We start from the raw sequence: 112,545 nt of genomic DNA on the forward strand, positions 1-112,545 counted from the left end.
CAGGCTCATAACCTGAAGGCCGCAGGTTCAAATCCTGCCCCCGCAACCAACAAAAGGCCGCTGACCCCACCGGGTCGGCGGCTTTTGTCGTTTCCGCGCTCCCCGACAGCTGCGGCGCATCTCTTGCAGCGTCGGGAGCTGGCATGGGGCGTTCAGGATCGGCGGCTCGTACGCAGACGCGAATTCGACCCTCGAGCCAGGCCCCAGCGCGCCCGCCGTGCGTTGCCACCAGGTGACCGTAACGATCGAAATCCTGCAGCAGCAGATGGACGACGCCGTGGCCGCCCTCGATTTCGAGACGGCCGCGCGGTGTCGCGACAGGATCAATGCCATGCGAGGCGGCACTACAGCCGCGGAGGCGGAAGCCGCGCGCTTCGAGGGGCTTACACGCTAGGCCCCGGGCGCCATGGGACTGGGACCCAGCCAGCAAAGGATGGTCCCGTCGACCGGCTGGCATCCTCCGCCCAAGCCTGATCCGATGACCGCGCGGCGCTCGACACGCGGCCGCGACCGCAAACCCTGATACGGCCCGCCTGCGGCGTCGACGAGACACACCTGCGTCCGCGCGCATCGGCGCTGGGACGCCGTACGCAGGCGCGCTGTGATGGTTAGGGATGGCGACGGCCCGCTATCGGGTCAACTGCCGGTCCTACCCTTGGTGCCGTCCCAGGCGGGCGAAGGACCACGAAAACCTGGTGCGTCTACCGACTGAATCTCAGTCGGTAGTTTCGGCGCCCCCTTCGCGGTGGACGGCCTGCTTTACCGCAAGGGGAGAGCGGCCCGGACCGGCACACGTGTCGAGGCCGACAGCGGCAGGTTCGGTGAGATATCGCGCACAACGGAGATGATGCCCGCGCCCTCCCGCATCATCCGCGAACTGCAGCCCGGATCGCGGTGGGTTCTTGCAAGCGCCTCCGCGTCGTGCGGCCCCATTCCTGGTCCCACCGGGCGGCCGTGGCCGCCCGGCGGTTTGCATCAGTCCACCCAGTCGAGCCCGATCTCGCGGTAGAGGCCGCGATCCTCTTCCCATTTCGGATTGACCTTCACGTGCAGGTACAGGTGCACCGGCACGCCGAGCAGCTTCGCCAGCTCGGCGCGGGCGCGGCTGCCGATTTCCTTGAGGCGCTGCCCGCCCTTGCCGAGCACGATCGCGCGCTGGGTGTCGCGCGCCACCAGAATTTGCTGGTGGATCTCGACCGACCCGTCCTGGCGCTCGCTGTATTTCTCGGTCTCGATGGCGCTGGCATAGGGCAGCTCCGCGTGGAGCTGCAGGTAGAGCTGCTCGCGCGTCACTTCGGCCGCCAGCATGCGGTCGGTCGCGTCGGAGACCTGGTCTTCCGGGAAATGCCAGTCCTCCTGCGGCATGGCCTTGGCGAGCGCCGCCTTGAGTTCGGGCACGCCGTCGCCGGTCTGCGCGGAGACGAAATAGGTTTCGTCGAACGGCAGCGCCTCGTTGAGCTTTGCCGCATGGCCGAGCAGGCGTGGCTTGTCGGCGATGTCGACCTTGTTGAGGATCAGGATCTTGCGTTCCTTGCGGTGGCGCAGGCTCTCCAGCACGGCATGGACCTTGGGGCCGATGCCGCCCTTGCCGTCGACGACCAGCGCGATCAGGTCGGCGCCGTCGCTTCCCTCCCAGGCGGCGGCAACCATCGCGCGATCGAGCCGGCGCTCGGGCTCGAAGATGCCGGGCGTGTCGACCAGGATCAGCTGGGTATCGCCTTCGATGGCGATGCCCATCACGCGGGCGCGGGTGGTCTGCGCCTTGGGGCTGACGATGGCGACCTTCTGGCCGACCAGCGCATTGACCAGCGTCGACTTGCCGGCATTCGGTGCGCCGAGGATGGCGACGACGCCGCAGGATTGGGTGGTGGTGGGTTCGGTCATGGGTTCCGGTTGTACTGGGGAATGGGGATGGGCGGGAGGGGGGCAACGCCCTGCTTGAGCCCCTCCTCCTGGGAGGAGGGGTTTGGGGGTGGAGGGATGCCAGACCGAAGCTTGGTCTCGGTGAGACACTGCCCCACCCCAACCCCGCATCAGGTGAACAGCGCCCCGCGCTGTTCAGGCACTGCCGGGGGCAGCGCCGACCTGATGCGCCTGAAGGGGAGGGGCTTAGGCAGGCCTAGGAACTGCCCAGTTTCGCCAGCAGCGCGGCGGCGGCGGCGGTCTCGGCTTCCTGCTTGTTGCTGCCTTCGGCACTCGCCTCGGCGAGCTTGCCGATCGACACCTTCACCGTGAAGCGCGGGGCGTGGTTCGGCCCGGAGCGATCGACGATCTCATATTCCGGCGGGCGACGGTTGCGCGCGGCAGCCCATTCCTGGAGCGCCGACTTGGGATGCTTGGGGGCCTTCGCATGCGCGTCGATCCGGTCGCCCCAGGCGCCGCGGACGAACTTTCGCGCCGCATCGAGCCCGGACTCGCGATAATAGGCGCCGATCAGCGCCTCCATCACATCGCCCAGCACATTGTCGCTGTCCGCCGCGCCATCGTCGCGCGCCTGCTTGCCGAGGCGGAGATGCGGCACCACCCCCAGTTCGCGCGCGACATCGGCGCACACCGGGCCGGTCACCAGCGAATTCAGCCGACGGGAGAGCGCGCCCTCGGGCTCCTCCGGAAAGCGCTCGAACAGCCATTCGGCGACGATCAGGCCGAGCACCCGGTCGCCGAGGAATTCGAGCCGCTGGTAATTGCCGGCAGCCTGGCTGCCATGGGTCAGCGCGCGCTGGAAGCTGGGCAGGTCTTTGGCGGGGCGGCCGAAGGTCTTCTCGACCCAGCCGCCCAGATCGGGCACGCTCAGAAGCCTTCTCCGATCCGGCTCCACCGCGCCGCGGTGAACCAGGTCCAGGGCAGCAGCCAGTTGGCGCCGCCATTGGTCGACCAGAAGTTCACGACCGCCTTGCCCTCGATATTCTCGATCGGCACGAAGCCGATGCCCGAGCCGTACGGCGGCTGCTGGAAGCGGCTGTCGGTGGAGTTGTCACGGTTGTCGCCCATCAGGAACACGTGGCCGGCGGGCACGGTGAACACCTGGGTGTTGTCCTGCGGCAGATTGTCCTGGTCGAGCACGTTATACTGCTTGCCGTTCGGCAGCGTCTCGCGGAACTGGGGGATGCGGCAGATCGGCGCGCCCTTTGCGTCGGCGGTCTGGAACTGCGTCGGGCAATGGGTGAAGTTCGGCGTGATCGGCAGCACGAAATCGGCGATGCGCTGCTTGGGCACCGGCTTGCCGTTCAGGATCACCTGCCCATTGACCATCTCGATCGTGTCGCCCGGCAGGCCGATGACGCGCTTGATCCAGTCTTCGCCATTATGGTTCGGCGCCTTGAACACCACCACGTCGCCACGCGCCGGATTGCGCGGCAGGATGCGGCCCGGGATCAGCGGCACGCTCCACGGCAGCGAGTGCTTGGAATAGCCGTAGTTCCACTTGGTGATGAACAGATAGTCGCCGATCAGCAGCCGGGGCAGCATCGACTCACTGGGAATGCTGAACGGCGAGAAGATGAAGCTACGCACCACGAACACGATCAGCGCCAGCTTCAGCAGGAAGGTGGCGAGGTCCCGCCACTCCGACTTCGGCTTTTCCGGCTTTGCGGCGTGCGCTTGCACGTTTTCGGGGCGCGTGGCGACGGGTTCGGTGGAGGCGGGCGTTTCCATGGGCACTGCTCTGCTAGGGCGCGGCGGGGAGGTCAAGCGGCGGAATGAGGCTGGAACGGGCCGGTGTGGGACGATAGGGGAGCCCTTGCCACCAAGGAGATGAACATGGCCTTGCCCGACTGGACGCCGATCCGATGCCTCCCCCAGACCAAGCTGACCGACCTGTTCGCCGGAGACGCCGAGCGGCTGTCGCGGCTGAGCGTCGATGTCGCCGGCATCCATTTCGACTGGTCCAAGACGCACCTGACCGCGGATGCCGTGTCCGCCTTTGCGGCGCTGGCGCAGCAGATGGACTTCGCGGGCAAGCGCGACGCGCTGTTCGCGGGCGAAGTGGTCAACGTGACCGAGGGACGTGCCGCCGAGCACACGGCCGAGCGCTATGAAGGCGCGCCCGAAAGCGTCGCTCGTGCGCGTTCGCAGCACGCGCGGATGCGCGGGCTGATCGACGCGATCGAGGCCGAGGCGCTCGGGCCGATCCGCCACATCCTCCACATCGGCATCGGCGGCTCCGCGCTGGGGCCGGACCTGCTGGTCGACGCGCTGGGCCGCGACATGGACCGCTATGACGTGGCGATCGTCTCCAACGTCGACGGCGTGGCGCTCGAAAATGCGATGGACGTGTTCGATCCGCAGGCCACGCTGCTGGTGATTGCCAGCAAGACCTTCACCACCACCGAGACGATGCTCAATGCGCAAAGCGCGCTGGCCTGGATGGCCGAGGGCGGCGTCGAGGATCCGTACGGCCAAGTGGTGGCGCTGACCGCCTCGCCCGACAAGGCAGTGGAATGGGGTGTCGACGAGACCCGCGTGCTGCCCTTCTTCGAGAGCGTCGGCGGCCGCTATTCGCTCTGGTCGTCGATCGGCTTTCCGGCGGCGCTGGCGCTGGGCTGGGACGCGTTCGAGGAACTGCTGGAAGGCGCGGCCGAGATGGACCGCCACTTCCGCCTGACCGATCTTGCGCAGAACGCGCCCGCGCTCGCGGCCTTCGCCGACCTCTATTACACCCAGGCCCGTGGCTGCGAGACGCGCGCGACCTTCGCCTATGACGAGCGGCTGAAGCTGCTGCCGAGCTATCTCCAGCAGCTGGAGATGGAATCGAACGGCAAGCGCGTCACCGCCGAGGGCGAAGCGGTGGCCTACCCCACCGCGGCGATCACCTGGGGCGGCGTCGGCACCGATGCGCAGCACGCGGTGTTCCAGCTGCTCCACCAGGGCACGCATCTGTTGCCGCTCGAATTCGTCGGCGTGATCGAGGCGGGCGACGCCCTCGCGCCGGAGCACCACCGCCAGCTGCTGCTCAACATGTTCGCGCAAGGGGCGGCGCTGATGGCCGGCAAGGGGCATGAGGACCCCGCGCGCAGCTATCCGGGCGACCGCCCATCGTCGACGCTGCTGCTCGACAGCCTCGATCCGCGCACGCTGGGCGCGCTGATCGCCTTCTACGAGCACCGCGTGTTCGTGAACGCGGTGCTGCTCGGCATCAATCCGTTCGACCAGTTCGGCGTCGAGTTGGGCAAGGAAATGGCCAAGGCGGCCGACAAGGGCGGGCTCGATTTCGACCCCTCCACCAACGATCTGATCAAAAGGGCTTTCGAAGCATGAGCGGCGACGACGAGTATGTGTATGACGAGGCGAGCGGGGAATGGATCCCCGCCGCCGATGCCGCGGCCAAGGCCGATGCCGCGGATGTGGTGGAAGTGCGCGACTCGGTCGGCAACCTGCTGCAGGACGGCGACCAGGTGACGCTGATCAAGGACCTGACCGTGAAGGGCGCCGGCCAGACGCTGAAGCGCGGCACGCTGATCAAGTCGATCCGCCTCACCGGCGACGCGCAGGAAATCGACTGCAAGTTCGACGGCATCAAGGGCCTGGTGCTGCGCGCGGAGTTCGTTCGCAAACGGTGAGTCAGTTCCCCTCCCGCAAGCGGGAGGGGAGCGCATGCGGCAATGGTCGCACTCTTGTTTTGATCGCCGACACCCTATCTCTGCCTCGACCCCTTCTCCCGGCCTTCCGCGCCGGCGCATCTCCGGAGTGACCCATGTCCGACTATGACTTCGACCTGTTCGTGATCGGCGCGGGCTCCGGCGGGACGCGCGCCTCGCGGATGTCGGCAGCATATGGCGCCAGGGTCGCGGTGGCGGAGGAATATCGCGTCGGGGGCACCTGCGTGATCCGGGGTTGCGTTCCCAAGAAGCTGCTCATTTTCGGCGCGCATTTCGCCGAGGATCTGAAGGACGCGCGCCGCTTCGGCTGGGACGTGCCCGATTGCCATTTTCACTGGCCGACGCTGCGCGACAATGTGCTGGCGGACGTCGATCGCCTGAACGGCCTCTACACCCAGGGGCTGGAGAATAACGGCGTTACCATTCTCCACGAGCGCGCGACCGTCACCGGTCCGCACGAGGTCACGCTGGCGAGCAGCAAGGTGGTCAGCGCCAAGACGATCCTGATCGCCACGGGCGCGCACCCGCACGTGCCGAGTTTCCCGGGCAGCGAACATGGCATCACCTCGAACGAGGTCTTCCACCTCGAAACGCTGCCGCGCCGCGTGCTGATCGCCGGCGGGGGCTATATCGCCAATGAGTTCGCCGGCATCTTCAACGAGTTCGGCTCGAAGGTGACGCTGGTGAACCGCACGGACGTGATCCTGCGCGGCTATGATTCGCAGGTTCGCGACCGGCTGCTGCAAATCTCGATGACCAAGGGCATCGACTTCCGCTTCTTCGCCGAATTCGAGAAGATCGAGAAACAGGCGGACGGTAGCCTGCTGGTCTCGATGAGCGGCCATGATCCCATCGAAGTGGACTGCGTGCTGTTCGCCACCGGTCGGGTTCCCAACACCCGCAGGCTGGGGCTGGAGCAGGTCGGGGTCGAACTCGATGACAAGGGCGCGGTGAAGGTGGGTGCCGACAACCGCAGCACGATCGACAGCATCTATGCGGTGGGCGACGTCACCAACCGCGTGCAGTTGACGCCTGTCGCGATCCGTGAGGGCCAGGCCTTTGCCGACACGCTGTTCGGCGGCAAGCCGCACCAGGTCGACTATCACTGCATTCCGAGCGCGGTGTTCAGCCACCCGCCGATCGCCTCCGTGGGCATGACCGAGGGCGAGGCGCGCAACCAGCTCGGCTCGGTGAAGGTCTACACCTCGGACTTCCGGGCGATGAAGAACGTGCTTGCCGGGCGGCACGAGCGCGCGCTGTACAAGATGATCTGCGACGGGGTGACGGGCAAGGTGGTCGGCCTGCACATGATCGGGCCGGACGCGCCGGAGATTCTGCAGGCCGCGGCCGTGGCGGTGAAGGCCGGGCTGACCAAGGATGATTTCGACGCCACCGTCGCGCTGCACCCGACCATGGCCGAGGAACTGGTGCTGCTCAAGTAAGCGGCTCGAGGCGCCGTGCCACCCAGCGTGCGAGCAGGGGGCCGGCGCCGAGCACGGCGAGGAACCGCAGCGTCTGCATCGCCATCACGAAGGGCTGGTCGACCGGCACCGAGGTGGCGATGATCGCGACCGAGTCCAGCCCGCCGGGACTCACCGCCAGATAGGCGGTGACGAGATCGATATCGGTGAACCGCGCGAGCAGCAGCGCGAGGCCTGTCGAGAAGCCGATCAGCAATCCCACCGAAAGCAACACCCGCGGCAGTGCGTGGGCGGCGAGGCGCAGCGTCTCGCGGGTGAAGGCCAGCCCTATACGCCAGCCGATCAGCGCATAGCTGCATGCCAGAAGCGGTTCGGGCAGGCTGAGGCGCACGATGCCGCTCAAGTGCAGGGTCACCCCCAGCGCCAGCGGGCCGAGTAGCGCGGGGGCGGGTAGCCGCAGCGCCAGCCCGCCCGCTGTCCCTGCGGCAGCCACCGCCAGGGTCACGAGTGTCGGGAGCAGTGGTGCGGGCGCGACCAGCGTGTGCAGCCACGAACCGTCGTGGTGCGCGCCCAGTCCTGCCGCCAGCGCAGAGGCTGCCCCGGCGACGCATACCACCCGCGTATAGGTCATGAAGGCAACGAGCCGGACGTCGGCGCCGAACGCTTCGGCCATTACTACCATCGCGCTCGCTGCCCCGGGCATGGCCCCCCAGATCGCCGTGGTGCCGGGCAGCACCTGCCAGCGGCTGAGCCAGTAGCCGAGAAAGCTGCTCGCCCCCAGCGTGGCAGCGGTGACGCCGAGGAACAGCGGCCATTCGTGGAGCACCGTGGTGAAGATCCCGATCGAGAGCATGCCTGCGATCAGGCAGCCGATCACCGCCTGCGCGCAGAGGAAGCTCCAGCGCGGCAGGCCGAGGCCCGAGCCGGCAGCACCAAAGGCGATCCCCGCCAGCATCGGCCCGAGCAGCAGTCCGGCGGAAAGCCCGATCTGCTCGAGCAGCGCTGCCAGCGCCATCGACAGCAGCGCCAGTGCAATCCAGCGCAGCGGACGAGAGGTGGCGATCGTCAATGCGACAGGGTCTCGTCCACCGTGCTGTGCGGGGCCTCTGCCTTGCGCGACAGCCAGATTGTCGTCGCAAGATCCCAGGTGACGTTGCCGACGGTGCGCATGATGTCCGGCAGCGTCTCCACCGCGACCAGCAGGCCGAGCGGGGTGATCGGCGCGCCGATCGTCGCGGCGACGGGCGAGATGGCACTGACATAGCTGACCGTGCCGGGCAGACTCACCGAACCGAGCGAGGTAAGGGTCGCGACGACCGCGCCGACCAGCAAGGTGGCCGGATGCAGCGGCACCCCGAACCATTCGGCGATATAGATCGCCACCGCGAAGTTCATCGCCGGCCCGGTGGAGCGGAAGATCGCCACCGCCAGAGGCATGGTCACGCCCGACACGGCGACCGGGACGCCGACTTCCTCGGCGCCCTCGATCATCACCGGCAGCGTGGCGAGCGAGGATTGGGTGCTGAGCGCAACCGCCTGGCTGGGCAATGCCGCACGGAACATGCGACCCAATCCGATGCGGCCGCCGAGCACCGCGGCCGGATAGGCGAACAGCGTCACCACGAGCCCGACCGCGGAAACGATCAGGATGTAGTGGAACAGCGCGCCGAACGCGCCGGTCCCCGCCTTGGCGCCGACGACCAGCGCCAGCGCGAACACGCCGACGGGGCCGATCCACAGTACCCAGTCGATCACCACCAGCATCACATCGCGCACCGCGACGAAGAAGTTGGTGAGCAGCGCGCGCGATTCCGCCGCCACCCGGGTGATGGCGAAGGCGAAGACCAGTGCGAAGATGATCAGCGACAGGAAGGCGTTCTCCGCCGCTGCCTTGACGATGTTGGCGGGAATGATCGCCGCCAGGAACTCACCGAGCGGCGGCACCGGGCCGATCTTCTCGGCACCAGTCAGCGCTGCGCGCAGGCTCGCCGCGGATTCCTGCGGCAGCGGCGCGATCTGGAGGAACAGCGGTGTCAGCAGCGCGGCGAGCAGCGCCGAACAGAACAGCAGCGTCACATAGAGCGCGATCGCCCGGCCCGCGAGCCGGCCGGCGGCGGCGGCTTCGGCAGTCGCGGTGACGCCCGTGATCAGCAGCGCCACGACCAGAGGCACGATCGTCATCTGCAGCGCGTTGAGCCAGGCCTGCCCGACGGGCTGCGCCCAGCCTGCCGCGGCCAGGCCCCATTGCGGGGAGAAAGCCGCCAGTGCTGCACCAACCGCGAGCCCGGCCAGCAGGGAAAGAAGAATACGAGTAGGTTGCGACATGCTCGCCCTTTGAGGTTTTCGCCGCTATCACAGCACGCACACAACGCCACAAGGGCGCGAGAACGAAACATATGGCAAGAAAATATTTCGGCACCGACGGCATTCGCGGCGCCACCAATCTCTCCCCGATGACCGCCGCGATGGCGATGAAGGTCGGCATGGCCGCCGGCGCGCATTTCCGCCGCGGCGACCACCGCCACCATGTCGTGATCGGCAAGGATACCCGGCTTTCCGGCTATATGCTGGAAAATGCGATGGTCGCGGGCTTCACCAGTGTCGGCATGGACGTGGTGCTGGTCGGCCCGATGCCGACGCCGGCGGTGGCGATGCTCACCCATTCGATGCGCGCCGATCTGGGTGTGATGATCTCGGCCAGCCACAATCCCTTTGCCGATAACGGCATCAAGCTGTTCGGGCCGGACGGGTTCAAGCTGTCCGATGCGGATGAGGAAGCGATCGAGGCGCTGATCGACGGCGACGTGCCGCTCGCAGCCTCCGCCGACATCGGCCGGGCCCGCCGCGTCGAGGACGCGCGCGGCCGCTACATCCACTTCGCCAAGTCCACTTTTCCGTCAGAGCTGACGCTCGATGGGCTGAAGGTCGTGGTCGATTGCGCCAATGGCGCTGCGTACCAGGTGGCGCCCTCGGCGCTTTGGGAACTGGGGGCGGAGGTCGTCTCGATCGGCGTCAGCCCCAATGGCAAGAACATCAACGACGGCGTCGGCTCCACCGCGCCGCAGGTGCTGAGCGAGACGGTGGTCGGCTCGGGCGCGGCGCTGGGCATCGCGCTGGACGGCGATGCCGATCGGCTGATCGTGGTCGACGAGACCGGCACGGTGATCGACGGCGACCAGCTGATGGCGCTGATCGCCACCGGCTGGGCGCGGCAGGGCAAGCTCGCCGGCGGCGGACTGGTCGCGACCGTGATGTCGAACCTGGGGCTGGAGCGGCACTTGTCTGCCCAGGGGCTGGGGCTGGTGCGCACCAAGGTGGGCGACCGCTATGTGCTCGAGAAGATGCGCGGCTCCGGCTACAATGTCGGCGGCGAGCAGAGCGGGCACATCATTCTTTCCGACTATGCGACCACTGGGGACGGCCTGGTCGCGGCGCTGCAGGTGCTGGCCGAGATCGTCCGCGCGGGCGCCCCGGCAAGCGAAGTGCTGCACCGCTTCGAGCCGCTGCCGCAGCTTCTCAAGAATGTCCGTTTTGCGGGCGGCGAGCCGCTCGATGATCCGCGCGTGCGGGACGTGATCGCCGCCGCCGAGGCCGAGCTCAAGGGCCGCGGCCGACTGGTGATCCGCGCGTCCGGCACCGAGCCCGTGATCCGCGTCATGGCCGAAGGCGATGACAAGGGGCAGGTGGACGCCGTTGTCGATCGGGTCTGCGACGCGGTGCGGGAGGCTGCTGCCTGATGCTGGAGATGCGGCCTGATTGCGAGCGCTGCGGCACCGATCTGCCGGCCGATGCCGGCGGCGCGTTCATCTGCTCGTTCGAATGCACCTTCTGCGCCGAATGCGCCGACGAGATGGACGAGCGCTGCCCCAATTGCGGCGGCGAACTGCTGGATCGTCCGGCGCGCGTCGGGGCGGTGCTGAAGCAACACCCCGCATCGACCACGCGCCGGTATCCAGGATAGCCGAACCTTAGGTGACGGCCGCCGTCTGGGCTCCTGGCGCTGCCGATTCTGCCGCCGCCTTTTGCTGCTTCGCCTGCTCGTCGAGAATCGCGTTCAGCTTGTCGAGCGACGGCTGGAACCAGTCCTGCTTGCGCAGATCGTCCAGGCTGCGAACACGGCTGGCCTTTTCCAGGACATACGGGTCCTTTTCCCTGGCCTGCTGCATCGCCTCGACCAGGAGCGAGAGCATCTTGTCTTGCGGCGGAATCTGGCCGAGCAGCGCATTCGCCTTGTCGCTGCCCAGCTGTACGCGGACGCTTGCCTCGCTGATCTTGTTCTCCACCGTCGGTGCCTGCTTGCGCTGTTCCCCGGTGAGAAAGGCGAGTTGGTCTTCGCGGGCCTTGGGCGGAAGATCGCCGAGCCCCATCGAGAGGAACAGCGGCATCAGCCGGTTCGGGCCACCGATGCAGCCGGAGCGCCAACGATCCTGCTGTTCCAGCAGCACAGCCGCGGCCGTTTTCTCTTCGGAGTTGAACGTATCGTTGCCGCTGTCGCGTATCAGTTTCAGCGACCGCGGATCGAGCCCGCTGACCAGCGTATCATAGTCCATACCTTCGGAACGAAAGGTGCCATAGACATCGCCCGAATCGGCCATCTTCTTGATGTTCGCGTCGAGACGGGCACGAACGTTTGCTTTCAGCTGAACGTCGTCCAGGCCGGCCGAATTGCTGACATAGTTCGGATCATCGACGCCGGCGGCCAAATCATAGTTGGAAAAGCCGTCTCGGATAACGATGAAGGTCTGCCAAACGCTGTGGCGCTCAGGCTCGGGCTTGGCCGCCGATGCAGTGGGTTGGTTCTGCTCTTGCAGCACCACGGCCGCCGCTGCTGGCGAAAGTGCCGCCGGGCGCGGATCTGCCGCTGGGGTCGCAACTTTTGCCTCAACCTTCGATTCAGCCCCGGTTGCGTTGTTCGCGGATGAGGCTGCGTTCAGTATTGCGGCACTGCTCGTGGACACTATCGTCGTCATCAGGATTCCCCCGCGCATCATGAGGATGAACCTGTAACTTTTTGCATTCTTGGGGTTAACGAACGGTTTCTTCTAACGCGTACCTGAGTGGCGCCTCAGTCGCGCAGGCAAGTTCGCAGTCGCGCATCTTTCCCCTGTTCTGGTGGCACAGAGTTGTGCCAGACACGCGCGCATGATCCGCGAAAGTCACTGGCGCCCGCTTCGCGCGGGGCCACAGGGGAGGCGCGCATGACCCAGCGTGTGCTTATCATCGCAGGGTCGGATTCCGGCGGCGGCGCCGGGATCCAGGCCGACATCAAGACTGTCACCATGCTGGGTGGCCACGCCATGACCGCGATCACCGCGATCACGGCGCAGAACACCGTTGGCGTTCAGGCGGTGCATCCCGTGCCGACGGACATGGTGATTGCGCAGATCGATTCGGTGGTACGCGACATCGGCGTCGATGCCGTGAAGATCGGCATGATCGGCTCTGCCCGGACGGCGCTCGCGGTGGCCGAGCGGCTGGCCGAGCTGCCGGGCGTGCCGGTGGTCTTCGATCCCGTTATGGTCGCGACCAGCGGCGCGCGGCTGGCCGACGAGGCAACCGTCGCCGCATTCGAGCGGCTGATGGACCGGGCAACCGTCATCACGCCCAATCTTCCGGAACTGGAGGCGCTGGGCCGCGATCCGCAGGAGATCGTGGCGGCCCATCGCTGCGCGGTGCTGGTCAAGGGCGGTCACGGTGCCGGGCCCGAGGTGGTCGACACGCTCTACTCGTCGGACCCTGAAGACCCGCCACAGATCGAGTGGCGCGATCCCAAGATCGACACCGAAAATACCCATGGCACGGGCTGCACGCTTGCCTCGGCCATCGCCTGCGGGCTGGCCTGCGAATGGGATTTGCCCGAGGCGGTGAACCGCGCGCGCCGCTTCGTGCGGATCGCGATGCGAGAAGCCGAGGGGCTGGGACGCGGGCATGGGCCGATGGCGCAGCAGGCGGTGCGGCTGGACGTCAACATGAGCTTTTTCGAGCCGATGCTGAACCAGGTGACGGTGCCGGCGCAGGATCTGGCCGCCAGCGAGCGCTTCTACCGGCTGCTCGGGCTGCGCCAGGTGGTGCGCGCCAGCCCTCGCTATGCCCGGTTCGAGACCGAGGGTGGCGCCACCTTCTCGATCGCTACCGACGAGACCTATACCGCGCCCGTCGTCTATTTCGAATGCGGCGATCTCGACGTGACCGTTGCCTATCTCCAGCAGCAGGGCTTCCGCTTCGAGCAGGAGCCCAGGGACGAGAAATGGGGCTGGCGCGAGGCGCGGCTGCGGGACCCTGCCGGCAACGCGGTTCGTCTCTATCAGGCTGGCGAGATGCGGCGATTTCCGCCATGGCGGATCGAGGACGATGCCTGACCTTACGTACGAGACCCGTTATTTCCAGCTGCACGCCGGCCCGGTCGCCGGGGTGGACGAGGCCGGGCGCGGTCCGCTCGCCGGACCCGTCGTCGCCGCCGCGGTGGTGCTGGACCCGGATTGCATCCCCGAAGGGATCAACGATTCCAAGGCGCTGACCGCCGCCAAGCGCGCAAAGCTGTGTGCGGAGTTGCTCGCCTGCGCCAAGGTGGGGGTGGGGATCGCGAGCGTCGAGGAGATCGACCGGCTGAACATCCTCTGGGCGACGATGCTGGCGATGACGCGCGCGGTAGAGGCTCTGGGTTTCCCGCCTGCCTTCGTGCTGGTCGACGGCAATCGCTGCCCGAAATGGCATCATCGCAGCGAGGCGGTGGTGAGCGGCGACGCGCTGTGCCTTTCGATCGCGGCGGCGTCGATCGTCGCCAAGCACCGGCGTGACAGCATGATGATCGAACTGGACGCGCAGTTCCCCGGTTATGGCTGGGCGTCGAACAAGGGCTATGGCGGCAAGGCGCATCAGGAGGCGCTGCGCGCGCTGGGGCCGACCCCGCACCACCGCCGCAGCTTCGCCCCGGTCGCGCAGGCGCATCTGGATTTCGGGCTGATCGCGGCGGAATAGATTCGCGCGCGTTCCATTTCGATCGTCATTCCCGCGAAGGCGGGAATCCATCGACTTCGACGCTGAGGGAAAGAACCGCGACCGCAACGCCAATGGCTTCGCGCCTTCGCGAGGATGACGGGGGAGGGTGAGCGGAAGCCCGGCAAATTTTGCCTAGTGCCCCGCTGCGCCCTGCAACCGTCCTACAATGAAAGGATAGCAGCGGGAGGAGCGGGCATGGCATATCTGGGCAGCATCATACGGGGTTCGGCGGGCGGCTTTCAGCCGGCAACGCGGTACGATCCGGTGCTGGCCGAGCTGCTCCGCGAGGCGATTGTCGGCCCGGCAAGCTTCCATGAGATGGCGGCAATGGTCCGCTATGCCGAAGCGCGCGGCCTGGGCGCGATCCGCTTTCGCTTCGACGACGATTCCGCGCTGACCGATCCCGCGCATCCGCTGCATGTTGCCTTCCTCGAGACGCTGCGCGACCCCGTGCTCGCCAGCGACTATGCCGATCTCGGGGAGGTCGCGCCGTGGCGCGCACGCGCACTGGCGGTGCGTCTACCCTCCGACATGCTGGCGGCGCGCGTAACCCGCAAGGCGCTGCGGACGGCCATTCTCGCCGCAGGGACCTCATGGGAGGTGCGCGTGGCACTGTGCGTTGCCGCCCGCATCCGATTCGGCGGCGAGGCCGAATGGTTCGGTCGCGAGGCACAGGCGCTCTACGAAATGGGGCTGTTCACCCAGGCCCGCGCACGGCTCGCGGCGAGCGTCGCGGGGGGCGGCGAGGCCATTGCGATCGGCTGAATCGTTTGCGGAACGTTCCAGCTTATCCACAGGGCAGGAAAATTTTCACGGACTCGGAACTGAGTCTTTTAGGCCACACCCACCAGCGCTTGGGCCTGTGGATAACTTCTTGACTCAAGATATGGCGGGTGCCGAAATGTTCCGCCTTGCCAGACAGCTGTTCCGGGTCAGCAAGTGGCGGGCCCCCCTCTTGACGGAGGAGTCGCTCGGCCCCGAATAGGGATGCCTTTTGAGCGAAGGGGCAATTGATTCATGGGCGTGCTGGAGAAGGTCAAACGGGCAGGTGCGCGCGTCGCGAAGCAGGCGCCGGCCGTGCTGCCGCTGGACACGATCCTGCGCCAGGATTGCATCGAGGCGATGCGCGGGCTGCCCGACAAGTCGATCGACATGATCTTCGCGGATCCGCCGTACAACCTGCAGCTCGGCGGCGACCTCAACCGTCCCGACGGCAGCCATGTCGACGCGGTGACCGACGAGTGGGACAAGTTCGACAGCCTCGCGGCCTATGACAAGTTCACCCGCGAATGGCTGGCGCAGGCGCGCCGCATCCTGAAGGACGACGGCACGATCTGGGTGATCGGCAGCTATCACAACATCTTCAAGGTGGGCTCGGCGATCCAGGACCTGGGCTTCTGGATCCTCAACGACATCATCTGGCGCAAGGCCAATCCGATGCCCAATTTCAAGGGCACGCGGTTCACCAACGCGCACGAAACGCTGATCTGGGCATCGAAGGGCGAGAAGTCGCGCTACACCTTCAACTACCGCTCGATGAAGACGCTCAACGACGAACTGCAGATGCGCAGCGACTGGGAATTCCCGATCTGCAGCGGGCAGGAGCGGCTGAAGAAGAACGGCACCAAGGTCCACCCGACACAGAAGCCGGAGGCGCTGCTGTACCGCGTGCTGCTCTCCTGCACCAAGCCCGGCGACGTGGTGCTCGATCCGTTCTTCGGCACCGGCACCACGGGCGCTGTGGCCAAGCGCCTCGGCCGCCGCTGGATCGGCATCGATCGCGAGGGCGTGTATGTGGAAGCGGCGCTGGAGCGCATCGCCGCTGCCCTGCCGCTCGACGAGAGCGCGCTGCAGACGATGCAGGCGCCCAAGGCCGCGCCGCGGGTGGCGTTCGGCCAGCTGGTCGAGAATGGCTATTTGGCGCCGGGAACGGTGCTGTGCGACCACAAGTCCCGCTGGCGGGCGACGGTGGGTGCGGATGGTTCGCTCAGCTGCGAGGGGCAGGCGGGCTCGATCCACAAGCTGGGCGCCACCCTGCAGGGCGCGCCGAGCTGCAACGGCTGGACCTTCTGGCACTTCGAGGATCAGGGCGGCCTCAAGCCGATCGACGCGCTGCGCCAGACCTATCTGCTCGCGACGCAGCCGTAAGGCTTTCCCTTCAAGTCCCCCTCCCGCAAGCGGGAGGGGGCGCAGGTGTCGATGCTTGTGCTTTTCTCCATCGCGCGAGGTCGGTAGCACAGCTGGATGCCAGACCTTCCCGCCGCCGCCCGCTTGTACCTGCGCCCGATTCAGTTCGTCGACACGCCCATCGGCCGCGATGGCGAGGTCGCCCGGCTGGCGGGCGGGCTGCTCTGGTTCTCCGCCTATGATCTGATCGCGGTCGAAGGCGGCAAGCGCGTCCTCCAACGCACCATCTCCATCGCCGAGGCCGAGGCGGATGCCCGCCTTGCCGCTATCGCCCAGCGCATCACTGCGCCCCGTGCGCCGCTTGCTCTCGGCCCGCGCACGCTGCGCTTCGACCAGCCGCAGGTGATGGCGATCCTCAACATGACGCCCGACAGCTTCTCCGACGGCGGCAAGCATCTCGGCGATCCGGCTGCCGCCGCGCAGTCCGGCGTCGACATGGGCATCGCCGGTGCGGCGATCCTCGACGTGGGCGGCGAGTCCACCCGGCCAGGCGCGGAGACGGTGTGGGAAGGCGACGAGATCGCTCGCGTCGTGCCGGTGATCGAGCGGCTGGCCGCCACAGGCGCCGCGATCTCGATCGACACCCGCAAGGCTGCGGTGATGGAGGCGGCGCTGGCGGCTGGCGCGCATGTCGTCAACGACGTGTCGGCGCTGCTCTACGATGATCGTGCGCTGGAGGTGGTCGCGCGGGCCGGTTGCCCCGTGGTGCTGATGCACGCGGCTGATCCGAAACATGGCGCCAAGGGCAAGGGCGGCACCGCCGACCCGCTGATCGAAGTCTATGACTGGCTGGAAGCGCGGGTGGCGGCGGCGGTCGCGGCGGGCGTGGACCGTGCGAAGATCGTGATCGATCCGGGCATCGGCTTCGGCAAGTCGCTCGCCGATAATCTCGCGCTGATGAACGGCCTCGCGCTGTTCCATGGGCTGGGCTGCCCCATCCTGCTCGGGGCGAGCCGCAAGCGAATCGTGGGTGCGCTGGCGAACGAGGCGCCGGCCGAGGCGCGTCTGGGCGGATCGCTTGCGCTGGCGCTGAAGGGCGCCGGGCTGGGCGTGCAGCTGTTGCGCGTCCACGACGTGTTCGAAAGCGTCCAGGCGCTGCGGGTATGGCGAGGCATGCAGGATGCCGCGCTCACCGCGCCTTACGCGGCGGTCTGATCGATCCCCAGCTCGCCGAGCTTGCGGTACAGCGTCGAGCGCCCGATGCCGAGACGGCGGGCGACTTCGGTCATCCGCCCGCGATAATGGCCGATCGCGAGCCGGATCACGTCCGCCTCGATCTCGTCCAGCGGGCGCAGATTGCCGTCCGGGCGGAACAGCGTGATGCCGCCCATCCCCGACGGGCTCGACACCGGACCCGACGACATCGGCTTTCCCTGCGCGATCTGGGCGATCTGCGGGAAATCCTCCCGGGTCAGACCTTCCTCGTCGCAAAGCACCGCGGCGCGGAACAGCGCATTCTGCAGCTGGCGAACGTTGCCCGGCCAATCATAGGCCGTGAGCAGCTGGAGTGCGTCGTCCGTGATGCCCAGTGGGCGAAGGCCGGGCTGCTCGGCAATGCGGGTGAGCAAGTGCCGGACCAGCGCCGGAATGTCGCCGGCGCGCTCGCGCAGCGGCGGTATCGTCACCTGAACGACGTTCAGGCGATAATATAGGTCTTCGCGGAACCGCCCTGCTTCGACTTCGGCGAGCAGCGGCACGTTGCTGGCGGCAATGACACGCACGTCGACTTCGCGCGGGTGGCGCGCGCCAAGCGGCTGGATTTCGCCGGTCTGCAGCATGCGCAGCAACTTCACCTGCGCTTCGAGCGGCATCTCGCTCACTTCGTCGAGGAAGATGGTGCTGCCGTCTGCTTCCTGAAGGCGGCCGATCTTGCGCTCGAACGCGCCGGTGAAGGCGCCTTCCTCATGGCCGAACAGCTCCGATTCGACGAGGTTGGCCGGGATCGAGCCGCAATTGACGCAGAGGAATTCCTTGCGTGCGCGCGGCGAAGCGCCGTGGATCGCTTCCGCCACTACATGCTTGCCGACGCCGCTCTCGCCTTCGATCAGCACGGGCACGCGCGCACGGGCGGCCTTCGCGGCGACCGCCAATGCTGCGCGAAACTGCGGCGCGGAACCGACGATTTCCGCGAAACCGAGATTGGCGGTGAGCTTCTCGGTGAGCGGGCGGAGCTCTCCCGCGCTGCTGCCGCCCATCGCGCTTTCCAGGGCCGCCAGCAGGCGTTCCGAGGCGATCGGCTTGACCAGGAAGTCGCTGGCACCCGCGCGCATCGCGCCTACGGCAGCAGCCACCGAGCCGTTCGCGGCAAGCACCAGGATCGGCATATGCGGGCGGCGCGCGCGCAGCTCGGCGATCAGGATTGCGGCATCGGCATCGGAGGCGGGATGGTCGAGCAAGATCGCATCGACCGCCAGGCCATCGGGCGTCCCGAGCGTCGCCAGCGCGCTCTCCGCATCGTCGGCGAAGATCGTCCGCCAGCCACGCCGCGAGGCGATCGCGGCCACCAGACGCCGCTGCGCCGGTTCCGAATCGATCAGCAACAGAAGACGTTGCCCGTTGCGCGTCATGCCGACTCCAGTCCCAAATGTCCCGTTTCGAGCCGCATCGGTTAGACCAGAGGCGTAAAGTTCGGCTTAAGCAGGGCCGAAACAGTTCTTGGGGCGGCGGGGTTGAGGGTGGCCGAAGCAGCGGTATAAGACATTCGGCACCTAGGAGAGGAGCGCATCAATGGCTGAAACAGGTGAAAGCGCCGGCGAGATCCAATCGCAAGTCGAAACCTTCCATGGTTTCACTGCATTGATGAAGTGGGGCACGGTGGCGGTATTCCTCATCGCTGCGTTCGTCGTTTTCCTGATCGCCCGCTGACGTGAAGATCGCGGTACTCAAGGAAGCGGCGATTGCCGAACGACGTGTCGCGGCTACGCCCGAAACCGTCAAGAAATTCATGAATTTGAAGGCTTCGGTGGCGGTGGAGACGGAAGCGGGGCTTGCCGCTTCCTATGCCGACGCTGCCTATCGCGACGCTGGCGCGGCGATCGGAACCCGCAGCGAGGTGCTGGCCGATGCCGACATCGTGCTGGCGGTGCAGGGCCCCGATCCTGACAGCCTGGCCGGCCTCAAGCCGGGCGCGTGGCTGGTTGCCGCGCTCAACCCGTTCGGCGAGCGGGCACGAATCGAGCGCTATGCTGCACTGGGGCTCGAGGCGCTGGCGATGGAGTTCATGCCGCGCATCACCCGCGCGCAATCGATGGACATCCTATCGTCGCAGTCGAATCTCGCCGGCTACAAGGCGGTACTCGATGCGGCGACGGAATATGACCGCGCCTTCCCGATGATGATGACCGCGGCGGGCACGGTGAGCGCGGCCAAGGTGTTCGTCATGGGCGTCGGCGTGGCCGGGCTTCAGGCGATCGCCACGGCGCGGCGGCTGGGCGCGCAGGTGTCTGCCACCGATGTCCGTTCGGCGACCAAGGAGCAGATCCTGTCGCTTGGCGCCAAGCCGATCTTCGTCGAGAATGTCACGGGAATCGAAGGCGAGGGTTCGGGTGGCTATGCCACCGAGATGAGCGACGCCTACAAGGCGGCCCAAGCCGAGCTGGTTTCGTCGCACATCGCCAAACAGGACATCGTCATCACTACGGCGCTGATCCCGGGGCGTGCGGCGCCGCGGCTGATCAGCGACGCGCAGATCGCGACGATGCGACCCGGCAGCGTGATCGTCGATCTCGCGGTGGAGCAGGGCGGCAATGTCGAAGGCTCGGCGCCCGGCGAGATCGTGGAGCGGCACGGCGTGAAGATCGTGGGCCACCGTAACGTGCCGAGCCGGTTGGCGGCGGACTCCTCGGCGTTGTTCGCGCGCAACCTGTTCAACTTCCTCTCGGCCTTTTGGGACAAGGACGCCGGCAAGCCCGTGCTCGACGAGGAGATCGGCACCGCCGTGCGGGTGACGCAAGGCGGCAAGGTGGTGCACGAGAGGCTGTTGTCGTGACGCCCGTCGTGGCGGTCGCCACTGCGTTGCTCTTCATTTCCGCTCCCCATGCGGAGTCTGGCCAGAAAAAGGAAGGCGCAACCCGTTACACCTTCTCTACGCTGCTGCTGCCAGATCCAACTGTGGATCGCTCGAAAACGCTGAAGAAAAACGATCCCTGGCTTTGGGGGAAGGCTCTCCCGGTTGCGGCAGTCGTATTGGGCAAGCCGCTACAGCTTCCGGACACGCCCTTTATCATTTCTGGCGACGAACCACTGTCCATCGCCAACAGCCAGAAGCTCATCGCTTGTCAATTGAAGCCGACTGTGACGGTTGGCCTGTTGGGCGGAGGGAAAGCGCCGATCTGTCTTATAGATCGAGACGGCGACGGTGCCTTCGACGGATGGTATACCAGTAGTGTGCCGGTTTTCTGGAATGGCGAAACTGCCGGCCACATCCAGGCCGATGACATTCATTCGATGGGTCCGGTCCGGCCGCGGGAGCTTCGCTCAGACGAGCTGCGCGCGCTTGATGTCGGCAAGAAGTTTTCAATTCGTTATGTGCATGGTGAGCTGACGTTTTGCATCGATTCAAATGATAACTACTGTCTGGAGCGTGGGGCAAAGATGCACCCGGAGCCACGTAAGCAGGTGGTGGCCTTCATGAATGGAGAGTTCGTCTATCGCAGGAATGAAGACGGCAAGCTGGTGATATCGATCGTGCGAGACCCAAAGGAGGCGGTGTACTAACCATGGACTTCATCTCGATCCTGTCGGTCTTCGTGCTGGCGTGTTTCGTCGGCTATTACGTGGTCTGGTCTGTCACGCCGGCCCTGCACACGCCGCTGATGGCGGTGACCAACGCCATTTCCTCCGTCATCATCGTCGGCGCGCTGATCGCAAGCGCGGCCGGCAGCGTCGGCAGCGCGGGCGAGACTTCCAAATGGTTGGGTTTGCTCGCCGTGGTGCTGGCCAGCATCAATATCTTCGGCGGGTTCGCGGTGACGGCGCGCATGCTTGCGATGTACAAGAAGAAGGTTCGCTGAGCATGGAGAGCATCGCACAGAGCCCGTGGGCCGCGCTCGCCTACCTGGTTGCCGGCATCTGCTTCATCCTCGCGCTGCGCGGACTTTCCAGTCCGAGCACGAGCCAGCGGGGCAACCGCCTGGGCATGATCGGCATGACGATCGCGGTCGTCACCACCCTGGTCACCCATTTTCCGCAGGTGAAGGGGGCCGCGTCCGGCTTTGCCGTCGATCCGGTGATCGCGGGCGAGATCCTTGCCGCGATCCTGATCGGCGCGGCGATCGGCATCGTCACTGCCCGCCGCATTCCGATGACGGCGATGCCGCAGCTGGTCGCCGCGTTCCACTCGCTGGTCGGCCTGGCGGCCGTGCTGGTTGCGTGCGCGGCCTTTCTCAACCCCGCGGCCTTCGGCATCGCCGATCTGGTGATCCCGCTAATCGGCGCGCCGTTCGAGTCCATCCACCAGGTCAGCCGCATCGAAATGGGGCTGGGGGTCGCGATCGGCGCAATCACCTTCTCGGGATCGGTGATCGCGTTTCTCAAGCTCAACGGCAATATGGGCGGCAAGCCGATCCTGCTGCCGGGCCGACACGCGATCAATCTCGGCGTGCTTGCCGCGATCCTCGGCCTGATCGGCTATTTCGTCCAGGATCAGGCACCCTGGGTGTTCTGGACGATCACGATTCTGAGCTTCGTGATCGGCTTCCTGTTGATCGTGCCCATCGGCGGCGCCGACATGCCGGTCGTGGTGTCGATGCTCAACAGCTATTCGGGTTGGGCGGCTGCGGCCATGGGCTTCACGCTGCACAACTCGGCGATGATCATCACCGGCGCGCTGGTCGGCAGCTCGGGCGCGATCCTCAGCTACATCATGTGCCGCGCGATGAACCGCAGCTTCCTCAGCGTGATCGCCGGTGGTTTCGGCGGCGATGCGGGCGGCGGTGCAGGCGCTGCCGCGGCGATCGACCGGCCGTGGAAGCGCGGCAGCGCCGAAGACGCGGCGTTCCTGATGTCCCAGGCCGAGCAGGTCATCATCGTTCCCGGCTACGGCATGGCGGTGGCGCAGGCGCAGCACGTGCTGCGGGAAATGGCCGACAAGCTGAAGGCGCACGGCGTGCGGGTGAAATACGCGATCCACCCGGTCGCGGGCCGCATGCCGGGGCACATGAACGTGCTGCTGGCCGAGGCGAATGTGCCGTATGACGAAGTGTTCGAGCTGGAGGACATCAATTCCGAGTTCGCCCAAACCGACGTCGCTTTCGTGATCGGCGCGAACGACGTGACCAACCCCGCCGCCAAGACCGACAAGTCCTCGCCCATCTACGGGATGCCTGTGCTCGATGTGGAAAAGGCCAAGACCGTGCTGTTCATCAAGCGCAGCATGGGCGGTGTCGGCTATGCCGGCGTCGATAACGAGTTGTTCTATAAAGATAATACTATGATGCTGCTCGCCGATGCCAAGAAGATGGTGGAAGAAATCGTGAAGTCGCTCGACTGAACGGGGGGATGGGGTGATCGGATCGATCCTGGGCGGCGCGTTCCGCCTGTTGCGGCAGCACCCCCTTTCGGTGCTGGTCTGGTCGATCCTTTACCTTGTCGGCATCTTCGCCATCGGCCTGCTGCGGATTCTGGTGGCGCCGGCCGATCCGCAGAGCGTGGCGGGAGTGATAGGTGCCGGGCTGCTCAGCCAGGGGCTGGCGATCGCGTTGGTGGCTGTGCTGATCAGTGCGGCGACACGCGCCACGCTCCACCCCTATAAGCGCGGCGCCTGCTACCTGCGGCTGGGCGCTAACGAGCTGCGTGTCTTCGCGCTCCTCGCCATGCTGACGATTGCGAGCATGGTCATCGCCTTCCTGCTGATGCTGGCCAATGGTGCCCTGTTTTCGCTGTTCGGCGTGCTGGTCCCGCCCGCCGCAGCGAACTGGGCCGTTTCCGTGCTGCTGTTGGCCGAACTGGCGGCGATGATTTTTGTCGAGGTGCGCCTGTCGATCGCGCTGCCGCTCACCTATCTGTACGAGACGATCACCGTCGACGAGGCCTGGGCGCAATCGCGCGGCCATTTCTGGTCGATCTTCGGCGCGTTCGCCGTGCTGGCACTGCTGCTCGCGCTGGCTGGCCTCGTCCTGCTGGCCGCCTTCTTCTCGCCCATGCTGATGACGCTGCTGCAGACCGGCATCAACGGCCGCGCGCTGATGGAAACGTTGCTAATGGTGGTGCTCACTGCCAAGAACTTGCCGGCGGTCTCACAGCTGATCCTCGTATCGGCGATGCTCGCGCTGATGGCGTTGAGCTTTGTCCTCGCCACGGCAACCCTGGCCAGCGCCGCGAGGACCGTGCTGGGACTGCAGGAAGGGCAGATCGAGGATTTGCGACGTCGCCGCGGATAGTTCCACGTTATTTGATCCGCTTCGGATAAATGCCCGAAACGCGCTGCCAAATCCCTCCAAATTGGAGTAAGACAGACTCCGCCATTTCGGAGCGATACGGCATCTGTGGGGAACAGATGTCGAACCACGGGGGCGGGCATGTACGAAGCGACGGGAGCCGGGGGGCTCCAGGGCATTGCGTATGACATTGTTGTCGATGTCGCACAGATCGTGGCGGGAACGGCGGCAGGGCAGGCGGCGGCGGAACACACTGTGGCGCTCGCCGGGTTGCGGGCCAGGGAGCCCGTCGACGCCGAAACTGCGATGCAGACGGACTCGCTGGTCGATGGGGTCCAGTTGCTACTGCTGGAAGCGGATGGCATCGCGCCGCCGCTGCTCGAGCCGCTGTTGGCGCGGCTAGGCGCCTTGGCGGAGGCACGTGCGGTTCCACTGATCGCCACGGTAACGCCGGAACAACTCGACGTCGCGACCGGGTTGCTGCCTGCCTCGGCGATCGTGCAATGCGCACCCAGCGATGCTGATCGGCTGGCGGCGGCGCTGACGGTGCAGCGGCAGCCCAAATCCCGGCTCCATGACGGAATGCGCGATCAGGAGAGCCTGCGCATGCGGCGCTTCCAGGAGGAGGTGGCGCGGATCGCCGATTCGCTTACCCGGCTGACCCGCAACGAGTTGCCCGAGCGATCTGCCAGCGTCCGGGCCGAGACGCTCGCCTTTCGTACCGAGACCGAAAATGTCGAGACGGACGCCACGGAAATCCGCCGGGTCATCCGCGCGCGGCGGATGCGGGCGGAATTCTTCGAGGGCGATCTGTTCGCCGATCCCGCCTGGGACATGCTGCTCGACCTCTATGCGGCCGAGCTGGAGCATCGCCAGATCTCGGTTTCCAGCCTGTGCATCGCCGCGGCGGTGCCGCCCACCACGGCGCTCCGCTGGATCGGCACGCTGCACGAGGCGGGGCTGTTCGATCGCAGGGCAGATCCGAACGATCGGCGGCGCGCCTATATCGCGCTCAGCGATACGGCGCGGCATGGCATGGAGCGCTATGTCGGCGCAGTGAAGCGGGCAGGATTGAATCTCGTTTGAGGCTTGCCCTCGGCGCGCAGCTTTGGCATCGGCATCCCACGCGGTCGCCATGGCGACGCGCGGGCGGTTAGCTCAGTTGGTAGAGCATCTCGTTTACACCGAGAGGGTCGGCGGTTCGAGCCCGTCACCGCCCACCATTCCCTTCGATGCGCGATCAGATGGTTTTTCGAACGACCGTAGTCTCCGTGCGTCGTTCGTCGGAACGGCGAATCGCGCAGCGTTGAAGGGTGCCCCGCGCAAGCGGCGCGGCCATGTCGCCAGGCGCTAGTCGCGATGCTCGGCCAGGCGTGCCGCCATGTTGTTCTGCGCGTCGCCGTGGAGCGGCACCGCTGCCGGCTGTACCAGCACGCTGTGCGGCGGCACGTCGTCGAGCAGCCAGACATTGCCGCCGATGGTGCTGCCGCGGCCGATCGTCACCCGGCCGAGGATCGTCGCGCCGGCATAGATGATCACATCGTCCTCGATGATCGGGTGGCGGGCATAGCGGCTGCGGGGCCCGGCCGGGGCAAGACCCAGCGGGCTGCGCGCGCCGAGCGTCACATGCTGGTAGAGCCGCACGTTGCGGCCGATGATCGCCGTCTCGCCGATCACCACGCCGGTGCCGTGATCGATGAAAAAGCTTGGGCCGATCGTCGCGGCGGGATGAATGTCGATGCCGGTGCGGGCGTTGGCGAGCTCGGAGAGAATCCGCGCCACGATCACCGCGCCCAAGCCGTGCAGCTGGTGGGCGATGCGATAATGGAGGATGGCGAGCGCGCCCGGATAGCTGATCAGGATCTCGTCGACGCTGCGCGCGGCAGGATCGCCGACGAACGCCGCATCCACATCCTCGTCGAGCAGGCTGCGGATCTCTGGCAGCGCGGCGGCGAACAGGCGAACGAGCAGGTCCGGCTGGTCGCTGTCGAACGGGGTGGCGTTGTGCAGCTGCCAGTAATCGAGTTCCGCCGCCAGCTGTTCGCGAAGGATGGCGAGGCCAAGCCCCAGCTGCTCGGCAACGAAATCGTCCTCGCGCGCGATGCCGCCGCGAAAGCCGCCGAGCCGGGTGGGGAACAGAGCGGCGGCGACATGCTCCAGGAAGCGGGCGAGTTCCGCCGGCGCGGGGAAGCGTGACAGGCCGCGATGCTCGGCGCGCCGCTCGCGCCAGCTCGAGCGGATTTCGTTGAGTGCCGACACCGCGTCCGCGATCTCGGCGGCGAAGACATGGTCTGACACGGCCGTGGACATGGCGTCAGGCCGTCGCGACACGGGCGGACGCAGTCGACGTGTCGGGCGCGAGCAGGCCGCTGCGGCGCGCGACGATCGTCGGCACCAGCGCCTGGCCGGCGACGTTCACCGCCGTCCGTCCCATGTCGAGGATCGGATCGATCGCCAGCAGGAGCCCGGCGCCTTCCAGCGGCAGGCCCAGGGTGGACAGGGTGAGGGTGAGCATCACCGTCGCGCCGGTGAGGCCGGCAGTCGCGGCAGAGCCGACCACCGCGACGAAGGCGATCAGTCCGTAATCGGCCAGGTGCAGCGGCACGCCGAAGAACTGCGCGACGAAGATGGCGGAGACCGCAGGATAGATCGCCGCGCAGCCGTCCATCTTGGTGGTGGCGCCCAGCGGCACGGCGAAGGCAGCATAGGCAGCAGGAACGCCGAGCCGCTCGACCACCTCCTCGGTCATCGGCAGCGTGCCGACCGAGGAACGCGACACGAAGCCTAGCTGGATCGCCGGCCAGGCGGTGGCGAAGAAGCGCAGCGGGTGGAGGCCGTTGAGGGCGAGCAGGGCGAGGTAGACGACCAGCAGCACCAGCGCGAGCCCGATATAGACGGCCGCCGCGAACGCGCCGAGCGCCGACAGCGCTTCCCAGCCGTACCGCACCACGGCGTCGCCCATCAGCGCAGCGGTGCCGATCGGGGTCAGCGCGATCACCCAGCGCAGCAGGCGACGGAATATGGCGAGGGCAGAGGCGTTGAACTGGAGGAAGGCCCTGCCGGCCTCGCCCACACGCACCGCAGCCGCGCCGATCGCGATGGCGGCGACGATGATCTGGAGGACGTTGAACGACAGCCCTGTGGTGGCCGCGCCGTCTTTCAGCGTGGTCGATGCGGTGATGCCGAGGAAGTTCGCCGGTACCACGCCCTTCAGGAAGTCCAGCCATGAGCCGGTGCTCGACGGCGCCTTGGCTGCGCTGGGGGCGACGCCCGCGTGCAGACCGGGCTGGAGCAGCAGGCCGAGCGCGATGCCGATCACCACCGCGATCAGCGCGGTCGTGGCGAACCAGAACAGCGTGCGGGCGACCAGCTTCGCGGCGTTGTCCAGATCGCGCAGCGCAGCGATCGAGGCGACAATGGCGGTGAAGACCAAAGGCGGTACCAGCGCCTTCAGCAGCTGGACGAAAAGCTGCCCAACGGTGTGCAGCACCTCGCTCAGCCCGGGCTGGCCGGTCGCGCGGGCCGCAAAGCCAAGGGCGAGCCCGGTGGCCATGCCGAGCAGCACCTGCCAGGCGAAACTGATGGGAAAGCGGGTGGGGGTGGCACGGGCCATGCTGGGCAGCTCCTCTTCGAACCGCCTAGATATCCCACTGCTGTAATAGGAGAACAAAGAATTGCTATCAGGCCCGCAGCCCGGACTTGGGGCTGCCGGGCGGCGCCAAGCCGCCCGGCGCCTGGATCAGTTGGCCTTGAAGGTTGGCTTTTCGCCGGTGAAGGCGATGGTGACGTAGCTGTTGTCGCACAGGTTGACGTTCGGCCAGACGGCGGTCGTCTTGTCCTCGAACGTGCCGCGCACGTCGAACTTGCAGGCGCTGGCGGCCTTCTCGAAGTGGATGGTGGTCTTGCCGCCGGGCTTGACCTTGCCGTCCTTGTTCAGTTCGGCCTCAACCTTGTTCTCGACCCAGCTGCCGCTGCCCGCAGGAGCCACTTCGATCTTGGTGATCAGCTTGCCCGTGCTGTTGGTGAGCAGGAAATCCCACTCGTCGGCCAGCGTCGGGGTTGCCGCCGCGAGGGCCGCGGCGGATGCAATAAGAGCCAGTTTCTTCATGGTCTTCTTCCCTCCTGTTGCGCAGCATTTTGCGCGCAACAACCGCAGCGAGCAAGGGCGTAACAATGCCTATAGCGCACGTACCAGCTGCACCGCGACGGCGATCCAGGCAGGATCCGAAACCACCTGCTGACGGCCGCCGGCGCCCGGTGGGAGCAGCTGGAGCCGGTCGCCCTCGCGGCCGATCAGGCGGCCGAACAGGAATCGACCGGCGGGGCGGGGCACCAGCACGTCACGGTTGAGGGCGCGGCCGAATTCGGCGGGAGCAAGCCGTTCGCACCAGATTGCGTCGCCCGCGCGATACTCGCCAATGCTCGCGTCGACGGTAATGGCGATCGTGCCTGCGTCCGGGCGCGGCGGCACCAGGGTCGCCGGGCGGCGTGGCGCGTGGGCGCCGTCTGCCTCCAGCAGCGCCGCCACGGGAATGTCGGGCCGGTCGGGCAGCTGGACCAGATCCGCCGCATTCACCTCCAGCGCGGCGGCGATGCGGTTGAGCCAGGCGACGGATACGGTGCGCGTGCCTGTTTCGAGTCGTCCGATCGTCTGGGCCGTGGTCGGCGGGCTGCAGCGGCGCGCTACGTCGTCAAGTGTGAGACCCTTGGCACGTCGGACCTCGCGAATGGCGGTGATCATGGCCTGCTCCTAACCAAATCGGTTTTGTAGTTTCCTACAGATGCGCCGCCGTGGCAAGACGGCGGGTAGGAACAAAAGGAGATCGAAAGATGCGTGAACTGGTGGAGCGGCCGGCGGGCCGCGGGCGCAGCGTCACGGTCAATCTCGCCGAGTCGCCGCTCGATTGGCTGCGCGCGCGCGGCCATGTCGATGCGCGGCAATATGAGGCGGGCGAGCGGTTGCGCGGTGACTATGAGATGGCGTCGCTGGGGCCGCGCGTGACAATGCGCTGGGATCCGGCGCCACGCGAGGGCGGGCGCCGCGCCGCGCCCGAACCGCTGGACCCGACGCTCGCGCAGATCGCCGCCAAGCGCCGTTTCGATGCGGCCATCGCGGCCGTGGGCGGCGGGCTTTCCGATATCCTCTGGCGGGTGGTGTGCGCAGGCGAAGGGCTGAGTGCCGCCGAGAAGGGGCTCGGCTGGCCGGCTCGCGCGGGCAAGCTGGTGCTATGCCTCGCGCTCGACCGGGTCGCGGATCATTATCGGCTCAGATGACCGGCGGCGGATCGTCAGCGGTGGCGTTCCCGGGGCGGGCCAGGAAGCGGCCATACGCCCAGCCGATCGCGATCAGCGCCACGCCGAGCGCGAGGAACGAGAGGATTCGTAGCAGGCCGTCGAGCGCGGCGGCATCGATCAGGAACACCTTGCAGGTGGTCAGCGTCAGCAGGCCGAGCCCGGCGAGGCGCAGGTCGTGGCGCCCGGCAGCGATCCCGCGCCACAGCCAGGCGAGCGCCAGCACGAGCAGGACGGCCGAATAGCCACCATTCTCCAGGCTGCCGATTGCGCCGGTGAGGATCATGCCATGCGCCAGCCAGCGGACTGTGGCGAGCGCGGCTGCGACGCTGAGCAGCGCCGCGGGGACGCGCAGCCGGGGCAGCGTCCAGCACCAGAAGGCGGCGACCGCGAGGTGCAGGGCGAGCATGGGGCCCGCGCGCTGGGCGACAATCGCGGCGTTCAGCACGAGAAGGTCAAACCAGAACAGGCGGGCGAGGCCGAGCACGAACAGCGCCCGCGCCAGCACCAGCAGGCGTCCGCTGCGGAAAAGGATCCAGCCGGCGGCGAGCGCGGCCTGGGTGAGCAGCGCGCGTTCCACGAACCCCCAGGCGAGGAACTGGTCGGGCGTCGCGATCGCCAGGGGCTGCTTGGCGAGCGTGTAGAGCAGCAGCACGCCACCGGTCCCGGCAAGGATCGCGGCGGCGCGCCGCGCGCGACCGAACGCCCGCGGATCGGCCAGGACGCCGAGCGAGACGGCCGTCGGCAAGGCGAGCGCCCGCAGCAGCGCGGCGAAGGGCGGCAGCTCCGCATAGGCGAAGTGACCGCCGGACAAGGCGGTGCCGGTAGCCACGAGCAGGTTGCCCAGAGGATGGGCCGCGAACACGAGCGTGGCGAGCAGGGGCAGGATCGGCAGCGCGAACAGCACCGATGCGCGTACCTGCCGTGCCCACAGGGCGAGTCCGCCGAGCACGATGGCGAAGGGCACGGAAAGCCATCCCTGCGGCACGCATTGTGCGAGCGCAACCGAGGCGAGCAGCGCTGTCGTGAGGGTGGCGGCAGCGAGCGGGCGATCGTGCGGTGCGTGGCGGAGCTGCCACGCGAGGCGCGCGCAGGCGCCTGCTGCGAGGCCCTCGATCAGCCCCCAACCGGCGGCGGGCAGCAGGTCCCGCGCCAGTCCGTGCGCAACCAGCACGGGGCCCGCGGCGCCGAGCAGTGCGACCGCCACCCACCCGGGCCCGCGCGGCCAGCGCCACTGGCCGGCGCCGGCGAACAGCACGGTCGCCGCGATTGCAGCGACCGGGGTCGCGCCCCGGTGCGGCGACGCCAGCGCCAGCGACTCCAGGGCCAGCAGCAACAGCGCGCCGGCCAGCGCGCCGGGCAGATACACCGGATCCCTCCATGCCAGGAGCAGCGTGGCGGCGGCGAGGACCAGGTAGAAGCTCCAGGCGAGCGGACCGAAGTCCAGGCCCGGGGCGATCGCCACCAGTTGCAGCAGTCCCGCGAGCAGCGGGGCGAGGCGGAGCCAGCGGTTGCGGAGCCCCGCAGCGGGAAGCGCCGCGCTCGCGCCGCCCGCGAGCAGCATGGTGTAGAGCCCGACTGCGGACAGGTTGCCGCGGCCGTCGAGCACGGCGAGGAGGAATTGAGTCCATGCCAGCCCCGCGACGCTTGCGGCCAGCGCCAGCCAACCCCAGCGACGATGTACCGCCAGCCCGAACAATGCGGCGACGAACAGGCCCAGATAGACGAGCAGGGGCGCGATGCCCGCAGCGTCGAACCCTGCAACCAGCGGCGCAAGAAAGCCGCCGGCGAGCGCCATCACCGCCGTTGGAGGGCCGTGGCGCAGCGCCAGCCCCATCGCGCCGAACGTGACCAGCACCACCGCGCAGAAGGCGGTGAGGGGCGTCACCAGGTGGTAGAGCGCCGCCGCCATGTAAAGCGTGCCGTAGAGGCTCGCAATGCCGGCGCCGGCGAGCGCCTGGCCCGGGCGTGCATCGTCTCGGGTCGCGGGCAGGCGGCGCAGGCCTTCGCTGGTGGCGACCAGGGCGAGGCCGAACACCGCGGCGATCACCGTTCGCGCGGCCGGGCCCAGCAGGCCCTGCTCGATCGAGTAGCGGACCAGAAAGAAGCCGGCGAGCACCAGCGCGACGCCGCCGATCCAGATCGGCAGGCGCCCGCCCACGAGTGTTTCGAAGCTGAGCTTGGGCAGCGCGAGGCGCCGGGAAGGCTGAGGCTCCGGCAGCGATTCCTCTGGCGGAGCGATTGGGGCAGGTGGGCGCGGCGAAGGTACCGGCTGTGCCTCCAACGGCGCTGCCACCCCGGGCGCGTCCGGTCGCGCGAGCCGCGCCGCCAGCGTCTGCAACTCGCGCTCCAGTCGATCGATTCGCCGTTTTAGCAGCGCAAACGCCGCCACGATGGCGCACGCGAGCAGCAGGAAAGCAAAGCCGTTCATCGCGATCAGCCTCGCATGTTCCACGGGCTGTGTCGCGCAAGAGACGCGCACGACTCGGTAAAATCGGCTATGTGGTGCGCCATCAAGGGGAGGACGCAGATGATCGTCTATGGTTCAACGATTTCGCCCTATGTGCGGAAATGCATGGTATTCGGCGCCGAGAAGGGACTGGAGCTGCAGCTAAAGTTCGCCGGGCCCGGCAGCCCGGACCCGGAGTTCCGCGCAATCAGCCCGTTCGGCAAGATGCCGGGCTTCCGCGACGGCGGCTTCACGATTTCCGATTCGACGGCCATCGTGACCTATCTGGAGGCGAAGTTCCCCGACCCCAATCTGATCCCGCTTTCCCCTGAGGCACGTGCCCGCACGATCTGGTTCGACGAGTTGGCGGATACGGTGATGATGGGGGCGGGTTCTGTGATCTTCGGGAACCGGTTCGTCCGGCCGCGGGTGATGCAGCTGCCGTGCGACCATGATGCGGCCGACCAGGCGGAGAACGAGCAGCTGCCGCCGATCCTCGCCTATCTGGAGAAGACCATCCCCGACAGCGGCTTCCTCGTCGAGGACCGGCTGACCCTCGCCGACATCGCCATCGCCAGCCCGCTCGCCACGCTGGGCTGCATCGGCGTGTGCGTCGACGCGAGCCGCTACCCGCGCACCGCCGCCTATGTCGACGCGATCCACGCCCGGCCGAGCTTCGCCGCAATCATCGCCCGCGACAAGGCGCAGGTGGAAGCGATGGGCGGGGGCGTAGCCAAGGCGACCGCCGCCGCCTAAATGGGCGGCATGCGCATCGCCTTCACAAAGTGCCACGGCTCGGGCAACGACTTCCCGCTGATCGACGCCCGCGAGCTGACCCTCGCCGAAGCCGAGTGGGCGACGCTCGCCCGCCTGCTCGCCGATCGTGCCGGGCCGGTGGGCGGCGACGGCCTGCTCGCGCTGGTGGCGGGGGACGACACCCATGCCTTCGGCATGCGCATGTGGAATTCGGACGGTTCGGAAGCCGAAACCTGCCTCAACGGCCTGCGCTGCACCGCGCGGCTCGGCTTCGACCTGCTCGGGATCGACGCCGCGCAGGTGAAGCTGAAGACCAGTTCCGCGAGCGCCGCGCGCGATCCCGAAATCGCCCCCGGCGTCGCGACGATCCGCACGCTGGTCGGCCCCAATTCGACCCGCGCCGCCGATGTCGGGCTGGTCGGTGCGCCCGAACAGGTGCTCGATGCCCCCATCGACGGGCTGCCGAACCCGCGCGCCTTCACCGCCGTGGCGATGCCCAACCCGCATCTGGTGACCTTTGTCGAGCGGGTGGACGAGGCCGAGCTGGTCGCGCTCGGCACCTGGTGCGAAAGCCGCCCGGCGCTGCTGCCCGCGCGCGCCAATGTTTCGTTCGTCGAGCTGCGCGGCCCCACCCGCCTGTTCGTCCGCACCTTCGAGCGCGGCGTGGGGCTGACCGATAGCTGCGGCAGCGCCATGGCCGCATCGGTGCTGAGCGCCGCGCTTACCGGCCGCGTGCCGTTCGGCACGCCGATCGAGGTGTTCAACCGCGGCGGCATGGTGCGCGGCCAGGCCGAGGCAGACCGGCGCGTGATGCTCAGCGGCAACGCCACCTTCGAGGCGGAGCGGGCGGTAGACGTGGACTTCGCTGCCGAGACGCTAGGCGCGGTGGAGACGCTGCGCGCGCGCAGCGAGGAGCGCGCGGCGTGGGAGGCGATGGTGGCCGGGCTGGCGCGGTAGCGCACACGTTCGCCGCCGCGCCGCAGGCGGCTTGGAATGGCCGCTAGTTCCCCGAGGGGCCGCGCGGTCTCTGTGCCACTGCGATCGCGATCGCTGCGAGAATACCCAGCGGAAACCACAGGCCGGGCTTTCCGAAGAGGATGCCGATGAACCAACAAATGGCCAGAGCAACGACCGGTGTGAGCTTGTTCATGCCGGCAGGCTAGATCGTACCGGGCACTGCCGCAAGCCAGCCTCGGCTGGTTTGCACGACAACCTGCTTGCCGATACATTTCTGGATACTCGCCGGATGCTGGTCCGCATCGCTGCCGGCGATTGCAATTGGTGGTCTATGTGGATTTGTGGCGCCCCTGATGTACCGCGTGACCTTTGTACGCCGCGTTCTTAAACTCCGTCGCGCTGAACCTGCGCCTGTAGGAATGTACCAAATGGGCTAAATCCCCTTGACATCGTCACGCTCTTGTGGCACAAAACAGGAACGCTGAAGAATTGCGAGTCGCCGAGGGCGGCTCCGCTGAACGGGTCGGGGCACGGCATGCCGCGGCCCGTTGTCGTTTTCGGGAGAGAGCGGATGGCATTGACGATCGCATCGGGGAACCAGCGGCGGCGGCAGATCCGCACGCTGGCAAACGGCGGCTGGACCCGCGAGAAGCGGCAGACCTTCCTCGATACGCTGGCGGTGACCTGCAATGTCAGCCTCGCCTGTATCGAGGCGGGCATGTCGAAGACGGGCGTGTACCGGCTCCGCCAGCGGGACCCGGAATTTGCCGAACTTTGGCGCTGCGCGCTGCTGATGGGCTATGACCGGCTCGAGGAACGGCTGCTGCGCCGTGCGGGTGCGGGCGTGAACGATATCGAATTCGGCGCCGGCGATGTGCCGGAGGAACCGCTGGATGCCGAACTGGCGCTCAACCTGCTCCGCAATCATCGGCCGACCGTGGAGGGGCGGCGCAAGCGGGTGGGCGGGGAGATCCACCGCATCAGCCGCGAGGAGGCGCAGGCGGCGCTGACCAAGCGGCTGGATGCGCTGGAGAAACGGCTGAAGGCGGAGAAGGGGCGGTGAGCGACGCGCTGGAGCGGCTCGCGCTGCTGCCGCGCAAGGAACGCGATCGGATGCTGGAGCGCATGTCCGACAGCGAAATACGCGTGTTCAACGAATGGTGGGAACGCTGGGCGCATGACGGCCAGTTCTGGCCCGACACGGACTGGCGCATATGGCTGATCCGCGCCGGCCGCGGTTTCGGCAAGACGCGGGCCGGCGCCGAATGGGTGAGCCAGATGGCGCGCGACGTGCCGGGCGCGCGGTTTGCGCTGGTCGGCGCGACGCTGGAGGACGCGCGCCGCGTGATGGTGGAGGGCCCTTCCGGCCTACTCGCCGTGGCACGGGAGGGCGAGACGCTCGCCTGGCGGGCGACGGCGGGCGAGCTGGTGTTCGAGTCCGGCGCGCGGGCGCTGGTCTATTCGGCCGAGGCGCCGGAGAAGCTGCGCGGCCCCGAGCACGACTTCGCCTGGGCGGACGAACTGGCGAAATGGTCGGCAGGGTGCGGCGATGCGGCCTGGGACAATCTGATGATGGGGATGCGCCGCGGTGAACGGCCGCGCGTGGTGGTGACGACCACGCCGCGCCCGGTGAAGCTGATGCGGCGGGTGATGGCGCTGCCCGGCGTGCACGAAACGCGGGGACGAACGCGCGACAATCTTCACCTGCCGCGCAGCTTTGTCGAGGCGATGCTGGCCGAATATGCCGGAACGCGGCTCGGCCGGCAGGAGCTGGACGGCGAGATGATCGACGATGTGGCAGGCGGGCTGTGGCCGCGCGCGCTGATCGAGCGGCAGCGCCGGGCGATCGAGGTGCCGCTGGTGCGGGTGGTGGTCGGCGTCGATCCGCCCGCCGGAACCGAAGGCGATGCGTGCGGCATCGTCGCCGTCGGGCTGGGCGAGGACAGGCAGGGCTATGTGCTGGCCGATGCAAGCGTGGCGGGCCTGCGCCCGGAGGGCTGGGCGGCGGCGGTGGCGGACTGCGCCGCCCGGTTCGAGGTGGAATGCGTGGTGGCGGAAAAGAACCAGGGCGGCGCGATGGTGGAAAGCGTGCTGCGCGCGGCCGAGACGGGGCTGCCGATCCGGCTGGTCCATGCCAGCCGCGGCAAGGCGGCCCGCGCCGAGCCGGTGGCGCTGCTCTACGAAAAAGGCGTGGTGTGGCACGCGGGCGTGTTCGCCGAGCTGGAGGCGGAACTGGCCGGGTTGCAGGCATCGGGCGGCTATGAAGGGCCGGGCCGCTCGCCGGACCGCGCCGATGCGCTGGTCTGGGCGGTGACCGAGCTGATGCTGGGCAGGCGCGGCAAGGCCGCGGTGCGCGCACTCTTCTAAGCCCCTCCTCCTTGGAGGAGGGGGTGGGGGTGGAGGGATTCCAGAACGTTCGTTGGTCTCGGTGAGACACAGCCCCACCCCAACCCAGCGTCACGTCGGTCCGCCTCCCAGGCGGACCTGAACCGCGCGGGGCGCGGTTCACCTGCCGCTCCTGAAGGGGAGGGGCGTACAGCTTCACAGGAGAAACCAATGCGAAACTGCATGGCTGCAGGGCTGCTTGCCCTGCTGACGGGCGCGTGCGCGCTCGATGCGCAGACCGGGATCGCGGTGGGCGCCGGCGTCGCCGTGGCGGTGAACGACCGCGATGGTGACGGCATGCTCGACGCCGCCGAAGTGCAGGGGCTGGTCGCGCGGGTGTTCCCGCCCGACCAGCTGCCCGGCGGCTTCTGGGACGGCATGCGGGCAAGCCTCACCGCCGCCTATTGGGCGCGCGACCTGGATCATGACGGCAAGCTGAGCGCCGCGGAGCTGGCGCGATGAAGTGGTTCGGGCGGAAGGCCGCGCGCGATGCCGGTCGGCCCGCGCTGGCGCGGGGCGGCTGGGGCAGCTTCGGCGACTGGCCGCGCAGCTACGAGGTGCAGCTTCGCGAAGGCTATTGCCAGAACCCGGTGGCGCAGCGCGCGGTGCGGCTGGTGGCGGAAGGGGCGGGCAGTGCGCCGCTCCAGGGGTCCGATCCCGCGCTGGTGGCACTGATTGCGGCGCAATCGGGCGGGCAGCGGCTGCTCGAGACATTGGCGACGCAGCTGCTGCTGCACGGCAATGGCTATGTCCAGATCCTGACCGACGATTCGGGAGGGGTGCGGACGCTCTATGCGCTGCGCCCCGAACGGGTGACGGTGGAGCCGGACGCGAGCGGCTGGCCGGTGGCGTATCGCTACCGCGTGGGCGAGCACGTCACCCGCCTGGCGGCGGACGATGGCGGCCGGCCGCAGATCATCCATCTGCGCGCCTTTCATCCGGCCGACGACCATTATGGGCTCGGCTGCCTCGACGCGGCGGCAGGCGCGATCGCGATCCACAATGCGGCCACGCGGTGGAACAAGGCGCTGCTGGACAATGCGGCGCGGCCGAGCGGCGCGCTGGTCTATGATCCCGGCGATGGCTCGGCACTGGCGCCCGACCAGTTCGCCCGGCTGAAGGACGAAATGGAGGCAGGATTCGCCGGCGCGGCCAATGCCGGGCGGCCGATGCTGCTGGAAGGCGGGCTCAAATGGCAGGCGATGAGCCTGACGCCCGCCGACATGGATTTCGTGGGGCTGAAGGCGACGGCGGCGCGCGAGATCGCGCTGGCGTTCGGGGTGCCGCCGATGCTGCTCGGCCTGCCCGGTGATGCCGCCTATGCCAATTACCGCGAGGCCAATCGGGCGCTGTGGCGCCAGGCGATCCTGCCGATGGCGGCGCATCTTCTCGGCGCGCTCGCGCAAGGCCTGGGCGCCTGGTTTCCGGGGGCGACGCTCGCCGTCGATGTCGACCGGGTGACCGCGCTGGCGGAGGACCGCGAGCGGCTGTGGCGCCAGGTCTCCGATGCCGCCTTTCTGACCGATGACGAGAAACGCAAGCTGGTGGGGTTGCCATGAACGACGGAACGATGCTGGGCCAGCTGATCGCGCAGGCCGAGGACGAAGGCGCCGAGCTGACGACGCTCCGCGCGATCGCCGAAGAGGCGGGCACGGTGGGCGCGGACCGCGCCCTGGCGCGGCTGGGGCTGGAGGATGCCGGCGCCGCCAAGGACATGGCCGAGCTGCGCGAGCTGCTGGGTGCGTGGCGCGACGCCAAGAAGTCGATGATCAAGGCGGTGATGCAGTGGCTGGGCCGCACGGTCGCGGCGCTGGTGCTGGTGCTGCTGGCGATGCGGATGGGCTTTCCGGGCTGGCTGAAATGAGCGTGCGCTTCGCCGGCTATGCCGCGGTGTTCAACGCCATGGATCGCGGCGGCGACGTGGTGCGGCCGGGCGCCTTCGGGCCCGTCCGGCCGGTGCCGCTGCTGTGGCAGCATCGCGGTGCGCCGGTCGGCACGATCGAGGCGATCGGCGAGGATGCGCGCGGGCTGCGGGTGATCGGCGGGTCGAGGATCCGCGGCTGGCGGCGCTGGTCGCCCAGGGCGCGGTGGCGGGGCTGTCCTTCGGCTACCGCGTGGCGGCGGCCCGGCGCGGGCGGGTGCGCGAGCTGACGGCGCTCACATTGATCGAAGTGAGCCTGGTGGCCGAACCGATGCAGCCGCTCGCGCGGGTGCACGCGGTCGGCTGATTTTTTCCGATTTTTCTGGCGTGGGAGAAGACCATGGATGCGATGGAGACGAGCTTTGAACAGGTGACGCTGCCGCCGATGCGGCCGATGCTGGCGGGGGGACGGCCGGTGTCGAGCGCGGCGTTCGACGGCTATCTGCGCGGCGGCGTGGAGACCAAGGCGCTGTCGGGTGCGAGCGGCGCGGAGGGCGGCTATTCCGTGCCGCGCGAAATCGACGCGCAGATCGACGTGACGCTGCAGGCGATCTCGCCGATCCGCAGCATCGCCAATGTGGTGAAAGTGGGGTCGAGCGGCTATCGCAAGCTGGTGGCGAGCGGCGGCTTCGACAGCGGCTGGGCGGCGGAAACCGCGGCGCGCCCGATCACCGCGACGCCGGTGTTCAACGAAGTCGCCCCGCCCTTCGGCGAGCTCTACGCCAACCCGGCGGCGAGCCAGGCGATGCTCGACGATGCGATGTTCGACGTGGAAGCATGGCTGGCGGGCGAGATCGCGCGCAAATTCGCCCAGTCCGAAGGTACCGCCTTCGTCAGCGGCACGGGGACCAACCAGCCCCGGGGCTTCCTTGCGGTGCCGACCTCGACCGCGGCGGATGCGACGCGCGCCTTCGGCACGCTCCAGTATCTCGCCACCGGCGCGGCGGGCGCCTTCGCCGCCAATCCGGAGGAGAAGCTGATCGATCTGGTCCAGGCACTCCGCGCACCCTATCGGCAGGGGGCGAGCTGGGTGATGAATTCGGCGACACTCGCGCGGATCCGCAAGTTCAAGACCAGTGATGGCCAGATGCTGTGGCAGCCCGGCATCGCCGCGGGCCAGCCGGCGACTCTGCTCGGCTACCCGGTGGTCGAGGCCGAGGACATGCCGGACATAGCCGCCAATACCTTCTCGGTCGCCTTCGGCAATTTCCAGGCCGGCTATCTGATCGCCGAGCGCGGCGACACCCAGCTGCTGCGCGATCCCTATTCGAACAAGCCGTTCGTCCATTTCTACGCGACCAAGCGGCTGGGCGGCATGGTGAGCAATTCGGAGGCGATCAAGCTTCTCAAGTTCGCCGCGAACTGAGCCGGGAGGAGACGATATGGCAGACAGTTTCGCGAACCGGGCCGACCATGTGTCGGCCCCGGCCAGTTCGGCGGTGGCGGTGGTGCCGAGCGACACCGTGGCGCTGACCGACATTCCCAAGGCGCTCTATGTCGGCACCGGCGGCAGCGTGACGATGCGCGGGGTGAACGGCAGCGTCGATACGGTGTGGAAGAATGTGGCGAACGGCACGCTCCTGCCGTTCCGCGCGCGCTATGTACGGGCGACCGGCACCACCGCGGCCGACCTGCTGGCGCTCTACTGATGGACGGCCCCTGGCGCTCCATCGCGGCGGCGGCACCCGAGGCGGATCCGGCCGAGGCCGAATAGCCGCACATCGCCGCGCGAAACCGCGGCGCCAACCAACAGTGGGAGAAACATGATGGACGCACCGCCCTTTCCGGCGGCGGCGATCGCGAGCGCGTGCGCGGCGGTGAAGGCGTATCTGCGGATGGAAGGCAGCGCCGACGACGCGGCCGTCACCGCCGCCGCCCGCACGGCGCTGGCGCTGGGCGAGGCCTTCACCGGCACCGCCTGGATCGCGCGGCCGTGGCAGGCCTGGCTCAGCCGGTCGGCAGACTGGCAGCGGCTGCCCGTCGCGCCGGTGACTGCGATCAGCGCGATCGAGACCGTCGACGGTGCCGGCACGGCGACGCCGCTGCCGGTACGTGCCTATGCGCTCGACCTGGACGCGCGCGGCGAGGGGTGGGTGCGCCTGACGCCGGCGACAACGGCGCGGGTGCGCGTGACCTTCGCCGCCGGGACGGCTGCGGGCTGGGAGGACCTGCCGCCGCCCCTGGCACAAGGCGTGGTGCTGCTGGCGGCGCATCTGCTCGAGGCGCGGGGGGATGCCGCGGTGCCGCCAGTGGCGGTCGTGGCGTTCTGGCGGCCGTGGCGACGGCTCCAGCTGATGGCGGGGGCGCGGCGGCAATGCTGGAGCAGCTGACGACGCGCGGCGAGGCCGCCGGGCGCCGGGCAGCCGGTGAGGCGGCCGCGCGGCTGGGCGAGCGGGTGCGCGAGACGGTGCCGCATGTGTCGGTTGCAGTCGACGGCGGCACCGTCACCCTTGCGGGGCGCGGCCTGTGGCGGCGCTGGCTCGCCGATCCGGCACTGCGCTGGCTGGGAGGGCTGCTGCGATGAGCCCGCAGGAAGCGATCACCGCGGCGCTACGCGCGGCACTGACCGGCACGGGCGCCTTGTCCGCCCCGGTCAACGGTGTGTTCGACGCGCCGCCGCCACGCGCGGTTCGCCCCTATCTGCTGATCGACGATCCGGTGCTGAGCGACTGGAGCACCAAGGACCAGGAGGGCCGCGAGGTGCGCACGGCGGTGCTGGTGCGCGACACCTTTCAGGCGCGGCCGCGGGTGCGGACGCTCGTGGCGGACGTGGAAGCAGCGATCGCGGCAATGCCGCCTGCGCTGGGCGGCGGGTGGCGGATCGCCAGCCGGGTGTTGCTCCGGTCGCGGACGGTGGACGAGGGCGACGGGTCTCTCAGCGGGATCGTCGAGCACCGTGTGCGGATGCTGCGGGCCACAAGCTGAGGCCGTCCTCCCCGGAGGAGGGGGGAGGAAGGGGTTCCAGAAGGTCGGATGGCCTGGGTGGGACACAGCCCACACCCCAAACCCGCATCAGGTGAACAGCGCCCCGCGCTGTCCGGTCGCCGGCGGGTGCAGCGCCGACCGGACGCGCGGAACGGCGGGGGCGTCGATGCGACAACAACAGGAGAAGCGACATGGCAGTGGAAAAAGGCAGCGCCTTCCTGCTCAAGGTGGGCAATGGCGCGACGCCGGTGGTCTATGCCACCGTGGCAGGACTGCGGACGACGCAGCTTTCGGTGAACGGCGAGGCGGTGGCGATCACCAGCAAGGATTCGGGCGGCTGGCGCGATCTGCTGTCCGGCGCCGGGATCCGATCGGTAAGCGTGTCCGCCGCGGGCGTGTTCACCGGATCGGCGGCGGAGGTGCGCGTGAAGGCCAACGCGCTTGCCGGCACGCTCGACGATTATCGGATGACCTTCGAGAGCGGCGAGACGATGACGGGCAAGTTCCTCGTCACCCGGCTGGACTATGCGGGCGATTTCAACGGCGAGCGCAGCTACACGCTGAGCCTGGAAAGCTCCGGCCCGGTGGTGAGCGCGTGACCGGCCCGGCCAATCCGGTGCGCGGCGAGGCGACGCTGCGGGCAGGCGGCGTCCCGCTCGTCCTGCGGCCGAGCTTCGAGGCGCAGGTGGCGGCCGAGGCCGAGCTGGGGCCGCTGTTCGCGCTGGTCGAGCGCGCGGCGGGCGGGCGGCTGGCGCTGGGCGACATGGTGGCCCTGTTCTGGCACTGCCTGAAGGACCCGCCCGAGGGACTGACCCGCGCGATGTTTTCGGAAGCCGTGGCGGAGGCCGGGCTGGTCGCGGCGACCCCGGCGCTCAAGATGCTGATCGGCCAGATCCTGGCGGGGCGATGATGCGCTTTGCCGACGCCGCCGGTCGGCTGGCCGGGCTGGCGGGCCTTGCCCTTGGCTGGAGCCCGGAGCGGTTCTGGCGGGCGACCCCCGCCGAACTCGCAGCGCTGGTGACGGCGGCGGTGCCCGAGACCGGGGCGCCGCCCAGCCCTGAGCTGATCGCACGATTGCAGGAGCAATTTCCCGATGGATGAGGAAATCGAACGGCTGGTGGTATCGGTGCGGGCCGATACCGCCGGCTTCGCACGCGATGTCGATGCGATGCGCGGCACGCTGGAAGGGCCGCTGGCCGTCGGCGTCGATCGCGCCGGAAGAAGCATCGAGACGACGCTGCTGCGCGCCGCGCAGACCGGCAAATTGGGGTTCGACGATCTGGCGAAGATCGGCGTGAAGGCGCTGGATGAAATTGCCAGGGCCGCACTCGGCGTCGCCTTACCCTCGATCGGCGGCGGCGGTGGTGGTGCCGGTGGCGGGTTGCTGTCGCTGCTCGGCGGGCTGCTCGGCCTGCCGGGGCGGGCAACCGGCGGGCCGGTGAGCCCGGGCCGGCCCTATTGGGTGGGCGAGCGCGGACCGGAGCTTTTCGTGCCCACCAGTGCCGGGCAGGTGGCGCCGGCGGCGGGGCAGGGCGGCGGGCGCGACGTGCGCGTGTCGATCACGGTCAACGCCGCCGCCGACGCTGCGCCCCGCGCGCTTGCCCAGTCGAGCCGTCAGGTGGCGCGGGCCGTGCGGTCGGCGCTGGCGGGGCTCGACTGATGGGCTGGTGGCTCGCCGACCGGCGGCGCGATCAGGCGGCAGGCGTGATCAGCCGGTTCGATCCCGTCTACTGGACGGTCAACTTCCCGAGGCCGATGATGGCGAGCGTGGTGACCACGGCGCCCGACGCGCTGCGCGTCGATCTGGTGTTCCAGCGGCGCGGCGACCTGGCAGGACTGATCTGGGAGGCCGAGGACCGCTGGGACCATCCGTTGCTCGCCTATGCGACGGCGCGCGATTTTCGCGGCTGCCGCTTGCGGTTTCGCTGGCGCTCCTCGGGCGTGATCGCGCTCGATGCCGTCGACGGCCCGGTGCTGACGATCGAGGGGCGCGACGAACAGGGCGCGCCGCGATCCTGGTATGTGCGGCTGTGGAACTATGCCCGCGGCGCGGCCGACGATGCGGAGGTGACGATCGACTTCGCGCAACTGGCGGGCGGTTTCCAGCTGCCGGGCCAGGCGGACCCGGTATGGGCGGGGGACGTGGACCGGATGTTCGTCTCGCTCGTGCCGCCCGGCTATGTCGCGGGCGACACGACGCCGCTGCCCGCTGCGGTGGAAGCCTGGGTCACGCTGACCGGCATTGCCTGCGAGGGGCCGGGCGCGGTGCTGGCGATCGGCGATGTCGTGGTGCCCGAACATGGCCTGTCGATCGCCACCGGCTATGACGACGGGTATAACCAGACGCCGGCGCGGTTGCTGCGGGCTCTGCTGCAACTCGGCTATCGCGGCGATATTCTCCATTATGTGGGGATGAGCCATTATTTCAGGCTCGAACCCGCCTCGGGCGGCTTATACGCGAGCCTTGCCGGGGGCGTGCTCAACCGGGCCTGCGCCGCCTGGCATGCCGATTTCGCGGCGCGGGCCAAGGCGCTTGGCTTTGGCGTGATCTGGTCGCTGAGCTACGAACTGCTCGACCAGCATTGCTGGGGCGACTGGAAGCAGCGCGCCGCCGACGGCAGCCCGGCGCTGACCGGGTGGAGCCCGCCCTCGACGCTGCTGTCGCCGGCGAATGGCGCGGCAATGGCCTATCTGCGCACGGTGGCGCTGGCGTTCGTGGCGATCGCGCAGGGCGCGGGGCTCGCGGTGAAGTTCCAGATCGGCGAGCCCTGGTGGTGGGTGATGGCCGATGGCCGGCTCTGCATTCATGACGCGGCGGCGAAGGCGGCGCTCGGCAATCCGGCGGCGCAGAATCTGAAAGGCGCGGTGAACACTGCGGTGCTCGACGCGGCGGGGGCGCTGCTGGCCGCCTCGACGCTCGCGCTGCGCGATGCGGTGAGGGCCGCCGCGCCGGGCGCGCAGCTGCTGCTGCTCGCCTATCTGCCGACGGTGCTCGATCCGGCAATGCCGGAGGCGAAGCGCGCCAACCTGCCGGTCGGCTGGGCGTCCCCTGCCTTCGATGTGCTGCAGCTCGAGGATTATGACTGGGCGGCAGCGGGGAATGCGGCGGCGTCGGAACGCGCGATCGCGGCGGCGCAGGCGCGGCTCGGCTATCCGGCGGCGCGGCAGCATTATCTCGCGGGCTTCGTGCCGCAGGGGCAGGACAGGCTCCAGTGGCGCGCGATCGCCGAGGCGGCCGCGCGCGGCCGTGCGCGGGGCGTCGCGGCGACCTTCATCTGGGCGCTGCCGCAGGTGGTGCGCGACGGCTTCATCCATTTCGACCAGGAGGCGGAATTGACGCCCTTTGACGACGTGTCCTTTCCGATCGCGCTGGGCCGCGAGGCGGAGGTGGCGCCCGAGCTATCCACCGCGATCGTCACCAGCGCCGGGGGTGCCGAGCGGCGCAACGCCGCCTGGGCGCAGGCGCGGACGCAGTATGACGTGGGGCCGGGGGTGCGCTCCGAAGCGGACATCGCCGCGCTGCTCGCCTTTTACCGCGCGCGGATGGGCCCGGCGCGAGGGTTTCGGCTGCGCGATCCGTTCGATTACGACGTGAAGGACCAGGTGATCGGCACCGGCGACGGGCAGACTGCGCGGTTCCAGCTGGTCAAGGCCTATGGCGAGACGCTGCGGCGGATCACCCGGCCGGTCGCCGGCACCGTGACGCTCAAGCTGGGCGGCGCCGCCACGGCGGCATTCAGCCTGGGCGCGGGCGGGGTGGTGACGCTCGACATGGCGCCGGCTGCCGGGGTGAAGGTGACCGCCTCCTTCCTGTTCGACGTGCCGGTGCGCTTTGCCGAGGACCAGCTGCGGGTGAGCCGCGCGACCTTTCTGGCCGGTGCCGCGGCTTCGGTGCCGCTGGTGGAGATCCGCGAATGAGCTGGCTGGACGGGACGCTGACCACCATCACCCTGTGCTGGCGGATCGAGCGACGCGACGGCGTGACCATCGGCCTCACCGCGCACGACCGCGACCTGCTGATCGACGGCCTGCTCTATCGCGCCGCGCCGGGCATGACGCCCAGCGCGGTCGAACGCAGCGCGACGCTGGAGGCGGACAGCATGGACGTGCACGGCATGCTCTCGGGCGACGCCATCGCCGAGACGGACCTGCTGGCCGGCCGCTGGGACTTCGCCCGCGTGTCGCTGTTCGCCACCGACTGGGCGGCGCCGGGGAATACAGTGGCGCTGGGGGAGGGCACGATCGGGGCGATCGAGACGCGCGACGGTGCGATCACGGCGGAACTGCGCGGGCTGACTGCCGCCTTCGATGCGCCGGTGGCCGAGGCGACTTCGCCCGACTGCCGGGCCGTGCTGGGGGACGAACGGTGCCGGGTGGCGATGGCCGGCCGCCGTCGCTTCGCCCGCGTCGTGGCCGTCGCCGGTGCGGTGGTGACGCTGGACACGATCGAGCCGGTCGCCAATGCCTATGCTGCCGGTCGCCTGCGCTGGCTCGGCGGCCGGAACAGCGGGCTGGAAGATGCGATCGGCGCTTCCGACGGTGCCCGGGTAACGCTTCGCCGCCCGCCGCGTTTCGAGGGGGCAGGCGCGCTGGTCGAGCTGATCGAAGGGTGCGACGGCCGTTTCGAGACCTGTTCCGGCCGCTTCGGCAAGGCCGCCAACTTTCGCGGCGAGCCCTTTCTGCCGGGAACGGACCTGCTTACCCGGTATCCCGGCGCATGAGGGGCGCGGCGATCGTCTCGGTGGCGCGGGCGGCGGTGGGAACGCCCTTCCGGCTGCACGGACGCGATCCGGGCCGCGGGCTCGACTGTGTCGGGCTGGCGGCGGTGGCGCTGCGGTGCCCCGCGCCCGACGGATACCGCCTGCGCACCGGCGATGCCGCGGCGGTGGCGGAGCAGCTGCGCGCGGCCGGGCTGGCGGAGGTCGCCGGTGGGGCGCCGGGGGACCTGTTGCTGTGTCGCACCGGGCCCGGCCAGCTGCACCTGGCGATCCGCTGCGAACACGGAATCATTCACGCCGATGCCATCGCCCGCCGGGTGGTGGAACGGCCCGGCGCCGTGCCCTGGCCGGTGCTGGGCTGCTGGCGTCTGCGGGAGGAAGACTGATGGCGACCGTGGTGCTGACGGTGGCGGGCGGACTGATCGGCGGGCCCTTCGGCGCAAGCCTGGGCGGGCTGGTCGGCAACGCGATCGACCACCAGCTGCTGTTCCGGCAGGGGCCGCGGGAGGGCGCCCGGCTGGCCGATCTGCGGGTGCAGACCTCGAGCTATGGCACGACCATTCCCCAGCTGTTCGGCACCATGCGGGTCGCCGGCTGCGTGATCTGGGCGACCGACCTGATCGAGCACCGCGCGACCGAGGGCGGGGGCAAGGGGCGGCCTTCGACCACTGCGTACAGCTACACGGCATCCTTCGCGGTGGCGCTGTCGACGCGGCCCATCCTCGACGTGCGCCGGATCTGGGCGGACGGCCAGCTGCTCCGCGGCGCGGCAGGCGACTTCAAGATTCGCACCGGCTTTCGCCTCCACACCGGCAAGGAAGACCAGCCGGTCGACCCCCTGATCGCCGCGATCGAGGGGCCTGCCCAGGCGCCCGCGCACCGCGGCACCGCCTATGTCGTGTTCGAGGACCTGGAGCTGGCAAGCTTCGGCAACCGGATCCCGCAGCTGAGCTTCGAGGTGATCGCCGACGCGGCACCCGTGTCGGCCGGTGCCGTCATGGAAGCGGTGAGCGGCATGGCGGCGGAGGGGCTGAATACGCCGCTCGCCGGATTCTCCGCGCAGGAAGCCACGCGCACCACGCTGGACGCGCTCTGTGCGGCGACGGGCGCGTGGGTCCATAGCGACGGCGCGGGGATGCGCCTGCAGGCGGGCCCCGGTCCGGCCCGTGCGATGTCCGACGGCGGCGTCGGCGCGCGGGCGCGGCCCGCCGGGCGCGGTGTGCGCGCCATCGCCGCGGCCGACGGCGCGCCGCGACGCCTGAGCATCGGCTATTATGATCCGGCGCGCGACTATCAGGCCGGCGTCCAGCAGGCATCGCGGCCCGGTACGGGTACGCGGGAGACGCGAATCGACCTGCCGGCGGTGCTGGATGCGCGGTCGGCCAAGGCGATGGCGGCGGGCGCATTGGCGCGTACGGATCTGGCGCGCGAGCGACGTACGCTGACCCTCGGTTGGGATGCGCTGGCGCTGGCGCCCGGTGCCCGGATCACGATCGACGGCACGCCCGGACAATGGCGCGTGGATCGCTGGTCGCTCGAGAACATGGTCGTGAAGCTCGAATGCGTGCCGATCGCCGAGGCACCCCTGGACGTCCCTGCGAGCGCGGGCAGGGCGGCAGCCGCACCGGACGAGCAGCGCGGCAGCACGATCCTCATGCCGTTCGAGCTTCCGCCGCTGGACGACGTGCCGATGACAACTCCCAGCATCGTCGTGGCCGCAGCGGGCTCGGCCGCGGGCTGGCGGCGCGCCGCATTGCTCGCCAGCCTCGACCAGGGAGCTAGCTGGACGCCTGCGGGCGAGACAGCCTATCCCGCGATCCTGGGTATGGTCACGCTGCCGCCGGCACCGGCGCGCGCGGCGCTGATCGATCAGGCGAGCTTCGCCGAGATCACGCTGGCCCGGCCCGACATGGCGCTGGCCAATGCCGACCCGGCCGCGCTCGACGCCGGTGCGAACCTGGCGATGCTGGGGGACGAGCTGCTCCAGTTCGGCCGCGCGGAGAGCCTGGGCGGCATGCGCTGGCGGCTGTCCCACCTCTGGCGCGGCCGCCGCGGGACCGAGGCGGCGATCGGGACGCAGCGCCCAGGCGACCGATTCGTGCTGGTCACGCGCGATACGTTGAAGCCGCTCGATCTGCGCCCTTCGTTCGGCACGGTCGTGCAACTGCTCGCCCAGGGCCCGAGCGATCCGATCGACCCCGCACCGGCGGAAGCGCTCGCCACTGGCATCTCGCTTCTGCCGCCATCCCCCGCGCAGTTGCGCGCGACTCGATCCGGAGACGAGACACAATTGCGCTGGGTGCGGCGCAGCCGGACCGGCTGGACGTGGCGCGACGGCGTCGATGTCCCGCTCGGTGAAGAGAGCGAACGCTACCAGGTGGAGATCAGCAGCGCCGCAGCGACTCGCATATCAACGGTTGAGGTGCCCGAGCTGGTGCTGTCCGCAGCCGACCGCGCGGCGGGCGTGACCGTGCGCGTGCGGCAAGTCGGCACGCACGGCCTCTCCGTCGCCGCCCAGCTTTCCCTCCCCAGTCTTGGAGATGACCGATGACCGCATTGCCGACGCCGCGCTTGTCGCTGCCGCTCCTCGAACCGGGACAGGCGCAGAAGGAGATGTTTCACAACGAAGCCCTGGCCTTGCTCGACATTGCCGTACAGGCTTCGGTGGTGGCCGCGATGGTCAACGCGCCGCCTGCCGCGCCGGCTATCGGCCAGTGCTGGATCATCGGCACTGCCCCGCAGGGCGCCTGGGTGGGCCAGGCTGGCAAGCTGGCAGGCTGGACCGAAGGCGGCTGGCGTTTCCTCGCGCCACGCGACGGCATGCGCATTTGGGTTGCGGCCGATCAGGCGTTTGCGTTGCACAGCGGCGGAACATGGTACCAAGGGCGGACCTATGGGAGACTTTTTATCGAGGGACATCAGGTAGTTGGCCCTCGTGCTGCGAATATTGCGGAACCGACGGGTGGCGCAACGGTTGACGCAGAGGCGAGAAGGGCGATCTCTGCGGTCGTGCAAACGTTGCGCCAACACGGGCTGATAGAAGTCGGCTAGTATGTGACGTTTGTGCAACAGTCCGCAGTTTTGTGCGCTTGCGCCGAAACTTTGGTTTGAGTAGTGAGTTTGGCCTGTCCGTATGGACGACCATGAAAGGGGATTATGATGCGGAAGCTTGCCGTCACTTTGGCGCTCGCCACGACCGCGCTGAGCACGCCCGCCCTCGCCCGCGACGACGCGTGGTACGTGGGTGTTGAAGGCGGCGCGATGCTCGTCGAGGACATTCACTTCGACGTTGGCGCCAGCAAGGATGTTGTGACGCAGAACAACCACGTCGGCTACGACGTTGGTGGTGAAATCGGGTATGACTTCGGTCCGTTCCGCGCGGAAGCCGAAGTAAGCTATCGCCGTGCACGTGTGGATAGCGCTCGTTCGGCCGTTGCGCTCGCAACCAGCGCTTTCCCGGCTCCCGCGGGCAGCTATGACCAGGCCAGCGGCAGCACCTCGGCGCTGTCGTTCATGGTCAACGGCCTGCTCGACTTCGGTGACGACAACGGCCTGCAGGGCTTCGTCGGCGGCGGTGCGGGCGTTGCGCGCATCAAGAACCGCCTGCGCGTTTCGGGTCCTGCCGACACCGTGAACGACTCCGACACCGTGTTCGCATGGCAGGCGCTGGCCGGCGTTCGCGCGCCGATCAACAAGAACGTCGACGTGTCGCTGAAGTACCGCTTCTTCAACGCGCCCGACGTCAAGCTGACCGACATCGGTGGCAACCAGTGGAAGGGTCGCTATCGCTCGCACAGCCTGCTCGTCGGCCTGACCTACAACTTCGGTGCGCCGGAAGAGCCCGTCGCTCCGCCGCCGCCGCCGCCGCCGGCTCCGGTTGCTGAGCCCGCTCCGCCGCCCGCGCCGGCCCCGGCTCCGGAAGCCAAGGTCTGCACGCCTGGCCCGTACATCGTGTTCTTCGACTGGAACAAGTCGGACGTCACGCCGGAAGCAGCGAGCATCCTGGACAATGCGATCAGCAACTATGCCGATTGCAGCAACACCAAGGTGGTGATCGCCGGCTACACCGACCGTTCGGGTTCGGCGAGCTACAACGTTGGTCTGTCGCAGCGTCGCGCTGACACGGTCCGCAGCTACATGGGTGGCAAGGGTATCCCCGACGCCGCCATGCAGGCTCAGGGCTTCGGTGAGAGCAACCCGCGCGTTCCGACCGCCGATGGCGTTCGCGAGCTCCAGAACCGTCGCGTGGAAATCACGTACGGTCCGGGTTCGGGCATGTAATTGCCGCCTTCCCGCAAGGGATGGAAGCAAGGAGGGGAGATCGGGCAACCGATCTCCCTTTCTTTTGTGCGCGCCCTGGGCGCGGCGCCGGTATCGGCGGCGCAATGCTTGCGGAACTGCAGCGCGGGCGACAGGGTCGGCGGATGACGCTGGACCTGCACATCCCCGAAACGCCGAGCGGCGCGGATCGCGACGCAATCCTGGCGCCGCTGCGCGCCTACAACATCGTCCGGGCAGGCGATCTGCGTTACAAGCCCGTCGCCATCGTGCTCGCGAACGAACAGGGCGAGCGGGTGGGCGGCCTATGGGGCGAATGCGCCTATGATTGGCTGTTCATTGAATATCTGGCAGTCCCCGAAAGCCATCGCGGCATCGGTTGTGGCAGCCAGTTGATGGACCGTGCCGAAGCCATCGCGCGCGCGCACGGCTGTGTCGGCATCTGGCTTGACACCTTTTCGTTTCAGGCGCGCGGCTTTTACGAGAAGCTTGGCTTTGCGGTGTTCGGGACGATCGTAGACTTTCCCCCCGGTCACCAGCGCTTCTTCCTGCAAAAGCGGCTCGGCTGAACCGCCTTCACGCCTCTGCCGCGAGCGCGGCGGCCAGCCAATCGGGCAGCAAGGCGTCGCCCGGCGTCTCTACCCGGCGCAGTTCCACCATTTTGTCGAGCGTGGGATAAGTGGCGCGGGTGCGATCTCCCGGTTCGCCAAGGGGGGCAACGACCAGACGGCGGTTCACCTTGGCGCGATAGTGCATCCGCGCGGTGTTCTCCTGGCCGACATAGCAGCCCTTGGTGAAGCTGACGCCGTGCAGTTCCTGCGCATTACATTCCAGCCACAGGGTCTTGTCCGTCCCCAGCTCGGCCGCACCTTCGGTGACGCCGAACGACAGGCGATGCGCACGCCAGGCATCCGCGGCGCTCTCACCGCCGTTCGGCCCGAGCCAGCGATAGCCAAGCTCGGGCAGGCGCGGATCCGGCACGGCGCCGGGGTGCGGCGTCGGCGACCAGTGCACGCCGCCCTCTGCCGGCTCGATCGTGATCGCGCGGCGCAGCCGGTACATGGTCAGCCGGCGGGCCAGGGCATCGCGGGCCGAGGCCTCGGAATCGATCAGGATGGCGTCGCCCTCTGCCCAGAGCAGGAAGTCGAACAGCACCTTGCCCTGCGGCGTGAGCAGGGCGGCCCATTGCGGCGTCCCCGGCATCACGCGGGCGAGGTCCTGCGGGAGCAGGCCCTGCAGAAAGCCGCGAACATCATCGCCGGTGAGGCGCAGCAGCGCGCGATCGTCAAGCCAGGTGCTGGTATCGTCCATGGTGAACAGGTAGGACGCAGCCAACGCTCACGAAAGAGGCAAGCCATGGCGAATGTCGAACTCAAGCTGCGCGGCGGCCGCGTCCATCTTCCCAGCGGCCCGGCAGCGGTCGATATCGGCGTATCCGGCGGCAAGATCGTTGCGATCGGCAACGTCAGCGATGCGGGCGAGACGATCGACTGCACCGGACTCGACGTTCTGCCCGGGGTGATCGACAGCCAGGTGCATTTCCGCGAACCGGGACTGGAATATAAGGAAGACCTGGAAAGCGGCAGCCGCTCCGCCGTGCTGGGCGGGGTGACCGCGGTGTTCGAGATGCCGAACACCAAGCCCAATACGGACAGCGAAGCCGCCGTCGCCGACAAGCTCGCCCGCGCGCATCACCGCATGTGGTGCGACCATGCCTTCTATGTCGGCGCAACCAACCATAATGCCGAGCATCTTGCCGAGCTGGAGCGGCTGCCGGGCACAGCGGGCGTGAAGATCTTCATGGGCGCCTCGACCGGCGACCTGCTGGTCTCGGATGACGCCAATCTCGCGCGCGTGCTTGCCTCCGGCCACCGGCGCGTTGCCATCCATGCCGAGGACGAGTTCCGCATGCAGGAACGGCTTGGCGAGCGCGTGGCGGGAGACCCATCGTCGCACCCGGTGTGGCGCGACGACGAGAGCGCGATCCTGGCGACCCGCCGGATCCTGGGCCTTGCGCGCGCGGCTCGGCGGCGGATCCATGTGCTCCACGTCACCACCCCGGCAGAGCTGGAGCTTCTGGGGCAGAACAAGGACATCGCCACCTGCGAGGTGACGCCGCAGCACCTGACCCTGGCCGGCGAGGAGGCCTATCCCGCCATCGGCACCTTCGCGCAGATGAACCCGCCGATCCGATCGGGTGCGCATCGCGACGGGCTGTGGCACTGGCTGCGCCAGGGCGTGCCCGACGTGCTCGGTTCGGACCATGCGCCGCATACCCGCGAGGAGAAGGCCAAGCCCTATCCGGACAGCCCCAGCGGCATGCCCGGCGTGCAGACGCTGCTGCCGCTGATGCTCAACCATGTCGCGGAAGGCCGGCTGACGCTGCAGCGGCTGATCGACCTGACCAGTGCCGGGCCCCAGCGCATTTTCGGTATGGTCGGCAAGGGCCGGATCGTGCCGGGCTATGACGCCGATTTTACCGTCGTCGACCTCAAGGCCCGCTGGACGGTGGAGGAAAGCTGGCTCGAGTCGCGCTGCGGCTGGTCGCCGTTCACTGGCATGGAGCTGACCGGCCGGCCCGTCGGCACCATCATCCGCGGCCACCGGGTGATGTGGGAAGCGCAACTCGCCGAGCAGGCGATCGGCGAGCCGGTGAAGTTCGAGGCCGTCGAATTCGGCTGATCGCAAAGGGCGGGGCTGCCGGTGCTGCCCCGCCGTCTCGCGATCAGAAGGGCAGCCAGCGCTGCTTCTCGCTGAACTTCATATAGCCGGCATTCACGCCGAGCCGCCAGCCGACGCCAAGGCGTACCGGGATCAGCACTACATCGCCGCGGCGCAGATACGAGGCCGAGAACCCGCCGACCAGATAGGCATGGCCCTCGCCCTGCGGGAAGCGCTTGTAGATTTCCTGGCTGTCATAGAGGTTGTAGACCAGCACGAACACCTTGTTGGCGTCGCCGCCCAGGTCGAAGCCGATCGACGGGCCGGTCCAGTAGATCGGCCGCTGCCCCTCCACCTTGTGGAACATCTGGCCCTTGCCGTAGCGCAGGCCGACGCCGATCGCGCCCGAAGCCTCGCTGCCCGCGATATAGGCGTTGGGCTTGCCCTGGTCCTTCAGAATGTCTTCGAGCAGCTTGGCGAGGCCGGAAGCGCCTTTGCCGAAGGTGCCTTCTGCCGCGGCGAGCAGATCGTCCCTCTCGAACGTGTCAGTGGCTGCTTGGCGCGCCGATGTCGCAGAGGGATCGGCGGCTGCGGGGCTTGCGGGTGCCGCCTGCACCGGCGGCGGGGGCGCGGCATCCGCCGGCGGATAGGATTCGGGCTGCTGTGCGGGCGGCGGCGCGCTCTGCTGCTGGGAGGGCGGCGACCTCAGGTCCGAATCGATCGCTGTATTGGGATCGATCGTCGTCATCTGAGCGGATGCAGGCACGCTGCCCAGCCCGGCCAGGGCGATTGCCAGAAGCGTGAACCAACCCGATCGCATCATCAACATTTCCCGAACTTTGCTCATTTTCGCCCGCTATCCTTAGGCAAGCGGTGCTGTCACGGCAATGAATGGGCGCTCGATCGACTCGATTTCACGTCCATGTGGTTATCCCCGTTGATTGCGGGCGAAGGGCTCGTTATAGGGCTCGACCTCGGCGCTTCCGGAGACGTGGGTGAGTGGCTGAAACCAGCGGTTTGCTAAACCGCCGTACGGGGATTACTCGTACCGAGGGTTCGAATCCCTCCGTCTCCGCCACCTGATTTCGCGCTCATAAAGTCGTGCGATTTCAACGCGTTGCTCATCCGCGACTCGACCGGGTGTACCCCAGAATGTACCCCCGGTAAGTACCCCCGATCTGCCGGTTCGATTAAAGTCGATGTCTCGTGACCTTCGGGTCCGTTCGAGATTCGCAATCATGCGATTGACGGTGTCGCTTGCGCGCGCGTCGGCGGGATTGCGGGCCGGGACCGACGAGGGTTGGACTCCGCTTCCCTTACGCTTGGTGAGGGCTTACCAAACGCGAGTGGGTTCGATTGGGGGGCGGCAGCGTTGACGGGGCCAAAGAAGCGAGCGTGGGTCGATGAATACTTCACCGCTGCTCTCGATGAACTGGATAGGCTGAGGGACGTTCTGCGGCTGAGTGCGGAAGGGATTTCGACAATTCCTGCTGTTCCTAGGTTGGTTGCTGTTCTCGGTAAGCCCCCCGAGAAAATCGAAGCAGCCAATCAGCGTGCTGAACTTGCGAAGAAAGAGATCGAGCGTGGATTCGCTACTCTGAATGGGTTCGGTGTAGTTGCTTTGTGGAGCTGGCTCGAAACCTTTGTTATAGATTTCGTAGTTCTATGTATCGAGCGTAGGTTTACATCCCTTGAAACGCTGAAGGTTCCAAAAGTTCGGATTGATCTTGCGGAGTACGCAACTATGCGTGGCCGAGACAGGGCAAGGTTCATCGTGGACGTGATTGATCGTGAACTAGCGGGCCCGCTGCGGAATGGCCTGGGGCGCTTCGACAGCTTGTTGGAGGCGGTGGGCATCAACGTCCCGCTGGAGAGCGAATATCGACGGAAACTATTTGAGCTCCAACAGGTTCGAAATTGCCTGTCTCATCGGTTCGGCGTTGCTGACGCTAGGCTGGTAGAGGCATGCCCGTGGCTGAAGTTGAAGAAGGGTCAGCGTCTGGCGGTGACGCAAGGAGACGTTCAGGCATATGCCGGGTCCGGAGGCCGGTATCTGCTCCTCCTGCTGTATGAGGTCGGGGACGTCATCGGTGTCGACTACAGAAGTGCGGGTGAGGGGTCGTCAGGCACGCACGATTAAAGAATTTCTCATCACCTGCATCAGACTTTAGGCTTGTCCACAACCGTCGGAAAGTTCGCAACCAACACGAAAAAAGCAGGGCAAAGGAAACCCGGAGCTTATCCTGCCGCGCAGTACCTCTTCACCGTCGCTGCCGAGAGGCCGAAATGCTGGGCGGTTGCAGCGATGCTTGCGCTCTGCGCCTTCCGCCATTCCCGCACCGCAGCTGCGTCAGCGGCGAACGGACGGCCAAGGCTCTCCTTGCCCCGGTGAGTCCTGCCGGTCTCCGCAAGTGCCTTCCGGGCTGCCATACGGCCAGCTTCGGTGCGCTCGGCGATCCTGCGGCGCTCCATGGCGGCCATCTGGGCCAGGACGGCAATGATGATCTCGCCCACGCCTTCACCGATGGGGCCGATGCCGTGAACGTGCAGGGTCACGCCCGTGGCCAGAAGGTCACGGACGGTGGTCTGCACGTCGATGGCATCGCGCCCGAGTCGGTCGACCGCGTAGACGTAGAGGGTATCGCCCTTGCGGAGTGCCGCAAGCATCGCAGCGAAGCCGGGGCGGTCCGTGGCCAGCACCCCGCCGCTAACGCCCTCGTCCGAGAACTCCTGATCGAACGGGCCACCCATGGCGGCGCGCTGGGCTTCGATGGATTGGTCAATGGTCGAGACGCGGTAGTAGGCGATACGGTGCGACATGGGTGGCTCGGAAGTTAGGGGTGGCTGTTCCCTAGCTCATATCCATGGCTCACTTGGTTCGTCAAGGTACCTTCTGAGCCTAGCGCGCAGGTTACACCTTCTGAGCTATGTGAGGGGACGGTTGATCCCGCCCGGTCGTCGCGATGTGCACACGCGCTGGCTACCACAGAGCAAAGGCGACCGTGAGTAGAGGGCTGCTCCCTGTGGAGTGCCCCCCTAACGGGGGGAAGCGGCAATTGTCAGGAGCGATATGACGCTTCGGATTTCTGCGCCAAAACTGGGCGGTAGACCCTTGAATCTCGAATGACCGGAACCGCCCAAGCGCCGACATTCACGTGCAATCGACTGCGCCGAATACCGGACGTTTGGAGCTATACGGCCTTGCACCGCATAGAGGTCACGCTGTGACCCGCATGACGCGGAGGTGTATGCACCACAGACCAGCCTTCGCCGTCAGCGAAGAAAGAGGCGGAGCAAGCCAAGTCGGCGGCGGCAGCTTCGCCCAACACCGTTTTAGGGCCTCCGTCGCGGTGCAGGTTGAACGAGCAACGCGGCTGTGAGCCTTCCTTGGTGCAGGTCAAATCCCGAATGTGCAGGTCGGGAGCGGTGTCGCTCCCTGCCTGATACCAGAGCGATGCAGGCCAATTGCCGTTGCCAATCATCGCGTTCAGCTGAAGGTCCGCCCAGATCGCAGAATGAAGCTGCTCTTTTGACGGTTCCTGTGATGATGAGGAGATGGCGGATGCAGCGAGGAGGAGAACGGGGAGCATGACCCGACGTAACATGCAGACTGTCTGCTATCCACTTTGTGCTGACCTAAAGCGGAACGGCAGCTAACCACCATTCTCGAACAGTCGAGCGAATCAGCGAAGCTGCCGTTTGTGATTTAGCGCGCGCTTGCCCTCAATGCGCCCTTGCGGCTCGGGTGCGCAGAACCTCGGTCGCTTCGTCATAACCTTGCTGGTGGGCGATGGCGGACGCGCGCCGCGCCAAGTCGTTCCTGCGGGGATCCGTGGGCGCACTCAACGCCGCGACGCTGGCGGCAAGCGGGAAGCGGGCGGTGGCGTGAATGTCGTCGAACAGGGCAGAGGCCATGGGAACTCCGATTGTGGTGAGGTCAGGCGGCAAGCGCCGGTGATTGGTGAGGCTGTCCCCTTGTGCGGGCGCGATGCCGTCGGGCCAGTTCGCCCAACGTGATCCAGGATCCGTCCAGCATCCGCAGCTTGCGGCGGGACTGAAGGGGGCCAATGAGCGGACCGAAGGTGCGGCGGTGGTTCTCTTCCTCGGCATAGGCTGCGCACGGGCGGCACATGCCGGGTCGTCCGTTGCCCGGCATCGGGGGGAGCATCTGGTGGGGTGAGACCCTCCGGTGACAGGCGACGCACTCGCGGTCCCCCGACACGTACCAGAGGCGGTCCACCTCGGAATATGCTGCGTTCCAGGACTGCTCGGTTGCAATCTGTTCGGTCGGGTGGCGGTCGGACAGAAGCAGGAGCAGGTAGTCGACTCGTTCGCGGTTCGCCGCCAGTTCCTCCGGGGAGACCGGCTGGACCGCCTTGCGGCGGTTGCCCTTGAGCTTGGCCCCGGTCTTCACCCGCGATGTCGCGCGCGCCTGTGCTTCCGCTCGGGCAGCCTCGCGTGCGACGGCGCGGGCAAGCTCCCGAGCCTCCCGCTCCCTCTTGACCCTCTCGGCATGCTGCTGGCGTGCGCGGAGGACTTCTGGGTCAGCATTGCGGGCGGCGGTCCGCGCTCGCTGTCGTCCAGCGTTGGCAGCTGATTTGCACTTCTTGCACCGGCTGGAGAGCCTCCCATCGGCGCGCGTGTAGAACGCGGGAGCTGGGAGCGTCTGCTCGCACCCGGAACAGTACTTCGCATCAGGCATGCGGCCCTCGCTGTGGTGGGCACCCCCGCTGTACGCTGGTGATCTGGCGGGGGTGTGGGTTGTCTGGAGCTAGCGGACCTGAGCCCGCCGCGATGTGCTGGATCACCAACGGCGGCTGGTGATTGGTGCCCGTTTCAGGCCGCGCGCGGCGACGTCCGGCGGATGGCCGCAAGCTTGGCCTGCACGTGCGCTGCGGCTTCTTCCCGGGACAGGCGGCGACCATGCAAGCGCACGTCGGGAACCGGGCGGAAGGCGTAGAGCGGACAGGCGGCCACCGTGCAGGCGGCGCACTGTTCGCGCCACGTGCCGGGCTCAAGGTCGTCGTAAATGCATTCGCGGCACATAGCGGCAATGGCATCGTCGCGGGTGGCGGGAGAGGCGTGGGCCTCGGTTGGGCGTGGTGTGGCGGTCATGCTCTCGTGGTGCCTCAAGTCGATGGGCGACCCTCCCCGGAGGCAGAGCGGGGAGGATCAATGGTTGATGGTGTCGAGGATCAGTCCCGACCGAGACCGGGCTTCCACTCACGGTGGTCCCGCGTTGGCTTGCTGCGATCCGGCGGAGGCGTTGTGGCCTCTGCGCAGGACGGCTCCGGGTTTGCCTTGGCGGTTCCAACGGAGCCCTTCACAAGCACCGGCTGGGGTTCGCAGGGCAGGCGACGGACGGGATTGCTGTACTCGACCACAAGCATGCCGTTCGGCAGTTGCGTATGCCACTCGCGGTCGTCGGGCTCGGCAGTCGGCTGGTGCAGCGGCGTGAAGCGGCGACCGTGCCAGCGACCCTCGCGGGAGGAGTAGCGGGCCATCAGACGTAGGCCAGCGCGAGCCAGAGCGCGGACCAGAGGAAGGCGTTGCTCATTGCGTTAGCTCAGGTTGTGCCGGTTGTGCTTGGCGTACAGTTCCGCCTTGGCCTTGATCCGGGCTTCCCGGTTCATCTGCTCGGCCATCGCTCGCGCCTCGGCGTCCTCCGCCAGCTGATCCCGCTGGGCCTTCAGGAACTCTGCGGTTTCCTTCTTGGCCTTCGCGAGGCGGCGGCGGCCTTCCTCACCGTCCTTGAGGCTGATCTCATAGGTGATCTGGGCCAGCCGCTGTTCCAGGGCTCGGCGGCTCTGGCCGTCGACGGCATAGACCGGGCGGGGCGACGTTGCGCCGGTGACCGGGTCCGTGTCGGTCTCATAGCGGTCGACCTCCGCCAGCTTGGCGGTGATGCTGTCGAACTCGCGTTCGAGGTCATAGATGGCCCGCGAGATGTCCAGAAGCTCCCGAGCGTAGGGCGTGGCACCGGGGCCAGCGCCCTGCTTGACCCGAAGCTCCAGCGCGTTCTTCCGCATGGCGAGCAGAACTGCGCCGCGCTCGGCTTCCGCAAGGCGCTCTTCCGGGATGCCGACCAGCTGTTGCCGAACGTATTCCTGCAGGGCGGGCGGCAGCGCGGTGACAGGTGGGACGATGGCGAACCGGGAGGTGTCGCCGGTGGCGACCACGGGCGAGGGGATGGAGTCGATGGGGTCGAGGTCTTCGATCCCGGCGATCAAGGCCTCCTCGTCGGGCGTCAGCGTGTAATCGGCAGTCGTGGCGGTGAACGTCGACTCCGTGCCGTCTACGGCAAAGGAACCGTTGGTGGTCGTATCGGACATGGCGGTAGGTCTCTTTGGGGTTGAACGGGCTGCTTGCGCAGCGGTGGCAGGGGCGACGCTGGGCAGCATCGCCGGACCGGCGTGACGCGCCGGGATCGGGAAAGGGGATGGGCAAGGCGGTGAGAAGGGCATGCGGGTCCGGTCCCCGCCACAGATGACCGGACCCGCTCAGCGACCGTCGATCACCCGCAGCGCGGGCGAGAGGTCGGCCGATGGAAACTGGAGGGGGCGGAGGGTGGACGGCGGGTCTGGCGATCCCTCGTCCTCCCCGAACGGACCAGACAAGGGTCTCACGGCAAGGTTCTCGGAGGGACTGATAAGGAGGATGAACCTTCAGGAGCCTGAAGTTTCACCGACAGTGAACACTTACGGTTTCCCTTCTCCGAGGGTGAGGGTTAATTGCCACGTGCGCTCCGGCCGATGGCAGGGCAGGGGCTGGTGGAGGATCGAACCGAAACCGCACCGGCCGGGAACCTGCGGGGCAGATGCAGGGAACCTTCAGGACGTCGGAAGCCGTTTCATACACCTAGTTACCGCACCCTCCGAGGGTGAGGGATAATCGGCATGGCCGCCCGCTGGCTCTGGCAGAGCCGATGAAAAGCGGCCTGCTCCTAAGCAGCGCCCCTGTATTGTGGACAGGGCTGACCCTCAAAAGTTTTGAGGGTGCCGCTTCAACTCTCGGTCCAGCCTACGCCAGATTAAGGTTGAGCCGTGCTGCACACCGCGAAGAACACCATGTCTTGGTATGGGGCGCGCGATGGATATCACCCGCCGAACGGGTGATATCGAGTGCTTGCCAAATATCTCAAGGTTATGAGGCGCGGCGAGCGTGCAGCCCGGAACGCGCTTCTTGGCCTGCGGCTTATTGCGCCACTGGATCAGCTTGGATAGGCCGGGACGGGACACCACGCGCATTTGCTGCGTGCCGCCAGGGGTAAGAATCGGCTTCTTACCCTTCTCGTCGGCGTCCAGCTTGGCCAGGACTCTGGGGAAGGTTCCTCAGAGAGCCGAACGACGCGCTCGTCTGTGTCGGTCCGATCTACACAGAGGCGGCTGGTGGCGCGACAGAGTGGACGCATTCGGTGAGAGCCTTGTCGCTTGCCCTCCCCGGGTAGCGGCCCATGGTCAGCCCCAGCGGGAGGTCGTCTGTGCTGTGGCCCACAACGTCCGCGATGGTCCACGGTTCGCAACCCGCGTCCTTGGCCTTCCGGATGAACCAGCGCCGCCAGCTGTGGAAATCGACGTTGGACTGGCGCTGTCCCTCGGCTCGCTCGTCAATCCCCAGCCTCCGCCGGAAGCGCGTGTAGGCCTTGCTGGCGGGCATGGAGCGTTCGCGGACCGAATCTTTCGGGGGCTCCGGAAGATCGTGGATGAGGTAGTCGCCCTGCTTCTTTCCGGCGACCCGCTTCGCAACGATGGCGGTCAGGCCGGGGTGCATAGGCACCCGGCGGGTGGCAGCGTCGGTCTTGCCCGTCCCATCGGCGCTGACGTTGAACCAACCGTCTGCGCAATCCCGCACCCGCAGGCTGCAAATCTCGTCCAGGCGCATGCCTGACAGCGCGCCAATCCACACAAGGTCCAGCGTCCGCTGGTCAACCGGGCCCTCCGGCACGGCGTATAGTAGCGCACGGGCTTCCTCGTCGGTGTAGGGGCGCTTGCCGCCGGTGGTGCTGGTGGTCGCCTCCATGACGGCTGAGCGGCGCTTCTGAGCCTGCTTCACGCCCTTCAGCTGGCCCGTCCACGGGACCTCGGACACGTATCCCTTGCCCTCAAGGAATCGCCAGTAACCCCCGAGGAACTTGGTGTAGGTGACCGCCGACTGTGGGGCCATGCGCGTCAGCAGGTCCGACACGAACCGACCGGCGACCTTCCGCGTCACCTGCTCCATCGTGGTAGGCTCGCGGTTCCGCTCTGCCCATTCCTGATAGATCCGGACGCACCGGCGGATGCCGTCTTGGGTGCGTGGCTTGAGACCGCAGGTGGCGAGGTAGGATTCCAGCAGGGTGTCGATGGGCGTGGCTTCGCCGGTGGCCACCGCGACGAACTCGCGCGCGACGGTCAGCCCACGCTTCTGCTCCAGTTCCTCGGCGCGGTCGTGCAGGAGCCATTCCATGGCCTCGCGTGCCCGGCCGGGGTCGGACGCTACCAGGGACTGCCGCCAGTCCATCGCTTCGCCCGTGAGACCATCGGTGGCACGCTCGGCGTTCACGATGCGCGCTTTCAATTCGTGGATGATCGCGTGCTTGATTCGTTCGGCGTTGGCTGGGCTGTCCGTCTTCAGCGAACGCTTAAGGCGGGTGGTGCCAAGTCGCTCCTGCACCGGCTTCGGGACGGGGACGGTCACCCGGATACTGCCATTGTGCCACTCAAGATATTGGCCAAGCCGGGCCTTGCGGGTCGTCAATTTCGAGCTCCCTAGAGGATCAATGTACCCCCGATGTACCCCGAAGATGTACCCCACAACAAGGGGGTAAGTAGCTGATTCCAATGTGATTCAATGGGTTGATGCATCCCAAGCGGACACTCCCTCCGTCTCCGCCACCGGGTCAGTCGATCCGAAGCCGTATCTTCCTCCTGCAGCGCTGCATTCGACAGCCATGGGCGAATCTTCCGCCCAGAGGCTCGAATCTGCCCGTGCCCAGCACATTTGGTTAGCGCATCCGAACTGCGCGGAGTAATAGCGCGGCGGCGCGGTCGGGCATTCGCTTGATTTCCCGACCGGGCTGGCGTCATGGGGGCGCCGGCGGTTGCGCCGGGGGTCACCAACGCTTACCTGCCACTACCACTGTTACCGCTAACTTCACGACCAGAATCGGAGAGATCTCGCCATGGCGCTGACCGGAGAATTGTTCATCGCATCGAAGCGTGTCGCTCGCGACGCCGGCTTCCGCGCCGTTGCCGCCGCGACCGGCAGCGAGATCGAGCCCAGCTTCAGCACCGCGACGCTGGAAGACGTCGACGCCGCCTGCGCCGCCGCCGAAGCCGCGTTCCTGCCCTATTCCAGCCTGCCCCGCGAAGACCGCGCCAAGTTCCTCGAAGCCATCGCCGAGGAAATCGAAGCGCTGGGCGACGAACTGATCGAGCGCGCGATGCAGGAAAGCGGCCTGCCGCAGGCCCGCCTCCAGGGCGAGCGCGGCCGCACCGCCGGCCAGCTGCGCCTGTTCGCTAAGGAACTGCGCCTGGGCGATTATCTCCGCGTCCGCATCGACCATGCGATCCCCGATCGCGCGCCGCTGCCCAAGCCGGATCTGCGCCTGCGCATGGTGCCGCTGGGCCCGGTCGCGGTGTTCGGCGCGTCGAACTTCCCGCTCGCCTTCTCGACGGCCGGCGGCGACACCGCCTCGGCACTCGCCGCCGGTTGCCCGGTGGTGGTGAAGGGCCACCCGGCGCACCCGGGCACGGCCGAGCTGGTCGCGACGGCGATCGCACGCGCAGTGGAAAAGACCGGCATGCCGGCAGGCGTGTTCTCGATGGTCGCCGGCACCGCCAACGAGCTGGGCGAGGCGCTGGTCCGCGATCCGCGCATCACCGCGGTGGGCTTCACCGGTTCGCGCGGCGGTGGCCTGGCGCTGGTCCGCATCGCGCAGAGCCGCCCGGTGCCGATCCCCGTCTATGCCGAGATGAGCAGCATCAACCCCGTGTTCCTGCTGCCGGCAGCGCTGGAAGCCCGCGCCGAGGCGCTGGGCAAGGGCTATGTCGCCTCGGTGACGATGGGCGCCGGCCAGTTCTGCACCAACCCTGGGCTGGTGCTGGCGCTGGAAGGCCCGGCGCTCGAGCGTTTCCTGGCAGCCGCCAGCGAAGCGATGCTCGGCGCGCCGGCGCAGGTGATGCTCACGCCGAACATCCACAAGGCCTATGAGAGCGGCGTCGCCAAGCTCTCGGGCGTCGCCACCGTGCAGCAGCTCGCCCAGGGCGTCGAAGCCCAGGGCCCGACCTGTGGCCGCGCCGCGCTGTTCACCATGAAGGGTGCGGACTTCATCGCCGATCCCAGCCATGCCGAGGAAATCTTCGGCGCGACCTCGCTGCTGGTGCGCTGCGCCAATGTCGAGGAGCTGAAGCAGGTGGTGTCGCTGATCGAAGGCCAGCTGACCACGACGCTGCACATGGACGATGCCGACATCGCCATCGCGCAGGAACTGCTGCCGTCGCTGGAGCGTCTGGCCGGCCGCATCCTCGCCAATGGCTGGCCGACCGGCGTGGAAGTGACCGATGCGATGGTCCATGGCGGGCCGTTCCCGTCGACTTCGGACGGCCGCAGCACCTCGGTGGGCACGCTGGCGATCGACCGCTATCTGCGCCCGGTGTCGTACCAGGACCTGCCGGAAGCGCTGCTGCCGGCGGACCTGCGCGACGGTGCCGGCGTGCCTGCCCGGGTGGACGGCAAGCCGACGGTTTGAGGCTATCCGAACGACTATCCCCCTCTCGCTTGCGGGAGGGGAGGTAAGGACGGAGCACGTGAAAGTCGCTGATATGTCACCGCCAGCTAGCGTGGTGCTTTATGCTGCTTGATTGTAAAATGCTTTCGTAAGCAATCTATCAAAGAGGGCAGCGGTTGTGATCGTGTATAAGCACCTCAAATCCGATTTCGCCGATAGCTTCGCAAGCGGAAGGGGTATTCGGCTGGGTAGCTTGGCTAGTTATCGAGCTTCTGAAGGGGAACGTGGCGATCGACTTGAAGGCGTCGTCGAGTATGTCGTTCCGAGCGTGAGCTTAGATAACGCGAATAACCCGAGATTTGAGTCCGTTCGCCAAAAGCTGAGTGAAGGACCGATCCCTATCCCGTGGGGCGGACAAAATGTCATCGTCGCGAATAATACGTTTCGGATCGTTTTGCCGACCACTTACATATTTTGCGCGTCAGCAGAGCCTGACTTCTCGCGCGTAGATAAGGGTGAAGCAATTTTCCGAATATCAGAGATCCAGAGATTTGCTCGTAGATTGATGCGTCGATCCAACGGAGTTCTATCTGCTCCAAAATTCGGGCCAGTTGATTACGAAGTTCGGAGCTGTAATCCGTTCGATTATGGTTTGTTAAAGGAGGGGGCGTTCCAGAAGTCTATAGACTTGGAATGGGAAAATGAGATTAGGATTGTTTGGGAAGCTCTACGAGATGTTGGTCCGGAAATTTTTATAGATGCTCCCTGGGTCTCTGACCTAATAGAGCGGATCGCATAACTCCTCCACCAAAGTCTCTACCTGATCTATACTAGGCGGATGGATGATCTGTTAGCGTAATTCAAACTAGCTCCATTGTCTCGGTCCTCAGAACTTCGCCTCGCCATAGACGCGCGTGATGTCCCCCTGCCAGTCGCCGTGATAGCGATCGAGCAGCACCTGCGCCGGCACCTTGCCGGTCCGCACGATCTCGCGAAGCGGGTCGAGGAAGCCGGACTCGTTGTCGCCCGAGCCGTTCAGCCGCGCGCGCGCCTTGAGCCCGGCCCCGGCGATCTCCAGCACTTCGCCGGCGATGTCCGCCAGCTTGCCGCCGCCGGGCAGGGGCGCGTCCAGTGCCAGCTTGGGTACCGCGCTGCGCAGTGCCTCGCGGCCCTCCATCGACCAGCCCTTCACCAGATCCCAGGCGGCATCCAGCGCACCCGAATCGTAGAGCAGGCCCACCCACAAGGCCGGCAGCGCGCAGATGCGGCCCCAGCGGCCGCCGTCTGCGCCGCGCATTTCGAGGAACTGCTTCATCCGCACTTCGGGGAAGGCGGTGGAGAGATGGTCGGCCCAGTCGTCCATCGTCGGCAGCTCGCCGGGCAGGACCGAGAGCTCGCCCTTCAGGAAGTCGCGGAAGCTCAGGCCCGCCGCGTCGATATACTTGCCGTCGCGGTAGACGAAGTACATCGGCACATCGAGCGCATAGTCGGCATAGCGCTCGTATCCGAAGCCGTCCTCGAACACGAAGGGCAGCATGCCGGTGCGCGCGGGATCGGTGTCCGACCAAATATGGCTGCGATAGGAGAGATAGCCGTTGGGCTTGCCCTCGGTGAAGGGCGAGTTGGCGAACAAGGCGGTCGCCAGCGGCTGCAGCGCCAGGCCGACGCGGAACTTCTTCGCCATGTCGGCTTCGCTGGCATAATCCAGGTTCACCTGAATGGTGCAGGTGCGCAGCATCATGTCGAGGCCCATCGTGCCGACCCGCGGCATGTGGCGCAGCATGATCTCGTAGCGGCCCTTGGGCATGATCGGCAGCTCGGCGCGGGTCTTGTCCGGCCACATGCCCATGCCGAGGAAGCCGATGCCGAGCCGGTCGCCCACCGCCTTCACCTGCTTCAGGTGGCGGCCGGTTTCGGCGCAGGTGTCGTGCAGATTCTCCAGCGGCGCCCCGGACAGCTCGAACTGGCCGGCGGGCTCCAGGCTGATCGCGCCGTCGGGGCCGGACAGGGCGATGACATGCTCGCCTTCGTAGATCGGCTTCCAGCCGAATTCGGTGAGGCCGATCAGCAGCGCATGGATGCCGCCGCGCTCTTCATAGCTGGGCGCGCGGTGGCTGCCGTCCATCCAATAGACGAACTTTTCGTGCTCGGTGCCGATGCGCCAGCGCTCCGCCGGCTTCTCGCCCTGCGCGAAATATTCCACCAGCTGGGCGCGATCCTCGATGACCGCCGCGGTCTTGGTCGAAACGGTCTTGGTGCTCATTTTCGCGCCTCTAGCGATGCCGACGAAACGACGCCAGCGGATTTTTGTACCGTTCGGTTTACCAGTCGCCCGCCGCACCCATCCACAGCGTGACGGCGGCGGCGGCGGCCGTCTCCGCGCGCAGGATACGGGGGCCGAGCGCGATGCCGACCGCCTGTGGAACGGCGCGAATCGCATCCCGTTCCTCGGCATCGAATCCGCCCTCGGGGCCGACCAGGATCGCCGCCGGGCCTGGGCGGGCGCGCATCGCCTCCAGCGCCGGTACGCCGCCGGTCTCGTCGGCGAAGAACAGGGCGCGGTCAGCGGGCCAATCGCGGAGCAGTGCGGGGAGCTTCACCGGCTCGATCAGTTCGGGCAGCGCGGTGCGGCCGCATTGCTCGGCGGCCTCGATCATGTGGCTGCGCAGGCGATCGAGGTTGAGCCGGTCGACCACGGTACGGCGGGTGAGCACGGGCAGCAGCCGCGCGACGCCCAGCTCGCAGGCCTTTTCCGCAACCCAGTCGATCCGCCCCTTCTTGATCGGCGCGGCGCACAGCCACAGGTCCGGCACGTCCTCGTGCGGCCGCAGCTGCTCGGTGATCTCCAGCGTCAGGTCGCGCTTGCCCACGTCGCGGGCGACACCGAGCCATTCGCCGCTGGTGCCGTCGAAGAGCTTCACCGCTTCGCCCGGCTTCAGGCGCATCACCTGCGCAAGATAATGCGCCTGCGGGCCGTCGATGCGGCGCGGGCCGGGCTCGAGCGGGCCTTCGACGAACAGGCGGGGGGCGGATTGCGGCGGCCAGGCGGGCGTTGCGGGCATGGTGCTGCTGTAGCCGCGCCATGCCCCTTTCGTCCATCCGGCGGGCGACTTACTCGCCCTGGTAGCGGATCTTCCAGAGCTTGTAGGGCGAGCCCTCCGGCAGCGTAATCGGCTCCAGCCAGTCCGGCACCTGCCCCTTGGCGAGCTGGGCGTAGAAGCCCACGGGGTTGTGCGAGCGGTACACCGTCGTCTCCGCCATGTTCGGGCAGAGCAGCAGATAGGCCGCCTTGTGCCGTGCCGCGATGGGGCGGAAGGCATCTGCCGTGCCGGTGAACGCATGGTGGACGTCGAGAATCGCCTGGCCGTTGCGGTGATAGGGGCCTGCGACGGCATTGTGGTGCGTCACCACGATCAGGCGGGGTCCAAGATCGACCTGGGTGAACATCGTCGCGGCGGGGATGGCGTCCAGCGTGCGCAGCTGCGAGGTGCGGGTGCAGGCGATGTTCGCCTGGCGCACCTTGTCGCTGCCGCCTTTGGCGCCGCTCTTGTTCGCCCAGGGCATCTTCACGCCGCTGGCGACCACGCCCACGCCGACAAAGGCGAGCAGTGCCACGCCGATCCGCACCCAGAGCGGTCCGCGGCGGAGGAGCAGCGGCACCAGGATCCAGATCAGCGCGGTGATGCCGGGCACCGCCAGCAGCTGCGCGCCCGGTGCCGCGCGCATCTGCCACAGCAGCATGGCGGCCGCGAAGGCGGTGAACAGCGCAATCGCGACCCAGCCGACCAGCTTCGGGCTGCGACGCGCATTCCACACCGCCAGCAGCGCGCCCAGCAGGCCCAGGCCGGCGACGATCGCCACCGGAACGGCGGTGTCGGCGGGGTGGCGGTAGATCGGCCGCGCCTCGCGCACGTTCGACAGCCAGGTCTTGTAGAGCTCGTCGGAAACCTGCTCGGGACGCCCGAGGCACTGCGGGAAGAAATGCACGAAGCCCGCGACGATCAGCCCGCCCGCCACCAGCGCGAGCGCCAGCCGCACCCAGCGCGCGGCGGGGTTGAGCAGCGTCAGTGCCACCAGCAGCGCGCCGGCGGCGACCAGCACGCTCAGCCACACCGGCGTCAGCGCATCGCAGCGCATCGCCTGGTTGGCAGCGGACGCGAAGGCAGCGAAGCCGATCGCGGACCCGCCGCCGAGGGCGAGGCCGTAGACCATCAACCGGGGCCGCTCGGCCGCGTCCCACACCCAGCGCAATGCCAGGATCGCGCCCGCACCTGCGCAGAAGGGCAGCAGCTCCAGGCCGATGGTGAGCGAGAAGGCGCTTGCCAGCCCCACCGTCGCGCCGCCGCGTGCCCCCCGTGGGTCGGCGATGCCGGCGACCGTCAGTGCAAGGGCGGCGAGCTGCCAGCCATGATGGTCGATGCGCAGCGGCGCATACATCGGCAGGGTCGTGGTGCACACGGTCACCAGCAGGATCAGCGCGATCGGCCAGGCGAGGGGGGCAACGAGGCGTCGCACGGTGAGCGACAGCGCGGTCATGGTGATGGAGAGCGGCAGCAGCGGGGCCACGCCGCACGCCCACTTCTCCGCCGTGGCCATGCCCACAAAGGGCTTGAGCACCAGGATCAGCCCGGCGATCGGCAGGTCGACGATGCGCGACCAGTGGATGTCGAACCCGCGCAGTGCCGGATCCATCCGGTACTGGCGCAGATCGTACCAGCCCTGGCCCGCCAGCAGCGCGCGGACCTGCATCAGCCGCATATTGTCGTCGGTGTCGCCGAGCGTCAGCCAGTAGATGTTGCCCTGGCGCTGCTGGACGAACCACACCGCCACGCAGACCCAGGCGAACAGCGTCCACACCAGCCAGTGGCGGTCGAATTCGTCTCGAAGGCGGAAAAGCCGCTGGATGTTGGGCGTCAAAATCGCTTTCCTCGGATGCTGCAGCGCATTAGGGCGAGCGCCGGTCGGAGGGCAAGCGAGATGACGGCAGTATTGCAGCGCGTTGAGGCATTGCGGGCCAGCGGGGTGCTGGGCCAGTTGATCCGCTTCGTCATCGTCGGCGGGCTGTCGACGGTGGTCTATGCCGCCGTCTACTGGCCGCTCGCCACCTATGTGATCCATCCGGTGGCGGCATCGGTGGCCGGCTTCCTGGTCGCGGTGGTCTTCGGCTACTTCATGCACAGCCGCTGGAGCTTCCAGGGGCACGGCGCCGAGGAAAATGCGTCGCTGAAGTTCAAATTCTTCGTCGTGCAGGCGACGGGCATGCTGCTCAACGCAGGCTTCACCTGGCTGCTGACCGGCCCCTGGGTCCATGGGCCCACCTGGTGGCCGCTGGTGCCGGCGGTGCTCGTCACCCCTTTCGCGACCTTCGCACTCAATCGTTTGTGGGTTTTCGGCTGAAATGGACCGTATCGTTTACGACCGCATGGCGGCGCATGATTCCACCCATTGGTGGTACCGCGCCCGCCGCGACATCCTCGCCGATTATCTGGGACGCTATGGCGCGGTGCCGAAGGGCGCCAAGATCCTCGAGATCGGCTGCGGCACCGGGCACAACCTGCCGATGCTGGGTGCGTTCGGCGACGTCGACGCAATCGAGATCGATCCCGCCGCCCGCGAGATCGCCAGCGCGCGGCTGGGCAAGCCGGTCGGCGCGTCGCCGCTCCCCGACCTGACGGGCGTCGCGCCCGGCAGCTACGATCTGGTCGCGGTGCTCGACGTGGTCGAGCATATCGACGACGATGTGGGCGCGCTGAAGGCGATGGCGCGGGTGCTGAAGCCCGGCGGCAAGATCCTGATCACGGTGCCCGCCCACCAGTGGATGTGGAGCGCGCACGACGTGGTGAACCACCACAAGCGCCGCTATTCCAAGGGCACGCTGCTTGCGGCGCTCGAAAAGGCGGGGCTGAAGTGGCGCAAGCTGCGCTGGTTCAACTCGCTGCTGTTCCCGGTCGCGGTTGCCGCGCGCTTCGCCGGCAAGCTGATGGGCAAGGATGACAGCGACGATTCGCCGCCGCCGGCCGTGCTCAACAAGGCGTTCGAGGCGATCTTCGGGCTGGAGCGGCATTTGCTCGGTCGCCTGCCGATGCCGCCCGGCCTCTCGATCATCGTGCTGGCCGAGCCGAAGCCTTAAGCAAAGTCTGCCCTTTTCTCCCCTCCCGCTTGCGGGAGGGGCAGGGGGAGGGTGTGTGAGGGTAGCGGGCGACGGCGGGGTAACAAGAACCTCCACGTCGCACCCTCCCCTATCCCCTCCCGCAAGCGGGAGGGGGAATAGAAGGCCTTACTCCGCGGCGTCGTTGTGGCGGGCCTGGGGCGACACGCTGATCGTGCCCGAATCCTGCTGGCGGTAGCCGAGCGAGGCGTGCGCCTGCACCGGCCCCGCCACATCGGCGATCAGGTAGAGCGGGCGTCGCTTCGATTCGACGTACAGCCGGCCGAGATATTCGCCGATCATCCCCAGCACGAACATCTGCACCGCGCCCAGAATCACCACGACCAGCATGGTCGAGGTCCAGCCCTGGATCGCGTGGCCCATTGCCCAGGCGATCAGGATGTAGAGGATCAGCAGCACCGACGCAGCCGTCAGCAGCAGCCCGACATGGCTGGCGAAGCGCAAGGGCGCCGTCGAGAAACCGGTGATCGCATCGAGCGCGAAGCGGATCATTTTGCCCAGCGGGTACTTGGTCTCGCCCGCATGGCGCTCGTGACGGTCATAGACGAAGGGCACCTGGCGGAAGCCGATCCACGCGACCATGCCGCGGATGAAGCGCGCCTGTTCGGGCAGCGAGAGCAGCGCATCGAGCGCGCGCCGGCTCATCAGGCGGAAGTCGCCGGTATCGAGCGGGATCGGCGTGTCGGTGATGCGATCAAGCATGCGGTAGAACACCGCCGCCGTCGCCTTCTTGAACAGGCTCTCGCCCTCGCGCTTGCGGCGCACCGCATAGACCACGTCGGCGCCCTGCGCGGCCATGGTGGCGCGCATCTCGGTCAGCAGCTCGGGCGGATCCTGCAGGTCGGCGTCGATGATCAGGATCTGCTCGCCGGCGCACAGGTCGAGGCCCGCGGTAAGCGCGAGCTGGTGGCCGTGGTTGCGCGACAGGTTGATCGCGACGAGGTGCGGATCGGCGGCGGACAGGCGCTGCATCACCTCCCAGCTGCGGTCGCGCGACCCGTCGTTGACGAAGACGATTTCGTACGACTCGCCTACCGCGTCGCGCGCGGCGGCGCTGACGCGGGCGTGGAGCATGTCGAGGCATGCTTCTTCGTTGTAGCACGGGACGACGACGGAAAGCTGGGGACGGTTCATGATCGCCGCTCTGTAGCGCTGCCGGAACGGCCCGTCGAGCGGGCGCGCATCAGGCGAACAGGCTCGAAACGAGCCAGAGGTTCGCGGCCGTGATTGCCGCGAACAGCAGCCAGCCGACCAGCTGCAGCCAGCGCGGGGAGGCGAAGCGACCCATCAGCGTGCGATCGGCGGAGAGCAGCAGCAGCGGTGCCATTGCGAAAGGCAGGCCGGCGGACAGCACCACCTGCGTCAGCACCAGCAGCCGGCCGACCGCGCCGTCGCCGAGCAGCAGCACGCCGATCAGCGCCGGGACCAGCGCGAGCCCGCGGGTGATCAGGCGGCGGACCCAGCACGGGATCTTGAGGTCGAGGAACCCTTCGAGAATCACCTGCCCCGCGATCGTGCCGGTGAAAGTGGCGCTCTGACCGGAAGCGAGCAGCGCAATACCGAACAGCGGTGCTGCGATTGCGGCGCCGGTCGCGGGGACGAGCAGGCGGTAGGCATCCTCGATCTCCCGAACCCCGGTCTGGCCGTTGGCGTGGAAGGCGGAAGCCGCGACGATCAGGATGGCGGCATTGACGAAGGTCGCGGCCAGAAGTGCCGCGATGATGTCGATCTGGGCATAGCGCACCGCTTCGCGCTTCGCCGGCTCGTCCTCGCCCGAGACCCGGGTCTGCACCACCGAGCTGTGCAGGTAGAGATTGTGCGGCATCACCGTCGCGCCGAGGATGCCGATCGCGAGATAAAGGGCATGCGGGTCCGCCAGCCGCGCGGGATCGGGCACCATGCCCGCCAGTACTGCCGCGCCATCGGGCGGCGAAAGGAACAGCTGCACGACGAAACAGGCGGCGACGGTGCCGACCAGGCCGAGCATGATCGCCTCCATCTGCCGAAACCCCTGGCCCTTCAGGCTTAGCACGATCACCACGTCGAGCGCCGTGATCAGCACGCCGATCCATAACGGAATGCCGAGCAGCAGCTGGAAGGCGAGGGCGCTGCCCAGCACCTCGGCGACATCGGTGGCGATAATGGCGATCTCGGCAAATACCCAAAGGGTCTTCGCCACGCCCGGCGAATAGCGGTCGCGCACCAGCCGGGCGAGGTCGCGGCCCGTCGCGATGCCCAGCCGTGCGCAGAGCGACTGCAGCAGCATCGCCGCGGCGCTGGACGCCAGAATGACGAAGAGCAGCCCGTAGCCGTAGCGCGAGCCCGCCTCGATATCGGTCGCCCAGTTGCCGGGATCGATATAGCCGACCGAAACCAGCAGCCCTGGCCCCATGTAGCGCAGCAGCTTGGCGAGCGGCGACAGGTTGGCAGGCACGATCACGGTGCCGCGCACCTCCGAAGGACAGAAGGGCGCGGTGGCGGTGCGGGGCAGTCGGAACATGGAGGGCTCACGGACACGGGAAGGGCAACTGCCCTTGTGGCGGCGGGTTCCTGCCGCGGCAACCATCCGGGTATTTGTGTTCGTTACGGAACGGGTTTGACCTCATCTGCTTTCGGTTTATAGCAACTGCGAATCAGTTGCAATCGCAAGTAAGGGGAGCGTTCGTGATCCATTCCTTCGTCCGCCTGGCCGGGGCGGCGACCCGGCTCGCCACTGATACGCAGAAGGTGCCGGCGACCGTCACGGTGGTGACCGACGAGAAGATGGCGGACCAGCTGGTGGGCGACATCAAGGACCTCGTGCGGTTCGAGCCCGGCATCAGCGTGCCCCGGCAGCCGGCGCGGTTCGGCGCGGCATCGGGGACCACCGGCCGCGCGGGCAATGAAGGCTTTGTGGTTCGCGGAATCGGCGGCAACCGCGTACTGATCCAGGTGGACGGCGTACGCGTGCCCGACGGCTTCACCTTCGGCGCGCAGAGCGTGGGGCGCGGCGACTATGTCGATCTCGGCCTGGTCAAGTCGGTGGAGATCCTGCGCGGACCGGCCTCGGCGCTCTACGGCAGCGACGGCCTCGCGGGCGCGATCAGCTTCACCACCGCCGATCCCGGCGACTTCCTGCCGGGCGGCAAGACCATCGGCGGGCTGATGCGCGCAGGCTATCAATCGTCCGACCAGGAATGGAGCGAGACCGGCATCCTGGCCGGGCGTAGCGGCGCCTGGTCGGCCATGGTCGCCTACACCCGCCGCGACTTTGCCGAGCTGGACAACAAGGGCAGCGTGGGCGGCGTCGGGGCGGCGCGTACCGAACCCAATCCGCAGGACGGCAACTCCAACGCCGTGCTCGGCCGGATCGTCTATGAACCCGGCAACGGCCACAAGCTGCGGCTGACCGGCGAATATCTGGACAACCATCTCGACAGCAACGTGCTGACCAGCGTCAGCACCAGCGTTGCCGGCACCACGGCGAACGACAAGACCAGGCGCAAGCGCGCCGCGTTCGACTGGACCTGGGGCGGACAGGGCGCCATCCAGCGCACGCGGCTGAGCCTCTACTGGCAACAGGCTGAGGACAGTCAGTTCTCTGCCGAGGACCGAACCGTGCTCGCCGACCGCACCCGGCTGAACACCTTCGACAATCGCGTGTTCGGCGGATCGGGCGAGATCGTCTTCGGCTACGAGACCGGCGCGTTTCGCCATCGGCTGATCATCGGCGCGGACGCCAGCCGCACCCGCCAGGAAGGGTTTCGCGACGGCACGGTGCCGCCGGCGGGCGAAAGCTATCCGACGCGCGCCTTTCCGGTCACCGATTTCACGCTGGCCGGCCTGTTCGTCTCCGACGAGATCAGTCTCGGGCCGGTGACGCTGTTCCCGGCGCTACGCTTCGACCATTATGCGCTGGATCCGCGCAAGGATGCCGCACTGCCCGGGTTCAACTCTGCCAGCCAGAGCGGGTCGCGCGTCTCGCCCAAGATCGGCGCAACCTGGGCGCTGAGCCCGGACGTGAGCCTGTTTGCCAACTATGCCCAGGGCTTCAAGGCGCCCGAGCCTTCCCAGGTGAACCAGTTCTTCCAGAACCTCGCCTTCGGCTACCGCTCCGAGCCCAACCCCAATCTGAAGCCGGAGACCAGCCGCAGCGTGGAAGGCGGCATCCGCTTCGGCGGGGGCGGTGTGCGCGTGCAGTTGACCGGCTTCCACGCCGATTACGACCATTTCATCTCGCAGGAAGTGGTGGGCGGCGCGTTCACCCCGGCAAACCCGGCAGTGTACCAGTTCATCAACCTCGACGAGGCGCGGGTGAACGGCATCGAGGGGCGGGTGGATGCGCAGCTCGGCAGGGGCTTCAGCGCCAACCTCGCCTTTGCCTATGCCGATGGCGACGTGATCCGGGGCGGCACTCGGGCATCGCTCTCGACTGTCGATCCCGCGAAGATCGTCGGCGGGTTCGGCTATCGCGCGCCGGACGGGGCATTGGGCGGCCAGCTGACCGTGACGCACAGCACCCGCAAGGAACTGAGCGCCACGACGGCGGTGTGCACCGCCGCCTGCTACCGCCCGGATGCCTTCACCATCGTCGACGTCACCGCCTTTGTGCGGGTGACGGACGGGCTGACGCTGCGCGCCGGCATCTTCAACCTGCTCGACGCCAAATATGCCTGGTGGAACGACGTGCGCGGCCTCGCCGCCAGCGCGACGATCACCGACGCCTACACCCAGCCGGGGCGTAACGGCAGCGTCTCGATCAGCTACCGCTTCTGAGCATGGGAGGACATAGCATGAAGTTCCGCCATATCCGCCTGCTGGCCCTGAGCCTTGCGGCATTGCTGCCCGCGCTGCCCGCCGCCGCCGACGGCCCCGTGAAGCCGCGCAGCGCCGCCGAGGAACAGGCTTCGTTCGAGGCCGACCGGCGCGACATCCTCGCCATGGCCGGCACCTTCAAGGTGCGCTTCGACATGCAGGAAGCGACTGCGTGGCGCGCCGACTATACGCCGATCGATCGGTCGATCTCCGGCGGCAACGAAGTGGTGCGGGTGATCGAGGACAGCGGCCGCAAGATCATCCTCCAGCACCTGCTGGTGGTGGAGCAGGGCGGCAAGTCCATGGTCATCAAGCACTGGCGGCAGGATTGGGAATATGAGCCTGCCCGCGTGCTCGTCTATGCCGGCCCGAACCGCTGGAAGTGGGAGGCGGTGCCCGAGGCGATGCGCCGCGGCCGCTGGTCGCAGACCGTGTACCAGGTCGACGACAGCCCGCGCTATGGCAGCTGGGGCCAGTGGACCACCGAAGCCGGCGTGCGCCGCTGGCGTTCGGGCTGGACCTTGCGGCCGCTTGCGCGGCGCGATGCGGCGCGCGGCCCCGTCTATGACCGCTATCTCGGCATCAACCGTCACCAGCCGACGCCGAACGGCTGGGTCCACTGGCAGGACAACACCAAGATGGGCGTGATCGACGGCAAGCTGCAGCCGGTCGTCCAGGAATATGTGCTGAACAGCTATACCCGCTTCGACGGCTATGACGTGAAGGCTGCGGATGTCTATTGGGCGGCAACCAAGGGCTATTGGGCGGCGATCCGCGCCGAATGGGATCGCATCGGCCAGGCCAAGAACGGCATCCGCATCACCGAAGCGGCGGAGGCGGGAACGGTCGTTGCCAGCCGGCTGCTCGAAATCGCCGACGAGGTGCAGGCGGGCAAGATGTCGGAGGCCGACGCGATCGCGCTGGCGAAAAAGCTCATGGATCAGGCGACCGGGGCCGCCTGATCCTGCGCGCGGGCCGGGGAGTTCGAAGGCCACCGGCCCGCGCGCGAACCTTGCATTAGGCCATCGCCCTGGCGCGTTCCTCGACCAGCCGCTCGAACATGGTGAGCGGCATTGCGCCGAGGCGGATGACCTCGTGGAATTGCTTCAGGTCGAACTTCGGCCCTGCAATCTTCTGCGCATTGGCGCGCGCCCGCGTCCAGGCGATGTGACCCAGCTTGTAGGAACAGGCCTGGCCCGGCTGGGTGCAATAGCGCTCCACCTCGCGCTGCGAGCGCGCCCGCGGGAAGCCGGTAGTGGCGACGAGATAGTCGGTCGCCTGCTCGCGGCTCCACTTCCTGGTGTGAATGCCGGTATCGACCACCAGCCGCGCCGCGCGAAACAGGAAGGACTGGAGGTAGCCCGCGCGCTCCAGCGGCCCGTGATAGGCACCGATCTCATCGGCCAGCTGCTCTGCATACAGCGCCCAGCCTTCGGTATAGGCGCTGAAGAAGCCGAACTTGCGGATCAGCGGGCCTTCCGCCGCCTGCGCCGTACTGATCTGGAGATGGTGGCCCGGCAAACCTTCGTGGAAGGTAAGCGAGGGCAGGCTGTATTTCGGCCAGTCGCCCACGCCCTTGAGGTTGATCCAGTAGATTGCCGGGCGCGATCCATCGAGCGCCGCGCGCGTGTAGTAGCCGTTCGACGCGCCGTCCTGGATTTCCACCGGCACCGCGCGGATCTCCAGCGGCGCCTTGTTGGGGTTGAGGAACGCCTTGGGCAGCAGCGCGGCGATTTCCTGCACGCCGGCGTTCAGGCCGGCAATCAGGGCAACGCGGCCCTCCGCCGTGTCGGGATAGAGCTGGTCGGGACGCGCGTTGAGCGCCGTCAGCCGCTCGCCGACGCTGCCCTTGGTCATGCCCTGCGCCTTCAGCAGCGTATCAAGCTTGGCGCTGATCTCCGCCACCTGCTCCTGGCCCATCTTGTGGACCTGATCGGGCGTGAAGCTGGTGGTGGTCCACTGCTCGAGCGCGGCGGCGTAGATTTCCTCGCCACGCGGCACATCCCACAGCCCCGCCGAGCTGCGCCCCTTTGCCTGCAGCGCCTGGATCAGCGCAACCTGGCGGTCTAGCGCGGGATAGACCTTCTCGCCCACGATCTTCGCGGCGCGGCCCTGCCAGTCTCCCTGCAGCTGCCTGGCGGCAGCGCGGCGCACCAGCGACTGGGTGAGGGTGTTCGCCGCTGGATCGGGCTGCCGCAGCTTCGCCATCTGTGCGAGGGTGAGCTCGAGGCAGAAGCCCGGCGCGACGAGCCCGCGGCCCGCCGCTTCCTTCTGGTCTGCGGTATCCTGGTCCAGCGCGCCGGCAAAGGCGTCCAGGCGGTCCAGATAGGCTTCGGCATCATCCTGGGTGACGACGGTGTGGCTGGTGTTGAGGAAGTCCGGCGTCGAGAAATAGGCGCCGCCCTGCTGGAAGATCGGGAAGGGACGGCCAACCGAGTCGATCTGGAACTTGTCCTGCGCCACCGTCCCGCTGCGCAGGGAATAGAGCACCACCTCCCGGTCGAGCCGGGCGCCTTCGGACAAGGCGGCGGGATCGAAGGCTTCGATCCTGGCGATCGCCGCCTTGGTATCGGCAAGGTTGCGGGCCTTCGCGGCAGGGCTGCCGTCGCTCAGCTTGTGCTTGAGCGGCGCGTTCGGGCCCTTGTCGAAGCCCAGTGAGGTCGCGAATTCCGGCGAGCGCTGGATGCGTTCCGCGACGATCTGGTTGTAGACGGCGTTGATCTCGGCATCGCGCGTGCCGGCCACGGCGGCACGCGCCGCGGCGGGGAGCAGCGCGGCCAGCGCCGCGGTGCTCGACGAGGCGAGGAAGGTACGACGATCCAAGGCTTTCCCCCTTCGATTGGTTCGAATGCGGGGGAGGGTAGCGGGTCTCTATCCAAGGTCCAGCCCGTTTCCGCCCGCTGACGGGGAAGGAAACGGGCGGAGCTTACACGCGCTCGGCCGAACTCACCGCGTCCGCCGCGCGCAGGGCCGCCAGCAGCTTCATCAGATGCGCGGCGTTGCGCACTTCCAGGTCGATCGTGTTGGTGTGGAAGGTCGTGTCGCGATTATCCAGCCGCAGCCCCAGGATGTTGGCCTTGTGCTGGCCGATCAGCGTCGCGACCGTGCCCAGCGCGCCGGGCTCGTTCTTCAGCGTCACCGCGATCTCGGCCACGCCGCCATCGGCTTTATCGCCCCAGGTCAGGTCTACCCAGTCCGCTTCTTCCACCGTCGCCAGGCTGGGGCAGTCGATGCGGTGGACGACGATCGGCTGGTCCGGCTTGCGCACCCCCAGGATGCGGTCGCCCGGCACCGGGCAGCAATCCTCGGCATAGGTGAATGCCACGCCGGGGGTGAGGCCCTTGATGTCGATCGCGTGGTGCTGGGGCGGCAGCTCGTCGTCCTCGCCGCTGGCCGAGCCCGGCATCACGGCTTCCATGACCTGGCCGTCGGTAAGCGTGCGCCGGGCGATGGCTTCCATCAGCGATTCCGCGTCCGGGAGCTTCAGCCGCTTCAGCGCTTCGGCGAGCGCGCCTTCGCCCGGGGGCACCGGCAGGCGGGCGACGATGTCCTCGTAGAGCTTGCGACCCAGCCGGATCGTCTCGTCGCGCTCCTTGTGGCGCAGGTGCCGGCGGATCGCCGCGCGCGCCTTGCCGGTGATCGCGAAGTTGAGCCAGTTGGGCTGCGGCTCCTGCGCCTTGGAGCGGAGGATCTGCACCTGGTCGCCCTGCTCGATTTCGGTGCGCAGCGGCACTACCTTGCCGTTCACCTTGGCGCCGACGGCCTGGTCGCCGAGGTCGGTATGCACGGCATAGGCGAAGTCGATCGGCGTCGCACCCTTGGGCAGCTGGATCAGCTCACCCTTGGGGGTGAAGGCGAAGATGCGATCCTGGTACATCGCCATGCGGGTATGCTCGAGCAGCTCTTCCGGGCTCTCGGCATGTTCGAGGATCTCGATCAGGTCGCGGATCCAGCTGACCTGGGTGTCGGGCCGAACGGAGCTCTGCTTGTAGGCCCAGTGCGCGGCGAGGCCGAACTCCGCCTGCGCGTGCATGTCGCGGGTGCGGATCTGCACTTCGACGCGCGTATCGCCGGCATGCATGATCGTGGTGTGCAGCGAGCGATAGCCGTTGCGCTTCGGCGTGGAGATATAGTCCTTGAACCGGCCCGGCACCATCGGCCAGCGCCGGTGGATCACGCCGAGCGCGCGGTAGCATTCCTCCTCGCTGTCGACGATCGCGCGGAAGGCCATGATGTCGGAAAGCTGCTCGAGGCTCACATGGCGCTCGGACATCTTCTTCCAGATCGAATAGGGATGCTTTTCGCGCCCCGTCACTTCGGCCTCGATGCCGCCACGGCCCAGCAGCTGTTTCAGGCCGGACGAGATCTTCTGGACCCGGTCTTCACCCTCGACGCGGAAGCTTTCCAGCCTTTTGGTGATCGATTCATAGGCTTCAGGTTCGAGCTGGCGGAAGGCGAGCGTCTGCATCTCCTTCATGAACTCGTACATGCCGATCCGCTCGGCGAGCGGGGCATAGATGTCCATCGTCTCGCGGGCGATGCGGCGGCGCTTCTCTTCCTTCTTGATGAAGTGGAGCGTGCGCATGTTGTGCAGGCGGTCGGCCAGTTTCACCAGCAGCACGCGGATGTCGTCGGACATCGCGAGCAGGAACTTGCGCAGATTCTCGGCCGCCCGTTCGCTTTCGGTCTGCGCCTCGATCTTGGAAAGCTTGGTGACGCCGTCCACCATGCGGGCGACGTTCGGGCCGAACAGCCGCTGGATCTCCTCGGGCGTCGCGACCGTATCCTCGATCGTGTCGTGGAGGATCGCCGTCGCGATCGTCTCGTCGTCGAGATGCAGGTCGGTGAGGATGCCCGCCACCTCGATCGGGTGGCTGAAATAGGGATCGCCCGATGCCCGCTTCTGGGTTCCATGGGCGTTGACCGAAAAGACATACGCCCGGTTGAGCAGGGCCTCATCGGCTTCGGGGTCGTAGGAAAGGACCCGGTCTACAAGTTCATACTGACGCAGCACGCCTTCTAGATGGCGTGGGCCGGCCTGTCTTGGCAACCGATTTGAGGGGAAAGTCGGGCTTCCGTGCATCACTGTTGCAGAAGCGTGACGTTGGCGCCGGTTTCCCACCCCGGGATTTTACGGTAGGGTACCCCTTATGGGTGGAGCCGTTCGAGAGACGCTGCAGGCGATGGCGCGGGAATGCAGCCTTCCGGCGGCGCTGGAGGCGATGGGCGAGCGCTGGTCGTTCCTGATCCTGCGCGGCGCCTTCAACGGCATCCGTCATTTCGAGGAATTCCAGTGCGAGCTGGGCATCGCCCGCAACATCCTCGCCAACCGGCTGGCGCGGCTGGTGGAGCATGGCATCCTCGCCCGCGTCCCCTGCGCCGACGATCGCCGCAAGGTGGAGTATCGCCTGACGGACAAGGGGCACGCGCTGCTGCCGACGATGGTGGCGCTGCGCCAATGGGGCGAGCGGTGGGAAACCGGCGTTCCGGCCTCGCCGATCCTGGTCGATGCGCGTGACCGCAAGCCGATCGCGCCGGTGACGGTGCAGGCGCAGGACGGGCGGGTGCTCGGCAAGGGCGATCTCGTCTGGGCCCTGCCCGACGACGCGGAGGAGGCCCGTGCGGCCGAGTAAGTTCGGCCGCCGGCCCCGCGAAAGCGTAAATGCTTCTATAATGCGCGTGTGCATCAGGGAAATTTGCGCATGACGTTCGGCATTTCGACGGTGGGGATCGGTGGCGTGAAGGGCGTGGCGGCGACCGCCGCGGTCCATGGCAGCGCGGGCGGCCCCGTGGACGAGGCTGCCCAAGCCTTTCTGCGTGAAGCCAGGAAGAGCCCGGCCGAGCGTACCAAGGAAGCCGTGCTCAAGCGGCACAGCCTGACCCAGGAACAGTTCGACCAGCTCCCCGCGGAGAAGCAGGCGGCGATCCGCCAGGACATCGAAGACGAGATGAAGCGCAAGCTCGGCCGCGCGCAGGGCGGCGCGTTCGCCGACGTCGTGGTCTAGCCGCCGATCGCCAGCAACGCCGCGCGTACCGCATCCGGGATCGGCCTGGGGCGGCGTGTCTCCAGGTCGAGATGGACGCTGATCAGCTCCACCTCGGCATGCAGCTCGCCGGTTTCGGCGTGGCAGAGATCGGCGCGCATCGTCATGCTGCTGTTGCCGAGCCGTTGGACGCGGACGAACACCTCGACCAGATCGTCGAAGCGGAACGGGCGCTTATATTCCACTTGCGCTCGGACGACGTTGAACTCCGCCTCCATCCATTCCGGGCCTAGCTTGGCAAGGTCCGCCCAGCGCCAGAACTCGGTGAGCCCGACATCGGCATATTCCAGATAGCGCGAGTTGAAGACGATCTTCTGCCCGTCGATCTCGGAATAGCGGACACGGAAGCGGGTGGAGAAGGGAAAGCCAGGGCGGGACATGGGGACCGGCTCTGCCCCGGGTGGGGCGCGGTTCGCAAGTGCGACATACGCACGCGGGCGTGCCGTTTCTGGAGGTTCTCCCCATCCGCAAATCCGTCGTCATCCCCGCGAAGGCGGGGATCCATTCGCCAGTGCGCTCACGGCTGGAACGGCAGCGTGGGCCCCAATGGATTCCCGCCTTCGCGGGAATGACGATGGGGGTTGAGGAGGGCGGGGGTGTAGCAACACCCCCGCCGCCCGCATCAACCCGCGTTCGCCGCTGGCGTATTCACTCCCATCGACTGGAGATACTTCTTCACGTTGCGCGCGGCCTGGCGGAGGCGCTGCTCGTTCTCCACCATCGCGATGCGGACGAAGCCTTCGCCGTTTTCGCCGTACCCCACGCCCGGCGCCACCGCGACCTTGGCATGGGTGAGCAGCTGCTTGGAAAACTCCAGGCTGCCGAGATGCGCCAGTGCCGGCGGCAGCGGCGCCCAGGCGAACATCGAAGCGCGCGGGGAAGGGATCTCCCAGCCGGCGCGGGCGAAGCTTTCCACCATCACGTCGCGGCGCTTGTGGTAGAGCAGGCGGTTCTTCTCGACGATGTCCTGCGGGCCGTTGAGCGCGGCGCAGGCCGCCGCCTGGATCGGCGTGAAGGCGCCGTAATCGAGATAGGACTTCACCCGCGACATTGCGGCGATCAGCTGCCGGTTGCCCACGGCGAAGCCGATGCGCCAGCCGGCCATCGAATAGGTCTTGCTGAGCGACGTGAACTCGACCGCCACGTCCTTGGCGCCCTTCACCTGCAGGATCGAGGGCGTCGGCTTGCCGTCGAAATACAGCTCCGAATAGGCAAGGTCGGAGAGGATCCACACCTTGTTCTCGCGCGCCCAGGCGACCAGCCGCTCGTAAAAGGCGAGGTCCACCGTCTCCGCCGTCGGATTGGACGGATAGTTGACGACGAGGATGGACGGGCGCGGCACGGTGAAGTTCATCGCGCGCTCGAGGCTCTCGAAATAGGCGTCGTCGGGCGTGGTCGGCACCGCGCGGATCGTGGCGCCCGCGATGATGAAGCCGAAGGTGTGGATCGGGTAGCTGGGATTGGGCGCCAGCACCACGTCGCCCGGCGCGGTGATCGCAGTGGCGAGGCTGGCCAGACCCTCCTTGGAGCCCATCGTCACCACCACTTCGGTCTCGGGATCGAGCTCCACGCCGAAGCGGCGGCCATAATAGTTCGCCTGGGCGCGGCGCAGGCCGGGGATGCCCTTGGACTGGGAATAGCCATGCGCATCGGGCTTGCGCGCCACTTCGCACAGCTTCTCGATCACATGATCGGGCGGCGGCAGGTCGGGGTTGCCCATGCCCAGATCGATGATGTCCTCTCCACCCGCTCGCGCCGCCGCCCGCATCGCGTTCACTTCTGCGATAACATAAGGGGGCAAGCGCTTGATGCGGTAGAATTCTTCGGACATTTCCTCGACTTTCAAGGGTTCTCACGTGCGACACAAAATTGTGTCGTGCGCGCGTTCTACGCCATAAAAGCGCATCCGGGAATGACGCATTGCTTGGCCCGCGCTAAGGCGGGGCAAAGGAGAGGATCAATGGCCGATACGCTCACGCCGACCCTACCCCGCCTGGAGGACCTGCAGCACTGGACCTGGGTGCTGGGCCGGGCGCAGCAGATGATGCTGGAGCATGGGCTGGACCTGATGGAGCATGTGCCGGCCGCGCCACCCTTCGGCATGATGCTCGATCCCACGCCCGCCGTGCGCGCCAGTGCCGATTTCTGGGCGGACACGATGCAGCTGTGGCAGCGCTTCCTCGATCCCGCCCATGCCGAGCCCTTCGTCGAAACGGCGGAACAGGCGCGCGACAAGCGGTTCAAGGCGCCGCAATGGCGCGAGGAGCCGGTGTTCGACTTCCTGCGCCAGAGCTATTTCGTCATTGCCGACCATCTGCTGAAGAATGTCGAGGCGCTCGAGCATGTCGACGAACGGCAGAAGGACCAGATCCGCTTCGCCACCAAGGGCTTCATCGACGCGATCAGCCCGACCAACTTCCCCGCCACCAACCCGCAGGTGATCGAGAAGATCGTCGAGACCAAGGGGGAAAGCCTGCTCAAGGGGCTGCAGCACATGCTGCAGGATCTGGCCAAGGGCCAGATGACGCAGACGACCGCCGGCGCGTTCGAGCTCGGCCGCAACCTTGCGATGACGCCAGGCAAGGTGGTGAAGCGCACGCCGCTGTACGAACTGATCCAGTATTCGCCGACCACGGAGACGGTGCTGGAAACGCCGCTGATCATCTTCCCGCCCTGGATCAACCGCTTCTACATTCTGGACCTCACGCCGGAGAAGAGTTTCATCCGCTGGGCAGTGGAGCAGGGGGTCACCGTATTCGTCGTCTCCTGGCGCTCGGCCGACGCGACGATGAAGGACGTGGTGTGGGACGATTACGTCGAGCGCGGCCAGATCGACGCGATCGACACGGTGCGCGACCTGCTCGGCGTCGAGAGTGTCCATACCATCGGCTATTGCGTCGCCGGCACCACGCTCGCGGCGACGCTGGCGGTGCTCGCGGCGAGGGACCAGGCGGCGAAGGTGGCAAGTGCGACCTTCTTCACGGCCCAGGTCGACTTCACCGAGGCGGGCGACCTGCGGGTGTTCGTCGACGATGAGCAGCTGGCGATGATCCGCAGCCTGAGTGCCGAGGGTTTCCTCGACGGGCGCTACATGGCAGCGACCTTCAACCTGCTGCGCGGCCGCGACCTGATCTGGAACTACGTCACCAACAACTATCTGATGGGGCAGGAATATGCGCCGTTCGACCTGCTCCACTGGAACTCGGACGTCACCAACCTCCCGGCGGCCTGGCACCTCAGCTACCTGACCGATCTCTACCGCGACAACAAGCTGATCGCGCCGGGCGCGCTGCGGATCGGCGATACACCGATCGACCTGTCGAAGGTCCATACCCCCGTTTACATCCAGGCGGGCCGCGAAGATCATATCGCTCCGGCCAAAAGTGTGTGGAAGTTGACCGAGCATTTCCGCGGGCCGCACAAGTTCGTTCTTGCGGGTTCCGGCCATATCGCAGGTGTAATCAACCCGCCTTCTGCGAAGAAATACCAATACTGGACCAATTCGGAGCCCGCCGATTCGCTCGAAAAGTTCATCGCGCAGGCTACGGAACATGCCGGAAGTTGGTGGCCGGATTGGCTTGACTGGCTCCGTACGATCAGCCGTGCCGAAACTACGCCGAACGGTGCGCGGGTTCCAGGTGGTGGGAACCTTTGTGCAATTGCGGAAGCGCCGGGCGAATATGTAAAGTCACGCTGAGAAATAGGCGTAATTCAAAAGCATTTGTGACTTTTTGTGCACTGCACAATGAAGCCTTGCAAATCTGACGCCATCCCGCTATATGCTGCGGTGCAGCAATAGGCAGGGAAGCTAGTCACATGGCCAGCAAGGGACCTAAGACGACGGCCAAACCCGCCGCCAAAATGGCGGCACGCGGCGCTCCGAAGCCCGCGATTCTGGCCGAAGCTGCCGCGGCCCCGCCTGCGGCGGTACCTCCCGTAGCCGAGACAATCGTCCCGGCCGCGGCACTGGTGCCCGCGCCGGTCGAAGCCGCTGCACCGCAGGAAGTGAAGACCAACGTTGAAGAGGCGATCGCCGCACCCGCGGAAACGGCCCACGCCGTGGCCGAACCGGTGATCGAAGCAGCAGAGACCGTCGCGCCGGCGGTCACCACCAGCACCGCGAAGGAAATGACCACCATGGCTACCAATTTCGAGAACGCGACGACCCAGGCCCACAACGTGTTCGGCGACATGAACGAGCGCGCCAAGGCTGCCGTCGAGAAATCGACCAAGCTCGTCGAAGAAGCCAATGACTTCGCCAAGGGCAACATCGAAGCGCTCGTCGAATCCGGCCGCATCGCTGCCAAGGGCTTCGAGTCGCTCGGCCAGGAAGCGGCCGACTACAGCCGCCGTTCGTTCGAGAGCGCGACTGCCGCGATGAAGAACCTGGCCTCGGTCAAGTCGCCGACCGACTTCTTCAAGCTGCAGAGCGATTACATGCGCAGCGCGTTCGACGCCTATGTCGCCGAAGCCTCGAAGCACACCGAAGCGATGATCAAGCTGGCCGGCGACGCCGCGCAGCCGATCTCGAACCGTTTCGCGGTTGCCGTCGAGAAGGTGAAGACCAACGCCTGATCGGCCCTGCCGACCTGCGAAGGACCGAATTGGGGCAGTCGCTACGGCGGCTGCCCTTTTTCTTGTCCACAAAATGCGGTCCGCCCGGCGCGACGCCTTGCCCTTGGGGGCAGCGCGACATATTTTGCGACCCCTATGGTCGAGCTTCGTACAGTTGAGATTCGGATGGCCGAGGATGGCGACCAGGACGATCGCGGTAACGACAACGCGGTCGGCATTGCCACGCGTACCCGCACCCGCACCAAGAAGCCGACGCCCTACCGGGTGTTGATGCTCAACGACGATTATACGCCGATGGAGTTCGTCGTTCTCGTCCTGCAGCGCTTTTTCCGCATGAACATCGAGGAAGCGACCCAGGTGATGCTCCACGTGCACCAACGCGGCGTGGGCGTTTGCGGGGTGTTCAGCTACGAAGTCGCCGAGACCAAGGTCTCGCAGGTGATCGACTTCGCCCGGCAGAACCAGCACCCGCTGCAGTGCACGCTGGAAAAGGCCTAGGCGCCCTGGCTGCGCCGTTTTTCTCGGCGGTGGGTCATCCCCAAAGCACAACACCCGTCATCCCCGCGAAGGCGGGGATCCATTGGCGCTGAAACTTCGGTTCTTTCCCCAGCGCCCTCGCAAATGGATTCCCGCCTCCGCGGGAATGACGATCGAGGAGGAGGCTTCCCGCACGGCTCACCGCGCCGGCGGCAGCCAGCGCAGGTCGAGCCCTTCGTAGCGATTGACGTAGTTCGCGGCGCCGGCCAGCGCCGCGCGGTCGAGCAGGGTGACTCGGCCGCCTTCGCGGGCGATCATCCCTTCCTCTTCGAGCTGGCGCAGCATGCGGTTGACGTGCACCGCGGTGAGGCCGGTCGCATCGCCGATTTCCTCCTGCGTCAGCCCCAGCGTATATTCGCGGTCGATCGACTTGTCGGTCGCCCGCAGCCGATTGCGCAGGTCGAGCAGCAGCGCCGCGACCCGCGCCTTGGCGCTGGTGCGGCCCAGTGCGGCGAGTCGGTCGGTCAGCGCCACCCGCTCGATCTGGCTGTAGACCAGGATCATCGCGGAAAGCCGCGGATGCTGCTGCATAATTTCCGACAGCGCTGCCCGGTCGAACGGGCAGACCACCGTGTCCGAAAGGGCACAGAGCGTCTCCGGCGCTTCCTGATAGATGGCGGAGGAAATACCGAGCATGTCGCCCGGGAACAGGAATCGGAGGATCTGCCGGCTGCCGTCGTCCAGCAGCACGTAGCTCATCATCAATCCCTTGCGGAGAATGAACAATTCTCCGCATGGCTCGTTCTCACGCTGCAGGATCGCCCCGCGCCGGATGTGGCGCTGGCGCAACTCGAGCGCATCCAGCGCCTCGCGCTCCTTTGGCGTGAGCGCGATGAACTCGCTCAAAACATCGGCAAAACAACTGGCTGACACGCTCTGCACTTTCCCCCGGGCCCTCCTGCAAAGCAGCGCAACGAAATCAGTGCATTAAAATCGATCAAGCCCCTCCAGCAGCCCACCGCTTGCGCGGACGCGCAGAGCGGCTAGAAGCTCGCCATGGACCGTATCCTCATCCGCGGCGGCAATCGGCTTGCCGGCAAGATCGCGATTTCCGGCGCGAAGAACGCCGCCCTCACTCTGATGCCGTGTGCGTTGCTCACGGATGAGCCACTGACGCTCAGAAATCTGCCACGGCTGGCAGACGTCGACAGCTTCGGACATCTACTGAATGAGCTGGGCGCATCGACCTCGGTAGAGGGCACGCGACCGAACGAATTCGGCAGAGTGCTCTCGGTGCGCGCCAGCCGGTTGACCTCCACGGTCGCGCCCTACGACATCGTGCGCAAGATGCGTGCCTCGATCCTGGTACTGGGTCCGCTGCTCGCGCGCGAAGGCGAAGCGACCGTGTCGCTGCCCGGCGGGTGCGCGATCGGCAATCGTCCGATCGACCTGCACCTCAAGGCACTCGAGGCGATGGGCGCCGAAATCGAGCTCAGCGCCGGCTATGTGAAGGCGATCGCGCCGGGCGGCCGGATTTCGGGTGGCCGCTTCCGCTTCCCGGTGGTCTCGGTGGGTGCGACCGAAAATGCGCTGATGGCGGCCTCCACCGCGCGCGGCGCCACCGTGCTCGAAAACGCGGCGCGCGAGCCCGAGATCGTCGACCTGTGCAACCTGCTGGTCGCAATGGGCGCAGTGATCCGCGGCATCGGTACCGAAACGCTGGAAATCGACGGCCGCGACCGGCTGCACGGCGCCACCTACGCAGTGATGCCGGACCGCATCGAAGCCGGCAGCTATGCCTGCGCGGCGGCAATCACCGGCGGCGACGTCGAGCTGGTCGGCGCATCGGCGGAGGACATGCGCGCGACGCTGGACGCCCTGGTCGAGGCGGGCGTCACGGTCGAGGAAAGCGCCAGCGGCGTGCGGATCGCGGCCGATCATGGCCTGCGCCCGCTGACGCTGAACACCGCGCCCTTCCCGGGCTTCGCCACCGACATGCAGGCGCAGTTCATGGCGATGCTGTGCAAGGCGGACGGGGCGAGCACGCTCACCGAGACGATCTTCGAGAATCGCTACATGCACGTGCCCGAGCTGACGCGCATGGGTGCCGATATCGAAGTGCACGGCCGCACCGCGATCGTGCGCGGCGTACCGAAGCTCACCGGCGCACCGGTGATGGCGACCGACCTGCGCGCCTCGATGAGCCTGATCCTCGCCGGCCTCGCGGCCGAGGGCGAGACGCAGGTCAACCGCGTCTACCATCTCGACCGCGGCTATGAGCGGCTGGAAGAGAAGCTGCAGGGCGTCGGCGCCGATATCGAGCGCGTCGGCGACGGCTGAGGCGCTGGATCCCACTCCCCACCGGGGAGGGGGAGGGCCCGCTGCCGAAGGCGGTGGGAGGGAGAGGGGCAGTGCTGCGGGCAACCAGCCGCGCGGCGCGCATGCGCGCCGCTCACCCTCTCCAAGCTGCGCTAGGCGCTGAAGCGCCAAGCTTCGCTATCCTCTCCCTCGAGGGAGAGGATCAGCGCGACATCGAGAACGGCCGCCCCGCCATCGGTACGACCGCCCGGTTCGGCGTCGCCTGCATCGTGAAGCGCAGCTCGCCGCCGCGCATCAGCTCTTCGTGCGTCACATATTCCCGGTCTAGTTTGCGGCCGTTCAGCGTGACGCTGCCGACATAGCGATTGGGATCGGACAGCCCGGGCGCGCTGATCGTGAAGCGCTTGCCGTTGGGCAGCGTCAGCGTAGCCTGCTGGAGGAACGGGCGCCCCAGCACATATTGGTTCGAGCCCGGCGCCACGGGATAGAAGCCGAGCATCGTGAACACCAGCCAGGCGGACATCTGGCCGAGATCGTCATTGCCCGCGAGCCCGTCGGGCGTCGGCTTGTACTGGCTGTCAACGATCTGCTTCAGCCGTTCCTGGGTCCGCCAGGGTTGGCCGGCATAGCTGTACAGATAGGCGACATGGTGGCTGGGCTCGTTGCCGTGGATATACTGGCCGATCAGCCCGGCAATGTCCTCGGCATGGCTGTAGTCGAGCCTGGAATTGTCGAAGTCGAACATCGCGTCGAGCTTGCGGACCACCGCCGCATCGCCGCCCATCAGGCGGAACAGGCCGGCCTGGTCCTGCGGCACGAACCACGAATACTGCCAGGCATTGCCCTCGGTATAATCCGAGCCATAGTTGATCGCGGTGGGGTCGAAGGGCTCGCGATAGCCGCCGTCGCTCTTGCGGGCGCGGAGGAAGCCGGTCTTCCCGTCGAAGCTGTTGCGCCAGTTCCCCGCACGCTTCTCGAACGTTGCGGCGAGATCGTCGCGGCCCAGCGCGCGGGCCATGCGGGCGATGGTCCAGTCGTCATAGGCATATTCGACGGTCTTGGAGGCGGCTTCCGGCTCCTTGTCGATCGGCACGTAGCCAAGCTTCTGGTACCAGTCGAGCCCGCCATAAGGGCCGTAGGTGGCGCTTGCCACCATGGCGTCGAGCGCCGCCCCGGCATCGAAACCGCGCAGGCCCTTGAGATACGCATCGGCGATCACCGGCACCGCATGATAGCCGATCATCGTCCAGGTCTCGCGGCCCTGGAACTGCCAGACGGGCAGGATGCCGAAGGGGCTCGCCTGCTGGCTGGCGATCAGCGACTTGATGATGTCGCGGTTGCGCGCTTCGGGCTGGACGAGCAGCAGCAGCGGATGCTCGGCGCGGAAGGTATCCCAGAGCGAGAAGGTCGAGTGGAAGGTGAAGCCCTCGGCCTGGTGGACCTGATCGTCGGGCCCGCGATAGCGGCCGTCGGCGTCGGAGAAGACGCTGGGCGCCATCAGCGTGTGGTAGAAGGCCGAGTAGAAGTTGCGCAGCGCCTTGGGGCTGCCCTGCGCTTCGATCGCACCCAGTGCCTGCCGCCAGGCCGCAGTGGTGCGGGCGTGGACGGCGTCGAAGTCGCCGGATTCCGTGGCGAGATTGGCGAGCGCCGCATCCTCGTCGACGCTGGAAAGCGCAACACGCAGCTCCAGCGGCCGATCCAGCACACCGAAATCGAGCCGGGCGACGATCGAGCGCCCCTGGAGCTGGACGACACCATCGTCGCCCCGGCCAGGACCCTGGAAGCCGCGATAGGGCACCTTGCCTTCGGTATCGACAAAGGCGTGGGCCTTGAGCGGCGCCGAAGGGCGGATCGCGAAGAACAGCTTGCGGGCCGGCGCCCAGCCGCGCGTCTCGCGTGCGCCGGTGATCGTCCCGTCCGGCCGCACGCGCACCGACGACCACAGGATCTTGCCCGGATAATTGTAGAGCGAGCTCCGCAGATCCAGCACCAGATGCGCGGCCTTGCCCATGGGGAAGGCATAGCGCTCGACCCCGACGCGCGTGCCTGCCGTCATCTCGGCGCGGACGCCCTGGTCCTGCAGCGTGACCGCATAATAGCCGGGTCGTGCGATCTCGTCGGCATGGGCGAAGCGCGAACGATAGCCGGAGCCCGGCTTCCTGGGATCGCCCGGCTCGAGCGGCACGATGTCTCCCGCAACCGGCGCGATCAGGAAATCGCCGAGGTCCGAATGGCCGGCGCCGGAGAAATGCGTCAGCGAGAAGCCCTGGATGGTCGGATCGTCATAGCGGTAGCCGGCGGCGTGGCCGTAGCATTGGCGGATCTCGCAGCCGGTATCGGTATCGGGGCTCAGCTGCACCATCCCGAACGGGGCGACCGCGCCGGGGAACGTGTGCCCTTCGCCGCCGGTGCCGACCAGCGGATCGGCGTGCTCATAGCCGGTCTGGGCGGCGAGCGGCGCCGCGAGAAGCGACGTGGCGGCGAGTGCGAGCGCGGCGCGCTGGAAAGTCCCCTGCATTGCCAAGGCTTAACTGAGCGACGCCAAGGGGGGAAGTCGTCTGGCGTCACTCGGCCGCGAGGGGCAGCACCATCGCTTCGCGGCTGGGTGCGGCGACGACACGATTGCGGCCGCCTTCCTTCGCCTGGTAGAGCGCGGCATCGGCCATGCCGAGCAGGTCGGCCACCGCGCGGGTGCTTTCGGGCATGGCGGCGACTCCGAACGAGGCGGAAACCTTCGCCTCGTGCATGGCGGACAGAGCTTCGATACGTTCGCGCAGGATTTCCGCCTTGGCGACGGCTTCCTCGAGCCGGCACTCCGGCAGTATCACCAGCAGCTCCTCGCCGCCATAGCGGCACGCGACGTCGGAGGTGCGCAGCGCCCCCAGGATCGTCGCGGCGGTCTCCCGCAGCACCGAATCGCCCACGGCATGGCCGAACTCGTCATTGAGCTTCTTGAAGTGATCGAGGTCGATCATGATGACGGACAGGTGTGTGCCGCTGCGCTCGGTAAGGCTGGCATAGCGGCCGAGCGCGTCTTCCATGTAGCGGCGGTTGTACAGCCCGGTCAGCGGATCGCGCAGCGCCTGGGTGCGCAGCTTCTCGCGCAGCGCGATGTTGGAGACCGCGAGCGACATGGCGTCGGCAATCGCGGTGGCCAGCGGCTGGATGCGCGTCAGTTCCGCTGCCGCTTCCGGCAGATCGGTGGCGATCTTCAGCATGCCCTGGATTTCGCCGTGCGCGGTCATCGGCAGTTCCAGCACCGTGGCGGAGCCGAGATGGTGTTCGCAGCGCAGCGCGCCGCAAGTTTCCGCATTGAGGTGCGGCTTGCCGCGCTTCAGCGCCCAGCATTGCGAAGGCGCGAGCATCGGGCGCAGCGTATCGGCGTCCGGCCAGTGCCAGCTGGCGGACAGCTCCAGCCGGTCCCGCGAATTGTTGAAAACGTAGAGCGCGCCGCCGAATCCGGCGAGCAGCGAATCGATCGTGGCGCCCAGTACCGCATTGGCATCGGCATAGCCGTTGGCGCTCTGCAGCATTTCGGTCATGCGGAACAGGTGGTTGATCTGCTTGCGCTCCAAATGGGCGCGATCCGCTTCTTCCCGCCGCTGCCGAAGCGCGTTGATCGACTGGGGCCCGCCCAGCAGCAGCAGCAGCAGGGCCACCGCGGCGCCGCCGAATTCCAGCGCACCGTCGATCACGCGAGCATCGGGCGTGCTGACGAAGGGATGGGCAAGATGCGCCAGCACCATGATCACCACCGCAGCCGATGCCGCGACAACGCGTCGCCGCAAGGACCGCTCAAGCGGGTCATATTGCCGTGTCGTCTGATTTCGTCTCACGCGCTGCGGCCCTTTGCCGCGGCGGATTTCGCCGCGACGCAAGGCCATTATAGCGACCGGCTGCGGCCGGCGCGTCCCGTGGAAGCGACCCTAGGTAGTTCTACAGCATCGATCCCGTATCGATGAACCGCTGGTGCAAGGCAAGCGCTTCGCCGGGGAGCATCGGCGTCTGCTTGCCGTAGCTGCCGGCCAGCGCGCGTTCGTAATAGTCGCGCAGCATCGGCTTGTAGCTCGGGTGGGCGCAGCGTTCGATCACCTGCTCGGCGCGCTTGCGCGGTGCCATGCCGCGAAGGTCGGCCAGGCCCTGTTCCGTCACCACGATCTGCACGTCCTGTGCGATGTGATCGACATGGGAGACGTGCGGGACGATGGCGGAAATCGCCCCGCCCTTGGCCGTGGAAGGCGACATGAAGATCGAAATATAAGCGTTGCGCGCGAAGTCGCCGGATCCGCCGATTCCGTTCTGGATGCGCGAACCCATGACGTGCGTGGAATTGACGTTGCCGTACAGGTCCGCCTCGATCATCCCGTTCATCGCCAGGCAGCCGAGGCGCCGCACCACTTCGGGGTGGTTGCTGATTTCCTGCGAGCGCAGCAGGATGCGGTCGCGGAACCGATCGAGATCCTGGTTCAGCCGTTCGGCGGCGGTGGGGCTCAGCGAGAAGGCGGTGCAACTCGCCATGCGCAGCTTGCCGGCGGCGAGCAGGTCGAGCATCCCGTCCTGCAGCACCTCGGTATAGGCCGTGAGGTTCTCGAACGGCGCGGTCATCAGCCCGGCGAGCACCGCATTGGCGATGTTGCCCACGCCCGATTGGAGCGGCAGCAGCGACGGCGGCAGCCGGCCCTTGCCGACTTCGTGGCGGAAAAATTCGATCAGGTGCTGGGCGATGGCGATCGCGCTGGCATCGGGCGCGGCGAAGGGCAGGTTGCGATCGGGGGCGTTGGTCTCGACAACCGCGATGACCTTGTGCGGATCGCAGCGCAGCGTCGGCTGGCCGATGCGCTGGTCGGGCGCGGTGAGCGGGATCGGCACGCGGTTGGGCGGCAGCGCCGTGCCGTAATAGATGTCGTGCATCCCCTCGAGCGCCGGATTTTGCCAGTGGTTCACCTCCAGGATCACGCGCTTGGCAACATCGAGCCAGGTCTTGTTGTTGCCGACCGAGGTGGAGGGTATCAGCGAGCCATCCTCGCGGATGCCGGCGACTTCGATCACCGCGACGTCCAGAGCCCCGAGAAACCCTTCCCAGGCGAGCGGTGCGACCTGGCTGAGGTGCAGGTCGACATAGTCCATGTCGCCTGCATTGATCTTCTCGCGGGCGATGGGATCCGAATTATAGGGCAGGCGTGCCGATATGCCGTCGACGCGCGCCAGCGCGCCGTCCAGCTCCGGGCCGGTCGACGCACCGGTCCACACCTTGAGCCGCATCGGCTTGCCGGCGGCGTGTTCCGCCTCGATCTGCGCGGCGAGCGCGATCGGCACCGCCTTGGGATAGCCGGAACCGGTAAATCCGCTCATCCCCACCGTCATGCCGTCGGCAATGAACGAGGCAGCGTGCTCGGCCGTGGTGACCTTGGCGGCGAGTCCGGGGTGCGCGATACGGGTCATGGATCCTCTCAGGGCTGCATCGTTGGCGGCCATGCAGCCCTATCGAGCCGCGTGCAATTGTTGCAATTACCTACTTGGCCTTGGCGAGTGCATCCCATGCATGCGGCGCGGCAGGTGACAATCCTGCGACAGCCAACTGGTTGATCTAGTTAAGGGGATCGGAACTCCCCCGCGCGGCCGGGGGTTTAGGCGGCCAAGCAGGAGAGAGTTTTCCCATGGCAACGCTCGCGCGCGACTTTGCGCCACGCATCCGTTCGCAGTTTCTTACCGACAGCTTCCAGCGCGGCCTCGCCCACTGGAATCGGGAGCGGCTCGAACCCGGCTTCCCTTCCGACGACTGGCAGCGCCTGTTCGAGCGCGACGTTCGCATGGAGCGGCTGCAGGGCGCGTTCCTCGAGGAACTGCGCGCCGAAGTGGCCGATGAAGCGGCCGAAGCACCCACCGACGTCGAAGGCTTCATCGCCTGGTTCGAAGAACTGAAGGCGACCGGGCCGGGGCAGGGCGATCCGCTTTTCCCATGGCTTGCCGCGGAGGCGGACCGAGACCAGCTTCGATGGTTTTTCGAGCAGGAAGCCGCCGGTGAGGCGGGGTTCGACGATCTGGTCGCGATGACGCAGGTCAAGCTGCCGACACGCCCAAAGCTGGAACTCGCCCGCAATTACTGGGACGAGATGGGCCATGGCACCGAAAAGGGCATGCACGGGCCGATGCTCGATGCGCTGGTCGAGACGCTCGCCGTTACCCCGGTGATCGAGAACACTGTCTGGGAAAGCCTGTGCCTCGCCAATGCGATGACCGCGATGGCGAGCAGCCGGCGCTATGCCTGGCATTCGGTGGGTGCGCTGGGCGTGATCGAACTCACTGCGCCGGGCCGCTCGGCGGCGACGGCCGAGGGGCTGAAGCGCGTCGGGCTCAGCCCCAAGGAAGCACGCTATTTCACGCTGCACGCGGTGCTCGACATCAAGCATAGCGAGGACTGGAACCGCGAGGCGATCCGCCCGGCAGTGGAAGAGGATCCGCGGCGGGCGACGGCGATGGCCGAAGGCGCGCTGATCCGTCTGCGCTGCGGTGCGCGCTGCTTCGAGGCCTATCGCGATCGGCTCTGGGGCTGACCTGACGCACGTCGTCCCCGGGGCCGGGCCCCGGGGACGACGCTCTGTTCAAACCGCCTTCAGCGCATTCTCGAAGTCTGCGATCAGGTCGTCGGCATCCTCGACGCCGATCGAGATGCGGACCAGATTGTCCGTGATGCCCAGCGCCTGCTTGCGTTCTTCCGCCACCGACAGGTGCGTCATGCCCGCCGGGTGGCTAGCCAGCGTCTCGGTGCCGCCCAGGCTCACTGCCAGCTTGGCGATCTTCAGCGCATCGAGGAAGGCGAATGCCTCCTTCTCGCCGCCCTTCAGATAGAGCGAGAAGGTCGAGCCCGCGCCGGTGCAGTGGCGGCGATAGATGTCCGCCTGGCGCTTGTCCTCGCCGCGCTCGAGGAAGCCGAGATAGCCGACCTTCTCCACCTTGGGATGGCTCGCGAGGAATTCGCACACCTTGGCGGCATTTTCGCCTGCGCGGCTCATCCGCAGCTCCAGCGTTTCCAGCGAGCGGAGCAGCATCCAGGCGGTGTTGGGGTCGCAGATCGTGCCGATCGTGTTGCGCATCAGCCGGATGGTGTTGATGTGCGCCTTGGTCCCGAGCACGCCGCCTGCCACCAGGTCCGAATGGCCGCCGGCATATTTGGTCAGCGAGTAGACGACGATGTCGGCGCCCTGGCGGAGCGGCTGCGCCCAGAGGGGGCCGAGGAACGTGTTGTCGATCGCGATCGGCGGCTTGTTGTCGCCCGTGAAGATCGCGTCGCGGCTGGCGGCGACCGCTTCCACGTCGACTAGTGCGTTGGTGGGGTTGGCGGGGCTTTCCAGATAGATCAGTGCGACATTGCCGGTCGCTGCCTTGGTCAGCACCGCGTCGATCTCCTCGCGGGTGGCACCGGCGGGGAAATCCAGCCAGTTCACCCCGAAGCGGCCGAGGATGCGCGAGATCAGCGTCTCGGTCGCGGCATAGAGCGGCCCGGAATGGACGATCGTGTCGCCGGGCTTGACCATCGACAGGAACAGCGTCGCGATCGCCGACATGCCCGAGGAAAAGGCCAGCGCGTCCTCCGCCTCTTCCCAGACGGCGAGGCGGTCCTCCAGGATCTCCTGGTTCGGGCCGTTGAAGCGCGAATAGACCAGCCCCTCGGCACCGCCCGGCCGCTTGCCGGTCACGCCCTCGAAGTGGCGCTTGCCCGCCGCGGCATTGGGGAAGACGAAGGTGGAGGTGAGGAAGATCGGCGGCTTCAGCGCGCCTTCCGAGAGCATCGGATCATAGCCGTGCCCCATCATCATCGTCGCCGGCTTGAGCTTGCGATCGCCGATCTTCTGGAGATCGCCCTCGGGGCGGGCGCGGGGGGTCCCGCCGGTCAGATCGGCTTCGGTGGCATCGGTCATTAAGGCTCTCCGGTGTCAATGTTCTGGCGATGGTCGCAACTGTAACCAATTCTGGCAGGCAATCCATCCACGCGCCAACAATCGTTCGCTGCGCCGCTATCGCAGGGCAAGTCAACCATACGCAAAGCTACTGCGGGCCGATGGAATACTCGATTAGTGTCTGCGAGCTTATCTGTTTTTTCAATTCCGTGGCCCGTGGCAGCGTATGGGCACATTCAACGCCTGTCCCCAGTGAGGTTTCCCATGAACGCTGAATCCAAATGCCCGATGCATGGTGGCAAGATGGAGGGCAACGCCGTCCTGTTCGACATGACGAACCGGACCTGGTGGCCCAACCAGCTCGACCTTTCCGTGCTCCACCAGAACCCCCCCGCCGGCAATCCGATGGGCGCCGGCTTCGATTATGCCGCCGAATTCCAGAAGCTCGATCTGGCCGCCGTGAAGGCGGACATTTTCGCGCTGATGACCGATTCACAGGAGTGGTGGCCCGCGGACTTCGGCCATTATGGCCCGCTGTTCATCCGCATGGCGTGGCACAGCGCCGGCACCTATCGCATCGGCGACGGCCGCGGCGGCGCGGGCTCCGGCACGCAGCGTTTCGCGCCGCTCAACTCCTGGCCGGACAATGCCAATCTCGACAAGGCGCGGATGCTGCTGTGGCCGATCAAGCAGAAGTACGGGCGGGCGCTGTCCTGGGCCGATCTGCTGATCCTCACCGGCAATTGCGCGCTCGAGTCGATGGGCTTCAAGACCGCCGGCTTCGGCGGCGGCCGCGCCGACGTGTGGGAGCCGGAGCGCGACATCAACTGGGGCCCCGAGCGCGAATGGCTGCAGACCAGCGACAAGCCGGGCGGCCGCTATTCGGGCGAGCGTGACCTGTCCAACCCGCTGGCGGCGGTGCAGATGGGCCTCATCTACGTCAATCCGGAAGGGCCGGACGGCAATCCCGACCCGCTGCTCGCCGCGCACGACATCCGGGAGACCTTCGCGCGCATGGCGATGAACGACGAGGAAACCGTCGCGCTGATCGCCGGCGGCCATACCTTCGGCAAGACGCACGGTGCTGCCGACCCGAGCCAGTATATCGGCGCAGAGCCGGAAGGCGCGGGGCTGGAGATGCAGGCGCTCGGTTGGTCCAACAGCTATGGCACCGGCAATGCCGGCGACACGATCACCAGCGGCCTCGAAGTCACCTGGACCGAGACGCCGACCCAATGGGGCATGGGGTTCTTCAAGAACCTGTTCGAGTATGAGTATGAACTCACCAAGAGCCCGGCCGGCGCACACCAGTGGGTGGCGAAGGACGCAGGCGAGGTGATCCCGGACGCGCATGATCCGTCGAAGAAGCACCGCCCGACGATGCTGACCACCGATCTCGCGCTGCGCTTCGACCCTGCCTATGGCCCGATCTCGCGGCGCTTCTACGAGAACCCGGACCAGTTCGCCCATGCCTTTGCCGAGGCCTGGTACAAGCTGACCCATCGTGACAGCGGCCCCCATGCCAAGCTGCTCGGGCCGGAAGTGCCCGCCGAGCCGCGCCTCTGGCAGGATCCGGTGCCTGCAGTGGATCACCCGCTGATCGACGCCGCCGATGTCGCGGCGCTGAAGGCGGAGATTCTTGGCTCGGGGCTTTCGATCGCGCGGCTGGTGAAGACCGCCTGGGCATCGGCCAGCACCTATCGCGGTTCGGACAAGCGCGGCGGCGCGAATGGTGCACGCATCCGCCTTGCCCCGCAAAAGGACTGGGCGGTGAACGAGCCGGCAGAACTGGCCCGGGCGCTCGGCGTGCTGGAGGGCATCCAGGCAAAGTTCAACGCTGGCCAGGCCGGCGGGAAGAAGGTGTCGCTCGCCGATCTGATCGTACTCGGCGGCACGGCTGCGGTGGAAGCGGCGGCGAAGAAGGCGGGGCATGACCTGTCGCTTCCGTTCGCGCCGGGCCGCACCGATGCGACCGAGGCGCAGACCGACGCGCACAGCTTCGAAGCGCTTGAGCCCAAGGTCGACGGCTTCCGCAACTATGCCGCCGACACGATGGGCTGGTCCGAAGAGGAACTGCTGGTGGATCGTGCCGCGCTGCTGACGCTTACCGCACCGGAAATGACCGTGCTGGTGGGCGGCCTGCGTGTGCTGGGCGCCAACCATGGTGGCTCCCGCCACGGCGTGTTCACCGAAACCCCGGAAACGCTGACCAACGACTTCTTCCGCAATCTGCTGCGCACCAGCTTCACTGCCAAGTGGGAAGCGCAGGGCGACGGCAGCTTCGTCGCCAGGGATCGCAAGACCGGTGAGGCCAAGTGGACCGGCACCCGCGCCGATCTGATCTTCGGCTCCAACTCGCAGCTGCGGGCGCTGGCCGAAGCCTATGCGACCGATGATGCGGCGGCGGCGTTCGTGGAAGCGTTCGGCAAGGCCTGGACCAAGGTGATGAACGCGGACCGCGTCGACTTCTAACGCAAACAGGAAGGGGGCCGCCCGGCACTGCCGGACGGCCCCCTTTTTTGGCTTCAGCGGACCCTAGTAGGTGCCCTTGAAGCTCGAATTCAGATTGCCGGTGGTGCTCCAGTCCTGCGAGCTGTCGCGCGTGGCGCTCTGGTCCGTGGTGGTGGCGGTGGACTTGGTCTTGTCCTCACCGAACATCGCGCCCGACTGTTCCTCGTCGCGCCAGTGATTCTTGGCTTCCTCGGCGGTCTTGCGCAGGGTCACCTTGTCGTCGACGGTCTGGATCCAGCGCGACGGGATCGAGTGGTGACGACCCTCGGCATCCGTGTCGTTCTTGGTCAGGATGATGCGGTCGCCGCGCACCTTGTCGACGGTGCCGACATGGCTGCCGTCCGAACCCAGCACTTCCATATGCTCGGTCACGCGACGGAGCGAATCGCGCTGGCCGGTACGCTCGGTGCGGAAGCTGTCGAACTCGCTGTGGAAACGCTGCGCATTTTCGCGGCGATATTCGTCATAGTCGCGGTCGAATTCCTGGATCCGGCTGCGGCGCCATTCGCCATAGTGATTGTCGGCATGGCCTTCGCTGCGCGCCTGCTGCTCGTCATAGCGCTGATCCTGACGACGGCGGCGTTCTGCCTCCTCGTCCCCGAACCACGAGCGGACCTCGTCGCCCGCGCGGTCGAAGAAGCCGCGGTCCCGGTCATAGCCGCGCAGGTCGTTGCCGCCGCGGTCGCGGTCATAGCCGCGCGCACCGTTGCCGCCGCGGTCGCGGTCATAGCCATAGGCGCCGCGATCCTGATCCTGCCGCCCGTAGCTGCTGCGGCCCTGATCCTGCTGGCCATAGCTGCGCGCGAACGAATCCCGGCTGCCCCAGTCGCTGTTGCCATAGGTGCGCTGGCCATAGTCGCGCTCGCGGTCCTGGCCCGAATAGCCGCCGTAATTGTCGTAGCTGCGCGAGCCATAGTCGCTCCAGTCACGGTCGCCGTCATTCCAGCCGCTGCGTTCCTGGTTGCGCTGGCCATAGCCCTGCGCGCCGTAGGTCGAGCGATCCTGGTTGCGCGAGTCCGAGCGTCCGCGGTTCCAGTCATCGCGCTGGTTGCGGTCCCGGCCGCGTCCGAGTTCGCCGGCAGCGGCATAGTCGCGCGCGCTGCTATAGGTGTAATCGCGGCCGGAGCCGTAATCGCGACCATAGTCGCCCTGGCTGCTGCTGTCGTTGTAGCCGGTGGGGCCGTACGGGCCGTAGCGGTTGTTGCGGTCGTCCATCGTATCTCTCCTGCTGAGATTTCGGCGGCTGCGGCATGCTTGCCGTCACGCGTCGTCCAAGCGAGCGGAGGGGCGGATGGGTTCCGCGAGTTTAACCTGCGTCACAGGCACTTCGCCGCGCGCAACGCAAAAGCATCCGCCAGACGCGACAAGCCGGTTGCATCGCACGTTTCGGCTCGCTAAGGGGAGCGCCTTCCCGGGTCCAGCCCGGGATCAAGGCGGCGGGGCTGTAGCTCAGATGGGAGAGCGCTGCAATCGCACTGCAGAGGTCAGGGGTTCGATTCCCCTCAGCTCCACCAGCCGCCCTTTTCTGTTCCTGAAAATCTGAAGATCAGGCGGCGAGTGCCAGCCGCAGGGTCACGCGCAGGCCGGGGGCCGCGTCTTCCAGCACCAGCGTTCCATGATGCAGCCGCGCAATCGCGATCGCGAGCGGCAGGCCGAGGCCATGCCCGCGCGTGTTCCGGCTGGCGTCCAGCCTGCCGAAGCGCCGCAAGGCACGATCGCGCTCTGCGGCGGGGATACCGGGGCCGTCATCCTCGATGGAGAGCAGCGCCATGCGGCCCTCGCGGCGCACCGCCAGCCGGATCGTCGTTCCCGGCGGCGTATGGATCACGGCGTTCTCGACCAGGTTGACCAGCAACTGGGTAAGGAGGCGCGGGTCGCCATCGACGGGTATGGCTTCCGCCGATGGAGCGGGCATGAAGCTGCGGCCGCCTTCGGTTACCAGCAGCGCCAGTCCTTCGCCGACCTCCGCCGCGAGTGCGGCCAGATCCAGCCGCTCGAACCCCGCACGACGCTCGCCACCCTCGATTTCGGTGATGCGCAGGATCGCCGCGAACATCGCGAGCAGTTCCTCGCTCTCCGCAACCGCATCCGCCAGTTCCTCCCGCACCGGTGCCGCCTCGGGTGCGTCGGCCAGCGCTGCGAGGCGGCCATGCAGCCTTGCCAGCGGGGTGCGCAGATCATGCGCAATGTCATTGGAGATGCTGCGCATGCCGATCATGAGCTCGCCGATCCGGTCGAGCATGCGGTTGAACGTCACCGCCAGCCCGCCGAACGCGCTGCCGGGCCGGTTCACCGGTACCCGGGCGCGCAGGTCGCCGTCGATGATCGCCTCGGCGGTGCCGCCGATCGCGGCGATGTTGACGCGGATCGCACGGATCAGTGCGAAGGTGCCGATCAGCAGCAGCACCACCACCGCGCCGAAGCCCATCGCAAGGATCCGGATGCGCCGGTGATCATGCTGGTCGATCGGTTCGCTTTCCGCGACCAGTGCCAGCGTCTCGCCGCCGGGCAGCCGCTTGACCAGGGCCCGGCCGCGGCTGAGGCCGGGAATTGCCGCATCGTGCCGGAGCGTCGAGATGCCGATCGGCAGCGGACGCGCGGGCGCGATGTTGCCGGCGATCACCCGGCCGCGTGTGTCGCGCAGCAGGAAGCCGATGTCGGCGCTCTCACGCTCGCTGCTCTCGCGGGCGATGCGCCGGGCAATTTCGGGCAGGTCGGCATTGCGTTCCAGCAGTTCGCGCGCCTCGGCCTGCAGGCGCAGGTCTACCTGATGGTCGATCGCGTCGAGCAGTGCGAGGTATACGCCCACGCCGGCGAGCGTCGTCGCGGCCGACAGACCGAGCGCGAAGGCGATCGCGATCCGGCCGAGCGAATGGAGGCGCCGCGGCGGCACGGCTCAGGCGCGGAACATATAGCCCACGCCCCGCACCGTGGCGATCGGATCGGGCAGGCCGGGCATCTCCAGCCGCTGGCGCAGCTTGAGGATGTGAACGTCGACGATATTGGTGGCCGGCACGAAATCGTAGCCCCAGACGCGCTCGATCAGCATCTTGCGCGAAAGCACGCTGCCGGCTTCGCGCACCAGTTCGGCGAGCAGCTTCAACTCGGTCTTCTGCAATTCGATCGGCTTGCCGGCGCGGGTGACGCGGTGGCGCAGCACGCTCACCGTCACGTCGCCTGCGCTCAGCGTCGCGTTGTCGGCCGCGGGGGTGCTGCGTCGGCGCAGCACCGTGCGGATCCGGGCATGGAGTTCGTCGATCTCGAACGGCTTGACGATATAATCGTCGGCGCCGGCCTCCAGACCCTCCACCCGTTCCTGGGTCAGCCCCAGCGCGGTGAGCAGGATCACGGGCGTTTCCACGCCTTCGCCGCGCATGCGGCGCAGCACTTCCACCCCCTCGATCGCAGGCAGCATGCGATCGAGCAGCACCGCGTCGAACTGCGCACGGGCCAGCGTGGCGATCGCCGCGCGCCCGTCTTCGGCGCTCTCCACCGCATAGCCGAGCGTGGTCAGCTGCCGGACGAGCAGCGCGTTGAGCTGGGCATCATCCTCGACGACGAGGATGCGGACGGCGGCGGGCGTTTCGGACGGGGACTGCATGACGGGCACCCTTAGGACGGACGCCTGTTCCTAACCTTACAGTCCCCGCGGGTCGACCCGCCGCACGCTTGCCGCCAAGATCGGCGGCAAACGTGCGTTCCAGCGGGTCGCGCGGGCCGCTCAGCTCTTGGGCAGCTGGGCGAGCAGATCGATGTGGCGCTGCACGATCGGCACGGCAGCGGCGGCCACCTTGCGCAATGCTGCGTTGTCGCCATTCTCCGCATAACCGGAATGCAGCGCGAGCGCTTCCTGGTGTGCCATGCGCTGCTGGCGAAGATAGGCGGCGTCGAATTGCGCACCGGACAGGCCGCGCAGCTCGTCGATCATCTTCTGCTGGCGCGGTTCGAGCGCCGGCGGCGGCGGGGTCATGCCGGCGGCGCGCGCGGCGCTGGTCAGCTGCTGCGTCGTCATCGTGTGATGCTCGATCATCATCTGGCCGAACTGGCGGACCGCACCGCTGCCCGCCTTCTGCTGCGCGAGACGGGAAGATTCGATTTCGTACAGATCACTGGCGCCGGCCTTGCGGGCATAGCCCATCGCGTCGCGGGGCATTGTCATCTGCGCCGGGGCCATGGGCTCGGTTTGCGTGCTGACGCTGGCGGGTGCCTCGGCACCGGTGGCAGCCGTCATCGCGAGCGACGCAAACGCGCCGCACAAGATCAATGTCTTCATGTGTTCCCTCCTGGACGTGCTCGATAAACCGGCCAGACAAGGGATGGTTGCAATTTAACCTGTGTTTACTTGCGGTTACTTGCGCTCATCAGAAAGTGTAGAGAAGCGCGTCAGAACAGGCCGGGCACTTCGCGCTGGGCTGTGCTGGGGCGCTCCGGCGTCAGCAGCTCCTTCGGTGCCGCCGCCAGCCGAACGAAGCCCGTGCCGCCGATCGGGCTGCAGCTGCGCCCGGCGACGAAATCGAGCGCAGCCTTCACCGACGCCTCCCGCACGTCGCCCAGCGGCTGCGACAGATCGTCGGCAGCCGCGCAGCTCGCCTCGACATTGCCTGCCAGGCCGCTGAAATAGCTGCCCTGGCGGTTGGCGTTCTGCGTTGCAAAGGCGATCACGCGCAGGCGATCGTCGCACTCCGTCTTGTCGAGCGCCACCTGGCCGACCGGCTTGCCATAGGTGTTGGTGCCGATCAGCCCAAGGTTCGCGCGAAAATAGGGGATCATGCCGTTGATCACCAGTTCGCTGGCGGAGGCAGTGGCGCGCGTGCCGATGAAGGCGACGCGCGTCGGGCTGATCGATTCTGGCTTGGGCGCGAACAGGCGGACTGCGTCGTTCGCGGACTTTTCCGGCCGGAAGCTGGTATAGTCGAACACGTCGGTAGGCGCGCGCGCGCCGCCCAGCAGGTCGCCGAACAATTCGGCGATCGAGACGAGGCCGCCGCCATTATACCGCAGATCGACGATCACCTTGTCGATCCCCTGCGCCTTGAACGTCGCAAAGGCGCTGCGCAACGCCGGATCGGCGGTGGTGATGAAGGTGCGCAGGTTGACATAGCCCACGCGCCCGCCGCCGTTCGGATCGGTGAGGATCTGCGCGCCATAGCGGCTGGAGACCGGCGCAAGGGTGAAGTCTGATTTGGCGAGGGTTACGGTGCGGACGCTGCCGTTCGGGTCCCGCACCCGCAGCACGCGGGTGGTGCCGCTGGTATCTGGCCCGAGCGCCGCCTGCACGCCCGCCGATCCTTGCGCCGCCATGATGTCGCTGACGTCGCGGAGATCGCTGCTGCTGGTGCCGATTGCCAGGATCTGTGCGCCCCGATCGATGCCGGCCTGCAGCGCGTTGCCACCTTCGAAGCTTTCCGCGACGGTGATGGTTCGCGCGCCGTCGCTGCTCAGGCGGAAGCCGAAGCCGGCGCTGGAGCCACTGGAATAATAGGCATTCTCCTCGGCGATCGAGGTGAGGTAGGTGAAGTAGCGGTCCCGCCCCTGCGCGCGGGCCGTGGCGGTCAGCGCGTCGAGATAGGCGTCGGCGCTGGTATAGCCCGAAGGATCCAGGCTGGCGGGCAGCGTCTCGGGGAACAGATACCATTCGCGCATCGTCGCCAGAATCCAGTCCTGGCGCGCGCGCAGCGTGCAGGCGCTCGCGGTAGGGGTGGGGCTGCTCGAGCCCGTGCCGGGCTGGACCACGTTCCCGGAGGAGCCGCTTCCGCCCCCGCCGCACCCTGCCAGCAACGCAGCCAGAACAATCCCCGAAACGCTCGAACGCACGAAACGCATGCCATTCCCCCGACCTTCGCATGTGCAGACTAGCCGCGCTGCAGGTGGAAGGCCAGAGGCGCCGGTGCCTTACGGGAGACTGTTCGCAATCGCCGTCCCGCTGAAGCGGGCTGCGCAAGCGTCTTTGCAATTGCGGGGGAGAGAGGTGCGGGGGACGGAGTCGAACCGCCGACACTGCCCCCTATTTCCCGCCACTGGTCCCCGCCGCAGGTGCTACTGCCCCGCAGCCTGTGCTTGCGCACCGGTGCCTGGTGCTGCTGCGCTGGCGAGCGCGATCAGGTCCGCAAGACCCTGCGCCCCGGTCTTGGCCATCACTGCGGCGCGATGATCTTCGATGGTCTTGGGGCTGAGCCCCAGCTCCAGCGCGACCATCTTGTTGCTGAAGCCGCGGGTGAGCAGCCCGAAAACTTCGCGCTCGCGCGCGCTCAACGCGGCGGTGCGAGCAAGCGCGACGCGGCGCGTGCGGCTCCATGTCGCGGCCTCGTCGATGGCGGTGAGCAGCCGCTCCTCGTCAATCGGCTTTTCGAGATAGTCGAAGCCGCCAAAGCGGCGGACGGCGTCCACCGCATCTGCGGTGGTGGGCCAGACCGAATTTGCGCTAACTTTCGCCGACTATCTGTCGATTGACAATGTGGACGTTCCGCAATTCGAAGATCTGACGGAGCATACGCGTGAGCTGGTCCGCCAAATCGAAGAAGTGACCGGCGTGCCGGTGTCGCTTATCTCCACGGACCCGCGCCAAGGCGGAATGATCGATCGGAGAAGGAATTGACCGAAGAAGAACTGATCGCGCGCCATCCCCGCTTGTGGCACATGGCCACCGACGGCAGCTGGCCATCTATCAAGAAAAACGGCCTATTGAGCGTCTCTCGCCTCCTCGATCTCTACGGCGTAGAGGGGGATGTACGTTTCGCAATCGAGTCTGCGCGCCGGCCACAGTGTGTGACGTTGAAGGCGCCTGGCCTGCCGGACGCGATTGTGCGGGACAACAAGCCGATGTTCGAGGCATCCCTTTTGAAGTGTCTTCGGGACGGGTTGACGCCACGTGACTGGTACGAGATCCTCAATCGAAAGACCTTCTTCTGGGTCGAGCGCGAGCGCCTGGAACGATTGCTCGGCGCCAAGGCCTATTCGAAGGATCCGCAAACGGTGCTGACGATCGACACCAAAGCGCTGCTCGACCGCCACCGTGACGAAATCCTGTTGTCGGGCATCAACAGCGGTCAGACGCTGTACGTGCCGCAGCCGCGCGGCAAATCGACTTTCCTCCCGCTCGCAGCCTATCCTACCGATGGGGGCAAGACTGGCACCAAGACCAAACCCAAAATCGTAGAACTCGTTGTTGAGGGCGGCGTTCCGAACGTGGCCGGCTTGGTAACTAAAGTAGAACGCGTCCACAATGGCAATTGGGAGCAGTATGCCCTTTAAATTGGACGTATGTGAGGTTGGTGCGTGTTGTTCATAAATTTCGTTCTACAGGCATGAATTTGCCCGACATAGATCAAAAATCCGACCTCTGGTTCGCTCGACGCAGTGGGGGTAGGGCGCACGCCGATGACGCGCGAACACCTGCCGAAACGGATTACGCGCGGATCGTTCATTCGAGCGCATTCCGCCGTCTCCAGGGCAAGACGCAGATCCTCGCACTCGGTGACGACGACTTCTACCGGACGCGCCTGACCCATTCGCTCGAAGTAGCACAGGTCGCGGCGGGCGTGATCCAGCAGCTTCACATGCGCGGATGTGCAGGGCCGGGTCTTCTACCGCCCACCGAACTCATCTCCGCGATCGGCCTGGCGCACGACCTGGGCCACCCGCCGTTCGGTCATGGGGGCGAACTGGCGCTCAACTATTGTATGCGGGACCACGGTGGCTTCGAAGGCAACGGTCAGACGCTTCGCATCGTCGCGCGCTTGGAAAGCTACGTTCCCGATCACGGTGCGGATCTTACCAGGCGAAGCCTGCTCGGATTGCTCAAATACCCGGTAGAAAGGTCGGCGGTTATTGATCAGTCGATAGTGCCATCGCTTCATGCCGGCATGTCGACCGTAAGCGTCATCGACCGAGACACGAGCAAGCCAGCTAAAGCTTATTATGACGAGGACGCGGCGATAGTCGGTTGGATTTTCGAGCCATTATCTCCGGAGGACCGTGCCCGTTTTGTCCAAAGCTCTCCTCGTGTCGGGGCGCACGCCAAGTCGCTCTACAAATCCTTCGACTGCAGCGTCATGGATGTTGCTGACGACATTGCGTACGGAGTCCACGATCTCGAGGACGCCATTGCTCTCGGCCTGATCGACGAAGAGCGCTTCCGAGATTTCCTGCCGGCCGGCCGTTGCGCTGGGTTGCTATCAGCTATCGGCGAACGCCCGCTTACGGACGACAGAAGCGCGCCGTATGATTCACTGATCGGTTCCTTGTTCGGTGCTCCCGCCATGCGGAAGCGCGCCATCGGCCGCCTCGTCCACCACTTCCTCCGAGCGGTCGACATCGTCGAGGATATCGAGTTTGAGCATACGCTGCTTCGTAATCGGGCGAGGCTGCCGGAAGAGCCCCGCGACCTGCTCGACGCGTTGCAGGCTTTGGTCGTCGAGGACGTGATCAATGGTGCGCGCGTGCAGCAGCTTGAGTTCAAGGGGCAGCGCATGGTCGTTGCCGTGTTCGAAGCGCTCGCCTCCGACCCTCGGCGTCTCCTACCGACGCAAGTCTTTGCGATGTATGAGACAGTGGGTGCGCGGGCTATCTGCGACTACGTGGCTTCCATGACCGATAGCACACTGCTCAAGAGCTACGAGCGCTTGTTCAGTCCTCGCATGGGATCACTTTTCGACCGCCTCTGATGTGTTTAGCAAGGTCCCTTACGACGGACTGCCGAGCGGCATGACGCGGCTGGGCACGCCAGCCTTCCTGACTAGATCGGCGATGTGGCTGGTCATGCCGACGTCTCCCAGCAACACCAACCCTGACGTAGGGTCGATATCGTTCAGACGGTTGCGAAGTGCCTCTAGCCCTTCGCTGACGTGAAAAACGACCCAGTGGTCTCGCTCGCCCGGCACCAGCATCCGCTGAGTGCTGTTCGTGGCGCCGACATGGAATTGGACTATCCATACTTTCCTGCCGTCATAGACCCACTCGAAGCGGACGGGGCCGAAGATCTTACGCGCTCGGTAATGCATGGCTTCGACCGCTTCCACGACATCACCAGGCAAGCGTTCCGGCTTACGGTGGCCAAGCATGAACAAGTCGCCCTCGCCGGAAATGCCTTCTACCACGAAGTCTCCGTCGCCATCGACGATCGCAGCACCGCTGTGCGCTGCTGGAACGGCGTCCTGCCGAAGTATTGATGCGATGCGATCGCCTGTCGGATCTTCCTCGGCAAGGAGCTTGAAGGGATCTATCCAGCCCTTGTGGGTCGTGAAGAGCCCAGGCTCCTGCACCCTGGGACTGGTTCTGATCCACACTTCGTTGCTCCCTGTCGGCCGGCCGAACTGGAAGGGTGCGACGCGGCGCGCGATCACTTCGGTCCTCGGCACCGGCAGACCCGCTAGATCCGCCATCAGCAATCCATAGGCCTTGTCGCCGATATGATTGCTGAAGCGGTTCGGCCAAGCGAGGGTAGCCGTCGCCGTCTCGGCAAAAGTACCTTCATGTTCCCAGAGCAGCGTATGGGTGAGCCGCCACCCACGCGGCTTAGGGTGAATGCTGAATTCGGTCCGCCCGTCGAGCGGAAGTTCGGGAGCAAACCCGTAGATCGACTGAAGTAGCTTCGCACCCCAATCGCGCGGAAGCGAGGCTACCCCTGGCTTTTCGACACAACGCGGCGTGTCATCCGGTGCGAACTCCATCACTCCGTCTTGAACCACGCCAGAGACGCCACCGTCTTGAATATCGACTGTCTCGTTGATGATAAGGTGCAGCCCTTCCGCGCTCAGGCGGGCGACCGTGGCAAGCACAGCCTCCACATCGGCTAGGCCATAAACGAACTCGCGGCTTCTCGGGCTATCGGGCGTGTAGCTACGAACGTTCACGGTTCCGTCAGCCGCGGCGCCCAGCAAGGCTTCGACCGCCGCGGAAAGGTCAGCGAAGACGTGGTTCGCTGGGTAACCGGCGACGCGAGAATAGGTCTGGGCAAGTCCGCCGCTGTCAGGCGAGAAGCTAACGAACTGGGCTACGTTTCCGAAACGCGCCAATTCGTCGAGCGACCGATCCTTGCGAAGATCCATGCAATGCCTTTTTTGACTCGGCGCCGATCGCCGAAGCGATTTAACATTGCGCGCACTGGCTCGTGGCGCAACCATCGATCTCTGGCGATCAGCTGTGAAGCAGCAGCCGCGACAACGGGGGAGCGGCAGCTTGTGAGCCCCATAGAACCGCCTGCGCGAAGCGCAAATGTTTTCGTCAGCACCCGGGAGGGGAAGCACCGCTTCGGACTGCGTTGCCGCCTTCTGCCAGTCGGCGAGCAAGAGGCTGAAATTGCTCTGAATGCTCGCCCTCGGTGTGTTGGGATCGAGGAGGCTGACTACGGACTCGGCGTGAGATATCGCATCGCTATCGGTCCGTCAGCCGCAGAGGCCAGTGTGCACGGCGCTTCTAACGATCAGCTTGGGTACGGGCAGCCCCTCGCTAGGCCGGCCTTCAACAACCGGGCCTGGCCTACGCCTGACGTGCCGGGCGGGATCATCGTGTCAGGAACGTCCAAGGCCAAAGCGTCAGTCCAGAAGAACGGGAGTCAGTCATTCATGACGTTTGGTGAGTCTCGGTGTCGGAGAATCCACCATAGCGAGGCCGATAGAGTTCAGTGGGGGCCTTCCAATCTTCCAGGAAGTCGAGGGGGTTCTGGCTGCCGATCATGTCTCGAGCGAGGCGGAGACGCTCGAGCATCTTGTGCTTAGAGTCATCTGCTAGTCCCATGGCCCGCTGCGTAGCCTGAGAGAAGAATTGCTCCATCTCCATAACTCTAGCCCAGCGCTGGATAGCGTTATGCAAAGTGGCGAGGCTTTCTTCTCGAGATTTTGCTATTTGTCGCTCGTCCTCTTGGCGGCGCCATTTCTCCTGTTCCTCCAGCCACGCGCGATGCCGAATTCCTGCTTGGCGCGCGGCTTCTCGAGCCATTTCCGTCAGCCTACCTTGTTGCAACAAGACGGCTTTGGCAATCGACGCAGCAGTGAGAGAATCTGGCTGCTTTTCGGATTCCTGCCAACTCTGCGACCACTCTACTGCGGGATCTGCGGCATAGGCGACTATTCGAAACCGACCCGAGGGCACGTCCTTGAGCGTAGTCCAGCTGTATGCGCGGGATCGCTCCACGCGCGCGGCAAGCTCAGGACTGTCCCTGACATACCCGTCCTTTACGTGGCGCATTTTCACCCGCTCGGTCATCTCGAGGACAATCAGACCGATGGTGACGGCACCAGCTTCCACGAGGGTGAGTCGATCGGGCCGCCATGGCTGCGGATACGGGTCGTACCTATCCCCCTTCATAGGGGCTTCTCGGGGGTCGATACGCAGGCGGCGAGCGGCTGAGTTAAGACCGCTGAGGGTCACGCGGTGACCGGCGTCCTCGAAAGCAGTGTACAGAGCATTCGCGAGCAGCAATGCGCGATCGAGCGTGTCGGACGACGCTTGAATGTCGGGCAGAGCGCGCTTGAACGGACGTAGGAAGCCGTCATCCTTGGTCGGGCGAGTATTGAGGAAATCTGCCTTCCTGCCACGAACGAGGGGATGCATGGTTGGGCGCGCACGATGCTCTGAGATCGCCTTTTTTCGAGGCGCTCGTGGTCGCGACGGTGCCTTGGGGAGGGCCGAACCCTCGTCGGTCCACGCCACAAGCTGCCCTTCTGCTGGTGGCGGGAGTGGCGGTGCTGGGTCCGCCTTGCCGAGCTCAAGTCGCACCCAGTGGCCCTGTGGTGGCCTCGGGACTCCCAGCGCGGCGCAGATCTGTACCAACTTGCTGTATGATATGCCGAGTTGCTCCGAGGCTTTTGTAATCGGCATTGCCCATACGAGGCGATAAAGTTCCTCACGCGTGACCATGCGCTGCTCCGTCCAAGATCGATCTGCGCTAGTGAGCGCAACGATCCCTGCGACGGTAGTCTCCCGTCATGAACATGACCGAGGTACTCTACTGCCGCTTCCGATCGCTCCAACGACCGAGGGGACTCGTCACGATCCTAGCGGACAAAGCAGCTGTCGGAGGGGCAGGCCGGTGCGAACGAACCTCAGGAACCGGGAACCGGACGTTCTGCAGATCTTTCTGCTGTCTCAGCCGAAGTTCGTGCTGCCTGTCCCATAAGGCGTCATTACGCGAATCATCGGGAAAATGGCGGATTTCCGCGGCTCGCGGGGATGTGACCACATATGGGAGCGAACTTCACCTCTTATGGGCGAAGCGACACACGGTAAGTCATGGATTTGTAATCCCGCACGCTAACGGTCTGGCTGCGCTGCGAGTTGCGCACGGTAATACACGCTAGACCGAACACTTTAACGCACGGCATCCGTACGGGAGAAAACATTTACAAACTTCCAAGGGTAATCGGGCCAAAAAAATGACCGGTCCGTAAGGACCGGTCTTCGATATCAGGGCATCGAGCGGCTGCTGCTATTTCCCTGCGAGCGCGTCATCCGCGGCGTGAATATCCGAGGGGGAATCTATCGTCCCAGACGCCTGGCCGGACTTGCCTGGTCCTGATCGACGCTCGTTGCGCCCACTCATCCCCGTTGACAACAGACGACATTATCACACTCGACCGAGAACGCCTCGTCTGACGGCGATCTCGATATTCGAGACGTCGACGATCGATGATGTGGCTAGCTTCAAGTCGGTACAGCGCGGCTAGCGCTTCTCGCGGGCTAAAGACGAAGCCGCGCCCTGCGAGGTGCTTCAGTGCCGCCGATGTCGACCAGGGCAAGCCCATGTAGAACACGTCGTCTCCCACGATGTGCCGCGAGAGCGCCGTGCCAGCGGCAACGGTGGCGCAGCACACTCGAAGATCGATCGGCATGCGGAACTCGACCGTGAGGATCTGCTGAAGGGCCTTCGACAGCCGCTCCACGTGCGAGACCTCATAGATCGTTTTGCGATCAAGCGACGAATGGCTCCTGCGACCTGCGTTCTGCCTCTTCCGCGCTCCGGATCTGCGATGCATCCTACTTTCTCCCTCCAGCCAGAAGTGGTTCGATTTCTTGACGCGACCATCCTGCCGCGCCGATGCGCTTGTATCGTCCGCGCTTGAGCTCTCGCGGCAGTCGCCGGGTGCCGGGGCGGGTCCGAGCGCTGATCTCCGCTGCCGAGATGAGCCGCGCCGCAATCGCCGCGACGTCCCCGACGCGTATGCGACCGCTGCTTCGATCTGATCCAAGTTCCTGTTTTAGCGCCTGCTCCAAAGTACGCGGAACGAGATTGAGTGCTTCCTCGGCATCCCGTCTGCTCATGTCCTTCGCAAACGGGAAATGAGGGTGATCGGCACGGCGGAAGGAGAAGGACCTCAGCAGATCGACGCTGTTTTCCGGCACGGCGATACCCCGGACGATCCGAGTGGCGTTCGGGTCCAGGGCAAAAGGCAGGGCTCCCTCCAGCAGGGCTCGAAGGATCGATGCCCAGGGTTTCTCGCCTTGAAGGCACTTGATCGCGATACGGAGCGGAATGCAGGTACCCGACATCTCTCCTCGCGAGCCGCGGATCAGCTGTTCGACGAGGCCGTCTACAGAGGATCGAACCACCCTCGGAAGGCGGTATGTTGCCGCTAGCGCCGGGTGCTCCTCCAGTCGAAGCAGGCCAACCGCCGCGAGCTGTTCCACGCCGTGATAGCTGATGCCGAGGTGCTCAGCGACGGAGTCCAGCGGCATGCTCGCGAGCTTCGCGTCGCGCAGCTTCTCAATGGCGGCGATGTCGAAGTCCTGGAACGATCGTCGGTCGCCCCGTGTGGCCAGCGCTTCCAGGCCCTGCGAGGTCGCCGCTTTCGCAAAACTCCTGGCCGTCATTCCGACTATCTCGACAGCATCGGTCCGCGTGACCACTGATGGATTCAGTGACCTCAGGGCTATCCGATCGCGCTTTAGCAGAGCGGGGTAGGCTAGCCTGATCGTCTCAGTGACCTCGGGCCACATCGCCTTTGCTCGTGTAAGCGCCTTAAGTCGACGCACGCGCTGGACCGCCACTTCAATGGGAGCGTTCCGGGCGGAAGTCTGCAGTTCGAATTGGAAGCGATCCGGCCAACCGGACAGAAACTGTTCAGCGAGATGCAAAGTCGACAGAAAAGTTTCGGCGTCGAGCGTCTTGCTCCGAGCTCTGGAGGCGCCGTCGAGGGCGAAGACCCTGGCTAAGCTCCATCCAAGTTCGAAGCACGCGCCGGAGGAAAGGGTCTGCAGGGCCGGCGGCAGATCGATTCCTGCTCCGTGCCTGTCGCCGGGGGCGACGAGCCCGGCCATCGTGCGGTATGATGCGACCAGGCGATCATCGAGGAAGCTCGATGACGTGTCTCGAAGGTCGTTCCCGCACTTCGGATCGCCGCATCGAAATATCGCGTTGATGTCTGGGGATCGCCAACGCGGTTCCCCTGCGGGGGTAGCCCGGAACCAGTCCAGCTTCTGATTGCATCGCGGGCAGCGATCGACCAGAAGCTCAAGAGAGACTGGGCAGTATGGAAGCAGGCCGTGCGTCCATACCGCTCTATGAAAGGGCTGCGAGCGCAACGTGGTACCTGAGACGCGCCGCCGGCGCGTGACGATGTCGAACGACGAAGCCTCCCCGCCGAGAAACGACACTGTGGTCAGGTGGCCGAAGGAGCGCCGCGGACGGAATGTCAGGTCCGCAAGCTCATCGCGGTCAACTCCGAGAACGCTTGCCAGCCCCGCGATGTTCTCCAGTCGACTGAGAGCGAGATCGAACGATCTCGCGTGCGGATAGCCGGCAGACGCGAGGATCGCGCTGACGTTCATGTGAGCGTTGTCCGAGGCGGCCTTGAGAACTGCCCCCATGAGGTACTCTCGTGGGTCTATCGAGGTCGGGAACAGCACGCGTCCGGAGCCACGCTCCGGCGGGGTCCAACTGCTATGATCAGGCATCGGGAATCCCCTTGCTGAAAGGATTGTAGGACACGATCTTCTGCTGGATCGCCCAGCGCTCGGTTGCGAGCCAGAGATCATGTGGCTCGATGATGGGCGCAGACCGCCGGACAGCGATGGCGATCGCCTGTCTCACCAGGTTGACCACTCGACCCAGATATCCTCCCGACACCACGAAGAGGCACCGGAGAGTCGTGTCGTCCTCCAGGTTCGACGGACGTTCCATGATGCTTCTCGTG

At 66.8% G+C, this 112,545-nt stretch carries 105 protein-coding genes, 3 tRNA genes and 2 pseudogenes (1 of these 110 only partly in view); 64 read left to right on the forward strand and 46 right to left on the reverse strand.

The annotated features are described in order from the left end of the window. The first annotated feature begins 217 nt into the window (after window positions 1-217). Window positions 218-394 carry a UvrB/UvrC motif-containing protein gene (locus V7E00_RS00005; protein ID WP_333570766.1) on the forward strand — a complete coding sequence of 59 codons (177 nt, stop codon included), beginning with the start codon at window positions 218-220 and terminating at the stop codon, window positions 392-394. Window positions 395-975: 581 nt separating this feature from the next. Here V7E00_RS00005 and era read toward each other — a convergent pair. From era to lepB, 3 genes are all read right to left on the reverse strand, one after another. Further along, window positions 976-1,884 (reverse strand): GTPase Era, encoded by a 909-nt coding sequence (gene era, locus V7E00_RS00010; RefSeq protein WP_333570767.1) that lies wholly within the window; start codon window positions 1,882-1,884, stop codon window positions 976-978. A 235-nt stretch (window positions 1,885-2,119) separates the two neighbouring features. Further along, a complete protein-coding gene (gene rnc / locus V7E00_RS00015) occupies window positions 2,120-2,788 on the reverse strand; it encodes a ribonuclease III (protein WP_443019125.1) in 669 nt (222 codons plus the stop codon). Between the two features lie 2 nt (window positions 2,789-2,790). Then, window positions 2,791-3,654, reverse strand: coding sequence for a signal peptidase I (gene lepB / locus V7E00_RS00020; RefSeq protein WP_333570768.1), 864 nt, complete (start codon window positions 3,652-3,654; stop codon window positions 2,791-2,793). Window positions 3,655-3,759: 105 nt separating this feature from the next. Here lepB and pgi point away from each other — a divergent pair, with 105 nt between their 5' ends. The 3 genes from pgi to gorA all read left to right on the forward strand — a co-directional run bounded on the left by pgi (window position 3,760) and on the right by gorA (window position 7,039). Further along, window positions 3,760-5,256 carry a glucose-6-phosphate isomerase gene (gene pgi / locus V7E00_RS00025; protein WP_333570769.1) on the forward strand — a complete coding sequence of 499 codons (1,497 nt, stop codon included), beginning with the start codon at window positions 3,760-3,762 and terminating at the stop codon, window positions 5,254-5,256. Then, complete coding sequence (locus tag V7E00_RS00030; protein ID WP_333570770.1) at window positions 5,253-5,558, forward strand: alkylphosphonate utilization protein; 306 nt, start codon at window positions 5,253-5,255, stop codon at window positions 5,556-5,558. The genes pgi and V7E00_RS00030 overlap by 4 nt, the downstream gene beginning before the upstream one ends. Window positions 5,559-5,692: 134 nt before the next feature. Continuing rightward, entirely contained in the window at window positions 5,693-7,039 is a 1,347-nt protein-coding gene (gorA, locus tag V7E00_RS00035; protein WP_333570771.1) for a glutathione-disulfide reductase, read from the forward strand. On the opposite strand, the gene V7E00_RS00040 is transcribed toward gorA, so the two are convergent. Together V7E00_RS00040 and V7E00_RS00045 are read right to left on the reverse strand one after the other, a co-directional pair. Further along, window positions 7,032-8,087: an AbrB family transcriptional regulator gene (locus V7E00_RS00040; RefSeq protein WP_333570772.1), complete on the reverse strand. Its 1,056-nt coding sequence runs from the start codon at window positions 8,085-8,087 to the stop codon at window positions 7,032-7,034. The two genes, gorA and V7E00_RS00040, sit on opposite strands and share 8 nt — an antisense overlap. Next, on the reverse strand, window positions 8,084-9,343 hold the full coding sequence (locus V7E00_RS00045) for a dicarboxylate/amino acid:cation symporter (protein ID WP_333570773.1): 1,260 nt from the start codon (window positions 9,341-9,343) through the stop codon (window positions 8,084-8,086). The genes V7E00_RS00040 and V7E00_RS00045 overlap by 4 nt, the downstream gene beginning before the upstream one ends. A 71-nt stretch (window positions 9,344-9,414) precedes the next feature. Here V7E00_RS00045 and glmM point away from each other — a divergent pair, with 71 nt between their 5' ends. Next, entirely contained in the window at window positions 9,415-10,755 is a 1,341-nt protein-coding gene (glmM, locus tag V7E00_RS00050; protein ID WP_333570774.1) for a phosphoglucosamine mutase, read from the forward strand. Beyond that, a complete protein-coding gene (locus V7E00_RS00055) occupies window positions 10,755-10,979 on the forward strand; it encodes a DUF1272 domain-containing protein (protein WP_333570775.1) in 225 nt (74 codons plus the stop codon). Before glmM ends, V7E00_RS00055 begins: the two co-directional genes overlap by 1 nt. A 7-nt stretch (window positions 10,980-10,986) precedes the next feature. Here V7E00_RS00055 and V7E00_RS00060 read toward each other — a convergent pair whose 3' ends face one another. Further along, window positions 10,987-11,988, reverse strand: coding sequence for a hypothetical protein (locus tag V7E00_RS00060; protein ID WP_333570776.1), 1,002 nt, complete (start codon window positions 11,986-11,988; stop codon window positions 10,987-10,989). A 228-nt stretch (window positions 11,989-12,216) separates the two neighbouring features. Between V7E00_RS00060 and thiD the strand changes: the two genes are divergently transcribed. The 5 genes from thiD (at window position 12,217) to folP (ending at window position 17,359) form a co-directional block, all read left to right on the forward strand. Further along, window positions 12,217-13,377, forward strand: coding sequence for a bifunctional hydroxymethylpyrimidine kinase/phosphomethylpyrimidine kinase (thiD, locus tag V7E00_RS00065; RefSeq protein ID WP_333570777.1), 1,161 nt, complete (start codon window positions 12,217-12,219; stop codon window positions 13,375-13,377). Continuing rightward, a complete protein-coding gene (locus V7E00_RS00070) occupies window positions 13,370-13,996 on the forward strand; it encodes a ribonuclease HII (protein ID WP_333570778.1) in 627 nt (208 codons plus the stop codon). Before thiD ends, V7E00_RS00070 begins: the two co-directional genes overlap by 8 nt. Window positions 13,997-14,212: 216 nt before the next feature. Next, a complete protein-coding gene (locus V7E00_RS00075; protein WP_333570779.1) occupies window positions 14,213-14,782 on the forward strand; it encodes a hypothetical protein in 570 nt (189 codons plus the stop codon). A 252-nt stretch (window positions 14,783-15,034) separates the two neighbouring features. After that, on the forward strand, window positions 15,035-16,165 hold the full coding sequence (locus V7E00_RS00080; protein ID WP_333570780.1) for a site-specific DNA-methyltransferase: 1,131 nt from the start codon (window positions 15,035-15,037) through the stop codon (window positions 16,163-16,165). Window positions 16,166-16,261: 96 nt separating this feature from the next. Next, the gene (folP, locus tag V7E00_RS00085; protein WP_333570781.1) at window positions 16,262-17,359 is read left to right on the forward strand and encodes a dihydropteroate synthase; all 1,098 of its coding nucleotides are present in this window, start codon (window positions 16,262-16,264) and stop codon (window positions 17,357-17,359) included. Here the strand turns inward: folP and V7E00_RS00090 are convergent. Continuing rightward, window positions 17,344-18,771, reverse strand: coding sequence for a sigma-54-dependent transcriptional regulator (locus tag V7E00_RS00090; protein WP_333570782.1), 1,428 nt, complete (start codon window positions 18,769-18,771; stop codon window positions 17,344-17,346). The two genes, folP and V7E00_RS00090, sit on opposite strands and share 16 nt — an antisense overlap. A 160-nt stretch (window positions 18,772-18,931) precedes the next feature. On the opposite strand from V7E00_RS00090, the gene V7E00_RS00095 reads away from it, so the two are divergent. The 8 genes from V7E00_RS00095 to V7E00_RS00130 all read left to right on the forward strand — a co-directional run bounded on the left by V7E00_RS00095 (window position 18,932) and on the right by V7E00_RS00130 (window position 24,803). After that, the gene (locus V7E00_RS00095) at window positions 18,932-19,069 is read left to right on the forward strand and encodes an aa3-type cytochrome c oxidase subunit IV (protein WP_333570783.1); all 138 of its coding nucleotides are present in this window, start codon (window positions 18,932-18,934) and stop codon (window positions 19,067-19,069) included. A 1-nt stretch (window position 19,070) separates the two neighbouring features. Beyond that, window positions 19,071-20,192 carry an NAD(P) transhydrogenase subunit alpha gene (locus V7E00_RS00100; RefSeq protein WP_333570784.1) on the forward strand — a complete coding sequence of 374 codons (1,122 nt, stop codon included), beginning with the start codon at window positions 19,071-19,073 and terminating at the stop codon, window positions 20,190-20,192. Next, entirely contained in the window at window positions 20,189-20,920 is a 732-nt protein-coding gene (locus V7E00_RS00105) for a hypothetical protein (protein ID WP_333570785.1), read from the forward strand. Before V7E00_RS00100 ends, V7E00_RS00105 begins: the two co-directional genes overlap by 4 nt. 2 nt (window positions 20,921-20,922) lie before the next feature. Continuing rightward, a complete protein-coding gene (locus V7E00_RS00110; protein WP_333570786.1) occupies window positions 20,923-21,216 on the forward strand; it encodes a proton-translocating transhydrogenase family protein in 294 nt (97 codons plus the stop codon). A gap of 2 nt (window positions 21,217-21,218) precedes the next feature. Continuing rightward, window positions 21,219-22,694 (forward strand): NAD(P)(+) transhydrogenase (Re/Si-specific) subunit beta, encoded by a 1,476-nt coding sequence (locus V7E00_RS00115; RefSeq protein WP_333570787.1) that lies wholly within the window; start codon window positions 21,219-21,221, stop codon window positions 22,692-22,694. 13 nt (window positions 22,695-22,707) lie between these two features. After that, entirely contained in the window at window positions 22,708-23,583 is an 876-nt protein-coding gene (locus V7E00_RS00120; protein ID WP_333570788.1) for a hypothetical protein, read from the forward strand. Between the two features lie 138 nt (window positions 23,584-23,721). Further along, window positions 23,722-24,666, forward strand: a complete 945-nt coding sequence (locus V7E00_RS00125; protein WP_333570789.1) for a hypothetical protein — start codon at window positions 23,722-23,724, stop codon at window positions 24,664-24,666. Between the two features lie 61 nt (window positions 24,667-24,727). Further along, window positions 24,728-24,803, forward strand: a tRNA-Val gene (locus tag V7E00_RS00130). Between the two features lie 127 nt (window positions 24,804-24,930). Here the strand turns inward: V7E00_RS00130 and epsC are convergent. From epsC to V7E00_RS00150, 4 genes are all read right to left on the reverse strand, one after another. Next, on the reverse strand, window positions 24,931-25,890 hold the full coding sequence (epsC, locus tag V7E00_RS00135) for a serine O-acetyltransferase EpsC (RefSeq protein WP_333570790.1): 960 nt from the start codon (window positions 25,888-25,890) through the stop codon (window positions 24,931-24,933). 4 nt (window positions 25,891-25,894) lie between these two features. Next, on the reverse strand, window positions 25,895-27,193 hold the full coding sequence (locus tag V7E00_RS00140) for a dicarboxylate/amino acid:cation symporter (RefSeq protein WP_333570791.1): 1,299 nt from the start codon (window positions 27,191-27,193) through the stop codon (window positions 25,895-25,897). Between the two features lie 126 nt (window positions 27,194-27,319). Further along, on the reverse strand, window positions 27,320-27,688 hold the full coding sequence (locus V7E00_RS00145) for a hypothetical protein (protein ID WP_333570792.1): 369 nt from the start codon (window positions 27,686-27,688) through the stop codon (window positions 27,320-27,322). A 69-nt stretch (window positions 27,689-27,757) separates the two neighbouring features. Continuing rightward, the gene (locus tag V7E00_RS00150) at window positions 27,758-28,321 is read right to left on the reverse strand and encodes a helix-turn-helix domain-containing protein (protein WP_333570793.1); all 564 of its coding nucleotides are present in this window, start codon (window positions 28,319-28,321) and stop codon (window positions 27,758-27,760) included. 89 nt (window positions 28,322-28,410) lie between these two features. Here V7E00_RS00150 and V7E00_RS00155 point away from each other — a divergent pair, with 89 nt between their 5' ends. Next, entirely contained in the window at window positions 28,411-28,854 is a 444-nt protein-coding gene (locus tag V7E00_RS00155; protein WP_333570794.1) for a DUF6456 domain-containing protein, read from the forward strand. Here V7E00_RS00155 and V7E00_RS00160 read toward each other — a convergent pair. Then, window positions 28,847-31,303 carry a DUF2339 domain-containing protein gene (locus V7E00_RS00160; protein WP_333570795.1) on the reverse strand — a complete coding sequence of 819 codons (2,457 nt, stop codon included), beginning with the start codon at window positions 31,301-31,303 and terminating at the stop codon, window positions 28,847-28,849. The two genes, V7E00_RS00155 and V7E00_RS00160, sit on opposite strands and share 8 nt — an antisense overlap. Window positions 31,304-31,402: 99 nt before the next feature. Between V7E00_RS00160 and V7E00_RS00165 the strand changes: the two genes are divergently transcribed. Continuing rightward, on the forward strand, window positions 31,403-32,077 hold the full coding sequence (locus V7E00_RS00165) for a glutathione S-transferase family protein (RefSeq protein WP_333570796.1): 675 nt from the start codon (window positions 31,403-31,405) through the stop codon (window positions 32,075-32,077). Window positions 32,078-32,086: 9 nt separating this feature from the next. Continuing rightward, window positions 32,087-33,034, forward strand: a complete 948-nt coding sequence (gene dapF, locus V7E00_RS00170) for a diaminopimelate epimerase (RefSeq protein WP_333570797.1) — start codon at window positions 32,087-32,089, stop codon at window positions 33,032-33,034. Between the two features lie 43 nt (window positions 33,035-33,077). Here dapF and V7E00_RS00175 read toward each other — a convergent pair whose 3' ends face one another. Next, on the reverse strand, window positions 33,078-33,227 hold the full coding sequence (locus V7E00_RS00175; protein WP_333570798.1) for a hypothetical protein: 150 nt from the start codon (window positions 33,225-33,227) through the stop codon (window positions 33,078-33,080). Between the two features lie 378 nt (window positions 33,228-33,605). On the opposite strand from V7E00_RS00175, the gene V7E00_RS00180 reads away from it, so the two are divergent. The 22 genes and pseudogenes from V7E00_RS00180 to V7E00_RS00285 all read left to right on the forward strand — a co-directional run bounded on the left by V7E00_RS00180 (window position 33,606) and on the right by V7E00_RS00285 (window position 49,830). Continuing rightward, entirely contained in the window at window positions 33,606-34,097 is a 492-nt protein-coding gene (locus V7E00_RS00180; protein WP_333570799.1) for a hypothetical protein, read from the forward strand. 50 nt (window positions 34,098-34,147) lie between these two features. Next, window positions 34,148-35,401, forward strand: coding sequence for a DNA-packaging protein (locus V7E00_RS00185; protein WP_333572354.1), 1,254 nt, complete (start codon window positions 34,148-34,150; stop codon window positions 35,399-35,401). Between the two features lie 189 nt (window positions 35,402-35,590). Next, complete coding sequence (locus V7E00_RS00190; RefSeq protein ID WP_333570800.1) at window positions 35,591-35,881, forward strand: hypothetical protein; 291 nt, start codon at window positions 35,591-35,593, stop codon at window positions 35,879-35,881. Beyond that, entirely contained in the window at window positions 35,878-36,978 is a 1,101-nt protein-coding gene (locus V7E00_RS00195) for a phage portal protein (RefSeq protein WP_333570801.1), read from the forward strand. The genes V7E00_RS00190 and V7E00_RS00195 overlap by 4 nt, the downstream gene beginning before the upstream one ends. Further along, on the forward strand, window positions 36,975-37,283 hold the full coding sequence (locus tag V7E00_RS00200) for a DUF6127 family protein (RefSeq protein WP_333570802.1): 309 nt from the start codon (window positions 36,975-36,977) through the stop codon (window positions 37,281-37,283). Before V7E00_RS00195 ends, V7E00_RS00200 begins: the two co-directional genes overlap by 4 nt. Then, a pseudogene (locus V7E00_RS00205) lies at window positions 37,280-37,647 on the forward strand (HK97 family phage prohead protease). Before V7E00_RS00200 ends, V7E00_RS00205 begins: the two are co-directional and overlap by 4 nt. A 33-nt stretch (window positions 37,648-37,680) precedes the next feature. Continuing rightward, the gene (locus V7E00_RS00210) at window positions 37,681-38,706 is read left to right on the forward strand and encodes a phage major capsid protein (protein ID WP_333570803.1); all 1,026 of its coding nucleotides are present in this window, start codon (window positions 37,681-37,683) and stop codon (window positions 38,704-38,706) included. 16 nt (window positions 38,707-38,722) lie between these two features. Continuing rightward, window positions 38,723-38,989 carry a spike base protein, RCAP_Rcc01079 family gene (locus V7E00_RS00215; RefSeq protein WP_333570804.1) on the forward strand — a complete coding sequence of 89 codons (267 nt, stop codon included), beginning with the start codon at window positions 38,723-38,725 and terminating at the stop codon, window positions 38,987-38,989. A 117-nt stretch (window positions 38,990-39,106) separates the two neighbouring features. Next, window positions 39,107-39,670, forward strand: coding sequence for a head-tail connector protein (locus V7E00_RS00220; protein ID WP_333570805.1), 564 nt, complete (start codon window positions 39,107-39,109; stop codon window positions 39,668-39,670). Continuing rightward, the gene (locus V7E00_RS00225; RefSeq protein WP_333570806.1) at window positions 39,655-39,864 is read left to right on the forward strand and encodes a hypothetical protein; all 210 of its coding nucleotides are present in this window, start codon (window positions 39,655-39,657) and stop codon (window positions 39,862-39,864) included. The genes V7E00_RS00220 and V7E00_RS00225 overlap by 16 nt, the downstream gene beginning before the upstream one ends. Next, complete coding sequence (locus tag V7E00_RS00230; protein ID WP_333570807.1) at window positions 39,861-40,265, forward strand: DUF3168 domain-containing protein; 405 nt, start codon at window positions 39,861-39,863, stop codon at window positions 40,263-40,265. The genes V7E00_RS00225 and V7E00_RS00230 overlap by 4 nt, the downstream gene beginning before the upstream one ends. Before the next feature lie 191 nt (window positions 40,266-40,456). Beyond that, the gene (locus V7E00_RS00235) at window positions 40,457-40,864 is read left to right on the forward strand and encodes a phage tail protein (protein WP_333570808.1); all 408 of its coding nucleotides are present in this window, start codon (window positions 40,457-40,459) and stop codon (window positions 40,862-40,864) included. Then, on the forward strand, window positions 40,861-41,175 hold the full coding sequence (locus tag V7E00_RS00240) for a gene transfer agent family protein (protein ID WP_333570809.1): 315 nt from the start codon (window positions 40,861-40,863) through the stop codon (window positions 41,173-41,175). The genes V7E00_RS00235 and V7E00_RS00240 overlap by 4 nt, the downstream gene beginning before the upstream one ends. Beyond that, window positions 41,172-41,366 carry a phage tail assembly chaperone gene (locus V7E00_RS00245; protein ID WP_333570810.1) on the forward strand — a complete coding sequence of 65 codons (195 nt, stop codon included), beginning with the start codon at window positions 41,172-41,174 and terminating at the stop codon, window positions 41,364-41,366. The genes V7E00_RS00240 and V7E00_RS00245 overlap by 4 nt, the downstream gene beginning before the upstream one ends. After that, complete coding sequence (locus V7E00_RS00250; RefSeq protein ID WP_333570811.1) at window positions 41,359-41,925, forward strand: tail tape measure protein; 567 nt, start codon at window positions 41,359-41,361, stop codon at window positions 41,923-41,925. The genes V7E00_RS00245 and V7E00_RS00250 overlap by 8 nt, the downstream gene beginning before the upstream one ends. After that, window positions 41,925-44,183, forward strand: a complete 2,259-nt coding sequence (locus V7E00_RS00255; protein ID WP_333570812.1) for a DUF2460 domain-containing protein — start codon at window positions 41,925-41,927, stop codon at window positions 44,181-44,183. The genes V7E00_RS00250 and V7E00_RS00255 overlap by 1 nt, the downstream gene beginning before the upstream one ends. Then, entirely contained in the window at window positions 44,180-44,986 is an 807-nt protein-coding gene (locus V7E00_RS00260) for a DUF2163 domain-containing protein (protein WP_333570813.1), read from the forward strand. Before V7E00_RS00255 ends, V7E00_RS00260 begins: the two co-directional genes overlap by 4 nt. Further along, window positions 44,983-45,369, forward strand: coding sequence for a peptidoglycan endopeptidase (locus V7E00_RS00265; RefSeq protein WP_333570814.1), 387 nt, complete (start codon window positions 44,983-44,985; stop codon window positions 45,367-45,369). The genes V7E00_RS00260 and V7E00_RS00265 overlap by 4 nt, the downstream gene beginning before the upstream one ends. After that, entirely contained in the window at window positions 45,369-47,534 is a 2,166-nt protein-coding gene (locus V7E00_RS00270; protein WP_333570815.1) for a phage tail protein, read from the forward strand. Before V7E00_RS00265 ends, V7E00_RS00270 begins: the two co-directional genes overlap by 1 nt. Continuing rightward, window positions 47,531-48,034: a DUF2793 domain-containing protein gene (locus tag V7E00_RS00275; RefSeq protein ID WP_333570816.1), complete on the forward strand. Its 504-nt coding sequence runs from the start codon at window positions 47,531-47,533 to the stop codon at window positions 48,032-48,034. Before V7E00_RS00270 ends, V7E00_RS00275 begins: the two co-directional genes overlap by 4 nt. 108 nt (window positions 48,035-48,142) lie before the next feature. Beyond that, window positions 48,143-49,264, forward strand: a complete 1,122-nt coding sequence (locus tag V7E00_RS00280; RefSeq protein ID WP_333570817.1) for an OmpA family protein — start codon at window positions 48,143-48,145, stop codon at window positions 49,262-49,264. 104 nt (window positions 49,265-49,368) lie between these two features. After that, on the forward strand, window positions 49,369-49,830 hold the full coding sequence (locus tag V7E00_RS00285) for a GNAT family N-acetyltransferase (RefSeq protein WP_333570818.1): 462 nt from the start codon (window positions 49,369-49,371) through the stop codon (window positions 49,828-49,830). A 7-nt stretch (window positions 49,831-49,837) separates the two neighbouring features. Here V7E00_RS00285 and ygfZ read toward each other — a convergent pair whose 3' ends face one another. Then, complete coding sequence (ygfZ, locus tag V7E00_RS00290; RefSeq protein WP_333570819.1) at window positions 49,838-50,572, reverse strand: CAF17-like 4Fe-4S cluster assembly/insertion protein YgfZ; 735 nt, start codon at window positions 50,570-50,572, stop codon at window positions 49,838-49,840. Window positions 50,573-50,617: 45 nt separating this feature from the next. Here ygfZ and V7E00_RS00295 point away from each other — a divergent pair, with 45 nt between their 5' ends. Beyond that, window positions 50,618-51,943 (forward strand): dihydroorotase, encoded by a 1,326-nt coding sequence (locus V7E00_RS00295; protein ID WP_333570820.1) that lies wholly within the window; start codon window positions 50,618-50,620, stop codon window positions 51,941-51,943. Window positions 51,944-51,986: 43 nt separating this feature from the next. Here the strand turns inward: V7E00_RS00295 and V7E00_RS00300 are convergent, their stop codons facing one another. Beyond that, window positions 51,987-52,745, reverse strand: coding sequence for a DUF1134 domain-containing protein (locus tag V7E00_RS00300; RefSeq protein ID WP_333570821.1), 759 nt, complete (start codon window positions 52,743-52,745; stop codon window positions 51,987-51,989). Window positions 52,746-52,907: 162 nt separating this feature from the next. Between V7E00_RS00300 and V7E00_RS00305 the strand changes: the two genes are divergently transcribed. Next, window positions 52,908-53,000 (forward strand) — tRNA-Ser (locus V7E00_RS00305). 294 nt (window positions 53,001-53,294) lie between these two features. Then, entirely contained in the window at window positions 53,295-54,062 is a 768-nt protein-coding gene (locus V7E00_RS00310; protein WP_333570822.1) for a hypothetical protein, read from the forward strand. Between the two features lie 98 nt (window positions 54,063-54,160). Here the strand turns inward: V7E00_RS00310 and V7E00_RS00315 are convergent, their stop codons facing one another. From V7E00_RS00315 to V7E00_RS00345, 7 genes are all read right to left on the reverse strand, one after another. After that, window positions 54,161-54,742, reverse strand: coding sequence for a recombinase family protein (locus V7E00_RS00315; protein WP_333570823.1), 582 nt, complete (start codon window positions 54,740-54,742; stop codon window positions 54,161-54,163). 371 nt (window positions 54,743-55,113) lie between these two features. Beyond that, complete coding sequence (locus V7E00_RS00320; RefSeq protein ID WP_333570824.1) at window positions 55,114-55,512, reverse strand: hypothetical protein; 399 nt, start codon at window positions 55,510-55,512, stop codon at window positions 55,114-55,116. A gap of 133 nt (window positions 55,513-55,645) precedes the next feature. Beyond that, window positions 55,646-55,837, reverse strand: a complete 192-nt coding sequence (locus V7E00_RS00325; protein ID WP_333570825.1) for a hypothetical protein — start codon at window positions 55,835-55,837, stop codon at window positions 55,646-55,648. Window positions 55,838-55,859: 22 nt separating this feature from the next. Next, window positions 55,860-56,336, reverse strand: coding sequence for a hypothetical protein (locus tag V7E00_RS00330; RefSeq protein WP_333570826.1), 477 nt, complete (start codon window positions 56,334-56,336; stop codon window positions 55,860-55,862). Window positions 56,337-56,758: 422 nt separating this feature from the next. Next, window positions 56,759-57,037, reverse strand: a complete 279-nt coding sequence (locus V7E00_RS00335) for a hypothetical protein (RefSeq protein ID WP_333570827.1) — start codon at window positions 57,035-57,037, stop codon at window positions 56,759-56,761. A 446-nt stretch (window positions 57,038-57,483) separates the two neighbouring features. Then, window positions 57,484-58,254 carry a hypothetical protein gene (locus V7E00_RS00340; protein ID WP_333570828.1) on the reverse strand — a complete coding sequence of 257 codons (771 nt, stop codon included), beginning with the start codon at window positions 58,252-58,254 and terminating at the stop codon, window positions 57,484-57,486. Between the two features lie 1,039 nt (window positions 58,255-59,293). Then, window positions 59,294-60,658: a tyrosine-type recombinase/integrase gene (locus V7E00_RS00345; RefSeq protein ID WP_333570829.1), complete on the reverse strand. Its 1,365-nt coding sequence runs from the start codon at window positions 60,656-60,658 to the stop codon at window positions 59,294-59,296. Between the two features lie 424 nt (window positions 60,659-61,082). Between V7E00_RS00345 and V7E00_RS00350 the strand changes: the two genes are divergently transcribed. Further along, window positions 61,083-62,651, forward strand: a complete 1,569-nt coding sequence (locus V7E00_RS00350; RefSeq protein ID WP_333570830.1) for an aldehyde dehydrogenase (NADP(+)) — start codon at window positions 61,083-61,085, stop codon at window positions 62,649-62,651. Window positions 62,652-63,516: 865 nt separating this feature from the next. Here V7E00_RS00350 and V7E00_RS00355 read toward each other — a convergent pair. From V7E00_RS00355 to V7E00_RS00365, 3 genes are read right to left on the reverse strand one after another with little or no spacing between them, the layout of a single operon-like run. After that, window positions 63,517-64,893 carry a glutamate--cysteine ligase gene (locus tag V7E00_RS00355; protein ID WP_333570831.1) on the reverse strand — a complete coding sequence of 459 codons (1,377 nt, stop codon included), beginning with the start codon at window positions 64,891-64,893 and terminating at the stop codon, window positions 63,517-63,519. A 58-nt stretch (window positions 64,894-64,951) separates the two neighbouring features. Continuing rightward, window positions 64,952-65,692 carry a 16S rRNA (uracil(1498)-N(3))-methyltransferase gene (locus V7E00_RS00360; RefSeq protein ID WP_333570832.1) on the reverse strand — a complete coding sequence of 247 codons (741 nt, stop codon included), beginning with the start codon at window positions 65,690-65,692 and terminating at the stop codon, window positions 64,952-64,954. 49 nt (window positions 65,693-65,741) lie between these two features. Continuing rightward, entirely contained in the window at window positions 65,742-67,547 is a 1,806-nt protein-coding gene (locus V7E00_RS00365; protein WP_333570833.1) for an AcrB/AcrD/AcrF family protein, read from the reverse strand. Window positions 67,548-67,607: 60 nt separating this feature from the next. Here V7E00_RS00365 and V7E00_RS00370 point away from each other — a divergent pair, with 60 nt between their 5' ends. After that, complete coding sequence (locus V7E00_RS00370; protein ID WP_333570834.1) at window positions 67,608-68,027, forward strand: GtrA family protein; 420 nt, start codon at window positions 67,608-67,610, stop codon at window positions 68,025-68,027. Window position 68,028: 1 nt separating this feature from the next. After that, window positions 68,029-68,760 carry a class I SAM-dependent methyltransferase gene (locus V7E00_RS00375; RefSeq protein ID WP_333570835.1) on the forward strand — a complete coding sequence of 244 codons (732 nt, stop codon included), beginning with the start codon at window positions 68,029-68,031 and terminating at the stop codon, window positions 68,758-68,760. A gap of 147 nt (window positions 68,761-68,907) precedes the next feature. Here V7E00_RS00375 and V7E00_RS00380 read toward each other — a convergent pair whose 3' ends face one another. Together V7E00_RS00380 and V7E00_RS00385 are read right to left on the reverse strand one after the other, a co-directional pair. Continuing rightward, window positions 68,908-69,933: a glycosyltransferase family 2 protein gene (locus tag V7E00_RS00380; protein WP_333570836.1), complete on the reverse strand. Its 1,026-nt coding sequence runs from the start codon at window positions 69,931-69,933 to the stop codon at window positions 68,908-68,910. Window positions 69,934-69,982: 49 nt separating this feature from the next. Continuing rightward, window positions 69,983-71,299, reverse strand: coding sequence for an Nramp family divalent metal transporter (locus V7E00_RS00385; protein ID WP_333570837.1), 1,317 nt, complete (start codon window positions 71,297-71,299; stop codon window positions 69,983-69,985). Window positions 71,300-71,463: 164 nt separating this feature from the next. On the opposite strand from V7E00_RS00385, the gene V7E00_RS00390 reads away from it, so the two are divergent. After that, window positions 71,464-73,554: a TonB-dependent hemoglobin/transferrin/lactoferrin family receptor gene (locus V7E00_RS00390; RefSeq protein WP_333570838.1), complete on the forward strand. Its 2,091-nt coding sequence runs from the start codon at window positions 71,464-71,466 to the stop codon at window positions 73,552-73,554. A gap of 17 nt (window positions 73,555-73,571) precedes the next feature. Continuing rightward, window positions 73,572-74,555, forward strand: a complete 984-nt coding sequence (locus tag V7E00_RS00395; protein WP_333570839.1) for a DUF6607 family protein — start codon at window positions 73,572-73,574, stop codon at window positions 74,553-74,555. A 55-nt stretch (window positions 74,556-74,610) separates the two neighbouring features. Here the strand turns inward: V7E00_RS00395 and V7E00_RS00400 are convergent, their stop codons facing one another. Further along, entirely contained in the window at window positions 74,611-76,416 is a 1,806-nt protein-coding gene (locus tag V7E00_RS00400) for a DUF885 domain-containing protein (RefSeq protein ID WP_333570840.1), read from the reverse strand. A gap of 103 nt (window positions 76,417-76,519) precedes the next feature. Then, window positions 76,520-78,607, reverse strand: coding sequence for a RelA/SpoT family protein (locus V7E00_RS00405; RefSeq protein ID WP_333570841.1), 2,088 nt, complete (start codon window positions 78,605-78,607; stop codon window positions 76,520-76,522). Between the two features lie 136 nt (window positions 78,608-78,743). On the opposite strand from V7E00_RS00405, the gene V7E00_RS00410 reads away from it, so the two are divergent. Then, window positions 78,744-79,226 carry a winged helix-turn-helix transcriptional regulator gene (locus V7E00_RS00410; RefSeq protein ID WP_333570842.1) on the forward strand — a complete coding sequence of 161 codons (483 nt, stop codon included), beginning with the start codon at window positions 78,744-78,746 and terminating at the stop codon, window positions 79,224-79,226. Window positions 79,227-79,295: 69 nt separating this feature from the next. Then, on the forward strand, window positions 79,296-79,598 hold the full coding sequence (locus V7E00_RS00415; RefSeq protein WP_333570843.1) for a hypothetical protein: 303 nt from the start codon (window positions 79,296-79,298) through the stop codon (window positions 79,596-79,598). On the opposite strand, the gene V7E00_RS00420 is transcribed toward V7E00_RS00415, so the two are convergent. Both V7E00_RS00420 and V7E00_RS00425 read right to left on the reverse strand, forming a co-directional pair. After that, window positions 79,595-80,017: an acyl-CoA thioesterase gene (locus V7E00_RS00420; RefSeq protein WP_333570844.1), complete on the reverse strand. Its 423-nt coding sequence runs from the start codon at window positions 80,015-80,017 to the stop codon at window positions 79,595-79,597. The two genes, V7E00_RS00415 and V7E00_RS00420, sit on opposite strands and share 4 nt — an antisense overlap. 242 nt (window positions 80,018-80,259) lie before the next feature. After that, complete coding sequence (locus tag V7E00_RS00425; protein ID WP_333570845.1) at window positions 80,260-81,468, reverse strand: LL-diaminopimelate aminotransferase; 1,209 nt, start codon at window positions 81,466-81,468, stop codon at window positions 80,260-80,262. Window positions 81,469-81,597: 129 nt separating this feature from the next. On the opposite strand from V7E00_RS00425, the gene V7E00_RS00430 reads away from it, so the two are divergent. The 3 genes from V7E00_RS00430 to clpS all read left to right on the forward strand — a co-directional run bounded on the left by V7E00_RS00430 (window position 81,598) and on the right by clpS (window position 84,710). Further along, window positions 81,598-83,334: a PHA/PHB synthase family protein gene (locus V7E00_RS00430; protein ID WP_333570846.1), complete on the forward strand. Its 1,737-nt coding sequence runs from the start codon at window positions 81,598-81,600 to the stop codon at window positions 83,332-83,334. Between the two features lie 119 nt (window positions 83,335-83,453). Beyond that, complete coding sequence (phaP, locus tag V7E00_RS00435; RefSeq protein WP_333570847.1) at window positions 83,454-84,212, forward strand: phasin family protein; 759 nt, start codon at window positions 83,454-83,456, stop codon at window positions 84,210-84,212. A 165-nt stretch (window positions 84,213-84,377) separates the two neighbouring features. Then, window positions 84,378-84,710, forward strand: a complete 333-nt coding sequence (gene clpS, locus V7E00_RS00440; protein ID WP_064310916.1) for an ATP-dependent Clp protease adapter ClpS — start codon at window positions 84,378-84,380, stop codon at window positions 84,708-84,710. A gap of 177 nt (window positions 84,711-84,887) precedes the next feature. Here clpS and V7E00_RS00445 read toward each other — a convergent pair whose 3' ends face one another. Beyond that, window positions 84,888-85,595: a Crp/Fnr family transcriptional regulator gene (locus tag V7E00_RS00445; RefSeq protein WP_333570848.1), complete on the reverse strand. Its 708-nt coding sequence runs from the start codon at window positions 85,593-85,595 to the stop codon at window positions 84,888-84,890. A gap of 150 nt (window positions 85,596-85,745) precedes the next feature. On the opposite strand from V7E00_RS00445, the gene murA reads away from it, so the two are divergent. Further along, entirely contained in the window at window positions 85,746-87,029 is a 1,284-nt protein-coding gene (gene murA, locus V7E00_RS00450; RefSeq protein ID WP_333570849.1) for a UDP-N-acetylglucosamine 1-carboxyvinyltransferase, read from the forward strand. A 181-nt stretch (window positions 87,030-87,210) separates the two neighbouring features. Here the strand turns inward: murA and V7E00_RS00455 are convergent, their stop codons facing one another. The 3 genes from V7E00_RS00455 to V7E00_RS00465 all read right to left on the reverse strand — a co-directional run bounded on the left by V7E00_RS00455 (window position 87,211) and on the right by V7E00_RS00465 (window position 92,450). Next, window positions 87,211-89,526: a GH92 family glycosyl hydrolase gene (locus tag V7E00_RS00455; RefSeq protein ID WP_333570850.1), complete on the reverse strand. Its 2,316-nt coding sequence runs from the start codon at window positions 89,524-89,526 to the stop codon at window positions 87,211-87,213. A 46-nt stretch (window positions 89,527-89,572) separates the two neighbouring features. Continuing rightward, the gene (locus tag V7E00_RS00460; protein WP_333570851.1) at window positions 89,573-90,796 is read right to left on the reverse strand and encodes a GGDEF domain-containing protein; all 1,224 of its coding nucleotides are present in this window, start codon (window positions 90,794-90,796) and stop codon (window positions 89,573-89,575) included. A gap of 148 nt (window positions 90,797-90,944) precedes the next feature. Continuing rightward, a complete protein-coding gene (locus V7E00_RS00465; protein WP_333570852.1) occupies window positions 90,945-92,450 on the reverse strand; it encodes an acetyl-CoA hydrolase/transferase family protein in 1,506 nt (501 codons plus the stop codon). Window positions 92,451-92,665: 215 nt separating this feature from the next. On the opposite strand from V7E00_RS00465, the gene V7E00_RS00470 reads away from it, so the two are divergent. Next, window positions 92,666-93,562 carry an iron-containing redox enzyme family protein gene (locus V7E00_RS00470; RefSeq protein WP_333570853.1) on the forward strand — a complete coding sequence of 299 codons (897 nt, stop codon included), beginning with the start codon at window positions 92,666-92,668 and terminating at the stop codon, window positions 93,560-93,562. A gap of 48 nt (window positions 93,563-93,610) precedes the next feature. On the opposite strand, the gene V7E00_RS00475 is transcribed toward V7E00_RS00470, so the two are convergent. Beyond that, complete coding sequence (locus V7E00_RS00475; RefSeq protein ID WP_333570854.1) at window positions 93,611-94,927, reverse strand: cystathionine gamma-synthase family protein; 1,317 nt, start codon at window positions 94,925-94,927, stop codon at window positions 93,611-93,613. 243 nt (window positions 94,928-95,170) lie between these two features. Between V7E00_RS00475 and katG the strand changes: the two genes are divergently transcribed. Further along, complete coding sequence (katG, locus tag V7E00_RS00480) at window positions 95,171-97,378, forward strand: catalase/peroxidase HPI (protein ID WP_333570855.1); 2,208 nt, start codon at window positions 95,171-95,173, stop codon at window positions 97,376-97,378. A 63-nt stretch (window positions 97,379-97,441) separates the two neighbouring features. Here the strand turns inward: katG and V7E00_RS00485 are convergent, their stop codons facing one another. Beyond that, window positions 97,442-98,632 (reverse strand): DUF2171 domain-containing protein, encoded by a 1,191-nt coding sequence (locus V7E00_RS00485; RefSeq protein ID WP_333570856.1) that lies wholly within the window; start codon window positions 98,630-98,632, stop codon window positions 97,442-97,444. A 223-nt stretch (window positions 98,633-98,855) separates the two neighbouring features. On the opposite strand from V7E00_RS00485, the gene V7E00_RS00490 reads away from it, so the two are divergent. Next, window positions 98,856-98,931, forward strand: a tRNA-Ala gene (locus tag V7E00_RS00490). Window positions 98,932-98,963: 32 nt separating this feature from the next. Here the strand turns inward: V7E00_RS00490 and V7E00_RS00495 are convergent. From V7E00_RS00495 to V7E00_RS00515, 5 genes and pseudogenes are all read right to left on the reverse strand, one after another. After that, window positions 98,964-100,310 (reverse strand): HAMP domain-containing sensor histidine kinase, encoded by a 1,347-nt coding sequence (locus tag V7E00_RS00495; protein WP_333570857.1) that lies wholly within the window; start codon window positions 100,308-100,310, stop codon window positions 98,964-98,966. A 3-nt stretch (window positions 100,311-100,313) separates the two neighbouring features. Beyond that, complete coding sequence (locus V7E00_RS00500) at window positions 100,314-101,018, reverse strand: response regulator transcription factor (RefSeq protein WP_333570858.1); 705 nt, start codon at window positions 101,016-101,018, stop codon at window positions 100,314-100,316. Between the two features lie 120 nt (window positions 101,019-101,138). Beyond that, window positions 101,139-101,690: a DUF4142 domain-containing protein gene (locus V7E00_RS00505; protein WP_333570859.1), complete on the reverse strand. Its 552-nt coding sequence runs from the start codon at window positions 101,688-101,690 to the stop codon at window positions 101,139-101,141. A 110-nt stretch (window positions 101,691-101,800) separates the two neighbouring features. Further along, entirely contained in the window at window positions 101,801-103,240 is a 1,440-nt protein-coding gene (locus V7E00_RS00510; protein ID WP_333570860.1) for a S41 family peptidase, read from the reverse strand. A 213-nt stretch (window positions 103,241-103,453) separates the two neighbouring features. Continuing rightward, a pseudogene (locus tag V7E00_RS00515) lies at window positions 103,454-103,831 on the reverse strand (response regulator transcription factor); the annotation flags it as partial. On the opposite strand from V7E00_RS00515, the gene V7E00_RS00520 reads away from it, so the two are divergent. The 3 genes from V7E00_RS00520 to V7E00_RS00530 are packed head-to-tail and all read left to right on the forward strand — an operon-like array spanning window position 103,818 to window position 106,080. Beyond that, window positions 103,818-104,012, forward strand: a complete 195-nt coding sequence (locus tag V7E00_RS00520) for a hypothetical protein (RefSeq protein WP_333570861.1) — start codon at window positions 103,818-103,820, stop codon at window positions 104,010-104,012. The pseudogene V7E00_RS00515 and the gene V7E00_RS00520 overlap by 14 nt on opposite strands. Continuing rightward, window positions 104,009-104,668: a DUF7002 family protein gene (locus tag V7E00_RS00525; protein ID WP_333570862.1), complete on the forward strand. Its 660-nt coding sequence runs from the start codon at window positions 104,009-104,011 to the stop codon at window positions 104,666-104,668. The genes V7E00_RS00520 and V7E00_RS00525 overlap by 4 nt, the downstream gene beginning before the upstream one ends. Before the next feature lie 53 nt (window positions 104,669-104,721). Further along, the gene (locus V7E00_RS00530) at window positions 104,722-106,080 is read left to right on the forward strand and encodes an anti-phage deoxyguanosine triphosphatase (RefSeq protein ID WP_333570863.1); all 1,359 of its coding nucleotides are present in this window, start codon (window positions 104,722-104,724) and stop codon (window positions 106,078-106,080) included. An 18-nt stretch (window positions 106,081-106,098) separates the two neighbouring features. Here the strand turns inward: V7E00_RS00530 and V7E00_RS00535 are convergent, their stop codons facing one another. The 4 genes from V7E00_RS00535 to V7E00_RS00550 form a co-directional block, all read right to left on the reverse strand. Beyond that, complete coding sequence (locus V7E00_RS00535; RefSeq protein WP_333570864.1) at window positions 106,099-107,463, reverse strand: hypothetical protein; 1,365 nt, start codon at window positions 107,461-107,463, stop codon at window positions 106,099-106,101. A gap of 514 nt (window positions 107,464-107,977) precedes the next feature. Next, the gene (locus tag V7E00_RS00540) at window positions 107,978-108,967 is read right to left on the reverse strand and encodes a hypothetical protein (protein WP_333570865.1); all 990 of its coding nucleotides are present in this window, start codon (window positions 108,965-108,967) and stop codon (window positions 107,978-107,980) included. Between the two features lie 1,422 nt (window positions 108,968-110,389). Beyond that, window positions 110,390-112,306: a hypothetical protein gene (locus V7E00_RS00545; protein WP_333570866.1), complete on the reverse strand. Its 1,917-nt coding sequence runs from the start codon at window positions 112,304-112,306 to the stop codon at window positions 110,390-110,392. Continuing rightward, window positions 112,299-112,545 carry the final stretch of a TniB family NTP-binding protein gene (locus tag V7E00_RS00550; RefSeq protein WP_084253606.1) on the reverse strand. The gene runs 755 nt beyond the window's last position, so only the last 247 of its 1,002 coding nucleotides appear in the window; its start codon lies off the right edge, out of view — the gene reads right to left on this strand; its stop codon occupies window positions 112,299-112,301. The genes V7E00_RS00545 and V7E00_RS00550 overlap by 8 nt, the downstream gene beginning before the upstream one ends.

The organism is Sphingomonas sp., from assembly GCF_036731925.1.
Classification (GTDB): domain Bacteria; phylum Pseudomonadota; class Alphaproteobacteria; order Sphingomonadales; family Sphingomonadaceae; genus Sphingomonas.

Excerpts from the sequence above, each read along its gene's own strand:
- V7E00_RS00165 (WP_333570796.1), top strand. The coding sequence starts at position 31,403 with ATGATCGTCTATGGTTCAACGATTTCGCCCTATGTGCGGAAATGCATG.
- ygfZ (WP_333570819.1), bottom strand. The coding sequence starts at position 50,572 with ATGGACGATACCAGCACCTGGCTTGACGATCGCGCGCTGCTGCGCCTC.
- V7E00_RS00385 (WP_333570837.1), bottom strand. The coding sequence starts at position 71,299 with ATGTTCCGACTGCCCCGCACCGCCACCGCGCCCTTCTGTCCTTCGGAG.
- V7E00_RS00220 (WP_333570805.1), top strand. The coding sequence starts at position 39,107 with ATGGACGCACCGCCCTTTCCGGCGGCGGCGATCGCGAGCGCGTGCGCG.
- V7E00_RS00045 (WP_333570773.1), bottom strand. The coding sequence starts at position 9,343 with ATGTCGCAACCTACTCGTATTCTTCTTTCCCTGCTGGCCGGGCTCGCG.
- V7E00_RS00225 (WP_333570806.1), top strand. The coding sequence starts at position 39,655 with ATGCTGGAGCAGCTGACGACGCGCGGCGAGGCCGCCGGGCGCCGGGCA.
- clpS (WP_064310916.1), top strand. The coding sequence starts at position 84,378 with ATGGCCGAGGATGGCGACCAGGACGATCGCGGTAACGACAACGCGGTC.
- V7E00_RS00540 (WP_333570865.1), bottom strand. The coding sequence starts at position 108,967 with ATGCATCCCCTCGTTCGTGGCAGGAAGGCAGATTTCCTCAATACTCGC.
- folP (WP_333570781.1), top strand. The coding sequence starts at position 16,262 with ATGCCAGACCTTCCCGCCGCCGCCCGCTTGTACCTGCGCCCGATTCAG.
- V7E00_RS00505 (WP_333570859.1), bottom strand. The coding sequence starts at position 101,690 with ATGAAGACATTGATCTTGTGCGGCGCGTTTGCGTCGCTCGCGATGACG.
- epsC (WP_333570790.1), bottom strand. The coding sequence starts at position 25,890 with ATGTCCACGGCCGTGTCAGACCATGTCTTCGCCGCCGAGATCGCGGAC.
- V7E00_RS00125 (WP_333570789.1), top strand. The coding sequence starts at position 23,722 with ATGTACGAAGCGACGGGAGCCGGGGGGCTCCAGGGCATTGCGTATGAC.
- V7E00_RS00280 (WP_333570817.1), top strand. The coding sequence starts at position 48,143 with ATGCGGAAGCTTGCCGTCACTTTGGCGCTCGCCACGACCGCGCTGAGC.
- V7E00_RS00415 (WP_333570843.1), top strand. The coding sequence starts at position 79,296 with ATGACGTTCGGCATTTCGACGGTGGGGATCGGTGGCGTGAAGGGCGTG.
- glmM (WP_333570774.1), top strand. The coding sequence starts at position 9,415 with ATGGCAAGAAAATATTTCGGCACCGACGGCATTCGCGGCGCCACCAAT.
- V7E00_RS00175 (WP_333570798.1), bottom strand. The coding sequence starts at position 33,227 with ATGAACAAGCTCACACCGGTCGTTGCTCTGGCCATTTGTTGGTTCATC.
- thiD (WP_333570777.1), top strand. The coding sequence starts at position 12,217 with ATGACCCAGCGTGTGCTTATCATCGCAGGGTCGGATTCCGGCGGCGGC.
- V7E00_RS00500 (WP_333570858.1), bottom strand. The coding sequence starts at position 101,018 with ATGCAGTCCCCGTCCGAAACGCCCGCCGCCGTCCGCATCCTCGTCGTC.
- V7E00_RS00475 (WP_333570854.1), bottom strand. The coding sequence starts at position 94,927 with ATGACCGATGCCACCGAAGCCGATCTGACCGGCGGGACCCCCCGCGCC.
- V7E00_RS00180 (WP_333570799.1), top strand. The coding sequence starts at position 33,606 with ATGGCATTGACGATCGCATCGGGGAACCAGCGGCGGCGGCAGATCCGC.
- V7E00_RS00195 (WP_333570801.1), top strand. The coding sequence starts at position 35,878 with ATGAAGTGGTTCGGGCGGAAGGCCGCGCGCGATGCCGGTCGGCCCGCG.
- V7E00_RS00260 (WP_333570813.1), top strand. The coding sequence starts at position 44,180 with ATGAGCTGGCTGGACGGGACGCTGACCACCATCACCCTGTGCTGGCGG.
- V7E00_RS00155 (WP_333570794.1), top strand. The coding sequence starts at position 28,411 with ATGCGTGAACTGGTGGAGCGGCCGGCGGGCCGCGGGCGCAGCGTCACG.
- V7E00_RS00090 (WP_333570782.1), bottom strand. The coding sequence starts at position 18,771 with ATGACGCGCAACGGGCAACGTCTTCTGTTGCTGATCGATTCGGAACCG.
- V7E00_RS00230 (WP_333570807.1), top strand. The coding sequence starts at position 39,861 with ATGAGCCCGCAGGAAGCGATCACCGCGGCGCTACGCGCGGCACTGACC.
- V7E00_RS00095 (WP_333570783.1), top strand. The coding sequence starts at position 18,932 with ATGGCTGAAACAGGTGAAAGCGCCGGCGAGATCCAATCGCAAGTCGAA.
- V7E00_RS00395 (WP_333570839.1), top strand. The coding sequence starts at position 73,572 with ATGAAGTTCCGCCATATCCGCCTGCTGGCCCTGAGCCTTGCGGCATTG.
- V7E00_RS00335 (WP_333570827.1), bottom strand. The coding sequence starts at position 57,037 with ATGACCGCCACACCACGCCCAACCGAGGCCCACGCCTCTCCCGCCACC.
- V7E00_RS00215 (WP_333570804.1), top strand. The coding sequence starts at position 38,723 with ATGGCAGACAGTTTCGCGAACCGGGCCGACCATGTGTCGGCCCCGGCC.
- murA (WP_333570849.1), top strand. The coding sequence starts at position 85,746 with ATGGACCGTATCCTCATCCGCGGCGGCAATCGGCTTGCCGGCAAGATC.
- V7E00_RS00360 (WP_333570832.1), bottom strand. The coding sequence starts at position 65,692 with ATGCCCGCAACGCCCGCCTGGCCGCCGCAATCCGCCCCCCGCCTGTTC.
- V7E00_RS00430 (WP_333570846.1), top strand. The coding sequence starts at position 81,598 with ATGGCCGATACGCTCACGCCGACCCTACCCCGCCTGGAGGACCTGCAG.
- pgi (WP_333570769.1), top strand. The coding sequence starts at position 3,760 with ATGGCCTTGCCCGACTGGACGCCGATCCGATGCCTCCCCCAGACCAAG.
- V7E00_RS00235 (WP_333570808.1), top strand. The coding sequence starts at position 40,457 with ATGGCAGTGGAAAAAGGCAGCGCCTTCCTGCTCAAGGTGGGCAATGGC.
- V7E00_RS00190 (WP_333570800.1), top strand. The coding sequence starts at position 35,591 with ATGCGAAACTGCATGGCTGCAGGGCTGCTTGCCCTGCTGACGGGCGCG.
- V7E00_RS00250 (WP_333570811.1), top strand. The coding sequence starts at position 41,359 with ATGGATGAGGAAATCGAACGGCTGGTGGTATCGGTGCGGGCCGATACC.
- V7E00_RS00270 (WP_333570815.1), top strand. The coding sequence starts at position 45,369 with ATGGCGACCGTGGTGCTGACGGTGGCGGGCGGACTGATCGGCGGGCCC.
- V7E00_RS00315 (WP_333570823.1), bottom strand. The coding sequence starts at position 54,742 with ATGTCGCACCGTATCGCCTACTACCGCGTCTCGACCATTGACCAATCC.
- V7E00_RS00425 (WP_333570845.1), bottom strand. The coding sequence starts at position 81,468 with ATGTCCGAAGAATTCTACCGCATCAAGCGCTTGCCCCCTTATGTTATC.
- V7E00_RS00340 (WP_333570828.1), bottom strand. The coding sequence starts at position 58,254 with ATGTCCGATACGACCACCAACGGTTCCTTTGCCGTAGACGGCACGGAG.
- era (WP_333570767.1), bottom strand. The coding sequence starts at position 1,884 with ATGACCGAACCCACCACCACCCAATCCTGCGGCGTCGTCGCCATCCTC.
- V7E00_RS00455 (WP_333570850.1), bottom strand. The coding sequence starts at position 89,526 with ATGCAGGGGACTTTCCAGCGCGCCGCGCTCGCACTCGCCGCCACGTCG.
- V7E00_RS00485 (WP_333570856.1), bottom strand. The coding sequence starts at position 98,632 with ATGGACGACCGCAACAACCGCTACGGCCCGTACGGCCCCACCGGCTAC.
- V7E00_RS00375 (WP_333570835.1), top strand. The coding sequence starts at position 68,029 with ATGGACCGTATCGTTTACGACCGCATGGCGGCGCATGATTCCACCCAT.
- V7E00_RS00080 (WP_333570780.1), top strand. The coding sequence starts at position 15,035 with ATGGGCGTGCTGGAGAAGGTCAAACGGGCAGGTGCGCGCGTCGCGAAG.
- V7E00_RS00465 (WP_333570852.1), bottom strand. The coding sequence starts at position 92,450 with ATGACCCGTATCGCGCACCCCGGACTCGCCGCCAAGGTCACCACGGCC.
- V7E00_RS00285 (WP_333570818.1), top strand. The coding sequence starts at position 49,369 with ATGCTTGCGGAACTGCAGCGCGGGCGACAGGGTCGGCGGATGACGCTG.
- V7E00_RS00470 (WP_333570853.1), top strand. The coding sequence starts at position 92,666 with ATGGCAACGCTCGCGCGCGACTTTGCGCCACGCATCCGTTCGCAGTTT.
- V7E00_RS00545 (WP_333570866.1), bottom strand. The coding sequence starts at position 112,306 with ATGCCTGATCATAGCAGTTGGACCCCGCCGGAGCGTGGCTCCGGACGC.
- V7E00_RS00185 (WP_333572354.1), top strand. The coding sequence starts at position 34,148 with ATGCTGGAGCGCATGTCCGACAGCGAAATACGCGTGTTCAACGAATGG.
- V7E00_RS00325 (WP_333570825.1), bottom strand. The coding sequence starts at position 55,837 with ATGGCCTCTGCCCTGTTCGACGACATTCACGCCACCGCCCGCTTCCCG.
- V7E00_RS00060 (WP_333570776.1), bottom strand. The coding sequence starts at position 11,988 with ATGACGACGATAGTGTCCACGAGCAGTGCCGCAATACTGAACGCAGCC.
- gorA (WP_333570771.1), top strand. The coding sequence starts at position 5,693 with ATGTCCGACTATGACTTCGACCTGTTCGTGATCGGCGCGGGCTCCGGC.
- V7E00_RS00320 (WP_333570824.1), bottom strand. The coding sequence starts at position 55,512 with ATGCTCCCCGTTCTCCTCCTCGCTGCATCCGCCATCTCCTCATCATCA.
- V7E00_RS00380 (WP_333570836.1), bottom strand. The coding sequence starts at position 69,933 with ATGAACCGTCCCCAGCTTTCCGTCGTCGTCCCGTGCTACAACGAAGAA.
- V7E00_RS00160 (WP_333570795.1), bottom strand. The coding sequence starts at position 31,303 with ATGAACGGCTTTGCTTTCCTGCTGCTCGCGTGCGCCATCGTGGCGGCG.
- V7E00_RS00070 (WP_333570778.1), top strand. The coding sequence starts at position 13,370 with ATGCCTGACCTTACGTACGAGACCCGTTATTTCCAGCTGCACGCCGGC.
- V7E00_RS00245 (WP_333570810.1), top strand. The coding sequence starts at position 41,172 with ATGATGCGCTTTGCCGACGCCGCCGGTCGGCTGGCCGGGCTGGCGGGC.
- V7E00_RS00420 (WP_333570844.1), bottom strand. The coding sequence starts at position 80,017 with ATGTCCCGCCCTGGCTTTCCCTTCTCCACCCGCTTCCGTGTCCGCTAT.
- V7E00_RS00150 (WP_333570793.1), bottom strand. The coding sequence starts at position 28,321 with ATGATCACCGCCATTCGCGAGGTCCGACGTGCCAAGGGTCTCACACTT.
- V7E00_RS00110 (WP_333570786.1), top strand. The coding sequence starts at position 20,923 with ATGGACTTCATCTCGATCCTGTCGGTCTTCGTGCTGGCGTGTTTCGTC.
- V7E00_RS00140 (WP_333570791.1), bottom strand. The coding sequence starts at position 27,193 with ATGGCCCGTGCCACCCCCACCCGCTTTCCCATCAGTTTCGCCTGGCAG.
- V7E00_RS00535 (WP_333570864.1), bottom strand. The coding sequence starts at position 107,463 with ATGGATCTTCGCAAGGATCGGTCGCTCGACGAATTGGCGCGTTTCGGA.
- V7E00_RS00055 (WP_333570775.1), top strand. The coding sequence starts at position 10,755 with ATGCTGGAGATGCGGCCTGATTGCGAGCGCTGCGGCACCGATCTGCCG.
- V7E00_RS00075 (WP_333570779.1), top strand. The coding sequence starts at position 14,213 with ATGGCATATCTGGGCAGCATCATACGGGGTTCGGCGGGCGGCTTTCAG.
- V7E00_RS00295 (WP_333570820.1), top strand. The coding sequence starts at position 50,618 with ATGGCGAATGTCGAACTCAAGCTGCGCGGCGGCCGCGTCCATCTTCCC.
- V7E00_RS00300 (WP_333570821.1), bottom strand. The coding sequence starts at position 52,745 with ATGATGCGATCGGGTTGGTTCACGCTTCTGGCAATCGCCCTGGCCGGG.
- V7E00_RS00115 (WP_333570787.1), top strand. The coding sequence starts at position 21,219 with ATGGAGAGCATCGCACAGAGCCCGTGGGCCGCGCTCGCCTACCTGGTT.
- phaP (WP_333570847.1), top strand. The coding sequence starts at position 83,454 with ATGGCCAGCAAGGGACCTAAGACGACGGCCAAACCCGCCGCCAAAATG.
- V7E00_RS00350 (WP_333570830.1), top strand. The coding sequence starts at position 61,083 with ATGGCGCTGACCGGAGAATTGTTCATCGCATCGAAGCGTGTCGCTCGC.
- katG (WP_333570855.1), top strand. The coding sequence starts at position 95,171 with ATGAACGCTGAATCCAAATGCCCGATGCATGGTGGCAAGATGGAGGGC.
- V7E00_RS00355 (WP_333570831.1), bottom strand. The coding sequence starts at position 64,893 with ATGAGCACCAAGACCGTTTCGACCAAGACCGCGGCGGTCATCGAGGAT.
- V7E00_RS00030 (WP_333570770.1), top strand. The coding sequence starts at position 5,253 with ATGAGCGGCGACGACGAGTATGTGTATGACGAGGCGAGCGGGGAATGG.
- V7E00_RS00200 (WP_333570802.1), top strand. The coding sequence starts at position 36,975 with ATGAACGACGGAACGATGCTGGGCCAGCTGATCGCGCAGGCCGAGGAC.
- V7E00_RS00265 (WP_333570814.1), top strand. The coding sequence starts at position 44,983 with ATGAGGGGCGCGGCGATCGTCTCGGTGGCGCGGGCGGCGGTGGGAACG.
- V7E00_RS00530 (WP_333570863.1), top strand. The coding sequence starts at position 104,722 with ATGAATTTGCCCGACATAGATCAAAAATCCGACCTCTGGTTCGCTCGA.
- lepB (WP_333570768.1), bottom strand. The coding sequence starts at position 3,654 with ATGGAAACGCCCGCCTCCACCGAACCCGTCGCCACGCGCCCCGAAAAC.
- V7E00_RS00410 (WP_333570842.1), top strand. The coding sequence starts at position 78,744 with ATGGGTGGAGCCGTTCGAGAGACGCTGCAGGCGATGGCGCGGGAATGC.
- V7E00_RS00255 (WP_333570812.1), top strand. The coding sequence starts at position 41,925 with ATGGGCTGGTGGCTCGCCGACCGGCGGCGCGATCAGGCGGCAGGCGTG.
- dapF (WP_333570797.1), top strand. The coding sequence starts at position 32,087 with ATGCGCATCGCCTTCACAAAGTGCCACGGCTCGGGCAACGACTTCCCG.
- V7E00_RS00510 (WP_333570860.1), bottom strand. The coding sequence starts at position 103,240 with ATGCGTTTCGTGCGTTCGAGCGTTTCGGGGATTGTTCTGGCTGCGTTG.
- V7E00_RS00275 (WP_333570816.1), top strand. The coding sequence starts at position 47,531 with ATGACCGCATTGCCGACGCCGCGCTTGTCGCTGCCGCTCCTCGAACCG.
- V7E00_RS00210 (WP_333570803.1), top strand. The coding sequence starts at position 37,681 with ATGGATGCGATGGAGACGAGCTTTGAACAGGTGACGCTGCCGCCGATG.
- V7E00_RS00370 (WP_333570834.1), top strand. The coding sequence starts at position 67,608 with ATGACGGCAGTATTGCAGCGCGTTGAGGCATTGCGGGCCAGCGGGGTG.
- V7E00_RS00145 (WP_333570792.1), bottom strand. The coding sequence starts at position 27,688 with ATGAAGAAACTGGCTCTTATTGCATCCGCCGCGGCCCTCGCGGCGGCA.